Annotated in this window: 108 protein-coding genes, 4 tRNA genes and 1 other RNA gene (1 of these 113 cut by a window edge); 59 read left to right on the top strand and 54 right to left on the bottom strand. The window is 65.2% G+C overall.

Annotated features, from left to right (window positions below; genetic code table 11):
• Together gap and tkt are read right to left on the bottom strand one after the other, a co-directional pair.
• Positions 1-648, bottom strand: the 5' portion of a protein-coding gene (gene gap, locus D5S08_RS13080) for a type I glyceraldehyde-3-phosphate dehydrogenase (RefSeq protein ID WP_121119258.1). The gene continues 360 nt to the left of window position 1, outside the view; 648 of the gene's 1,008 nt are visible here — the first part of the coding sequence; the start codon lies at positions 646-648; its stop codon lies beyond the left edge, outside the window.
• Positions 649-666: 18 nt separating this feature from the next.
• Positions 667-2,613: a transketolase gene (tkt, locus tag D5S08_RS13075; protein ID WP_121119256.1), complete on the bottom strand. Its 1,947-nt coding sequence runs from the start codon at positions 2,611-2,613 to the stop codon at positions 667-669.
• Positions 2,614-2,820: 207 nt separating this feature from the next.
• Here tkt and D5S08_RS13070 point away from each other — a divergent pair, with 207 nt between their 5' ends.
• The 5 genes from D5S08_RS13070 to D5S08_RS13050 all read left to right on the top strand — a co-directional run bounded on the left by D5S08_RS13070 (position 2,821) and on the right by D5S08_RS13050 (position 4,425).
• On the top strand, positions 2,821-3,003 hold the full coding sequence (locus D5S08_RS13070) for a hypothetical protein (RefSeq protein ID WP_121119253.1): 183 nt from the start codon (positions 2,821-2,823) through the stop codon (positions 3,001-3,003).
• 16 nt (positions 3,004-3,019) lie between these two features.
• Complete coding sequence (locus tag D5S08_RS13065; RefSeq protein ID WP_121119251.1) at positions 3,020-3,343, top strand: cell division protein ZapA; 324 nt, start codon at positions 3,020-3,022, stop codon at positions 3,341-3,343.
• A gap of 61 nt (positions 3,344-3,404) precedes the next feature.
• A non-coding RNA gene (ssrS, locus tag D5S08_RS13060) (6S RNA) lies at positions 3,405-3,573 on the top strand.
• Positions 3,560-4,213 carry a 5-formyltetrahydrofolate cyclo-ligase gene (locus D5S08_RS13055; protein WP_121119249.1) on the top strand — a complete coding sequence of 218 codons (654 nt, stop codon included), beginning with the start codon at positions 3,560-3,562 and terminating at the stop codon, positions 4,211-4,213. The genes ssrS and D5S08_RS13055 overlap by 14 nt, the downstream gene beginning before the upstream one ends.
• Positions 4,213-4,425 carry a DUF2842 domain-containing protein gene (locus D5S08_RS13050; protein WP_121119247.1) on the top strand — a complete coding sequence of 71 codons (213 nt, stop codon included), beginning with the start codon at positions 4,213-4,215 and terminating at the stop codon, positions 4,423-4,425. The genes D5S08_RS13055 and D5S08_RS13050 overlap by 1 nt, the downstream gene beginning before the upstream one ends.
• Positions 4,426-4,453: 28 nt before the next feature.
• On the opposite strand, the gene D5S08_RS13045 is transcribed toward D5S08_RS13050, so the two are convergent.
• The 6 genes from D5S08_RS13045 to thyA form a co-directional block, all read right to left on the bottom strand.
• Positions 4,454-4,530 (bottom strand) — tRNA-Asp (locus D5S08_RS13045).
• 76 nt (positions 4,531-4,606) lie between these two features.
• Positions 4,607-4,683 (bottom strand) — tRNA-Asp (locus tag D5S08_RS13040).
• Positions 4,684-4,783: 100 nt separating this feature from the next.
• Complete coding sequence (locus tag D5S08_RS13035) at positions 4,784-6,049, bottom strand: dihydrolipoamide acetyltransferase family protein (protein WP_121119246.1); 1,266 nt, start codon at positions 6,047-6,049, stop codon at positions 4,784-4,786.
• 13 nt (positions 6,050-6,062) lie between these two features.
• Positions 6,063-7,070, bottom strand: coding sequence for an alpha-ketoacid dehydrogenase subunit beta (locus tag D5S08_RS13030; protein ID WP_121119244.1), 1,008 nt, complete (start codon positions 7,068-7,070; stop codon positions 6,063-6,065).
• Positions 7,071-7,096: 26 nt separating this feature from the next.
• The gene (locus D5S08_RS13025) at positions 7,097-8,392 is read right to left on the bottom strand and encodes a 3-methyl-2-oxobutanoate dehydrogenase (2-methylpropanoyl-transferring) subunit alpha (protein WP_121119242.1); all 1,296 of its coding nucleotides are present in this window, start codon (positions 8,390-8,392) and stop codon (positions 7,097-7,099) included.
• A 55-nt stretch (positions 8,393-8,447) separates the two neighbouring features.
• Complete coding sequence (thyA, locus tag D5S08_RS13020) at positions 8,448-9,404, bottom strand: thymidylate synthase (RefSeq protein WP_121119240.1); 957 nt, start codon at positions 9,402-9,404, stop codon at positions 8,448-8,450.
• A gap of 112 nt (positions 9,405-9,516) precedes the next feature.
• Between thyA and D5S08_RS13015 the strand changes: the two genes are divergently transcribed.
• Positions 9,517-9,593, top strand: a tRNA-Pro gene (locus D5S08_RS13015).
• Between the two features lie 387 nt (positions 9,594-9,980).
• Here the strand turns inward: D5S08_RS13015 and D5S08_RS13010 are convergent.
• The 4 genes from D5S08_RS13010 to rfaE2 form a co-directional block, all read right to left on the bottom strand.
• Entirely contained in the window at positions 9,981-12,404 is a 2,424-nt protein-coding gene (locus D5S08_RS13010) for a TonB-dependent receptor plug domain-containing protein (RefSeq protein ID WP_241557399.1), read from the bottom strand.
• A gap of 173 nt (positions 12,405-12,577) precedes the next feature.
• The gene (locus tag D5S08_RS13005) at positions 12,578-14,068 is read right to left on the bottom strand and encodes a PAS domain S-box protein (RefSeq protein WP_206610344.1); all 1,491 of its coding nucleotides are present in this window, start codon (positions 14,066-14,068) and stop codon (positions 12,578-12,580) included.
• Between the two features lie 158 nt (positions 14,069-14,226).
• A complete protein-coding gene (locus D5S08_RS13000) occupies positions 14,227-14,736 on the bottom strand; it encodes a D-glycero-alpha-D-manno-heptose-1,7-bisphosphate 7-phosphatase (RefSeq protein WP_121119236.1) in 510 nt (169 codons plus the stop codon).
• Positions 14,733-15,221: a D-glycero-beta-D-manno-heptose 1-phosphate adenylyltransferase gene (gene rfaE2, locus D5S08_RS12995; protein WP_121119234.1), complete on the bottom strand. Its 489-nt coding sequence runs from the start codon at positions 15,219-15,221 to the stop codon at positions 14,733-14,735. The genes D5S08_RS13000 and rfaE2 overlap by 4 nt, the downstream gene beginning before the upstream one ends.
• On the opposite strand from rfaE2, the gene D5S08_RS12990 reads away from it, so the two are divergent.
• Positions 15,220-15,789, top strand: a complete 570-nt coding sequence (locus D5S08_RS12990; protein ID WP_121119233.1) for a D-sedoheptulose-7-phosphate isomerase — start codon at positions 15,220-15,222, stop codon at positions 15,787-15,789. The two genes, rfaE2 and D5S08_RS12990, sit on opposite strands and share 2 nt — an antisense overlap.
• Positions 15,790-15,799: 10 nt before the next feature.
• Here the strand turns inward: D5S08_RS12990 and D5S08_RS12985 are convergent, their stop codons facing one another.
• From D5S08_RS12985 to D5S08_RS12955, 7 genes are all read right to left on the bottom strand, one after another.
• Positions 15,800-16,273, bottom strand: a complete 474-nt coding sequence (locus D5S08_RS12985) for an SH3 domain-containing protein (RefSeq protein WP_241557397.1) — start codon at positions 16,271-16,273, stop codon at positions 15,800-15,802.
• A gap of 66 nt (positions 16,274-16,339) precedes the next feature.
• Positions 16,340-17,119: a Crp/Fnr family transcriptional regulator gene (locus D5S08_RS12980; RefSeq protein WP_121119231.1), complete on the bottom strand. Its 780-nt coding sequence runs from the start codon at positions 17,117-17,119 to the stop codon at positions 16,340-16,342.
• Between the two features lie 140 nt (positions 17,120-17,259).
• Complete coding sequence (locus D5S08_RS12975; RefSeq protein WP_121119229.1) at positions 17,260-18,666, bottom strand: NAD(P)H-dependent flavin oxidoreductase; 1,407 nt, start codon at positions 18,664-18,666, stop codon at positions 17,260-17,262.
• 19 nt (positions 18,667-18,685) lie between these two features.
• Complete coding sequence (locus D5S08_RS12970; protein ID WP_241557396.1) at positions 18,686-19,462, bottom strand: class I SAM-dependent methyltransferase; 777 nt, start codon at positions 19,460-19,462, stop codon at positions 18,686-18,688.
• Positions 19,463-19,527: 65 nt separating this feature from the next.
• The gene (prfB, locus tag D5S08_RS12965) at positions 19,528-20,655 is read right to left on the bottom strand and encodes a peptide chain release factor 2 (protein ID WP_121119227.1); all 1,128 of its coding nucleotides are present in this window, start codon (positions 20,653-20,655) and stop codon (positions 19,528-19,530) included.
• A gap of 81 nt (positions 20,656-20,736) precedes the next feature.
• Complete coding sequence (locus D5S08_RS12960) at positions 20,737-21,285, bottom strand: peroxiredoxin (RefSeq protein ID WP_121119225.1); 549 nt, start codon at positions 21,283-21,285, stop codon at positions 20,737-20,739.
• Positions 21,286-21,327: 42 nt separating this feature from the next.
• Positions 21,328-23,841, bottom strand: coding sequence for a penicillin-binding protein 1A (locus D5S08_RS12955; protein WP_121119223.1), 2,514 nt, complete (start codon positions 23,839-23,841; stop codon positions 21,328-21,330).
• 472 nt (positions 23,842-24,313) lie between these two features.
• Here D5S08_RS12955 and D5S08_RS12950 point away from each other — a divergent pair, with 472 nt between their 5' ends.
• From D5S08_RS12950 to D5S08_RS12935, 4 genes are all read left to right on the top strand, one after another.
• The gene (locus tag D5S08_RS12950; RefSeq protein ID WP_121119221.1) at positions 24,314-27,046 is read left to right on the top strand and encodes an Rne/Rng family ribonuclease; all 2,733 of its coding nucleotides are present in this window, start codon (positions 24,314-24,316) and stop codon (positions 27,044-27,046) included.
• 126 nt (positions 27,047-27,172) lie between these two features.
• Positions 27,173-28,348, top strand: coding sequence for a PepSY-associated TM helix domain-containing protein (locus D5S08_RS12945; protein WP_241557394.1), 1,176 nt, complete (start codon positions 27,173-27,175; stop codon positions 28,346-28,348).
• Positions 28,345-28,524 carry a hypothetical protein gene (locus D5S08_RS12940; RefSeq protein WP_121119217.1) on the top strand — a complete coding sequence of 60 codons (180 nt, stop codon included), beginning with the start codon at positions 28,345-28,347 and terminating at the stop codon, positions 28,522-28,524. The genes D5S08_RS12945 and D5S08_RS12940 overlap by 4 nt, the downstream gene beginning before the upstream one ends.
• A 4-nt stretch (positions 28,525-28,528) precedes the next feature.
• Positions 28,529-29,485: a M48 family metallopeptidase gene (locus D5S08_RS12935; protein WP_126665564.1), complete on the top strand. Its 957-nt coding sequence runs from the start codon at positions 28,529-28,531 to the stop codon at positions 29,483-29,485.
• Here the strand turns inward: D5S08_RS12935 and D5S08_RS12930 are convergent.
• Entirely contained in the window at positions 29,482-29,997 is a 516-nt protein-coding gene (locus D5S08_RS12930) for a flavin reductase family protein (protein ID WP_121119213.1), read from the bottom strand. The two genes, D5S08_RS12935 and D5S08_RS12930, sit on opposite strands and share 4 nt — an antisense overlap.
• Positions 29,998-30,102: 105 nt before the next feature.
• On the opposite strand from D5S08_RS12930, the gene ribB reads away from it, so the two are divergent.
• Genes ribB through D5S08_RS12910 form a run of 4 tightly spaced genes read left to right on the top strand, consistent with a single transcriptional unit; the run spans position 30,103 to position 33,123 of the window.
• Positions 30,103-31,410 carry a 3,4-dihydroxy-2-butanone-4-phosphate synthase gene (ribB, locus tag D5S08_RS12925; protein WP_121119211.1) on the top strand — a complete coding sequence of 436 codons (1,308 nt, stop codon included), beginning with the start codon at positions 30,103-30,105 and terminating at the stop codon, positions 31,408-31,410.
• Positions 31,410-31,829, top strand: coding sequence for a 6,7-dimethyl-8-ribityllumazine synthase (gene ribH, locus D5S08_RS12920; RefSeq protein ID WP_121119209.1), 420 nt, complete (start codon positions 31,410-31,412; stop codon positions 31,827-31,829). Before ribB ends, ribH begins: the two co-directional genes overlap by 1 nt.
• 42 nt (positions 31,830-31,871) lie before the next feature.
• Positions 31,872-32,798, top strand: a complete 927-nt coding sequence (locus D5S08_RS12915) for an aldo/keto reductase (RefSeq protein WP_121119207.1) — start codon at positions 31,872-31,874, stop codon at positions 32,796-32,798.
• 16 nt (positions 32,799-32,814) lie between these two features.
• On the top strand, positions 32,815-33,123 hold the full coding sequence (locus D5S08_RS12910) for a hypothetical protein (protein WP_121119205.1): 309 nt from the start codon (positions 32,815-32,817) through the stop codon (positions 33,121-33,123).
• Between the two features lie 45 nt (positions 33,124-33,168).
• Here the strand turns inward: D5S08_RS12910 and eno are convergent, their stop codons facing one another.
• Entirely contained in the window at positions 33,169-34,455 is a 1,287-nt protein-coding gene (gene eno / locus D5S08_RS12905; RefSeq protein WP_121119202.1) for a phosphopyruvate hydratase, read from the bottom strand.
• A 181-nt stretch (positions 34,456-34,636) separates the two neighbouring features.
• Between eno and D5S08_RS12900 the strand changes: the two genes are divergently transcribed.
• The 5 genes from D5S08_RS12900 (at position 34,637) to D5S08_RS12880 (ending at position 36,838) form a co-directional block, all read left to right on the top strand.
• On the top strand, positions 34,637-35,197 hold the full coding sequence (locus D5S08_RS12900; RefSeq protein ID WP_241557393.1) for a hypothetical protein: 561 nt from the start codon (positions 34,637-34,639) through the stop codon (positions 35,195-35,197).
• Between the two features lie 7 nt (positions 35,198-35,204).
• The gene (locus D5S08_RS12895) at positions 35,205-35,651 is read left to right on the top strand and encodes a hypothetical protein (protein WP_241557392.1); all 447 of its coding nucleotides are present in this window, start codon (positions 35,205-35,207) and stop codon (positions 35,649-35,651) included.
• The gene (locus D5S08_RS12890) at positions 35,648-35,950 is read left to right on the top strand and encodes a hypothetical protein (RefSeq protein WP_121119200.1); all 303 of its coding nucleotides are present in this window, start codon (positions 35,648-35,650) and stop codon (positions 35,948-35,950) included. The genes D5S08_RS12895 and D5S08_RS12890 overlap by 4 nt, the downstream gene beginning before the upstream one ends.
• A gap of 59 nt (positions 35,951-36,009) precedes the next feature.
• Complete coding sequence (locus D5S08_RS12885) at positions 36,010-36,513, top strand: hypothetical protein (RefSeq protein ID WP_121119198.1); 504 nt, start codon at positions 36,010-36,012, stop codon at positions 36,511-36,513.
• Between the two features lie 97 nt (positions 36,514-36,610).
• Positions 36,611-36,838, top strand: coding sequence for a DUF4170 domain-containing protein (locus D5S08_RS12880; RefSeq protein ID WP_121119196.1), 228 nt, complete (start codon positions 36,611-36,613; stop codon positions 36,836-36,838).
• Positions 36,839-37,230: 392 nt separating this feature from the next.
• Here the strand turns inward: D5S08_RS12880 and greA are convergent, their stop codons facing one another.
• From greA to carA, 3 genes are all read right to left on the bottom strand, one after another.
• On the bottom strand, positions 37,231-37,698 hold the full coding sequence (gene greA, locus D5S08_RS12875) for a transcription elongation factor GreA (RefSeq protein WP_121119194.1): 468 nt from the start codon (positions 37,696-37,698) through the stop codon (positions 37,231-37,233).
• 105 nt (positions 37,699-37,803) lie between these two features.
• On the bottom strand, positions 37,804-41,154 hold the full coding sequence (carB, locus tag D5S08_RS12870; RefSeq protein ID WP_121119192.1) for a carbamoyl-phosphate synthase large subunit: 3,351 nt from the start codon (positions 41,152-41,154) through the stop codon (positions 37,804-37,806).
• A gap of 72 nt (positions 41,155-41,226) precedes the next feature.
• Positions 41,227-42,387, bottom strand: a complete 1,161-nt coding sequence (carA, locus tag D5S08_RS12865) for a glutamine-hydrolyzing carbamoyl-phosphate synthase small subunit (RefSeq protein WP_121119190.1) — start codon at positions 42,385-42,387, stop codon at positions 41,227-41,229.
• Between the two features lie 159 nt (positions 42,388-42,546).
• Between carA and D5S08_RS12860 the strand changes: the two genes are divergently transcribed.
• The 11 genes from D5S08_RS12860 to D5S08_RS16720 all read left to right on the top strand — a co-directional run bounded on the left by D5S08_RS12860 (position 42,547) and on the right by D5S08_RS16720 (position 52,593).
• Complete coding sequence (locus D5S08_RS12860) at positions 42,547-43,002, top strand: GatB/YqeY domain-containing protein (RefSeq protein WP_121119188.1); 456 nt, start codon at positions 42,547-42,549, stop codon at positions 43,000-43,002.
• 29 nt (positions 43,003-43,031) lie between these two features.
• On the top strand, positions 43,032-44,975 hold the full coding sequence (gene dnaG, locus D5S08_RS12855) for a DNA primase (RefSeq protein WP_121119186.1): 1,944 nt from the start codon (positions 43,032-43,034) through the stop codon (positions 44,973-44,975).
• An 8-nt stretch (positions 44,976-44,983) separates the two neighbouring features.
• Positions 44,984-47,023 (top strand): RNA polymerase sigma factor RpoD, encoded by a 2,040-nt coding sequence (gene rpoD, locus D5S08_RS12850; protein WP_121119184.1) that lies wholly within the window; start codon positions 44,984-44,986, stop codon positions 47,021-47,023.
• A gap of 48 nt (positions 47,024-47,071) precedes the next feature.
• Positions 47,072-48,541 (top strand): sensor histidine kinase, encoded by a 1,470-nt coding sequence (locus D5S08_RS12845; RefSeq protein ID WP_121119448.1) that lies wholly within the window; start codon positions 47,072-47,074, stop codon positions 48,539-48,541.
• Entirely contained in the window at positions 48,538-48,879 is a 342-nt protein-coding gene (locus tag D5S08_RS12840) for a response regulator (RefSeq protein WP_121119182.1), read from the top strand. Before D5S08_RS12845 ends, D5S08_RS12840 begins: the two co-directional genes overlap by 4 nt.
• Positions 48,880-49,019: 140 nt before the next feature.
• The gene (rpiB, locus tag D5S08_RS12835) at positions 49,020-49,472 is read left to right on the top strand and encodes a ribose 5-phosphate isomerase B (protein WP_121119180.1); all 453 of its coding nucleotides are present in this window, start codon (positions 49,020-49,022) and stop codon (positions 49,470-49,472) included.
• Positions 49,469-50,800, top strand: a complete 1,332-nt coding sequence (glyA, locus tag D5S08_RS12830; protein ID WP_121119178.1) for a serine hydroxymethyltransferase — start codon at positions 49,469-49,471, stop codon at positions 50,798-50,800. The genes rpiB and glyA overlap by 4 nt, the downstream gene beginning before the upstream one ends.
• 1 nt (position 50,801) lies before the next feature.
• Positions 50,802-51,029, top strand: a complete 228-nt coding sequence (locus D5S08_RS12825) for a hypothetical protein (protein ID WP_421757465.1) — start codon at positions 50,802-50,804, stop codon at positions 51,027-51,029.
• Between the two features lie 3 nt (positions 51,030-51,032).
• Positions 51,033-51,494: a transcriptional regulator NrdR gene (gene nrdR, locus D5S08_RS12820; protein ID WP_121119176.1), complete on the top strand. Its 462-nt coding sequence runs from the start codon at positions 51,033-51,035 to the stop codon at positions 51,492-51,494.
• 4 nt (positions 51,495-51,498) lie between these two features.
• A complete protein-coding gene (locus D5S08_RS12815) occupies positions 51,499-52,224 on the top strand; it encodes an RNA methyltransferase (protein WP_121119444.1) in 726 nt (241 codons plus the stop codon).
• Positions 52,225-52,428: 204 nt separating this feature from the next.
• Positions 52,429-52,593 (top strand): hypothetical protein, encoded by a 165-nt coding sequence (locus D5S08_RS16720; protein WP_155522975.1) that lies wholly within the window; start codon positions 52,429-52,431, stop codon positions 52,591-52,593.
• Positions 52,594-52,599: 6 nt separating this feature from the next.
• Here the strand turns inward: D5S08_RS16720 and D5S08_RS12810 are convergent, their stop codons facing one another.
• The 3 genes from D5S08_RS12810 to D5S08_RS12800 are packed head-to-tail and all read right to left on the bottom strand — an operon-like array spanning position 52,600 to position 55,585.
• Positions 52,600-53,838, bottom strand: coding sequence for a M24 family metallopeptidase (locus D5S08_RS12810; protein WP_121119174.1), 1,239 nt, complete (start codon positions 53,836-53,838; stop codon positions 52,600-52,602).
• Positions 53,838-55,046, bottom strand: a complete 1,209-nt coding sequence (locus D5S08_RS12805; protein ID WP_121119172.1) for an exo-beta-N-acetylmuramidase NamZ family protein — start codon at positions 55,044-55,046, stop codon at positions 53,838-53,840. Before D5S08_RS12805 ends, D5S08_RS12810 begins: the two co-directional genes overlap by 1 nt.
• A complete protein-coding gene (locus D5S08_RS12800) occupies positions 55,043-55,585 on the bottom strand; it encodes a DOMON-like domain-containing protein (protein ID WP_121119170.1) in 543 nt (180 codons plus the stop codon). Before D5S08_RS12800 ends, D5S08_RS12805 begins: the two co-directional genes overlap by 4 nt.
• A gap of 31 nt (positions 55,586-55,616) precedes the next feature.
• Here D5S08_RS12800 and tyrS point away from each other — a divergent pair, with 31 nt between their 5' ends.
• The 4 genes from tyrS to cysK all read left to right on the top strand — a co-directional run bounded on the left by tyrS (position 55,617) and on the right by cysK (position 59,591).
• Positions 55,617-56,849, top strand: a complete 1,233-nt coding sequence (gene tyrS / locus D5S08_RS12795; protein WP_121119168.1) for a tyrosine--tRNA ligase — start codon at positions 55,617-55,619, stop codon at positions 56,847-56,849.
• Between the two features lie 94 nt (positions 56,850-56,943).
• A complete protein-coding gene (locus D5S08_RS12790) occupies positions 56,944-57,279 on the top strand; it encodes a PilZ domain-containing protein (protein WP_121119166.1) in 336 nt (111 codons plus the stop codon).
• 75 nt (positions 57,280-57,354) lie between these two features.
• Entirely contained in the window at positions 57,355-58,674 is a 1,320-nt protein-coding gene (locus D5S08_RS12785; RefSeq protein WP_121119164.1) for an MFS transporter, read from the top strand.
• Entirely contained in the window at positions 58,671-59,591 is a 921-nt protein-coding gene (gene cysK, locus D5S08_RS12780; RefSeq protein ID WP_121119162.1) for a cysteine synthase A, read from the top strand. The genes D5S08_RS12785 and cysK overlap by 4 nt, the downstream gene beginning before the upstream one ends.
• 9 nt (positions 59,592-59,600) lie before the next feature.
• Here the strand turns inward: cysK and hisI are convergent, their stop codons facing one another.
• Complete coding sequence (hisI, locus tag D5S08_RS12775) at positions 59,601-59,996, bottom strand: phosphoribosyl-AMP cyclohydrolase (protein ID WP_421757467.1); 396 nt, start codon at positions 59,994-59,996, stop codon at positions 59,601-59,603.
• Positions 59,997-60,328: 332 nt separating this feature from the next.
• Positions 60,329-60,988 (bottom strand): ComF family protein, encoded by a 660-nt coding sequence (locus D5S08_RS12770; RefSeq protein WP_121119158.1) that lies wholly within the window; start codon positions 60,986-60,988, stop codon positions 60,329-60,331.
• A 39-nt stretch (positions 60,989-61,027) separates the two neighbouring features.
• Here D5S08_RS12770 and D5S08_RS12765 point away from each other — a divergent pair, with 39 nt between their 5' ends.
• A complete protein-coding gene (locus D5S08_RS12765; protein ID WP_241557391.1) occupies positions 61,028-61,813 on the top strand; it encodes a methyltransferase domain-containing protein in 786 nt (261 codons plus the stop codon).
• Between the two features lie 3 nt (positions 61,814-61,816).
• Here the strand turns inward: D5S08_RS12765 and ppdK are convergent, their stop codons facing one another.
• From ppdK to D5S08_RS12750, 3 genes are read right to left on the bottom strand one after another with little or no spacing between them, the layout of a single operon-like run.
• Complete coding sequence (gene ppdK / locus D5S08_RS12760) at positions 61,817-64,510, bottom strand: pyruvate, phosphate dikinase (RefSeq protein ID WP_121119156.1); 2,694 nt, start codon at positions 64,508-64,510, stop codon at positions 61,817-61,819.
• Between the two features lie 11 nt (positions 64,511-64,521).
• On the bottom strand, positions 64,522-66,615 hold the full coding sequence (gene glyS, locus D5S08_RS12755; protein ID WP_121119440.1) for a glycine--tRNA ligase subunit beta: 2,094 nt from the start codon (positions 66,613-66,615) through the stop codon (positions 64,522-64,524).
• Positions 66,612-67,511, bottom strand: a complete 900-nt coding sequence (locus D5S08_RS12750) for a glycine--tRNA ligase subunit alpha (RefSeq protein WP_121119154.1) — start codon at positions 67,509-67,511, stop codon at positions 66,612-66,614. Before D5S08_RS12750 ends, glyS begins: the two co-directional genes overlap by 4 nt.
• Positions 67,512-67,660: 149 nt before the next feature.
• On the opposite strand from D5S08_RS12750, the gene D5S08_RS12745 reads away from it, so the two are divergent.
• From D5S08_RS12745 to ychF, 5 genes are all read left to right on the top strand, one after another.
• Positions 67,661-68,590 (top strand): TraB/GumN family protein, encoded by a 930-nt coding sequence (locus D5S08_RS12745; protein WP_121119152.1) that lies wholly within the window; start codon positions 67,661-67,663, stop codon positions 68,588-68,590.
• The gene (locus D5S08_RS12740) at positions 68,587-69,435 is read left to right on the top strand and encodes a TraB/GumN family protein (RefSeq protein WP_121119150.1); all 849 of its coding nucleotides are present in this window, start codon (positions 68,587-68,589) and stop codon (positions 69,433-69,435) included. The genes D5S08_RS12745 and D5S08_RS12740 overlap by 4 nt, the downstream gene beginning before the upstream one ends.
• 104 nt (positions 69,436-69,539) lie before the next feature.
• Entirely contained in the window at positions 69,540-70,157 is a 618-nt protein-coding gene (locus D5S08_RS12735; protein WP_121119148.1) for a 50S ribosomal protein L25/general stress protein Ctc, read from the top strand.
• A gap of 90 nt (positions 70,158-70,247) precedes the next feature.
• Positions 70,248-70,817 (top strand): aminoacyl-tRNA hydrolase, encoded by a 570-nt coding sequence (pth, locus tag D5S08_RS12730; protein WP_121119146.1) that lies wholly within the window; start codon positions 70,248-70,250, stop codon positions 70,815-70,817.
• A gap of 67 nt (positions 70,818-70,884) precedes the next feature.
• Positions 70,885-71,985 carry a redox-regulated ATPase YchF gene (ychF, locus tag D5S08_RS12725; protein WP_121119144.1) on the top strand — a complete coding sequence of 367 codons (1,101 nt, stop codon included), beginning with the start codon at positions 70,885-70,887 and terminating at the stop codon, positions 71,983-71,985.
• Positions 71,986-72,066: 81 nt separating this feature from the next.
• On the opposite strand, the gene D5S08_RS12720 is transcribed toward ychF, so the two are convergent.
• A complete protein-coding gene (locus D5S08_RS12720; RefSeq protein WP_126665563.1) occupies positions 72,067-73,326 on the bottom strand; it encodes a hypothetical protein in 1,260 nt (419 codons plus the stop codon).
• Positions 73,327-73,605: 279 nt separating this feature from the next.
• Between D5S08_RS12720 and gyrA the strand changes: the two genes are divergently transcribed.
• A complete protein-coding gene (gene gyrA / locus D5S08_RS12715; RefSeq protein WP_121119140.1) occupies positions 73,606-76,422 on the top strand; it encodes a DNA gyrase subunit A in 2,817 nt (938 codons plus the stop codon).
• 48 nt (positions 76,423-76,470) lie between these two features.
• Here gyrA and D5S08_RS12710 read toward each other — a convergent pair whose 3' ends face one another.
• Positions 76,471-77,148, bottom strand: a complete 678-nt coding sequence (locus D5S08_RS12710) for a lysoplasmalogenase (protein WP_241557390.1) — start codon at positions 77,146-77,148, stop codon at positions 76,471-76,473.
• Positions 77,149-77,198: 50 nt separating this feature from the next.
• Here D5S08_RS12710 and trmFO point away from each other — a divergent pair, with 50 nt between their 5' ends.
• Positions 77,199-78,548 (top strand): methylenetetrahydrofolate--tRNA-(uracil(54)-C(5))-methyltransferase (FADH(2)-oxidizing) TrmFO, encoded by a 1,350-nt coding sequence (trmFO, locus tag D5S08_RS12705; protein ID WP_121119136.1) that lies wholly within the window; start codon positions 77,199-77,201, stop codon positions 78,546-78,548.
• Positions 78,549-78,551: 3 nt separating this feature from the next.
• On the opposite strand, the gene D5S08_RS12700 is transcribed toward trmFO, so the two are convergent.
• The 7 genes from D5S08_RS12700 to D5S08_RS12670 all read right to left on the bottom strand — a co-directional run bounded on the left by D5S08_RS12700 (position 78,552) and on the right by D5S08_RS12670 (position 85,819).
• Positions 78,552-79,004: an EF-hand domain-containing protein gene (locus D5S08_RS12700; RefSeq protein ID WP_121119134.1), complete on the bottom strand. Its 453-nt coding sequence runs from the start codon at positions 79,002-79,004 to the stop codon at positions 78,552-78,554.
• Positions 79,001-79,657: a hypothetical protein gene (locus tag D5S08_RS12695; RefSeq protein ID WP_121119132.1), complete on the bottom strand. Its 657-nt coding sequence runs from the start codon at positions 79,655-79,657 to the stop codon at positions 79,001-79,003. Before D5S08_RS12695 ends, D5S08_RS12700 begins: the two co-directional genes overlap by 4 nt.
• A gap of 16 nt (positions 79,658-79,673) precedes the next feature.
• Positions 79,674-81,083: a pyruvate dehydrogenase complex E1 component subunit beta gene (locus D5S08_RS12690; protein ID WP_121119130.1), complete on the bottom strand. Its 1,410-nt coding sequence runs from the start codon at positions 81,081-81,083 to the stop codon at positions 79,674-79,676.
• Positions 81,083-82,156: a pyruvate dehydrogenase (acetyl-transferring) E1 component subunit alpha gene (gene pdhA / locus D5S08_RS12685; protein ID WP_121119438.1), complete on the bottom strand. Its 1,074-nt coding sequence runs from the start codon at positions 82,154-82,156 to the stop codon at positions 81,083-81,085. Before pdhA ends, D5S08_RS12690 begins: the two co-directional genes overlap by 1 nt.
• Positions 82,157-82,305: 149 nt before the next feature.
• A complete protein-coding gene (locus tag D5S08_RS12680) occupies positions 82,306-82,632 on the bottom strand; it encodes an FtsB family cell division protein (protein WP_121119128.1) in 327 nt (108 codons plus the stop codon).
• 80 nt (positions 82,633-82,712) lie between these two features.
• Complete coding sequence (locus tag D5S08_RS12675) at positions 82,713-83,294, bottom strand: biliverdin-producing heme oxygenase (protein ID WP_121119126.1); 582 nt, start codon at positions 83,292-83,294, stop codon at positions 82,713-82,715.
• Positions 83,294-85,819, bottom strand: coding sequence for a DUF2339 domain-containing protein (locus D5S08_RS12670; RefSeq protein ID WP_126665562.1), 2,526 nt, complete (start codon positions 85,817-85,819; stop codon positions 83,294-83,296). The genes D5S08_RS12675 and D5S08_RS12670 overlap by 1 nt, the downstream gene beginning before the upstream one ends.
• Before the next feature lie 100 nt (positions 85,820-85,919).
• Here D5S08_RS12670 and D5S08_RS12665 point away from each other — a divergent pair, with 100 nt between their 5' ends.
• Both D5S08_RS12665 and D5S08_RS12660 read left to right on the top strand, forming a co-directional pair.
• Positions 85,920-86,522 (top strand): TetR/AcrR family transcriptional regulator, encoded by a 603-nt coding sequence (locus D5S08_RS12665; protein WP_121119122.1) that lies wholly within the window; start codon positions 85,920-85,922, stop codon positions 86,520-86,522.
• Positions 86,523-86,575: 53 nt separating this feature from the next.
• Positions 86,576-86,652 (top strand) — tRNA-Arg (locus tag D5S08_RS12660).
• 67 nt (positions 86,653-86,719) lie between these two features.
• Here D5S08_RS12660 and D5S08_RS12655 read toward each other — a convergent pair.
• Positions 86,720-87,502, bottom strand: a complete 783-nt coding sequence (locus tag D5S08_RS12655; protein ID WP_121119120.1) for a tyrosine-type recombinase/integrase — start codon at positions 87,500-87,502, stop codon at positions 86,720-86,722.
• A gap of 158 nt (positions 87,503-87,660) precedes the next feature.
• Between D5S08_RS12655 and D5S08_RS17360 the strand changes: the two genes are divergently transcribed.
• Positions 87,661-87,792 (top strand): hypothetical protein, encoded by a 132-nt coding sequence (locus D5S08_RS17360; RefSeq protein ID WP_277750417.1) that lies wholly within the window; start codon positions 87,661-87,663, stop codon positions 87,790-87,792.
• 586 nt (positions 87,793-88,378) lie between these two features.
• The gene (locus tag D5S08_RS12640) at positions 88,379-90,016 is read left to right on the top strand and encodes an SGNH/GDSL hydrolase family protein (RefSeq protein ID WP_121119116.1); all 1,638 of its coding nucleotides are present in this window, start codon (positions 88,379-88,381) and stop codon (positions 90,014-90,016) included.
• Between the two features lie 244 nt (positions 90,017-90,260).
• Here D5S08_RS12640 and D5S08_RS12635 read toward each other — a convergent pair whose 3' ends face one another.
• The 3 genes from D5S08_RS12635 to D5S08_RS12625 all read right to left on the bottom strand — a co-directional run bounded on the left by D5S08_RS12635 (position 90,261) and on the right by D5S08_RS12625 (position 92,877).
• Positions 90,261-91,412, bottom strand: a complete 1,152-nt coding sequence (locus tag D5S08_RS12635; RefSeq protein ID WP_121119114.1) for an acyltransferase family protein — start codon at positions 91,410-91,412, stop codon at positions 90,261-90,263.
• A gap of 112 nt (positions 91,413-91,524) precedes the next feature.
• Entirely contained in the window at positions 91,525-92,157 is a 633-nt protein-coding gene (locus D5S08_RS12630) for a hypothetical protein (RefSeq protein WP_126665561.1), read from the bottom strand.
• Between the two features lie 441 nt (positions 92,158-92,598).
• Positions 92,599-92,877, bottom strand: coding sequence for a DUF6894 family protein (locus D5S08_RS12625; protein ID WP_126665560.1), 279 nt, complete (start codon positions 92,875-92,877; stop codon positions 92,599-92,601).
• 195 nt (positions 92,878-93,072) lie between these two features.
• Here D5S08_RS12625 and D5S08_RS12620 point away from each other — a divergent pair, with 195 nt between their 5' ends.
• The 7 genes from D5S08_RS12620 (at position 93,073) to D5S08_RS12595 (ending at position 97,236) form a co-directional block, all read left to right on the top strand.
• Positions 93,073-93,414: a hypothetical protein gene (locus D5S08_RS12620; RefSeq protein WP_121119108.1), complete on the top strand. Its 342-nt coding sequence runs from the start codon at positions 93,073-93,075 to the stop codon at positions 93,412-93,414.
• Positions 93,415-93,495: 81 nt separating this feature from the next.
• The gene (locus D5S08_RS12615) at positions 93,496-94,344 is read left to right on the top strand and encodes a hypothetical protein (protein WP_206610341.1); all 849 of its coding nucleotides are present in this window, start codon (positions 93,496-93,498) and stop codon (positions 94,342-94,344) included.
• Between the two features lie 74 nt (positions 94,345-94,418).
• Positions 94,419-94,733: a hypothetical protein gene (locus D5S08_RS16475; protein WP_126665559.1), complete on the top strand. Its 315-nt coding sequence runs from the start codon at positions 94,419-94,421 to the stop codon at positions 94,731-94,733.
• Positions 94,733-94,957: a hypothetical protein gene (locus D5S08_RS12610; protein WP_126665558.1), complete on the top strand. Its 225-nt coding sequence runs from the start codon at positions 94,733-94,735 to the stop codon at positions 94,955-94,957. Before D5S08_RS16475 ends, D5S08_RS12610 begins: the two co-directional genes overlap by 1 nt.
• A 45-nt stretch (positions 94,958-95,002) precedes the next feature.
• Positions 95,003-96,136 carry a DUF2213 domain-containing protein gene (locus D5S08_RS12605; protein WP_241557388.1) on the top strand — a complete coding sequence of 378 codons (1,134 nt, stop codon included), beginning with the start codon at positions 95,003-95,005 and terminating at the stop codon, positions 96,134-96,136.
• A 12-nt stretch (positions 96,137-96,148) separates the two neighbouring features.
• A complete protein-coding gene (locus D5S08_RS12600) occupies positions 96,149-96,661 on the top strand; it encodes a structural cement protein Gp24 (protein ID WP_126665557.1) in 513 nt (170 codons plus the stop codon).
• Complete coding sequence (locus D5S08_RS12595) at positions 96,661-97,236, top strand: GTA-gp10 family protein (RefSeq protein ID WP_121119102.1); 576 nt, start codon at positions 96,661-96,663, stop codon at positions 97,234-97,236. Before D5S08_RS12600 ends, D5S08_RS12595 begins: the two co-directional genes overlap by 1 nt.
• 339 nt (positions 97,237-97,575) lie before the next feature.
• Here D5S08_RS12595 and D5S08_RS12585 read toward each other — a convergent pair whose 3' ends face one another.
• A complete protein-coding gene (locus D5S08_RS12585) occupies positions 97,576-97,821 on the bottom strand; it encodes a hypothetical protein (RefSeq protein WP_241557387.1) in 246 nt (81 codons plus the stop codon).
• Positions 97,822-97,871: 50 nt separating this feature from the next.
• Here D5S08_RS12585 and D5S08_RS12580 point away from each other — a divergent pair, with 50 nt between their 5' ends.
• Both D5S08_RS12580 and D5S08_RS12575 read left to right on the top strand, forming a co-directional pair.
• On the top strand, positions 97,872-98,171 hold the full coding sequence (locus D5S08_RS12580; RefSeq protein ID WP_126665556.1) for a hypothetical protein: 300 nt from the start codon (positions 97,872-97,874) through the stop codon (positions 98,169-98,171).
• The gene (locus D5S08_RS12575; RefSeq protein WP_121119096.1) at positions 98,168-98,374 is read left to right on the top strand and encodes a hypothetical protein; all 207 of its coding nucleotides are present in this window, start codon (positions 98,168-98,170) and stop codon (positions 98,372-98,374) included. Before D5S08_RS12580 ends, D5S08_RS12575 begins: the two co-directional genes overlap by 4 nt.
• A gap of 387 nt (positions 98,375-98,761) precedes the next feature.
• On the opposite strand, the gene D5S08_RS12570 is transcribed toward D5S08_RS12575, so the two are convergent.
• The 3 genes from D5S08_RS12570 to D5S08_RS12565 form a co-directional block, all read right to left on the bottom strand.
• A complete protein-coding gene (locus tag D5S08_RS12570; protein WP_121119094.1) occupies positions 98,762-100,333 on the bottom strand; it encodes a recombinase family protein in 1,572 nt (523 codons plus the stop codon).
• A complete protein-coding gene (locus tag D5S08_RS16470; protein WP_126665555.1) occupies positions 100,330-100,647 on the bottom strand; it encodes a hypothetical protein in 318 nt (105 codons plus the stop codon). Before D5S08_RS16470 ends, D5S08_RS12570 begins: the two co-directional genes overlap by 4 nt.
• 196 nt (positions 100,648-100,843) lie before the next feature.
• Positions 100,844-101,209: a hypothetical protein gene (locus tag D5S08_RS12565; RefSeq protein ID WP_121119092.1), complete on the bottom strand. Its 366-nt coding sequence runs from the start codon at positions 101,207-101,209 to the stop codon at positions 100,844-100,846.
• Positions 101,210-101,430: 221 nt separating this feature from the next.
• On the opposite strand from D5S08_RS12565, the gene D5S08_RS12560 reads away from it, so the two are divergent.
• On the top strand, positions 101,431-102,903 hold the full coding sequence (locus tag D5S08_RS12560; protein WP_121119090.1) for a hypothetical protein: 1,473 nt from the start codon (positions 101,431-101,433) through the stop codon (positions 102,901-102,903).
• Positions 102,904-102,944: 41 nt separating this feature from the next.
• On the opposite strand, the gene D5S08_RS12555 is transcribed toward D5S08_RS12560, so the two are convergent.
• Positions 102,945-103,715, bottom strand: a complete 771-nt coding sequence (locus D5S08_RS12555; protein WP_121119088.1) for a DUF2243 domain-containing protein — start codon at positions 103,713-103,715, stop codon at positions 102,945-102,947.
• A 296-nt stretch (positions 103,716-104,011) separates the two neighbouring features.
• Here D5S08_RS12555 and D5S08_RS12550 point away from each other — a divergent pair, with 296 nt between their 5' ends.
• Positions 104,012-104,662 carry a DUF6683 family protein gene (locus tag D5S08_RS12550; RefSeq protein WP_338322985.1) on the top strand — a complete coding sequence of 217 codons (651 nt, stop codon included), beginning with the start codon at positions 104,012-104,014 and terminating at the stop codon, positions 104,660-104,662.
• Positions 104,663-104,706: 44 nt separating this feature from the next.
• Here the strand turns inward: D5S08_RS12550 and D5S08_RS12545 are convergent, their stop codons facing one another.
• From D5S08_RS12545 to D5S08_RS12535, 3 genes are all read right to left on the bottom strand, one after another.
• Positions 104,707-105,000 carry a hypothetical protein gene (locus tag D5S08_RS12545; RefSeq protein ID WP_121119084.1) on the bottom strand — a complete coding sequence of 98 codons (294 nt, stop codon included), beginning with the start codon at positions 104,998-105,000 and terminating at the stop codon, positions 104,707-104,709.
• Complete coding sequence (locus D5S08_RS12540; protein WP_121119082.1) at positions 104,997-106,745, bottom strand: type IV secretory system conjugative DNA transfer family protein; 1,749 nt, start codon at positions 106,743-106,745, stop codon at positions 104,997-104,999. Before D5S08_RS12540 ends, D5S08_RS12545 begins: the two co-directional genes overlap by 4 nt.
• 89 nt (positions 106,746-106,834) lie before the next feature.
• A complete protein-coding gene (locus tag D5S08_RS12535; RefSeq protein ID WP_126665553.1) occupies positions 106,835-107,650 on the bottom strand; it encodes a hypothetical protein in 816 nt (271 codons plus the stop codon).
• A gap of 156 nt (positions 107,651-107,806) precedes the next feature.
• Between D5S08_RS12535 and D5S08_RS12530 the strand changes: the two genes are divergently transcribed.
• Positions 107,807-108,229 carry a VOC family protein gene (locus tag D5S08_RS12530; protein WP_121119078.1) on the top strand — a complete coding sequence of 141 codons (423 nt, stop codon included), beginning with the start codon at positions 107,807-107,809 and terminating at the stop codon, positions 108,227-108,229.
• Between the two features lie 502 nt (positions 108,230-108,731).
• Here D5S08_RS12530 and D5S08_RS12525 read toward each other — a convergent pair.
• Positions 108,732-111,686 (bottom strand): TrlF family AAA-like ATPase, encoded by a 2,955-nt coding sequence (locus D5S08_RS12525; protein ID WP_206610339.1) that lies wholly within the window; start codon positions 111,684-111,686, stop codon positions 108,732-108,734.
• Positions 111,687-111,904: the final 218 nt, after the last annotated feature.

Genomic DNA, 111,904 nt, shown 5'->3' with positions numbered 1-111,904 from the left:
GGCCCGCGCAGCGCCGGTGGTGGTCGGGATCATGTTGATCGCACCGGCGCGGGCGCGACGCAGATCCTTGTGGATCTGGTCCAGCATGCGCTGGTCATTGGTGTAGGAGTGGATCGTGGTCATGAAGCCACGCTCGATCCCGAAGCTATCGTTCAGCACCTTGGCCAGCGGCGCCAGGCAGTTGGTGGTGCAGCTGGCGTTGGACACGATGATGTCGTCCGCCGTCAGCACGTCATGGTTCACACCATAGACGATGGTGGCCGACACGCCGGTGGCCGGGGCGGAGATCAGCACGCGCTTGGCGCCGGCATCCAGATGTGGCTTGGCGGCATCATGTGACTGGAAGAAGCCGGTGCATTCCAGCACGATGTCCACGCCCATCTCGCGATGGGGCAGCTTGGCGGGATCGCGCTCCTTGGTGACGGCGATGTCCTTGCCGTTGATCTGGATGCTGTCGCCATCGCTGGTGACCGTACCCGGGAAGCGGCCATGCGTGCTGTCATGGGCGAACAGCAGGGCATTGTCCTTGGGTTCGGCCAGATCGTTGATCGCCACCAGCTCCAGGCCGTGGTCGTCACGCTCCATGATGGCACGGGCAACCAGGCGCCCGATCCGCCCGAAACCGTTGATCGAAACCTTGGTCGCCATCCATCTATCTCCTGTAGTTCAGCCGAGTTTGGCCATGATCTGCGGAACGATCGCGTCGGCGGTAAGTCCGAAGCGCGCGAACAGCTCCTCCGCCGGGGCGGAGGCGCCGAACTGGTCGATGCCGATATTCAGCCCATCCAGTCCGGTAAAGCGTTCCCAACCGAAAGTGGTGCCCGCCTCGATCGAGACGCGCAGCACACCCTCGCCGCCGAGCAGGCCGGCACGGTACTCGGCGGGCTGCTCCATGAACAGTTCGGCGCAGGGCATCGAAACCACGTCGGCCCCGATCCCGGCAGCCTCCAGGGCAACCTGCACCTCGATCGCGAGCGACACTTCCGACCCGGTGGCGATCAGCAGCACGCGCCGATCCGCCGTGGCGCCCTTCAGCAGATAGGCACCCTTGGCGCACAGGTTCTCCGCCGCGTCGAAGCGCACGGCCGGCAGGTTCTGCCGCGTCAGTGCCAGCAGCGAAGGCCGATCAGCCTGCTGCAGCGCCAGTTCCCAGCACTCGGCGGTTTCCAGCGTGTCGGCCGGGCGCATCACCAGCAGGTCGGGGATCACGCGCAAGGACGCCAGATGCTCCACCGGCTGGTGCGTGGGTCCGTCTTCTCCCAGGCCGATGCTGTCATGCGTCATCACATGGACGGTACGCGCCTGCTGCAGCGCGCCCAGGCGAATCGCCGGGCGGGAATAGTCCGAGAACACCAGGAAGGTGCCGCCATAGGGGATCACGCCCCCGTGCAGCGCCATGCCGTTCATCGCGGCGGCCATGCCGAACTCGCGAATGCCGTAATTGAGGTACCGGCCGGCATAATCGTCGGCGGTCAGCGGCGTCGTGGACGGCGTCTTGGTGTTGTTCGAACCGGTCAGGTCGGCAGACCCGCCGATCAGCGCCGGCACCGTCTGCGTCAGTACGGACAGGGCCGCCTCGCTCGCCTTGCGGGTGGCCATCTTCGGCCGTTCCGCCGCGACCTGCGCCTTGTACTCGGCCCAGTCGGCCAGTTGCGGCAACTCACCGTGCATCCGCGCGGTGAACTCCGCGGCCCGCTCGCTTGCCTCCAGCCGCTGCCGCCAAGCGGCGTGAACGTCTTTGCTGCGCTCACCCGTGGCGCGCCAGTCGGCGGCGATTTCTTCGGGAACCTCGAATGCCGGCGCCGTCCAGCCCAGCGTCTCGCGCACCAGCGCGATCTCGGTGGCGCCCAGCGGGCTGCCATGGGTCTTGGACGTGCCCTGAAGATTGGGCGCACCCTTGCCGATCACCGTGCGGCAGGCGATCAGGCTGGGCCGCTCGTCCGCCACGGCTTCGTCGATTGCAGAGCGGATCGCGGCAACGTCATGCCCGTTGCAGGCGGCCACATGCCAGCCGGCGGCGGCGTAGCGGGCCGCCACATCCTCGCTGGTGGACAGGTCCGTGCTGCCATCGATGGTGATGCGGTTGTCATCCCACAGCACGATCATGCGGCCCAGCTTCAGATGCCCGGCCAGGCCGATCGCCTCGTGATTGATGCCTTCCATCAGGCAACCGTCACCCGCGATCACCCAAGTGCGGTGATCGACAAGATCGTCGCCGTAATGCGCATTGAGATGCCGTTCGGCCACCGCCATGCCCACCGCCATGGCGAGCCCCTGCCCCAGAGGACCAGTAGTCGCTTCCACCGCCGGCAAAAGGAAGTTTTCCGGATGGCCGGCACATACACTGTTCAGCTGGCGGAAGTTGCGGATGTCATCCATCGTCGGCTGGTCGTAGCCGGACAAGTGCAGCAGCGCGTAGATCAGCATGGAGCCGTGGCCTGCCGACAGCACGAAGCGGTCGCGATCCGCCCAGTCTGGCTGCGCGGGATCAAACTTCAGGTAATCGGACCACAGCACCGTCGCCACGTCGGCCATGCCCATCGGCATGCCGGGATGGCCTGAATTCGCGGCCTGCACCGCATCCATGGACAGCGCCCGAACGGCATTGGCCATTGCGGCGAGGCGGACAGGATCCTGCGTCAAACGATTGCTCCGGAAAAACATGGTCGCGTCAAGATCGGGTGCGCGATTCGGTCGCGGCCTCCCTTGCGAACGGGACTGGCGCCGTCAAGCATGGTGCCCGGTTTGGGCCGAGAGCCTGTTGCAGCAGTGCCGCACAACACTTTGCCATTATGCGCTTTGTTGAATAAGGCGCGCGATATGGACCGCCAGCGGATCAGCCACGCCTTGCAGCGCATCGCCCGCGCAACCGACCGTATCGAAACGGCAGCAGCGCGTGCACCGGCGGACACTGGGCTGGAGCAGCGCCATGCCGCCCTGCGCGCCGAGGCCACGGCCGCGCTTGCGGAACTGGACCGGCTGATCGGCCGGCTGGACGGCTGAGGATGCAGCACCGGTCATGAGCAATGTGAACGTGACGATCGGCGGGCGAGCCTACACCGTCGCCTGCGCGCCGGGCGAGGAGGCGCATCTGCGCGCGCTCGGCGATCTGGTGGAGAACCGCCTGCGGGCGGTGCCTGGTCTCGCCAGCCAGTCGGAGGTCCGCCGCCTGCTTTACGCCACGCTGGTGCTGGCGGACGAACTGCACGAGGCGCGCGAACAGCTCGACCGGCAGGCTGCCGATCCTGTCTCTGACGGCGACGATCCCGCCATCATGCTGGAGCAGCTTGCCAGCCGCCTGGAAGGCGTGGCCGACCGGCTGGATAAGACAAGCCCGGACTGATTTGCTCCGCCACGCCGCGTACCCCTTGAGTGCAACGTCACCTGCTCCTAGATTGGCGCTGGCGGGACTGCCCGGCACGAGCTGCATGAAAATCCCTGAGGCTATAACCAAATCCTTGGGAGCTGTCCCTGCCCGGCTTGCGGGTTCGTCCCGAAGGCCGGTGCACATGGCGCCCACCTGACGTGACGCGTCAGAGGATTTCCCGGCAAACGACCCATGGTGGTTCCGCCACACCATCACCGCCCGGCGCCCGGCGCCCGGCGCCCGGGCAGCGCAGCGGAGGACGGCTTGGCCGACATTTTCGAGCAGAAGAAGCGCTTGCGCGCCACCTTGCGCCAGGCCCGCCTCGATCATGCCGCCGCCCTGCCCCGTGAAGTCAGCGCCCTGGTGTTCAATCGCCCGCCCCGCCCTGTGCTGGACCTGGTGCCGGAAGGCGCCACGATCGGCCTGTACCGCGCCGCCGAGGGCGAAGCGCGCACGGCCGGCTACATCCGTCATTTCTTCGAGGCGGGGCACCCGATCGCCTTGCCGCATGTGACGGTCGGCGGGGAGTTGACCTTTCATCGCCACACCGATCCGTACGATGAAAGCGATCTGTCACCTGGTCCCATGGGCCTGCTGCAGCCCGATCGGCAGACACCGATCGTGGACCCGGACGTGCTGTTCGTCCCGCTGGTGGGGTTCACTGCCACCGGCGAGCGCTTGGGTCAGGGTGGCGGCTTCTATGATCGGTACCTGCTCGCACATCCGGACGTGATCGCCATCGGCATGGCGTGGGATGTGCAGGAGGTGCTCGAATTGCCCATCGCGCCGCATGACATGCCGCTGAACGCGATCGTCACGCCCACGCGGGTGCTGGGGCCGTTCTGATGCGGGAGAAGCCCACCCTGCGCATCCCGGCGGGCGTGCTGCTGCTGCTGGTCGGACTGGCGCTCTATGCCGGCCTGATCCTGCAGCTGTCGCCGTGGATCGGGCGGCAGCCGGTGTGGCTGCAGACCGTGATCTACCTGGTGCTGGGCGTCGCCTGGCTGCTGCCGCTCAGGCGCTTCCTGATCTGGATGGAAACCGGCCGCTGGAGCTGAAGTGCCGCGGGGTTCAAAGGCCACGAAGTGGCGCGAGTGACGGGACTTGAACCCGCGACCTCCGGCGTGACAGGCCGGCGCTCTAACCAACTGAGCTACACCCGCGTACAGGCCGAAGCCGACGTGGAAAACCTGCCCTAAGGGCTGAACCGCCACCTGAGAGTCTGGAAAACCCCCCAAGTGGCGCGAGTGACGGGACTTGAACCCGCGACCTCCGGCGTGACAGGCCGGCGCTCTAACCAACTGAGCTACACCCGCTTACAGGCCGGAGCCCGCTTGGGAGACGCGCCTCTACGGGCGGTCGCCTGCCCTGTCAACAGGTCGAAATCGCCTGTGGAAAAAGCTTTGTCTCTCCCCTTCAACCAGCCAGCAGTCGCGCCGGCATTTCCAGCAGTCCGCGCATGGTCTGCATGAACAGCGCCGCATCCTGCCCGTCGACCACGCGGTGATCGCAGGACAGCGAAAGGTTCATCAGCTTGCGCTTGGCGATACGCTCCCCACCCATGCCGTCCGGCACGAAAGCGGGGCGCTCCACGATCCTGCCTGGCGCCAGGATGGCGACCTCCGGACGGTTGATCACCGGGGTCGCCGCCACGCCGCCCAGCGGCCCGAGGGAGCTGATGGTGAAGGTGGAGCCGGACAGTTCCTGCCGCGCCGCGCTGCCGTCACGCGCAGCGGTGGCGAGCCGGGTGATCTCGTCCGCCAGCTGCCACAGATTCCTGCCCTGTGCATCGCGGATCACCGGCACGATCAGGCCGTTCGCTGTGGCCGTCGCCATGCCCATATGCACAGCGCCGTGACGGGTGACCGCGCCGGCTTCCTCGTCATAGCGGGCGTTCAGCATCCGGTGTTCGGCCAAGGCGCGGCAGGTTGCAGCGATCAGCAGCGGCAGCAGGGTCAGGCGCGGCCGGTCATCGCCTGCGCCATTCAGCTGCATCCGCGCTTCCTCCAGCGCGGTCACGTCGCATTCCTCCACCAGCGTGAAGTGCGGGATTTGCCGCTTGGAGGCACTCATGGCCTCCGCGATCCGGCGGCGCAGGCCGATGACGGGCACCACCTCGTCCGCCTGCGCCCCAATTTTGGCAGCATAGCCCGGCGTGTAGCTGAGGAAGGCGTCCAGATCGGCATGCCGGATGCGGTTGTCTGCGGCGGGCCTGATCTGGCTCAGGTCGATCCCCATGGAGCGGGCGCGCTCGCGCACCGCCGGGCTGGCTTGGATCCTGCCCGAGGTCTGAGCGTACGAGACTGCCTCGACCGGTGGGACGGGGGCGGGACTCGCAGGCTCGGCCGGTGCAGCCGGCTCATCTTCATGGGCAGGACCCGCCTCCGCTCGCGCCGCGTCGGCGGCGGGGCGCTCACCCTGGCCGGTCGATCCCGCCTCTGCGTCGGTCTCGAGGATGACCAGCGCTGATCCGATGGCGATCACATCGCCTTCCTTTCCGGCGACCTCGAGCACACGGCCGGCGACGGGAGTCTCCATCTCCACCGTGGCCTTGTCCGTCATCAGGTCGGCGATCGGCATGTCCTCTGCCACCCAGTCGCCGACGGCGACGTGCCAGCGCACGATCTCCGCCTCGGCGATGCCTTCGCCGATATCGGGCAGGTTGAAGCTGTAGCGGGCCATGTGCCCCTCCTTGTCAGTCGGCGGCCAACAGCCGCTCGATCGCCTCGCCGACCCGGACAGGTCCGGGGAAATAGGCCCATTCCAGGCTGTGCGGATACGGAGTGTCGAACCCCGTGACCCGCTCCACCGGAGCCTCCAAATGGTAGAAACAGCGCTCCGTCACCAACGCCGACAGCTCTGCGCCGAAGCCGCTGGTGCGGGTCGCCTCATGCACGATCAGGCAGCGCCCGGTCTTGCGGACGGATTGCTCGATCGCCTCGATATCGAGCGGCACCAGCGTGCGCAGGTCGATGATTTCGGCATCGACGCCCAGCGACTCGACCACGCCGGAGGCGACATGGACCATCGTGCCGTAGGCCAGGATGGTCAGCGCCTCCCCTTCCCGCACCGTCCGCGCCTTGCCCAGCGGGATGGTGTAGTGCCCGTCGGGCACCACGGCATCGGCGTGGCCCTTCCAGACCTTGGCCGGGCGGTCGTAATAGCCGTCGAACGGACCGTTATAGAGGCGCTTGGGCTCGAAGAAGAGCACCGGGTCATTGTCCTCGATCGCGGCGATCAGCAGCCCCTTGGCATCGTGCGGAGTGCTCGGCACCACGGTCTTGAGGCCCGCCACATGCGTGAACAGCGCTTCCGGGCTCTGGCTGTGCGTCTGCCCGCCGAAGATGCCGCCGCCAAACGGCGTGCGCACGGTCATGGGCGCGATGAACTCCGCGGCAGAGCGATATCGCAGCCGCGCCGCTTCGCTGATCAGCTGGTCCAGCCCGGGATAGATGTAATCGGCGAACTGGATCTCCGGCACCGGACGCAGGCCGTAGGCGCCCATGCCCACCGCCACGCCGATGATGCCGCATTCGCTGATCGGCGTGTCGAACACGCGGGTCTTGCCATGCTTCGCCTGCAGGCCCGCAGTAGCGCGGAACACACCGCCGAAAAAGCCGATATCCTCGCCCAGCACCACCACATCGGGATCGCGGGCGAGCATGATGTCGAGCGCGTCGTTGATCGCCTCGATCATGGTCATCGGGCGCCCTGCCCCTTCGTCGGTGCTCATGGCTGCACCTCCGGCGGATACTTGACCGCCCGCTCGTGCAGGGCCTGCGCCATCTGCTCGCGCAGGTGCCACGGCATGGTCTCGTACACATCCTCGAACATGGTGGTGTCAGGCTGGTGCAGGCCGTGGCCCAGGATGCCGTTCGCCTCGGCCGCGCGGATCGCGGTGCGCACTTCGCCATCCAGCTCTGTCAGCATGGCTGCGTGCGCCTCTGCCGACCATTCGCCAATTGCAATCAGATGGGCAGACAGGCGGGCGATCGGGTCGCCCAGCGGCCAGCCGGTGCCTTCATCCGCGGCGCGGTAGACGCTCGGGTCGTCGGAGGTGGAGTGCCCCTCCACGCGGTAGGTGAAATACTCGATCAGCGTCGGGCCGTGGTTCAGCCGCGCACGATCGGCGGCCCAGGCATGCGCCGCATAGACCGCCAGCGCATCGTTGCCGTCGACCTTCAGCCCCGCGATGCCATAACCGATGGCACGGGCGGCAAAGCTCGTCCGCTCCGCGCCTGCGAAGCCGGAGAAGCTGGAGATCGCCCACTGGTTGTTCACCACGGCGAACACCACTGGCGCATTGTAGACCGCGGCGAAGGTCAGCGCATTGTGGAAGTCTCCTTCCGCCGTGGACCCTTCCCCGACCCAGGCGCTGGCGATGCGGCTGTCGCCCTTGATGGCGCTGGCCATGGCGAAGCCGGTCGCCTGCGGCAGCTGCGTCGCCAGATTGCCGCTGATGGTGAAGAAGTTCACCTCCCGCGCGGAATAGAGGATCGGCAGCTGCCGCCCCTTCAGCTTGTCTGCCCGGTTGCTGAAGATCTGGTTCACCATCTCCAGCAGCGGGTAGTCGCGCGCGATAAGGCAGCCCTGCTGGCGGTAGGACGGGAAGATCATGTCGCCGGCATCCAGCGCCATCGTCGCCGCCACGCTGGTCGCCTCCTCCCCGGTGCATTTCAGGTAGAAGCTGGTCTTGCCCTGCCGCTGCAGCCGGTACATCCGTCCGTCGAAGACGCGCACCATCGCCATCAGGCGCAGCATGGTGCGCATCCCGTCTGCGGACAGGCGCGGATCCCACGGTCCATGGGCCTGATCGTCGTCGCCCAGCACGCGGACCAGATCGGTGCAAAGCGGGAATGTCTCGGCCGGTGCGCAGGTTTCGTCCGGGCGCGGCTGGGCGCCGGCCGGCGGTATCGTCAGGAAGCCGAAATCGACCGGGTCGCCGGGGCGGAACCGCGGCTCCGGCACGTGCAGCGCCAATACTGGACGGTTCGCGCCCGCCGGGGGCACTGCCTCCATCGTCATGCTCTCTCTCCAGACCGGGCCCGGTTCATGCCGGAGCCCTTGTCATCAACGCCGCTTACACGGCGACGGGTGCGCGGATGGCGCCCTGCGGATGGTAATCCGGCACCTCGAAATCTTCAAACAGATAATCGAAAATTGTTTCCGGGCGGCGCAACAATCGTAGGCGCGGCTCACCGGATGGTGCCCGGCCGAGTTGCTCCTCCACCAGATGCGCATGGTTGAGGTAGAGGTGCGTGTCCCCTCCGGTCCAGATCAGCTCGCCCGGCTGCAGATCCGCCTGCGCCGCCACCATGCGCGTCAACAGCGCGGCTCCGAACAGGTTGAACGGCAGGCCCAACGCAACGTCGCAGCTGCGCTGGTACAGCTGGCAGGACAGGCGTCCGCCGCTGACATGAAACTGGTAGGTCTTGTGACATGGCGGCAGCGCCATTTGGTGCAGTTCCGCCACGTTCCATCCCTCGATGATGTGTCGCCGACCGGCAGGATCGCGCCGCAAGCCATCGATCAGCAGTTCCAGCTGGTTGATGCCGGGCCCCTGCCGAAACAATCCGTTGCCCTCGGGCGCGTAAGTCGGCCAGTCGACCCATTGCTTGCCATAGACCGGGCCAAGATCACCCCATCGCGTGGCGAAAGCCGCGTCCTCGACGATTCGCCTCTCGAATGCCTCCTGAGTGATCTCCTCGCCAGTGGAGCGCCGGTACAACGCGAGCGGCCAGTCGCTCCAGATGGTGACGCCTTGCTGCAGCAACGGACGGATGTTGGTATCGCCCGACAGGAACCACAACATCTCACGCGCCGCTGCCTTCCAGTATACGCGCTTGGTGGTCAGCAAGGGGACGCGATCGTCCGACAGGTCGATCCGCAGCTGCGGGCCGAAGATGCTGCGGGTGCCCACCCCGGTGCGGTCTGCGCGTTCGTCGCCCTCTTCCCAGATGCGACGCATCAGATCGAGATACTGCCATTCCCAATGGTCGGCATGCGGGCTCGGGGTCGAAGGAAGGAGGCTGTGCATGGCTGTTTCGCTACCACCCCAAATGGCCGCTTGCCAGCCCGGCGGACCCTGCCTATAGGGCCGCCTCTGCCTTGCCTCGCAGCCGGTTCTTCCGGGTGTGTTAAGGTCCGGTCGGGGAGTAGCTCAGCCTGGTAGAGCACTGTCTTCGGGAGGCAGGGGCCGGAGGTTCGAATCCTCTCTCCCCGACCAATTATCGCGTCTGATCCGCGATGGACTGCACAGTCTCGCCCTTCCCCTGCATCTGGGGATAGTCGCGATCTGTCGGCTGGCGGTTGTCACACAAGCCAGCGTGCTCATGACGCTAACCGCTCCTGACATCCTCGTCAGCCGAAGGGTCGGTTTCGCAGACGTCATCCCTCCGCCGTACAACTTTGCGCGGATCGTTCTCGCGACCCTGCTCGACCACTTTTGTATCAAGACGCCAGGGGAGCAGTCCTCGGGACGGCACAACGAGCTGTCCCGCCGCCAGCCTTCTCGAAGATCCCCTGTGACGATCGAGCTTACGGGCAACGATTCGTACGTTGAGCGTGCGGCGGCCGGCACGTTCTTTACCGGCTCGCCTGGGCGCTCCCCGCTTCACCAATCGAGATTGATCCGTGCATAAAGGAACCGGCCATTGAAGCCGAACGGCGAGTAATAGGGGAACGCCGTGCCGCCATTGTTGTAGTTGACCGCGTTGGTCTCCGGGACGAAATCCGGATAGACGTCGAACAGGTTGTTCGCACCAACAGCCAGCGTCGCCTGTTCGAACAGCGGAGCGCGGGCCTCGAGATCGACGATCACGTGCTTGCCGGTCTCGGCATAGTTTGCCGGTGTCGACGCCGGCTGCGTGACGCTGCCGTAATAGGTCGCGCGCAGCAGCGCCCCGAACCCATCCAGTTCCCAGTTCGTCTGACCGGTGACCTTGACCCGCGGCGTGCCGCGCTCCAGCCCGACGATGCGCTGCTGGCCGAACAGGGCCGGCACCGTGATCGTGCCGGTGCCGGTCGGCACTTCCGTCAGGTCGACTTCGTTGACATTGCCGGCCAATGTGAGGTCGAACCGGCCGGCGGTGTCGGTCGGTAAGCGGTAATTGGCGACAACGTCGATGCCCCGGGTGGTCGAGCGGATGCCGTTGACGAAGAAGCGCGCGGCCGACACGCTGAACGGCGCCAGCAGAGCGGTGATCTCCGGCGTGGCGTTCACTCCGGTGCCGAGATTGTCGGACAGCGCCAGCTGGTCGCGTACCTTGATCTGGTAGGCGTCCACGCTGAGGTTGAACCCGCCCGACCGGTAAACCGCACCCGCCGACAGGTTGAACGACTTCTCCGGGTCCAGGGGCTGGCCGCCCAACGCGACGGCGACGGGGCTGGTGGCGGGGAAGGTTCCGGTGTCCACGATGGTCACCCCGCCCCCCGGCGCGGCCGCCACCTGCGGCTGCGTCAGCGTGTAAAAGGATTGCTGCAGCGATGGCGCGCGGAAGCCGGTGGAGATGGTGCCGCGCAGTGCAAAGCTGTCCGCCAGGTCATATCGGGCAGACAGCTTGCCCGTCGCCGTCTCGCCGAAATCGGAATAGCTTTCCCCCCGCGCCGCGACGCCGATCAGCAACCGGCCGAGCTGCGCCTCCAGATCCACATAGGCGCTGACATTGTCGCGCGAGACATCAACGGCGTTGGCGGGCGAGAATCCCTGAAAACCTTGTGCACCGCTGCCCAGCGCGGTGTTGCCGCCCAGCGGTCCACGGGCATAGGACTCCACCTGTCCCTGGCTGATCGCAAAGGTCTCGCGCCGGTATTCGACACCGGCGGCGACGTTCAATGTGTCGCTGCCGCCCAGATCATACTGGCGGCTTGCATCCGCGCCGGCGACCAGCTGATCGTAAGCCAGCTTGCCGTCGTTGAAGTCCGTCGGCGAAGCCGCGCCATAGGTGGAGTTCAGCGAATCCAGCGTACGGAACCGCAGCTGGTTGCGACCCCAGGAGACGCTGAGGTCCACGTCCCACTCGCCGACGGGTCCGCGCAGCCCCAGTGCAGAATTGATGTCGTCCGAACGGACGTTGATCATCGGCCGGAATCCGTCCGGATAGATCGAGGCGACATTGTTGGCATTGTTGGCCAGACGCGGGAAAGCGGCGCCCGTGCTGTCGCGATATTGGTAGCCGGCAAAGCCATACACGTCCCAGTCGCCCGCGAACGGCGCGCCGAAATTGCCGAACAGGCTGTACTGCTCGACCTCGGGGTCGCCAAAACGGGAGGTGATGCGCGCCGGGTCCACACGCCGGTCCAGGTCGCCACGACTGGTGAAACCGCGATCCAGGTAATCGGCCGACAATGTCAGGAAGCCATCACTGGCCAGCCGCATGCCCTGCCAGACAGACACGTTCACGGTCTTGCCGTCATACCGATTGTACTCGCTGCGTGCCGGCTCCACGCTGGTGGCATATTGGCCGTAACTGATGGTGCCACCGCCGCCCTCGCTCGCCTCGCGCAGGCGCAGGTTGATCACGCCGGCGATCGCGTCTGAGCCATATTGGGCCGAAGCCCCGTCACGCAGCACTTCCACCCGGTCCAGCGCGACCGTCGGGATGGTGTTGAGGTCAAAGGCGGCCGATCCCCGCCCGACGGAGCCGTTGGTGTTCAGCAGCGCAGAGCTGTGCCCGCGGATACCATTGACCAGCACCAGGGTCTGATCCGGCGAGAGGCCGCGTAAGGTAGCGGGGCGCACGGTATCCGTGCCATCCACCGCGGCGGAGCGCGGGAAGACGATGGACGGCGCCACGTTCGCCAGTGCCTGCCCCAGCTCGCTTGTCCCCTGCGCCCGCAATGCCTCGTTGGACAGTACATCGACCGGGGAGGCCGTCTCCAGCCGAGAGCGGCCGGGCGTGCGCGTGCCCGTCACCACGATCTCATCCGCCATCTCGATCGAGGACGACGAGTCCGCCTCGATTGCCTGGGCGAAGGCGCCCGTCGAAAGACTGGCCGTCAGCAATGACGAGGTGAGCAGCAGGTGGAAAGAGCGCACGGCGGAGCAACCTCTTGATAATACAATTCTTGGAACGCCGCCGATCTAGAACAAGCCAGCCCGCTTGCCGCGAGGGATGATCTTCAAGCCCGTGAAGCTTTTGTTGCAGAAGCCTGTCTTGTATCAGTACCGACTGCTCGTGAACCGCCGCTCCGGCCTGCGGCGCCGGCGAGTCAGCCGGCCTCGGCCGGTTCGGGCAGTAAAGCGGCGGCGGTAAAGACCACGCCGGTCGGCCGGTAGTCCAGCTCCACCGTTCCGTCGATCTCGCTCGCCAACACCCGCTCGATCAGCTTGGAACCGAAGCCCAGGCGGGTCGGCGCGGTCACGGGCGGGCCGCCGATCTCCTCCCAGCGGAAGTGAAGCCGATCCGGCTTGTGTCCGTCGGCGATCCGCCAGCTGATCTCGACATGCCCGTCGGACGTCGACAATGAACCGTATTTGGCGGCGTTGGTCGCGAGTTCGTGCAACGCCAGCGCCAGCCCGACGGCGAGCCGCGGCGGCACCCGGACATCCGGACCATCGAACCTGATGCGTTCTTCGTCCTTCGACCGGAACGGGGCAAGCGCGCGTCCGATCAGATCCCGGAGGGCAGCGCTTTCCCATCGTTCGTTGACCAGCAGGTCATTCGCGGCGTCCATCGACTGGATCCGGGCCGCCAGCGTCGTGTTCGCTTCATCAAGCGTGCCGGCATTGCGCAAGGTCTGGCTGACGATCGCCTGCAGCGTTGCCAGCATGTTCTTGACGCGGTGGCTCAGCTCGTTCGCCAGAAGCGCGCGATGCTCCTCCGCCCGCTTGCGATCCGTAATGTCCTGCGACACGCCCACCAGTTCGAGCGGAGTGCCGTCCGCGCGGCGGAAGACTTGGCCCCTGACAGCCAACCAGCGCTCGTCGCCTACAGGGGTGTGAATCCGGTACTCGACCCGATAATCGTCCGTTTCCTCCAACGCCGCTCGCAACGCCTCGTCGCGGCGTGCCCGGTCGTCGGGGTGAACGGCCGCCTTGATGTCGGCATAGGTAAGCGGCTCGGACACCGACCGGCCAAAATTGATCTTGCAACCGTCCGTCACGGTCATCCGCTCCGTCGCGAGGTCGAGACTCCAGGAGCCGAGATGCGCCGCCTCGAGTGCGAATTGCAAACGGTGCTCCGCCTGCGCCAGGTCAGACATGCGCTGCCCGACCTCTGCCTGCAGATCGGCACGATCGCGTTCCAAGCGGGCCAGCCGCTCGCGTTCGACCGTCACGTCGAACTGGGAAGCGAAGAAGTAGGTGACCTGCCCCTCCTCGTCGAACACCGGAGAAACGAGCAGCCGGTTCCAGAACGTGCTGCCATCCTTGCGATAGTTCAGCAGATCCAGCTCGATCGACTCGCGGGCAGCAATCGCACCCCGCAGTTGCGCCACGCTGTCCTGATCGGTGTCGGGACCCTGAAGGAAGCGGCAGTTGCGTCCCAGTATCTCCTCATGGCCGAAGCCGGTCAGCTTGCTGAACGCCGCATTGGCGAACACGATCGGATTGTCGGGCTGGTTCGGGTCGGTGATCAGCATGGGCATGCGGGTCGCGCGGACCGCTGCCGAGAATGGATCGGTGCCCTTGTCCCGGCGCGCGATCTCGTGCTCGATCCGGGATTGTTCCTGTTCGTTCCTCAAGCGTAGACTCCACAACACGCTTCACTGCATCGCCCGGAACTCCAGTGGCCGCCGGGACGCTCTGCGACACCATCTAGCAGGACATGGTCTGGAGGCCACCAGCCACTGACAGCTATCCGGATACAAGCTTGAACAGCGCGCCGCATCGTGCCTCGCCTGTCGGACAAGCTATGGGCTCAGCTCCCGGACACACGCATCAGCGCCAATTGCTTCGCGACACAGCTGAGCAGGTCCGGCAGCCCGGGCGAACCGATCAGATAGGTCCTGCCCAGGCCCGCCGCCTGGCCCGCGGCAACGTCACTGGGCTTGTCCCCCACCATGAACGACCGCTCCCGGTTGACCGGAAAGCGACTCGCCGCCTCATCCAGCAGGCCGGGCAGCGGCTTGCGGCAGGCACACCCGGCTGCCGGCGCATGTGGACAATGGTAGATCGCATCGAGCAGCACATCTTCGGCCGCCAGCAGAACGGTGAGCCGCCGATGCACGTCCTGCAACGCTTGCTCGTCAAACAGGCCGCGGCCGATCCCCGACTGGTTTGTCACCACGATCAGCAGATAGCCGGCGCGCACCAGCTGGCGCAGTGCCGCGCCCGTGCCAGGCAGCAGGCAGACATCCTGCGCCCGGGCGACATAGCCGCGATCCTCCATCAGGACGCCGTCGCGGTCCAGAAAGGCTGCGGCCCTCATTCCATTCCCAACCGGCGCAGGATGGCGCTGGTGGACTGTCCGGGCACGAAGGGCAACGCCATCGCCGTGCCACCCCAGCTGCGCACCAGCGCGGTTTCCGCCAGCGTTTCGATGGCGTAGTCACCACCCTTCACATAGATGTCGGGCCGCAGCGCGGCGATCAGCGCCAGCGGAGTATCCTCCTCGAACAGCGTGACGGCGGTAGTGGAGGTCAGCGCTGCCAGCACCAGCAGGCGATCCTCCTGCACATTGACCGGGCGCCCTGCCCCTTTCCCCAGCCGGCGCACCGAGGCGTCGGTGTTCACCCCCACCATCAGCGCAGCGCCCAGATGCCGCGCGGCAGCGAGGTAGCTGACGTGACCCCGATGCAGGATGTCGAACACGCCATTCGTGAACACCAGCGGTCGCGGCAGCTGCACGCCCGCCACCGCGTCCGCTGGTATGATCTTGTCAAACAAGGTTTGCTCACTATCGACGGCTGTCATGTCGCCCTTCCTTGCCAACTTGGCCGAGCATCGCACAGTGTTTGCCACGCTGGAGCGGCTCGACGGCGCGATCACCAGCGCCGGGGCGGCCATGGCGCTCAGCCTGCGGACGGGTGCGAAGGTGATGTTCTGCGGCAATGGTGGCTCCGCGGCGGACAGCCAGCATCTCGCGGCCGAACTGACCGGCCGCTTCGTGGCGGACCGGGCACCGCTGGCCGGCCTGGCGCTGACCACCGACAGTTCCGCGCTCAGCTGCATCGGGAATGATTACGGGTTCGAACGGATCTTCGCACGGCAGGTCGAGGCACTCGGCCGGGCCGGCGATTGCCTGCTGGGCATCTCCACCTCCGGCAACTCGGCCAATGTGATCGCTGCCTTTGCGGCGGCGCGCAGCCGGGGCATCGTCACGATTGGCCTGCTTGGCCGCGATGGTGGGGCCATGCTTCCGCTGAGCGACATCGCCATCATTGTCGAAAGCAGCGTCACCGCACGCGTGCAGGAAGCGCACATCCTGATCGGGCACAGCCTGATCGGCATGGTAGAGCAGGCACTGGGCTGCGACGGCTGAGCCCGTCATCTCACGGCGGCCCTGCGCCCCACAGGCGATCCCGCGCCACCCAGCCGCTCCGCCGGCCGACGACGAACCGGCACCACCCGCCATCGCACTGGCCCAATCGGCCGACCACGCCGGCCTGCACCCGCCAGCGCAGTGCCGCGGCCGTATCGGGTTCTGCGCGCATTGCGGTCTCGCCCTCCCCCGTCACCATCGCGGTGCGGTCGGGATCCAGCAATCGTGCAGCGATCCACCCGCGGGCGCCGTCGGGATCCTCAACCAGGCGCCAGCCTTCGTTCAGCCGCACCACCTTCAGCGGCAGACCTGCCCGGCGATAGATCCACTCGATCGGGAAATCGACGCTGGGGCCGACGCGCATATAGACCTCGTCCTCCCGCAGACTGGCCCAGTAGGGCACGGCCCGCTCCTGCGCGGCGGCGGGAACGGGAGTTGCGCAGATTATCAGCCACAGGCCGGCAAGAAGAAAAGAGGTTCGCACGCTGCCCGCGATAGAGGCAGTGCCACTGACAAAGCAACACAGCACGCGTTCCAGACAGTCGGGCGTCTAGTAAACGCCCGACCCGTGAGTCTTGCCGAACTCGCCAAGCAGCTCACGGTAAGTAGCCTCCGGCTTGCCATAGGTGCAGCCGGACAGCGTCTCCAGACCGGCACGGTCGCGGATGGTGATCCGGCCGCGATTGGCGCGGATCAGGCCTTCGCCTTCCAGCAGGTGCAATGTCACGGTGACACCACTGCGCTGCGCGGAGATCATGGTGGCCAGGAACTCGTGCGTGACCGGGATCTCGTCGCCCGGCATCCGGTCATGACACATCAGCAGCCAGCGGGCGAGGCGCGCCTCCATCATCTGGTTGGACCGCGACACGATAGAAAAGGAGAGCTGCAGCATGGCATACAGGAGGTAATGCGAGAGGAGCTGACGCAGCTCCGGCGATTCCGCGACCCGATCGATCAGCACATCCGCAGGGATGGCGATAACGGCCGCACCATCCACCTGCACGAACGTCTCGAACATTTCCGCCGAGCCGCCCAGGATGGTGCCGATCCCGACCATTCCCTCACGGCCGATCAGCCCGACTTCGGTGCGCATCCCGTCGGTCGACATCGTGGCCAGTATGCCACCTTCCGGAAACAGGAACATGGGCAACGGCTCGCCCGGTCCGGCAAGCCGCTGGTTCCGCAGCAGGTCGAAACGGATGCAATGTGGCTCCAATACGGCCCTGTCGGCTGCGCTCAGACGCCTGAGCAACAGGTTCGACATGAACGGGTTTCTCAACAGTTCCTCGCGTGCGGTACGCGGCATGGAAAATGGCGCGGAATAGTTCATGACATCCTTCCTGGACCTTTCTCCACTGGCTTCCTCGAACCTACATACGTACCAAAAAGCTCTGCGGATGCACTGTCCGCTGCCAGACGCTCTACTTACGCACTTTCACAAAAATCAATAGCGATCTATTTTGTTTCCAGTCAATCGCCCGTCAGAATGCGATCAACGAGCTGCTTCACTGTGGGTGTGAAGTTGTTGGAATAGAACGGATCCTGTTTGAACCGGTAGGCCGCATGGCCGGCGAACATCAGGTTATCGTCCGTCGGCGCCCCATGGGCGATGTCCTGTAAGGTCTTCTGGATGCAGAAGCTGCGCGGATCGGCCAGACGCCCGGTGGTGTAATCGTCGTGGTCCTTCCACGAAGAAAAACCGCAATGCGACAGACAGCCCATGCAATCCGCCTGGTCCTTGCGGATCATCGCGCGCTCCGCCGCATCGACGAAGATCAGCGTGTCGTCCGGCGTCTTCAGCCCTTCGGTGTAACCCGCCGCCACCCATTGCCGTGCCCGCTCCCGATCCCCGGGGGTGACCCAGAAATTCTTGCCCTTGACGCCCACATCCAGTTGCACCGTGTGATCACCTGCTGCCACGCGCGACCAGGGGATCTGCCGCTCCGACCGGGCCACCAGGCTCTTCAGGAACGGATTGACCACGGCCGAGCTGTAGAAGCCCGTCGGGCTGAAACGGTGCAGCAGCACGTCGCCGGGCTCCAGATCGCGCAAGGCGTCCTTCCAGCCCTGCGGGATCGGGCTCTCATGCGTGAGCAGTGGGCGAGTGCCGTACTGGAAAGCGATGGAGCCGAGTTCCGGATTGTCGATCCAGTGATCCCATTCGCGCAGGAACCACACGCCGCCGGCCATGATGATCGGCACGTCGTCCGAGATGCCTTCAGCCCGCATGGTGTCGCGCACGGCCTTGACCCGGGGGTACGGATCTTCCGGCTTCAGCGGATCTTCCGCGTTCGACAGGCCGTTATGCCCGCCGGCGAGCCACGGATCCTCGTACACCACGGCGCCCAGCAGCGCGCCATATTTGTGGTAGGCCCGCTTCCACAAGGCGCGGAACGCCCGGGCGGAGCTGATGATGGGCAGGTAGTTGACGTTGTAGCGGGCGGCGATCTCCGACAATCGGTACGGCATGCCCGCCCCACAGGTGACGCCGGCCACCAGGCCACGAGTGCGTTCCAGCACGCCTTCGAGGATGGGCTGCGCGCCGCCCATTTCCCACAACACGTTGATGTTGATCGCGCCCTGCCCACCGGCAATCTCGTGGGCGCGCTGCACCTGCTCCACCGCGCCATCGATGGCGTACTGGATCAGCTGCTCGTGTCGTTCCAGGCGCGTCTTCTGCCAATAGACCTGCGGCACGATCTTGCCTTCCGGATCATAGCTGTCGGCATTCACCGCGCTGACCGTGCCGATCCCGCCAGCAGCCGCCCATGCGCCGGAGCTGGTGTGATTGCTGGCCGACACGCCCTTGCCGCCTTCGATCAACGGCCAGACCTCACGACCACCGTAAGAAATGGGCTTCAGCCCTTTGAAACTCATCGTAAATCCTTGTCGCGTGTCATTGCGGTGCCGGCGCCCTTCCGCCCGCTCCGTCCGATGGTCCCGATCGGTTGCTGGCCATGGCGCAGGGCCTGATATCTTCCGGCTCCGGTCGCTCGGCCATGGCCTCGAACTGGGCATAATAGCCGGCCAACGCCGGGTGGCGAATGAATTCCACCAGCCGATAGCCGACCTGACCCAATTCGCAGAACAGCAATTGCGGTGGGATGCCGTGGCGGTCCGGGCTGCGGTCCACATCCACCACCACCAGCTGTCCGCCCGGCCGTAATGCCGGGTGCAGGTTCCACAGGAAGGCGTAGGGGTCGCCGACCTCGTGATACATGTGGATCAGGAAGATGCGGTCGAAACTGCCGGCAGGCAGATGCGGGTCGTCAGGCGATCCGCCGGTGATGGAAACATTGTCCAACCGCTCCGTCTCGACCCGGTCACCCAGCCGCAGCAGCGCGCCGCGATCGATGTCCTGCGCCAGCACGCGGCCTTGCGCGCCCACGGCTTCGGCCAGACGAACCGTGTAATAGCCTTCACCAGCGCCGATATCGGCAACGCTCATCCCCGCGCGCACGCCCGCAAGCTGCATCACGGTGGCGGCTTCCTGCCGGCTGTCGCGCAGATCCTCGTCCGCAAACGCCGTTGCGCCGAGGGCAGAAACCGGGCGATCGGCCGCGGGAAAGACAGGCGCGTTTCCTGTCCCGCCTTCTGAATCGGCGGGCGAGCACGCGGCAAGCGCTAGCGGCAGGCAAAAGGCATAATGACGCAGCATCTTGCTCGCGGCCATAGCGGGTTGTGCCGCGCGTGGCAAAACCGGGCGTATCATGCTCCCCAGTCCCGCGCGGCAGCCGCTCAGTCCACGTCATCCACTTGCACTTGCTCGCCCGTCACCTTCTGCGCCAGCGCGGCGGCGATGAACGGGTCCAGCGCACCGTCCAGCACATCGCCCGGCGCGGTCGAGGTGGTGCCGGTGCGCAGGTCCTTCACCAGCTGGTATGGCTGCAGCACGTAGGAACGGATCTGGTGCCCCCACCCGATCTCGCTCTTTTCCTGATATTCACCGCTGGCAGCAGCCTCCCGCTCCGCCATTTCGCGCTCGAACAGACGAGCCTTCAGCATGCCCATGGCCGTGGCGCGGTTCTTGTGCTGACTGCGATCGTTCTGGCTGGCGACCACGATACCGGTCGGCACATGCGTGATACGCACCGCCGAATCGGTCGTGTTGACGTGCTGACCGCCCGCACCGCTGGCGCGGTAGGTGTCGATCTTCAGGTCGCTGTCGTTGATCTCGATCTCGATGTTGTCGTCGATGACAGGATAGACCCAGACCGAACTGAACGAGGTGTGCCGCCGCGCGGAGCTGTCATAAGGGCTGATCCGCACCAGCCGGTGCACGCCGGATTCGGTCTTGGCGTAGCCATAGGCGTTCTCGCCCTTCAGCAGCAGCGTGGCGGACTTGATCCCCGCCTGCTCGCCCGCCTGGTACTCGACCGTCTCCACCTTGTAGCCCTTGCGCTCGGCCCAGCGGGCATACATGCGGAACAGCATTTCCGCCCAGTCCTGGCTCTCCGTCCCGCCGGCACCGGCATGAATTTCCAGGAAGGTGTCGTTGCCGTCGGCCTCGCCCTTGAGCAGCGCCTGCACCTTGTCGGCGTCGGCTCGGTCGGCCAGGCGGGCCAGGGTGGACAGGCCTTCGGCGACCGTATCGTCATCGCCCTCGGCTTCGCCCAGCTCGACGAACTCGATGGCGTCGGCCATCTCCGCGGTGATCTCCTTCACCGTGCCGATCGCGGCATCCAGCTGGCGCCGCTCCCGCATCACGGCTTCTGCCTGCTTGGGATCGTTCCACAGGTCGGGATCTTCGACCCGGGCGTTCAGCTCGTCCAGGCGGCGCAGCGCGCGCTCCCAGTCCAGCGAGCGGCGGACCAGTGCCAGCGCCCCCTGGATGCGATCGATATGGGCCTGCCCTTCGGCACGCATGTCGTGATAACTCCGTCAGATGTCAGAAACGGCGCCTAGCGGAGGACGCCGGAAAGGGAAAGGTCGCTGCCGGCCGGCCGGTCAGCGATCCAGCGCCTGCACCGCCGCCAGGGTCCGGCGAACATGTTCGCGCCAGTCCAGGTCGGAATGGACCATCACGACACGCCCGTCCTGACCGATGACATAGGATGTGCGATCGGACACGCCGGTCGCCTGCCCTTCGCGCTGCAGCGCCACGTCGAACGCCCGGACCGCGGCCGGGCTGGCGACCGCCACCGGGAAGGCATCGCGGCATTCCTCGGTGGAGAACCGCCGCAGCGTCGACAGATTGTCCGCCGACAGGCCGACAACCTGCGCCCCGGCGGCACGAAAATCGGGCATTGCCTCGGCAAAGGCGTGCGCTTCCAGCGTGCAGCCCTGCGTGAATGCCTTCGGAAAAAAGTACAGCACGACCGGGCCGCGGCGCAGCGCCTGCTGCAGGTCGAAGGTGAACGTGCGCCCCGCGAGCGCACCCTGCGTGCGCAGCGCCGGAGCCTGTGCCCCGGAGCGCAGCGCTGCCGAGGCAGGCGCACCGAAGGCCGGAACCAGCAGCAAGGCGGCAGCAGCGGCAAGAAGAGTGGCGCGGATCATGGCGTATCTATGCGCCCCACCCTCGAACCTGTCCACTGCCGATCAGTACAGTCCGCCCTGCTGCTCCACGAAGCTGTCTTCGCGCTCTGCCGCCGCAGCCGCAGCCGCCCTGGTGGACGCGCGTTCGGTGCGCCGCAGCTGCGCCATGATCAGTTCGCGCAGGGAATCGACCCGATCACCACGGCGTTCGCGTGCAGGCTCGCTGTCCGGCTTGAACGCCTCCCAGATCACCCCGGCGCGCGGATCGGAATCGCTCGGCCAGCTGCCGAACACCCGCTTGCCGCTCCGGCGGTCCACCCGCACCAGCCGCACGCCGGCAGGCGCCAGGAACGGCCGCCCGCTCCACTTGCCGGGCGTCTCTGTCACGAACTGCTTGAAGATCGGCGCGGCCAGACGCCCGCCCTGCGCCCAGCCGCCCATGCTGCGCGGCTGATCGTAACCCATGTATACGCCGGCGACGATGTCCGGCGACCCGCCGACGAACCACACATCGGTGGGCCCCGTGGTGGTGCCGGTCTTGCCGAACAGCGGAATGTCCAGGTCGCGCAAGTTGGTGGCCGTGCCGCGCTGCACCACGCCTTCCAGCATGTGCACCGTCTGGAACGCGGTACGTGCATCCATCACCTGCCGCCCACGATCGCCGAGCCGCGGCATCGGGCGCCCGTCCCATTGCGGCATGTTGCAGCCGGTGCAATCGCGGGTGTCGGCGCGCCAGATCACCTTGCCCCGGCGATCCTGCACATAATCCATCACGCTGGCATCATGCTGCAGGCCGTGATTCTCCAGTGCGGAATAGGCATTGACCATCCGCAGCACCGTGGTGCTGCCGGCACCCAGCGCATAGGACAAGTAAGGCTGGTCGTAAGTGCCGATCCCGGTGCGGCTGAATGTCTTGAGGACGTTGGGCATCCCCGCATCGGCGGCGATATGCACTGTCATCAGGTTGCGCGACTGCTCCAGGCCCCAGCGCATCGTGTGCGAGCCGCCACCGCCGCCGCTGAAATTGCGGAAGCACTTCTCGCCAAGGCCAGCGCCCTGATACACGCAATAGGACGTGTCCGGCACCATCGTGGCCGGCGTCATTCCCTGGTCCAGGCCGGTGGCATAGACGAAGGGCTTGATGGTGGAGCCGGGCTGCCGCTCCGCCTGCGTGGCGCGGTTGAAGCTGCTCAGCCGGAAGTCGAAGCCGCCCTGCATCGCCAGCACACGGCCGGTGGCGGGATCCTGCGCCACGAAGGCGCCGGAGATCTCGGGCACGGTCCGCACGCGGAACCTGCCGCCGCCCACCGGAGAAACCGCCGTCACATCGCCCACCTTCAGCGCATCGGGGAGGCCGCCCAGCGGCGCCTCATCGCCATTGGCGAAGCCGATCGTGGCGGATTGCCCGCTGCGATCCGTGACCACGCCGATCCGCCAGTTCTCGTAAGCGATGCCGATATTGGCGGAGGCGAGCTGCTGCGTCATGCTGCCATTGTCCGGGTCGATCGTGGCCACCGGACCATGCCAGCCCCGCCCGCCGCCGAAGCGCAGCAGCCCTGCCCGCAGCGCGTCGCGCGCGGCATCCTGCAGCTGCGTGTCCAGCGATGTGCGCACCCACAGGCCGCCGCCATAGACGGAATTCGGCCCGTCCTCTGCCTGCTCGCCATAACGGTCGATCAGCTGCCGGCGTACCTCTTCCAGGAAGTAGCCCGCATCGGCGGAGCGCTCCTCGCTGCGCTGCTGCACCAGGCCGAGCGGCTGCGCCTTGGCCGCACTGGCCTCCGCGACGGAGATGTGCCCGTTCTCCTCCATCGCATCCAGCGCCCAGTTGCGCCGCTCGATCGCGCTGGCCTCGTTGCGGGCGCGGCCATACACCTCCGGTGCCTTGGGCAGGATCGCGAGGAACGCCATCTGGTGCAGCTCCAGATCCTCGACATCGCGGTCGAAATAAGCGCGCGCCGCCGCCTGTACGCCGAAGGATCGGCGGCCGAGCGGGATCTCGTTCAGGTACAGCTCCATGATCTGCTGCTTCGTCAGCACGCTTTCGATCCGGGCCGCCAGCACCATTTCGCGCAGCTTGCGGCTGATCGAGTATTCGTTTCCGACCAGGATGTTCTTGGCAACCTGCTGCGTGATGGTGGAACCGCCGCGCGCCCGCTGCCCGCTGCCGATCTTGCTGGCATAATCCACGACGGCGCCGGCCACGCCTGGCACGTCGACACCGGCATGGGTCCAGAACGTCTTGTCCTCTGCCGATGTGTAGGCATTGACCAGCTGGATCGGGAAATCCTTGAACTGCAGCTGCACGCGTCGTTCGCGGGCAAAGGAATGGACGATCTCGCCATCCATGCCGCGCACCACGCTCGGCAGCGGCGGCTCGTAGGTCAGCAGGCGATCGGCATCGGGCAGATTGCGCAGCAGCAGCAGCCAGCCGATGACCAGCAGCAGCAGCAGGACGCCGAGGGCATAGATCGCACGCCGCAGTCGCGGGCGAGTGCGCCAGCCATCCGCCAGCGCGGCGAAAACGCCTTGTGCACGGCGGAGACGGTAGCGGGACGGTGTATCAGCTTCGGCCATGATTGCCCGGGCCCTAGCATGGCTGCGCGCCCTCGCGCCACTGTTCACAGGCCTGGCGGGTTCGGGCGCGCTGGAGGTGCGACACTTGGGTCCGCCGTGCAACATGGTTGCCCAGGGGCGCTGCGGCTGCTAGCGATGGCGCCGGCCCGTGCCTGACCGGCACAGGCGCCTCCTCCGGCCGAACGCGATCGACTGATCGATCACTCACCGCCGGATCAATACCGACAGGTTGATGCCGCAATGACAAGAACAGGACCGTCCGACACGCTGCAGCCAAATCGCTGCATCGTGGCCGTGACGCCTGCGCGGACGCAAGCCCCGCGCCTTGTCCTGCCGGCAATGACATCCGCCGCCGCAACCCTTCGCCCTGCGAAGGGAGTGGGCGGCATCCCCACAGATTGGCGCGCGCCCGCCCGCCTGCGTCCGGCCCCGATGGTCCGGCAGGCAACCGCGCGCGCACGGAGAATACATAATGGCAACACGCATGCTGATCGATGCGCGCCACCCGGAAGAAACCCGGGTGGCGGTGCTGCAAGGCAACCGCATTGAAGAATTCGATTTTGAATCTGCCGAACACAAGCAGATCAAGGGCAATATCTACCTCGCCAAGGTAACCCGCGTCGAACCGTCGCTGCAGGCGGCGTTCGTGGATTTCGGCGGCAACCGCCACGGCTTCCTCGCCTTCAGCGAGATCCATCCCGACTACTACCAGATTCCGGCGCAGGACCGCGAGGCCCTGATCGCGGCGGAGCAGGAGCAGGCCGACGAAGAGGCCGCGCTGCGCGCCGAGGATGAGGATGACGAGGACGGCGAAGAGGGCGAGGACGATTACCTCTCCGGCGAAGACGGCGTCGAGGAAATCGACACGGACGAGAAGGATGACGTCGCCACCATCGAGGATGGCCACGTCGAAGGCACCAGCGACAGCGCCGAGGACGAGAGCGACGACAGCGACAGCCGCCGTCCGCGCCGCCAGGGCCGCCGCAACGGCGCCCGCGCCAAGGAACTGGACGACCTGAAGGCGAAGCGCATGGCGCTGCGTCGTCGTTACAAGATCCAGGACGTGATCCAGCGTCGGCAGGTGCTGCTGGTGCAGGTCGTGAAGGAAGAGCGCGGCAACAAGGGCGCGGCGCTCACCACCTATCTGTCGCTGGCTGGCCGTTATTGCGTGCTGATGCCCAATTCCAGCCATGGCGGCGGCATCAGCCGCAAGATCAGCTCCGGCGCCGATCGCAAGCGGCTGAAGCAGATCGTCTCCGAACTGAGCCTGCCCCGCTCCATGGGCCTGATCGTCCGCACCGCCGGCCTGCAGCGCACCAAGACGGAGATCAAGCGCGACTTCGACTATCTCGCCCGCCTGTGGGACGAGATTCGCGAGAACACGATGTCCAGCAGCGCGCCCGCGCTGATCCATTCGGACAGCGACCTGATCAAGCGGGCAATCCGCGACATCTACAATCGCGAGATCGAGGAAATCGTGGTCGAGGGTGAGGAAGGCTTCCGTTCGGCCCGCACCTTCATGAAGCTGCTGATGCCCAGCCACGTCAAGCGGGTGAAGGCCTATTCCGATCCGGTGCCCCTGTTCCAGCGCCACGGCGCGGAAGACCAGCTGTCCGCCATGTATGATCCGGTGGTGCAGCTGAAGAGCGGCGGCTACCTCGTCATCAACCCGACGGAAGCGCTGGTCTCCATCGACATCAACTCCGGCCGCTCCACCAAGGAGCACGGGATCGAGCAGACGGCCGTCGCCACCAATCTGGAGGCCGCGCGTGAGATCGCCCGCCAGCTGCGCCTGCGCGACATGGCCGGGCTGGTCGTGATCGACTTCATCGACATGGAGTACTCCAGCAACACCCGGAAGGTCGAAAAGGCCATGAAGGATGCGCTGAAGGACGATCGTGCGCGCATCCAGATCGGCCGCATCTCCGGTTTCGGCCTGATGGAGATGAGCCGCCAGCGCCTGCGCACGGGTGTGCTGGAGGCGACCACGCGCTCCTGCCCGCATTGCGACGGTACCGGGCTGGTGCGCACCGCATCCTCCGCCGGCCTGTCGGCCCTGCGCATGATCGAGGACGAAGCCGCCAAGGGGCGCGGCACGATCATCTCGCTGTTCGCCTCCACCGAGGCGACGATCTACCTGCTGAACGCCAAGCGCGGCGACCTGGCGGAGATCGAGAGCCGTTATGGCGTGCGGGTTGAGGTGATGCCGGAGGGCGAGGATGAAGGCGCGAAGATGCGCGTCATCAGCAGTGGCCCCCGCCCGGCCGCCCCGCCCCGCTTCGAACCGATCGCGGACGAGATCGAGCTCGATGACGAGATCGACGAGATCGAGGACGAGGAAGAAGAGGACGCCGAAGCGGAGGAAGAGCAGGAGGCGACAGCCTCCCCCCGCGAGCGGTCGGATGACGACAGCGAAGGCGGCAAGAAGCGCCGCCGCCGCCGCCGTGGCGGCCGCAACCGCAATCGCCGGACCGACGAGGATGGCGAAGGCGAGAGCGAGCACGCCGCCAGTGACGAGGCTGGCGCCGAGGACGTCGCGGAAGAGGTCGACGCCGACCAGAGCGACGAGCGTCCGGCCGACACGCATGACACGGACGAGGACGCGCCGCGCAAGCGCCGCCGGCGTGGTGGTCGACGTCGTCGTCGTCAGGACGGTGACGAGGGTGATGCGGGGCAGTCGGTTGATGCCGATGCCGGGCAACCCGATGCGGCGGATGCTCCGGCGCAGGAGCTGACCGAGCAGCTGCAGGAAGCCGAACTGGCCCCTAATGTCGAGCCTGCCGAAGTCGAGCCGGCCGTCGAAGAGGTCGCGGAGCCTGCCCCTGCCAAGCCGCGTCGCAGCCGTCGCAAGAAGGTGGAGGAAGACTCCCCCGCGGTGGAAGAGGCCGTGGCCGAAGCTGCAGCCGGCGTCATCGCCAAGCCGAAGCGCACCCGCCGCAAGAAGGCCGACGAGGCCGTCGCGGCAGAGCCCGAGGCACCCGCCGCCCCGGAGCCGGCAGCGGAAGCACCGGTGAAGCCCAAGCGCACCCGCCGCAAGAAGGCCGACGTCGAGACCGAGGTTCCGGCCGAAGCCGCAGCGCCCGCCGCTGAGCCCGCCAGCACCGAAGAGGTCACCGAGCCGGCACCCGTTCCGGAGCCCGGTGACGAGACGGCCAATGCCGGCGGACCCCGCCGCGGCTGGTGGCAGCGCACCTTCGGCGCCTGATCTCCAGGTACTGCCACAAGAACGGCGTGATAGGGGCCGGTCCGCACAGCGCGGGCCGGCCCTTTGCCTGTCCGGACCACTGCGGCGGGCACGCTTGCCGACAAGGCCTCGTGCAGCTAGGCCGGCATGCTGTTGCAATTCGATCGCAGGGTAATGACGGGGCGCACGATCCGGATCTGGAGCTGGCTGCACAAATGGACCAGCCTGCTTTGCACGCTGTTCCTGCTGATGCTGTGCCTCACCGGCCTGCCGCTGATCTTCCATGACGAGATAGACAGATTGACGGAGGCTCCCCCGGCCTATGGCGCGCCGGGCGTCGCCTCCTCCGGCACAGCGCCGGTGCTGCTGCCGCTCGACATCATGGCCCGGCAAGCCCTGGATCGCGCACCGGGCGAAGTGCTGGTGTTCATGGCCTTTGACAACGAACAGCCCGCCATGACCATCACGACGGCACCGCGGCCGGACTCGCCAGCCGCCGAGATGACGCTCCATTCCTTCGATCGATCGACCGGAGACCTGCTGTGGTCGGAAGCGGAGGCGGCGGGCGGCGTCATGCACTTCCTGCTGCAGCTGCATACGGACATGTTCCTGGGCCTGCCCGGCATGCTGTTCCTGGGGCTGATGGGCGTGCTGTTCGCGATCGCGCTGGTCAGCGGCGTGGTGCTGTACCTGCCCTTCACCCGCAAGCTGCCCTTTGGCAGCCTGCGCATCACGCGGCGACCCCGGGTCAAATGGCTCGATTACCACAACCTGCTGGGCATCGCCGCGCTCGCCTGGATGATGGTGGTGGGGCTGACCGGCATCATCAACGCCCTGTCCACGCCGATCTATCAGCTGTGGCAGGCAGGTGAGCTGGCGGACATGACGGACGCCTATGCCAGGCAACCGTCGGTTAAGCCGAACGATTATGGCAGCCTCGACCTTGCGATGGCGCAGGCCCGACGCGCTCTGCCGGGCTTCGTGCCGCAGTTCATCGCCTTCCCCGGTGGCGCGTTCAGCTCAGGCCACCATTATGCCGTGTTCTTCCAGGGCAGCACGCCACTGACGCAGCGCCTGCTGACGCCCGCACTGATCGACGCGCGCAGCGGAGCCTTCACCGATGCGCGCGCCATGCCGTGGTACGTCTCCGCGCTGGCCCTGTCCCAGCCGTTGCATTTCGGCGATTATGGCGGCTTGCCGCTGAAGATGCTGTGGGCGGCGCTGACGCTGTTCACGATCATCGTGCTGGTGACGGGCCTGTACCTCTGGCTCGCCAAACGTGCCGCGAACAGCCGGCGTGCGGCAGAAGAGCGGTTCGCGTGAAGCGCAAGGGCGACCTGTTGCAAGTCTTCGGCATTCCGCTGCTGCTGGCGATATGCAGCTTGGTCGGCCTGGTCAGCGCGCTGACCGGCGATGGATGGCGCGATATTGTCGCTTGGATCGCGCTCGCCGTGCCAGTGCTGGCGGTCGGCCGGGCGATACAGCGCCGTCATGCATAAGGGCTTGCCGCTCTGGTCCGCGCTGCTGCTGATGATGCTGACGGGGCGCGCGGCGGCTGCGGATGCGCTGGAGGCGCTGTTCGCGCAGGATCGCCGTCTGGCCAGCGTCGCGGGGCAGTTGCTGGAGGCCAACGCCCCCATATGTCCCGCCCAGATGCCGCTCACCGGCATGATCTTGCACAGCCGCGATCAGTATGCGGGTGATTGGGCCGATCCGCTTTTCACGCAGGGCGCGGTCGCCATTGCGCAGATTCTCCCCGGGTCGGCGGCAGCGATGGCTGGCCTGCAACCCAGGGATGGCCTGGTCGCAGTCGCCGGACAGACGCCCGTCGCGACCGGTGCGACCTTGCGGGAGGCAGCGCTTGCCCTGCTGACCAGCCAGTGGCGACCCGGCGACGACCTGCATCTGCAGATCCGGCGCGAGGACACGCTCCGCGAGGTCGTGCTACATCCTGCCCGCGGGTGCCGTGCGGTGGTGGAGATTGGCACGGGCAACGGCCTGTCGGCGCGTACGGACGGACAGGTGATCCAGATTCCACAGGAACTGTCGACAGCCGCCAGCGATGCGGACCTTGCAGCCATCGTGGCGCACGAGCTGGGTCATGTAATCCTGCAGCATCGCCTGCGGCTGGAAGCGGCAGGGGTCGACAAGGGGCTGCTGGGCGAGTTCGGCCGCAACCGACGGCTGCTCCGTCAAGCAGAAGAAGAGGCAGACCGGTTGTCAGTCCACCTGCTGGCCAATGCCGGCTATGATCCGGCGTCAGCCCCGGCCTTCTGGCGCAGCGCGCTGGGGCGCCGCGTCGGCGGCGGCCTGCTGCGCAACCGGGCCTACCCCTCGCCGGAACGGCGCGCGGAACTGCTCGACGACGAGATCGCCGGCCATCTCGAAATCGGCGCCGCTTTCCATGGCGCGGAGCATCTGGTGCCGTTGCGCGATCAGCCGATTACCGGTGACGATTAGATCGTGCTGATTGGCGCGCCCGAAATGTCGATATAGTTGCGGTCGTAATAGGTCAGGGGGGCACCGTCCTGCCGGTGTCGCGCCGCGACCAGTTCCCCCACGACGATCGTGTGCGTGCCGAAGCGATGACAATCGATCCGCCGGCAGACCATCGCGGACTGTCCACCCAGCAGCACCGGTGCCCCATGCTCATCCGCCCAGTCACCGACCGTAAACCGCTCCGCGCCGCGCGCCTGAGCAAACTGCTCGGCGATGTCCCGGTTCTCCAGTCCCAGGACATTGACCGCGAACAGCTCCGCCTGGGTCAGCGGATGGTGCAGCGACGCAGCCTGGTTGATGCACACCAGCAAGGATGGAGGATCGAAGCTGAGCGAGCTTACCGCAGTTGCCAGGATGCCGTGGCGTTCCCCGGCATGCATGGTCGTTACCGCATGCACGGTGGACGCCACATGCCGCATTGCCGCACGGAACGAGTCGCGGATGGCAGACTGATTCGCTTCACTGTCGATCACGCAGCAGGAGATGGCCTTCCTGCGTCGCGCTGGCAAGGTCCGTTGATGTGATGTGGGTGTGACGTGTTTGTTGACCCTCACATTGTGATGTGACAATGCCGCAGTATGTCAAACTCAACAATCGCCCGCGTCCGTCAGATGATCGCAAGCGGAAACATGACCCGCGCCGGGTTGGCTCGTGCGGCTGGCCTGCACCCCAACACATTGCGCGACTGCACCGAAGAAAGCTGGAACCCCACTGCGGAAACGCTCCGCAAGCTGGAGCAGTTCATCGATGCGAATGCCACCGGTGCGCCTGTGCTGGTCGGGATCGAGGAGATCATCGACGAAGCACGCAACGGTCGCATGTTCATCCTGGTGGATGATGAGGACCGGGAGAACGAGGGCGACATCATCGTGCCCGCGCAGATGGCCACGCCCGATGCCATCAACTTCATGGTAACACATGGCCGCGGTCTGGTTTGCCTGGCATTGCAGCCCGAGCGAGTGGACCAACTGCAGCTGGAACCCATGAGCCGCAAGAACCGCAGCCGCATGGAAACCGCCTTCACCACCAGTATCGAGGCGCGCGAGGGCATCACCACCGGCATCAGCGCGGCCGACCGGGCGCGCACCGTGGCGGTCGCAATCGACTCCACCAAGGGCGCGGACGACGTGGTCAGCCCTGGCCACATCTTCCCGCTCAGCGCTCGCGAGGGTGGCGTGCTGGTCCGTGCCGGACATACGGAAGCATCGGTCGACATCTCCCGGCTGGCAGGACTGAATCCCAGCGCGGTGATCTGCGAAGTCCTGAACGATGACGGGACCATGGCCCGGCTGGAGGATTTGATCGCCTTCGGTCGCAAACACGGCCTGAAGATCGGCACCATTCGCGACCTGATCGCCTACCGTCGCAAGCATGACCACTTGGTCGAACGCCGGAACGAGGCAAGCTTCACCAGCCGTTGGGGCGGCGAGTGGCGGGCGGTCAGTTTCTGGAACAAGGCGACGCGTGGCGAGACACTGGCTTTGGTAAAGGGCCGGATCGATCCGGATCGGCCGACGCTGGTGCGCATGCATTCCTTGTCCGTATTCGACGATGTGTTCGCGCAGGATTGCCAACGCACCGGCCTTTTGGAAGGTGCAATGCGCACCATTGCCGAGGCCGGCAGCGGCGTCGTCGTGCTGATCAGCCGCCCGCAGGAAGATTACGCCAGCCGCTCGATCCGTCATCTGAGCCGCAGCACGGAAGACCCCGCCGCCGCCGCGGTGGAGCAGCGCGATTATGGCGTAGGCGCGCAGATCCTGACGGAGCTCGGCGTCAGTGACATGATCCTGTTGACCAACAGCCGTCACTCGCTCGTCGGGCTGGAAGGTTATGGTCTGTCCATCGTTGGCGAACAGCCGATTACCCCCATGGAGGAGAACGCCTGATGGCCCGGTTCCTGATCGTCGAAGCCCGCTTCTACGCGCATCTGAACGACATGCTGATCGCCGGCGCACGCGGCGCCCTGGAAGAAGCCGGCCATGAGGTCGAGGTGCTGACCGTCCCCGGCGCGCTGGAAGTTCCCGGCGCCATCGCTGCTGCAGCGGAGAGCGGGCGGTATGAAGGGTTCGTGGCACTGGGCGTCGTGATCCGCGGGGAAACCTACCACTTCGAGATCGTCGCCGGTGAGAGCGCGCGGGCGGTCATGGCGCTTACCATGGACGGTATCCCCATCGGGAATGGCATCCTGACGACGGAGAACGAGGCGCAGGCGATCGTTCGTGCCGACCCGGCGCAAGGCAACAAGGGTGCCGGCGCTGCGGTGGCAGCAATGACGCTGCTCGACATCCAGCAGCGTTTTGCCTGAACCTGATCGGGCACCGTTGTCCGCTTCTGCCGTTATGCGGCCATGAATGATCATCCCTGCCTTGCCGGTCCACCCCTGGTGCTGGGCGGCAACGTGTTCGGCTGGACCGCCGACGAGACAACCAGCTTTGCCGTGCTTGACCGGTTCTACGAACTGGGCGGCCGCATGATCGACACCGCGCAGGGCTATTCCGACTGGGTGCCCGGCCACGAAGGCGGCGAGAGCGAAGCGGTGATCGGTCGCTGGCTCGCCGCCAGCGGCGTTCGCGCGGAAATGCGCATCGGCACCAAGACCGGAATGCATGGCGAAACCGGCGACTTGCGGCCGGAACGTGTTGCCGCGGAACTGCAGCAGTCGCTGGAGCGGCTGCAGACCGACTACATCGACCTTTACTACGCTCATCGTGACGAAACCGACACGCCCCAGGAAGATGTTGCCGCCGGCTTCGATGCTCTGGTGGAGGCAGGAACGGTGCGGGAGTTGGGCGCCTCCAACTTCACCTTGGCCCGGCTGTCAGCCCTGAACAATGTGGCGCGCGAGGCGGGAAGCACCCCGTTCACCGTTCTGCAGAACGAATACAATCTGGTCAGCCGTGACGATTATGGCGCCGATTTGCAGGCCTACTGCGTGACGCACGGCATCATCATGCTGCCATTCTACGGCCTCGCGTCCGGGTTCCTGACGGGCAAGTATCGCCGGCGTCAAGATCTCTCCGGACAGGCACGTGGTGGGGGTGTGGGTCCTTACCTGGAGCGCGGCCGACCCATGCTGGAGGCGATGGATGCTGTCTCGGCGGAGACCGGCGCCAGCCTTGGCGCGATTGCCCTGGCATGGCTGATGGCACAGCCCGGTATTGCCGCGCCGCTTGCCAGCGCGCGTACGCCGGAACAGCTGGATGTGCAGTTCGAGGCGGCCGCGCTGACGCTGTCGCCGGAGCAGCTGGCGCGCCTGACCGACGCCGGCCTCTGAGCGCGGAACTGACGAGATGAACGGGACACTGGAATGGATCGCGGCCGGCGGCACGATGCTGGCAGCCGGGCTGATCGCGGCGGATCTGGGTCGTCGCGCAACCGGCTGGGGCTTTGTGTTGTTCTGCGCGGTGGCGATCTGCTGGATCATCTCCGGCCTGACAAGCGACGCCCTGCCGATCGCCGCGATGAACGGCGTGCTGCTGGTCATCAACGCCTGGGGGGTGTGGCAGTACCTGCTGAACCCGAAGAACCGGCGGAAGCTGGAAAAGCTGGAGGAACTGCAGGAGCGCGCAGAGCTCGAGGTGGCCCGGGAGCTCGACTGACCGGGTTGGCGCCGCCGGTCGAATGGCCAGCGACGCCGTACCAGTTCAGGCGCTGATGCGACCAAAGCAGCCCTTCCCGGCATAGACCGCCGTATGGCCCAGCTGTTCCTCGATGCGGATGAGCTGATTGTACTTCGCAAGCCGGTCGGACCGGGCAAGCGAGCCCGTCTTGATCTGCCCGCAATTGGTCGCGACAGCCAGATCGGCGATGGTGGCATCCTCCGTCTCGCCCGAGCGATGACTCATCACAGCGGTGTAGCCTGCGCGCTGCGCGATGCTGACCGCCTCCAGCGTCTCCGTCAGCGTGCCGATCTGGTTGACCTTCACCAGCAGCGAATTGGCTAGGCCCTGCCCGATGCCCATTCGCAGCCGTTCCGGGTTGGTCACGAACAGGTCGTCGCCCACCAGTTGCACGCTGGCACCCACGCGATCGGTCAGCGCCTTCCAGCCGGCGAAATCATCCTCCGCCATCCCGTCCTCGATCGAGCGGATCGGATAATTCGCGCACAGATCAGCCAAATATCCGGCCATCTCCTCGCCGGACAGGGACAGGTTCTCGCCAGAAATCTCGTAGCGGCCGTCGCGGAAGAACTCGGTGGCGGCGCAGTCAAGCGCCAGCACGATGTCCTCGCCCGGCGTGAAACCAGCCGCGGTGACCGATTCCATGATGAAATCCAGTGCGGCGCGCGTGCTGGCGAGATTGGGTGCGAAACCGCCCTCGTCACCCACGGAGGTGGCCAGGCCCTTCTGGTGCAGGCCTTTCTTCAGCGTGTGGAAGATCTCCGCCCCCCAGCGCGCCGCTTCCGCCAGGCTCGGCGCGCCGACCGGCATCACCATGAACTCCTGGAAGTCGATGGGATTGTCGGCATGCTCGCCACCATTGATGATATTCATCATCGGCACGGGCAGCACATGGGCGGAGACACCGCCAATATAAGAATAGAGCGGCAGGCCGCGGGCATCGGCCGCTGCCTTGGCTACGGCCAGGCTGGTGCCCAGGATGGCATTGGCGCCGATCCGCCCCTTGTTGGCGGTGCCGTCCAGTTCCAGCATCGCCATGTCGACCTCGCGCTGGTCTTCGGCGTCCAAGCCGACGACCTGCTCCGCAATCTCGCCGTTCACCGCCTGCACAGCCTTGGTCACGCCCTTGCCAAGATAGCGGCCGGCATCCCCATCGCGCAGTTCCACCGCCTCATGTGCGCCGGTGCTGGCGCCGGAGGGTACCGCGGCCCGCCCGAAGCTCCCATCGTCCAGCAGAACATCGACCTCCACGGTCGGGTTGCCACGACTGTCGAGGATCTCGCGGGCGTGAATGTCGATGATCGCGGTCATGCAGGGTCGGCTCCGATGCTGGCGATGAAATGCCCGGCGCGGCAGCGCCTGGTCAAAGCGCCTCCTATGCGGCGGAACAAAGCCGTGCAAGTCGCGTTCGATTTTGGAACCATGACTGCTGCTTCACGCACGGTCGCAGGAGGACGCCTGTCGCGTCCGCAAGTCAAGAAGGGGATCATGCATGGCCGATACTTTTGGGAATACGACCACGCCGGGTACGCAGCCGATCACGGACGTCACCCCGATCACGCCCGCTGCCACCACCATTCCGCAGACACCGGAACTGGGCGCCAGCCACACCGCCGAAGCCAAAAGCCGCTTCACCGCCGCTCTGGACGAAGCCAAGGCCGGCGCTGCCGCGCTGGGCGCGGAAGCCAAGGAGCGGGCGTCCGCTTACAAGAGCGAGGCGAGCACGCGCGGCGAGAGCTACAAGAATGACGCAACCGTGAAGGCGACCGACCTCGCCTATGACGGCAAGGCCAAGGCCAGCGAAGCTCTCACCAGCCTGAGCCGCCTGATCAGCGACAATGCCGGCACCGTGGACGAGAAACTGGGCGTCAAGTACGGCGATTACGTCCGCAGCGCGTCGCGCGGGATCGAAAGCACCGCGGACCGGCTGAACGAGAAGTCGCTGGAAGAGCTGGGCGAGGATGCCAAGGCGTTCGTGCGCAGCAGCCCTGCCACCGCCCTCAGCCTGGCGGCCGCGGCTGGCTACATGTTCGCCCGCATCCTGCGCAAGTAAGCGCACCATGGCCCATCAGCCTGACACCGTCGTCCCGCCAATGCGGGACGACGGCCTGCCACTCGCCACCAGCGACAGTGCGGCTGCGGCCAATGCTGCCGACTCGGATAACATGCCGGACCGGTCTCTGCTGAGCGATATCGAAGCGGCCTGGCAGGACGGAAAGACTTACGCGTCGGCGGAGCTTGCCTTCCAGAAAACCCGCGCGCGCTTCACCACGGCCAAGCTGAAATCGGTGGCGATTTACGGCATCGCGGCGGCATTCGTGGCGGTGCTGGCGCTGATCGGCCTGACGGTCGGCGCGATCATGAGCCTCGCCACTCTTGTTGGCCCGCTTGCGGCAACTCTGATCGTCGTTGCCATCCTGCTGCTGGTCGCATTCATCCTGGCCAAGCGTGCAGGCCAGAACTGGACCGCGCTGAGCGGCGCCTTTTCATCGGGGGAGCAGCCGTGACCGCCATTGACGTGCAACTCACCGAAGACCGTGCGCTGCGTGATGCGGCGAAGCGGCTGTTCGACGCTGACGTGGCTCTGATCCGGGAAGATCTGGCGCAGCGCGGCGCAGGTGGTCGCATCGCCGACCGCGCGGCTGATGCCGCACTGGATACCGCCGACGATGCACTGAACGCCGCCCGTGAACACAAGACGATGCTCTTCGTCGTCAGCGCCGGTGTGGTCGCATGGTTTGCGCGCGGGCCGATCTGTGAGGCACTGGGCTCCTTGCGGGACAAGGTGGAAGATACGTTCCGGTAGGAACAGCCATTCGCACCCGATTGTTAGATCAGCATCGCCGCATTGCAGAGGATAAGTAGATGAACGTCGTCAAGCACAACGAGATCAAGGACCAGATTGCGGCCGGCGAAGCCCGCATGCGGGCGCGGGAAGAATCCACGCTGCTGGATCGTGCCGGAGAACGCGCGATCGAAGCCAAGGACGGCTTCACCCGCTTTGCCAAGGACCACCCTGTTGCGGTGATCGCCGGCGGCCTGGCTCTGGGCGTTCTGGTGAGCGGTCTGTTCCGCAATTCGCCCACCCGGAAAGCCGGGCGCGTGGCGGCGGAGAAGACCGGGACTGCCGCGACCATCGGATCCCAATTGGCCGCAAGCTGGTTCGCACAAGCCATGGCCGCTGCCGGCGAAGCACGCCGGGCTGGCGCGGATCACGCGGCCGACGTGGCGGATGGCATAAGTGTGGTCAGCCGAAAGGCTCGACGCGAGGCTGGCCATCTGACGCACGAGGCTGGTGCCAGTGCGCGTGAGTTCAAGCGGGATGCGTTGCGCCTGATCGACCGTGCGATGAGCAACCGCAAGCACTGACACATCGCGGCAGGTCTGCCGCATCTGTTGCACTTTGCGCCCTGCCCCGTAAGGAGCGGGGCGCATTTACTTGGCATAACAAGGAAGGGTCTGACGCATGAGCAAGCAATTGCTGCACCTGGTAATGGGCGGACGGGTGACGGATCCGTCCGGCCTGGAGTTCGTCGATCCTCACTCGGTGCACGTCGTGGGTATCTTCCCCAGCTATGACGAGGCGGTGGAAGCATGGCGCAGCAACGCCCAGCGGACCGTAGATGATGCCGAGATGAAGTATGTCATCGTACATCTGCATCGTCTGCTCGAACCGGACCTGCCCGGCGCCTGATCAGGTCGGGCGGCGCGCATGCCGCCGCCCCTCCCCCTGCCGCAGCGGCCGGCGTTTGTCGCCAGTGATACGTGGATTAACACCAGGACGATGAAAGTGGCGCAGACGCTGTAGGTGCTGCGCGGAGGCGACACCCGCTACGCAGGTACTGCGATTATGCTCGCAGCAGAGTCACGGCGGGAAACCCGCCCACGCGCGATCCGGGACGCCTGCGGCCGCCAGAACCATCCAGCTCTTCGCATCGCGAGTGCTCGCACCGCGAGTTGCCGCCCTTGCATGACAACCGGAGCCATGCCGGTCAGTCGGATCGTCCGGGCCGCGTCATCAAGTGGCAGCCAAGTTCAGCGAGCCGGACAGGAGCCGGCTCGCCTTTCGATGATGCTGAGCGAAGGTCAGATGAACTCGATCTTCTGAACCAGATAGAAGCGGTCTCCACTCGGAACCGTCACCTCGACCTCTTCGCCGACCTGCTTGCCGATCAGCGCGCGACCCAGCGGGGATTCATAGGAGATGCGGCCCTGCTTGGCATCCGCTTCGGTCTGACCGACGATCTGGTAGCGCTGCGGCTTCTCGTTTTCGTCCAGCACGGTCACGGTCGCGCCGAAGATGATCCGGTTGCCGGACAGGGTAGCGGGATCAATGATCTGAGCACGGCTGACCCGGTCCTCCAGGTCGGAAATCTGCGCCTCGACCTGGCCCTGCCGTTCCTTTGCGGCATGATACTCCGCATTTTCGGACAGATCGCCGTGCGCGCGTGCCTCCTCGATTGCATCGACGATGCGGGGGCGTTCCTGCCGGAAGGCCTTGAGGTCGGCGGTGAGCTTTTCATAGCCCTCTGCCAGCATCGGCACTCTTTCCATAGACGGTCCCTGTCTTTCTGTCTCTTGGCTGCCCGAAGGGTCAGCGAGCCGCCCCCGCCCGATTGGGCGAACTGACGGCGTTATGTTTTCTGGAAAACGCGCGGTTCAGCCATAATAGTCCTGCAGGGAGCGCACTTCAAGCGCACTGGCCGGCGAGCCGATGCCGCCGCCGCTTGCCCGGACAGACGCAATCGCCTGCACCACGGCCGCACTGGCCGCCGCAGTGGTGTAGTACGGCACCCGCCGGTCGATGGCGCTGGCGCGGATGGACTGGCTGTCCTTGTGGCTCTGCCAGCCTTCTGTGGTGTTGAAGATCAGGTCGATCTCGCCATCCACGATCCGGTCCACGATGTGCCGGCGTCCTTCGGCCACCTTGTTCACCCGCTCCACCGTCACGCCATTTTCCGCAAGGAAGGTCTGCGTGCCGCCGGTTGCCACGATCTCGAAGCCCAGGTCGGCCAACGTCCGGACAGGCTCCAGCATCAGTGCCTTGTCGCTGTCCTTCACGGAAACGAACACCCGCCCTGCCATCGGCAGGGGGCTGCCCGCGCCCAGCTGGCTTTTCAGGAAGGCGGTGGGGAAGTCGCGATCGATACCCATCACCTCGCCCGTGCTCTTCATCTCGGGCGAGAGCACCGGATCGGAACCGGGGAAGCGGCTGAAGGGGAACACCGCCTCCTTCACCGCCATGTAGGGCAGGTCGCGCTTGATCGGCGGGAAGTCGGCCAGCTTCTCGCCCGCCATGATCCGCGCGGCGATCTTCGCCACCGGCTGGCCGATCGCCTTGGCAACGAAGGGCACGGTACGGCTGGCGCGCGGATTGACCTCGATAAGATAGACGAGGCCGTCCTTCACCGCGAACTGCACGTTCATCAGCCCGCGCACGCCCAGCGCCAGCGCCAGTTCGCGCGCCTGGCGCTCCAGCTCCGCGACGATCTCCGCCGACAGGCTGTAGGGCGGCAGGGTGCAGGCGCTGTCGCCCGAATGGACGCCGGCCTCCTCGATATGCTGCATCACGCCGGCGATCACGACATCCTCGCCATCGCACAGCACGTCGACGTCGCATTCGATGGCGTCGCGCAGATACTGGTCCACCAGCACCGGGCTGTCGCCGGACACGTTCACCGCAGTGGCGATATAGTCATCCAGCTGCGCCTCCGAATCGACGATCTCCATCGCCCGGCCGCCCAGCACGTATGACGGGCGCAGCAGCACCGGATAGCCGATGCGCGACGCCGCAGCGACTGCCTCGTCCCGGCTCCGCGCGAGGCCATTTGCAGGCTGCAGCAGGTTCAGCTTGTTCACCAGCAGCGCAAACCGCTCCCGGTCCTCCGCCAGGTCGATCGAGTCAGGGCTGGTGCCCAGGATCGGAATACCAGCAGCCTGCAGCGCGGCGGCCAGCTTCAGCGGGGTCTGTCCGCCGAACTGCACGATCACGCCCACCAGCTCGCCCGCGGTCAGCTCCACGCGCAGGATCTCCAGCACGTCCTCGGCCGTCAGAGGCTCGAAATACAGCCGGTCGGAAGTGTCGTAGTCAGTGCTGACGGTTTCCGGATTGCAGTTGACCATGATCGTCTCATAGCCGGCTTCCGACAGCGCGAAGCAGGCGTGGACGCAGCAATAGTCAAACTCGATCCCCTGCCCGATGCGGTTCGGACCGCCGCCCAGGATCACGATCTTGCGCCGATTGCTGGGCGCGGCCTCGTTCTCCGGTTCGCCAAAAGTCGGCGCCTCGTAGGTCGAGTACATGTAGGGAGTCACCGCCTCGAACTCGGCGGCGCAGCTATCGATGCGCTTGAACACGGGCAGCACGCCCAGCTTCTGGCGCAGCGCACGCACCTCGTCCTCGCTAGTCGCGCCCGCCATGGCGCGCAGCGTGTCGTGTAGCAGGCCGGAGCGCTTCGCCTGCGTCTCGGCCATGCCGCCCGCCACGCCGACCGAGCGCACCGCCAGGGTAGCTAGGCGCTTGTCGGAGAAGCCCATCGCCTTCAGCCGGCGCAGCCCCTCGGCATCGTTCGGCAGGCCTTCCTGCCCGATCATCTGTTCCTCGTAGATGATCTCCTCGATCTGGCGCAGGAACCACTTGTCGTAATGGGTGATGGCGTGGATCTCCTCCACGCTGAACCCTTCGCGGAACGCCTGGCCGACCTGCAACAGCCGGTCGGGCGTCGCCCGGCTGAGCGCAGCGGTGATCTCGTCACGCGCGGCGCCTTCCAGCTCCAGCACGCGGCTGAAGCCGTCGAGGCCTGTCTCCAGCCCACGCAGCGCCTTCTGCATGCTTTCCTTGAAGTTGCGACCGATCGCCATGACCTCGCCGACCGACTTCATGGCCGTGGACAGGCCATTGCTCGCGCCCTTGAACTTCTCGAAGGCAAAACGCGGGATCTTGGTGACGACATAGTCGATCGTCGGCTCGAACGCGGCCGGCGTGGCGCCGGTGATCTCGTTGGTGAGCTCGTCCAGCGTATAGCCGACCGCCAGCTTGGCCGCGACGCGCGCGATGGGAAAGCCGGTGGCCTTGGATGCGAGTGCCGAGGATCGCGACACGCGCGGGTTCATCTCGATCACGATCAGGCGGCCATCCTTGGGATTGACCGCGAACTGCACGTTGCTGCCGCCCGTCTCCACGCCGATCTCGCGCAGCACCGCGATGCTGGCGCTGCGCATGATCTGGTATTCCTTGTCGGTCAGCGTCAATGCCGGCGCGACGGTGATGGAATCGCCGGTATGCACGCCCATTGGATCGACATTCTCGATGGAGCAGATGATGATGGCATTGTCGGCGCGATCGCGCACGACCTCCATCTCGTACTCCTTCCAGCCGAGCAGCGATTCCTCGATCAGCACCTCGGTAGTGGGGCTGGCATCCAGGCCGCTGCGCACGATCGCCTCGAACTCCGCCTTGTTGTAGGCGATGCCGCCGCCGGTGCCGCCCAGCGTGAAGCTGGGGCGGATGATGGAGGGCAGTCCGGTGCGTTCCAGCACGGCGAACGCCTCGTCCAGCGTGTGCGCGGTGCCGCTGCGCGCGCTTCCCAGGCCGATCCGGTCCATCGCCTCGCGGAAGCGCTGGCGGTTCTCCGCCTTGTCGATCGCGTCGGCATCGGCGCCAATCATCTGCACGCCGTACTTCTCCAGCGTGCCGTCCTCGAACAGCGCCAGCGCGCAGTTCAGCGCCGTCTGCCCGCCCATCGTGGGCAGCACCGCATCGGGCCGCTCCTTCTCGATGATCTTGGCGACCATCGCGGGGGTGATCGGTTCGACATAGGTGGCATCGGCCATATCCGGATCGGTCATGATCGTCGCCGGATTGCTGTTCACCAGGACGACGCGATAGCCCTCCTCGCGCAGCGCCTTGATCGCCTGCGTGCCTGAATAGTCGAATTCGCATGCCTGGCCGATGATGATCGGACCAGCGCCAATGACGAGGATGGAGGAGATGTCAGTGCGTTTGGGCATCTTACGCCTTCTGGATCGCTGTAATCAGAAATAACGGCACTTGGCCGAGACAGAACTCGAAGCGGACCGTCGTCACCCCAACATTCCCACGAACCGCTCGAACAGGTAGAAACTATCCTGCGGCCCCGGGCTCGCCTCCGGGTGATACTGCACCCCGAACGCCTTCTTCCCCCGAATGCTGATCCCGCAATTCGATCCGTCGAACAGGGAGACATGCGTCTCCTCCACGCCATCCGGCAGGGTGGCGCTGTCCACTGCGAAGCCGTGGTTCATGCTGGTGATCTCCACCACGCCATCCTCCAGCCGCTTGACCGGGTGGTTGGCGCCGCGGTGGCCCTGGTGCATCTTCACCGTCTGCGCGCCTGCCGCCAGACCCAGCAGCTGGTGCCCCAGGCAGATGCCGAAGATCGGCATGTCCAGCGCCAGCAATTCGCGGATCACCGGCACGGCATAGCCGCCGGTCGCCGCGGGGTCGCCCGGGCCGTTGCTCAGGAACACGCCGTCGGGGCGCATCGCCATGATTTCGCGCACCGGCGTTTCCGCCGGCACCACCGTCACCCGCGCGCCGGCGCGGGCCAGGTTGCGGAAGATGTTATCCTTGCTGCCATAATCGATTGCCACGACATGCGGACCGTCCTTGGGCGAGGTGCCGAAGCCCTTGCCCAGCTCCCACGGGCCGCCTTCCCAGCCATGGTGCTTCTCGCGCGAGACGCGCTTCGCCAGGTCCATGCCCTCCAGCCCGGGCCATTCCTGTGCCAGCTGCAGCAGTGCGGGGATGTCGAACTCGCCATGCGGCGAATGGGCCATCACCGCGTTGGGCGCGCCGGCCGTGCGGATGCGGCGGGTCAGCGCGCGGGTGTCGATGCCCGACAGGCCGATCTTCAGGTGCCCGGCCATCCATTCGTCGAATTCGCGGGTGGAGCGGAAGCTGGACTGGCGCGTCACCTCCTCGCGCACGATGCAGCCGACGGCGCTCTCGACCTCGGACTCGAAGTCCTCCTCGTTGGTGCCGACATTGCCGATATGCGGGAAGGTGAAGGTGACGATCTGCGCGGCATAGGAGGGATCGGTCATCACCTCCTGGTACCCGGTCATCGCCGTGTTGAAGCACACCTCGCCAACGGCATGGCCCACATGGCCGAACCCCTTGCCCCAGACCACCGTGCCGTCTGCCAGCACCAATGCCCCCGTTGCGCCTTTTGGCGGCACAGTCGAGGATGCGGAAAAAGCCATTCGGGGGCTCCCGTTTCGTTAAGATTGCCAGCGATGTTGCTAAGGGGCGGCGGCTAGACCTGCCCTCCCCATCCGTCAAGGGTGACCCCATTTGACGGATGGCCTGCGATCGCGGATGGGACGCGACAACAGGCCACCAACATCGAAGAAGAGATTGTTATGCTGAGGGACCAGATCAAGCAGGAAACCATCGCGGCGATGAAGGCGGGCGACAAGCCGCGAACGGCCGCCCTGCGCCTGATCGGCGCCAAGCTGAAGGACCGCGACATCGAACTGCGCACCGCCACGCAGCCGACCGCGGATGACGACGCGCTGGTGATCGACGTGCTGCAGAAGATGGCCAAGCAGCGCCGCGAATCGATCACCATGTTCCAGCAGGGCGGCCGCGACGAGCTGGCCGCGCAGGAACAGGGCGAGCTGGTGGTGATCGAGGAGTTCCTGCCCCGCCAGCTGGACGAGGCCGAGACCCGCGCAGCGATCGAGGGCATCAAGACGGAGCTGGGCGCCACCGGCATGAAGGACATGGGCCGCGTTATGGCGGAGCTGAAGGCGCGGCACGGCACGGTGCTCGATCTGGGCCGCACCAGCGGCTGGGTTAAGGACTCGCTCGCCTGATCGGGCGCTTCGGGGCATAGACTGCATCCATGGCCCTGACCCCGCAATGGCTGGACGAGTTGCGCGCCCGCATCACCCTGTCGACGGTGATCGGGCGCACGACCAAGCTCACCCGTGCAGGGCGTGAATGGAAGGCGTGCTGCCCGTTCCACAACGAAAAGAGCCCCTCCTTCACCGTCAGTGACGAGAAGGGGTTCTACCATTGCTTCGGCTGCGGCGCGCATGGCGATGCGATCCGCTGGATGACCGACCAGCGCGGCCTGTCCTTCATGGATGCCGTGCAGGAACTGGCAGCCGAGGCCAGTCTGGAAGTACCCCGCCCCGATCCGCGTGCGGCGCAAGCTGCGGAACAGCGCAGCGGACTGCATGAGGTGATGCAGGCGGCGCAGGACTGGTTCGTCGCCAACCTGCAAGGGCCCGGCGGCGCGCGAGCGCGCGAGTATCTGAAGGGCCGCGGCATCGACGGGCACACGATCGAGCGCTTCGGCTTCGGCTATGCCCCGCCTGATCGTAACGCCATGAAGGCCGCGCTTGGCCAGTTCGATGAGGCGATGCTGGTGGAAGCCGGCCTGCGGATCGAGGCGGAGCAGCGCGAGAATTACGACCGTTTCCGCGACCGGCTGATGCTGCCGATCCAGGATGCGCGCGGGCGCGTCATTGCGTTCGGCGGGCGTATTCTGGACGCGGAGAAGAAGGACGCGCCGAAGTACCTGAACTCGCCGGACACGCCATTGTTCGACAAGGGTCGCAATCTCTACAACCTGCACCGCGCCAGCGCCGCCTCCCGCCAGACCGGCTCCGTTCACGTATGCGAAGGCTACATGGATGTGATTGCGCTGGCGGCGGCAGGTATCGAGGATGCCGTGGCGCCGATGGGCACCGCCGTGACCGAGCAGCAGATCGAGCTGCTGTGGCGACTGGCGGACAAGCCGGTGCTGTGTTTCGATGGCGATGCCGCCGGGCAGCGCGCCGCGATCCGCGCCGCCACCCGCGCCCTGCCCCTGCTGCGCCCTGGCCATTCGCTGCAGTTCGCCACCCTGCCCGCCGGCCTCGACCCTGACGATCTGCTCCGCCGCGAAGGGCGCGCCGGGCTGGACCGGGTACTGGCGGCGGCCACCAGCCTGCTGGAGGTGGTGTGGCATCACGAACAGGCCGCGCTGCCGCTGACCGGGCCGGAGGACAAGGCAGGCCTGAAGGCGCGGCTGCTCGCGCATGTGGAGACGATCGCCCAGCCGGACATCGCTGCACTGTATCGCCGCGAATGGCTGGATCGGTTCTCCGCCCTTGCCTTTCCCAAACGGGAAAAGAGCGACTGGCAACCTCGCCAGCAGCAGCCTCGCGGTGGCGGCATTCGCTTTCAATTCGGCAAGCCTGCCTTGCAACCCCTGCTGCCGGGCACTGCAGAACGCCTGCGTCACGAGGTCGATGCACGGCAGGATCCGCTGACCAGCGCGGTGGTCGCCGGGCTGGCGCGTCATCCCGACCAGATCGGGCGCCACATGGAGGCGCTGCTGCGCGTGGCGGCCGCCCAGCCAGTGCTGAAGCCACTGGTCGATGCCCTGCTACACCTCGGCGAGATGTCGGGCGGGGGCGCGGAGGCGCCTGTCCTGCTTGACGCAGGCGGCGCAGGCCCCATATCCGGCGCTGGCACGATCCTGCCGCCGCCCGGCAACGCTCCGTTTTCCTTCCTTCAGGAAGGTACCGATCCGGTCAGCGCGCGTGAGGATCTGGCCGAGGCGGTGGCGCTGCTGGCTGAAAGGCCGGCGCTCGAAGCCGCAATCGCCGCGGTCACGGCCCGCTTCGACATCGACCCGGAAGGCGCGTTTGCCGAGCAGCAGAGGCTGCGCAAACGAAAGCTGGCATTCGATGTGCGACTCGGGCAGATGGCCAGGAAACGTGCCGTTGAAGCGGCCGACGAACAGGTGGACACCGGGCCCGGCGAACGGTCGCCCGGCGCACAGGAAACAGGTTAGAAGAGCAGATGGCGTCGGAAGACACGACCACCGCCCCGGCGGAAGATGCACCGCTGATCGACCTCAACGAGGCGTCGATCAAGAAGCTGATCGCGAAGGCCAAGCGCCGCGGCTACATCACTGTGGACGAGCTGAACGAGGCCCTGCCCGAAGACCAGATGTCCACCGACCAGATCGAGGACGTGATGTCCGCGATCAGCGAGATGGGCGTCAACATCGTCGAGAATGACGAAGACGCCGCCGAGGAAGACGAGGAAGGCGACCGCCGGTCCGAAGATGCCGCCGCGTCCGATGACGAGGAGGACGGCACGGAGCCCGACGAGGCTGCAAGCGCCAACGTCCCCGAGAAGAAGCGCAAGGAAACCACCGAACGCACCGATGATCCGGTGCGCATGTATCTGCGCGAGATGGGCGCGGTGGAGCTGCTCAGCCGCGAGGGCGAGATCGCCATCGCCAAGCGGATCGAAGCCGGTCGCGACATGATGATCATGGGCCTGTGCGAAAGCCCGATCACCTTCCACGCCATCATCCAGTGGTCCGAAGCGCTGAACAATGGCGAGATGCAGCTGCGCGAGATCCTGGATCTCGATGCCATGCTGTCCAAGGAACCGCCGGTCGAGCGCATGGAAGCCGAGGAAGACGGCGACGGCGAGATCAGCGAGGAAACTGCCGGCCCCTCTTTCAAGGAAGAGGAAGAGCCGGAAGAAGAGGCCAGCGCTGACGAGGACGAGGATGGTGAAGGCACCGGTCGCCGTCGTGAGGAAGAGGAAGAGGAGGACAACACCCTTTCCCTTGCCCAGATGGAAGCCGCGCTGAAGCCTGACGCGCTGGAACGCTTCGCCCGCATCACCGACCTGTTCAACGCGTTCGAGAAGCTGCAGGCCGAGCGTGTGGACGTGCTGGGTGCCGGCAACGATTACCCCGCCGCCAAGGAACGCCGCTACGAAGAACTGCGCGAGCAGCTGACCGCCGAAGTGGAATCGGTCCAGTTTCACGCGACCAAGATCGAATACCTGGTCGACAACCTGTATGCCTTCAACCGCCGGCTGACCACGCTGGGCGGGCAGATGCTGCGCTTGGCCGAACGGCACAAGGTAAAGCGTCTCGACTTCCTGAACGCCTATCTCGGCAACGAGCTGGACGATGTCTGGCTCGCCACCATGGTGAAGAAGGACAAGAAGTGGGCGGCCTTCGCCACGATCGAGGCAGATCCGGTCGAGCGCATCCGCGCCGAGATCGCCGACATCGCCGCGCAGACGGGCATGAGCCTGAACGAGTTCCGCCGCATCGTGAACATGGTGCAGAAGGGCGAGCGTGAGGCGCGCATCGCCAAGAAGGAGATGGTCGAGGCGAATCTGCGCCTCGTAATTTCCATCGCCAAGAAGTACACCAATCGCGGCCTGCAATTCCTGGATCTCATCCAGGAGGGCAACATCGGCCTGATGAAGGCGGTCGACAAGTTCGAGTATCGCCGCGGCTACAAGTTCAGCACCTACGCCACCTGGTGGATCCGGCAGGCGATCACCCGCTCCATCGCGGATCAGGCGCGGACCATCCGCATCCCGGTCCACATGATCGAGACGATCAACAAGCTGGTCCGCACCAGCCGCCAGTTCCTGCACGAGCAGGGCCGCGAACCGACCCCGGAAGAGATGGCCGAGCGCCTCTCCATGCCGCTGGAGAAGGTGCGCAAGGTGATGAAGATCGCCAAGGAGCCGATCTCCCTCGAAACGCCGATCGGTGACGAGGAGGACAGCCACCTGGGCGATTTCATCGAGGACAAGAACGCGATCATCCCGGTGGATGCCGCGATCCAGGCCAACCTGAAGGAAACGGTTACCCGCGTCCTCGCCAGCCTGACCCCGCGTGAGGAGCGCGTGCTGCGCATGCGTTTCGGCATCGGCATGAACACCGATCACACGCTGGAGGAGGTCGGACAGCAGTTCTCGGTCACCCGCGAACGTATTCGTCAGATCGAGGCCAAGGCGCTGAGGAAGCTCAAGCACCCGAGCCGCAGCCGCAAGATGCGCTCCTTCCTGGACCAGTAAACCGGCTATGCCCGGCTGTTGGCGAGCGATCGGATTGTCTGACCTGTGGTGACGCTCGATTTCCAGGCGCTGTTTTCTCGTTCGCCCAACCCCTATGTGGTGCTCGATCTCGATCTGACGATCGTGTGGGCGAACGACGCCTATCTGCGGGTGACTGCGCGCAGCCGGGACGAGATCCTGGGTTGCAAAATGTTCGAGGCGTTCCCCGCCGACCCCGCGTCCGAGGGTTTCCGCCTGCTCGAACGTTCGCTGCAGCGGGTGCTGGCGACTGGCGAGGCGGACGAGATCGCCATCATTCGCTACGACATCCGCCGTCCCGACCGCACAATGGAGACGCGGTACTGGAGCGCGACGCACACGCCCCTGCCCGATCAGGCTGGGGTTCTGCGGTACATCCTGCAGCATACGGTCGACGTGACCGAGCTGCACAATCTGCGCCGCGGCCGTGACGAGGCAGGGCTCATGCGCCGGGCCAATGCCGTGCAGGATCGCAACCGCGATCTGGCGGCCGAGAGCCGGCGGTTGCTGGACTTCTTCGCGCATGCTCCGGGCTTCGTCGCCTTACTGGATGGACCGGAGCATCGGTTCACCATGGCCAACAACGCCTACCGCGAACTGGTGGGTCGTAGTGACCTGATCGGGAAGCCGGTCAGCGAAGCCTTGCCCGAGGTCATGGACCAGGGCTTTGGGGACGTGCTCGATCAGGTGCGGCGGTCGGGCAAGCCGTTCTTCGGCCGGCGGATGCGTGTGCTTCTGCAGCGCAGCCCAGGCAAGTCTGCCGCCGCGCTATTCCTGAATTTCATCTTCCAGCCAGTACGCGACACGAACGAGCGCATCAGCGGCATCATAATCCAAGGCTACGATGTCACGGAAGAAGTCGAGTATGAGGAGCGGCAGGCGCTGCTGATCGGCGAACTCAACCACCGGGTGAAGAACACGCTGGCAGTCGTGCAGGGGCTGGCGGGTCAGTCGTTCCGCGCGGTGCCTGGCGCTGCTTCGGCACAGGCGATCTTCGAGGCGCGGCTGAAGGCGTTGGCAGCGGCCCATTCGCTGCTGACCGATGCCCATTGGGGCAGCACACTGGTTGCGGAGACGATCCGCCGATCGGCGGAGGCAACCGCAGGCGAGGCCATCACCCGCTTCACGCTGAATGGGCCGGACGTTGCCCTTGCTCCGCAGATGGCGGTTTCGCTCGCCATGATCGTGCACGAATTGTGCACCAATGCGCTGAAATATGGTGCCCTATCCAATGATGAAGGGCGGGTCGCCATCACCTGGTCCATCAGCGACGACGCAGACCGCGAGTTCAGCCTCACCTGGCAGGAACGCGAGGGGCCGTCCGTCACTCCGGCAATGGCGAACGGCTTCGGAACGCGGCTGATCCGCCGCGGGCTGTCGGCCGATGGCAGCGGCGAGGTGCAGATGGACTTCGCGCCGGCGGGACTCACTTGCATGATCGCGGCCAGGCTGGGCCATCCGGATGCCCCCGCGTTTGCAAACACCAGCCTGCACCCATGAAGCTCGCCGGCAACAAGGTGCTGCTGGTGGAGGACGAGCCGATTATCGGCTTTGCCCTGGAAGACATGATGATCGACGAAGGTGCCGATGCCGTGCTGGCCTGTTCGCTGGCCGAAGGGCTGCGGCTTGCCCGCCAGCATATCTTCGATGCGGCGATCCTCGATGTGAACCTGCATGGGCAGGAAAGCTATCCGCTGGCGCGCGAACTGCTGCGGGCAAGTGTCGCGGTGATCTTCGCCACCGGGTATGGCATGCAGGCGCGCCCTGACGATCTGGCCGACGTGCCGACGGTGACCAAGCCTTACAACATCAACGCGATCCTCGCAGCCTTTCCCTGACGGGCAACCCGACGCGCGACGCACCACCAGCCGCTGAGCCACCAGCACGCCGGCAGCCGCCCTCGCGAGAACAACGCCGGCTGCCGCTTTTTTGCGCCGGCTGCTGGCAAGCGGCCATGCGTTCCGCTAAGGGCGCCGGCATGAAGATCGCGCTCGCTTCCGACCATGCCGCTGTCGATCTGAAGGCCGACCTTGTGAGATGGCTGCGCGAACAGGGGCACGACGTGACGGATCTCGGCCCGCAAGGCGCCGGATCGGTCGATTATCCGGATTACGGATACCGTCTCGCGGCTGCCCTGGCGGATGGTTCGGCGGAATATGGCGTGGCGCTGTGCGGATCGGGCATCGGCATCGCCATCGCCATGAACCGCCACCCTGCCGTGCGCTGCGCCCAGGTAAGCGAGCCGCTGTCGGCCAGCTTCGCACGTTCGCACAATGATGCGAACGCAATCGCGCTGGGTGCGCGGCTGATCGGGCCCGAAATGGCCAAGGCCTGCGTCGCTGCCTTTCTCGGCACACAGTTCGAAGCCGGTCGCCACCAGCGCCGCGTAGACATGCTTTCCCATCCCTCGATCAGCCAGGAGCAGGCATGACCGCCACCACCCCTACCCTCGCCATGGATCGCCCGGCTGCCGGCGACGCGTTGCAGACCTTCTGGCACGACACGCTGGAAGATGCCGATCCCGCCGTTGCTGCGATCATCGGGCGCGAACTGGAGCGTCAGCGTGACCGGATCGAACTGATCGCCAGCGAGAACATCGCCAGCCCCGCAGTGCTGGAGGCGACCGGTTCGGTCTTCACCAACAAATATGCCGAAGGCTATCCCGGCAAGCGCTATTATGGCGGTTGCGAGCATGCCGACGAGGTGGAGCGGCTGGCGATCGAGCGGGTCACGCGGCTGTTCGGGTGCCGCTTCGCCAATGTGCAGCCCAATTCGGGCAGCCAGATGAACCAGGCCGTGTTCCTGGCGCTGCTCAATCCCGGCGACACCTTCATGGGCCTGGACCTCGCCAGTGGCGGGCACCTGACGCATGGCAGCCCCGTGAACATGAGCGGCAAGTGGTTCAACGCCGTGCCTTATGGCGTGCGGCGCGAGGATTGCCTGCTGGACATGGACCAGGTCCGCAGCCTGGCGCGCGAGCACAAGCCCAAGCTGATCATCGCGGGCGGCACCGCCTATCCCCGTCATTGGGATTTCGCCGAGTTCCGTGCGATTGCGGACGAGATCGGCGCCTGGCTGCTGGTGGACATGTCGCATTTCTCCGGCCTGGTGGCTGGCGGGGTGCACCCCTCGCCCTTCCCGCATGCCCATGTCGTCACCACCACCACGCACAAGTCGCTGCGTGGCCCGCGTTCCGGCGTCATCCTCACCGATGACGAGGACCTGCTGAAGAAGTTCAACATGGCGGTGTTCCCCGGCATGCAGGGCGGGCCGCTGATGCATGTCATCGCCGGCAAGGCGGTCGCCTTCGGCGAGGCGCTGCGCCCCGAGTTCCGCACCTATGCCGCCAATGTTGTCGCCAATGCCCGCGCGCTTGCCGCTTCGTTGCAGGAACATGGCCTGCCCTGCGTGTCCGGCGGCACGGACAACCATCTGGTGCTGGTCGACCTGACGCAGGCCGATGTCACCGGCAAGGCGGCGGAGCGTGCGCTGGATCGCGCCTTCCTGACGTGCAACAAGAATGCGGTGCCGTTCGACGCGCGCTCGCCCTTCGTCACCTCCGGCATCCGCCTGGGCACGCCGGCGGCCACGACTCGCGGCTTCGGCACGGAACAGTTCGCGCAGGTCGGCCGTATGATCGCCGACGTGGTCGCCGGCCTCTCGCGCAATGGCGAAGAAGGCGATGCGCAGGTGGAGGAAGCCGTGCGGCGGCAGGCCACCGAATTGTGCCAGGCGTTCCCTGTCTATCCCGGGAGATAAGATGATGCAGTACGACAATGATCCGAAGCCGTCCGGCAGCCTGATCGATGAGGCCACGGTCGAGATCAAGGGCATGGCGAAGGGCGGCATGAAGCACCCGTCCACCAAGCCGGTGCTGACCGGTGCGGCCGTCGGTGCCGTTGCCGGTGCCGTGCTGCCGATCGTGACGCTGCCCGTCGGCCTGCTCGCCGGTGCCGGCTACATGCTCTACAAGCGGCTTCGCCCCTGATCGATGCGGTGCCCGTTCTGTGCGCATGACAACAGCCAGGTAAAGGATTCGCGCCCCTCCGAAGACAACACAGCCATTCGCCGCCGGCGGCAGTGCGAAGGGTGTGGGGCGCGTTTCACCACCTTTGAACGGGTGCAGTTGCGCGAGGTGATGGTGGTCAAGGCCAGCGGTCGGCGTGAGCCGTTCGATCGTGCCAAGATCGAGCAATCCGTCGCCCTCGCCTGCCGCAAGCGGTCCGTCCCGCAGGAGCGGATCGAGCAGTTCGTGTCCGGCATCCAACGGCAGCTGGAGATCTCGGGCGAGGCCGAGGTTCCGTCCGCCCGGATTGGCGAGCTGGTGATGGAGAATCTGCGCGAACTTGATGCGGTCGCCTGCATCCGCTTCGCTTCCGTGTATCGCGACTTCAACGAGGCACGGGATTTCGAGGATTTCGCCGGCACCGTGCGCGACGTGGGTGCGCGCTGAAGCGATGAGAACCGTCGGCACCCCGCCCGTCATCGTGCTGGTGCGCCCGCAACTGGGCGAGAATATCGGCAAGGCTGCCCGCGCCATGCTCAATTTCGGCCTCGCTGAAATGCGGCTGGTGGAGCCGCGTGACGGCTGGCCCAACCCCGCTGCCGGCCCCGCCGCCGCCGGGGCGGACCGAGTGCTGCAAGGCGCGCAGGTCTATGCCAGCACGGCCGAGGCCGTGGCCGACTGCGCGCATGTCTATGCCACCACCGTGCGCAAGCGCGAGGTGACCAAGCCGGTGGTTACGCCGGAGGAAGCGGGCCTGGCAATTGCCCAGGCGAATGGTCGCAGCGCGATCCTGTTCGGCCCGGAACGTTCGGGGCTGGAGACGGATGATGTCGCGCTCGCCCGCGCCATCCTGACCGTGCCGATCAATCCCGAGTTCGCTTCGCTCAACCTGGCACAGGCGGTGATCCTGGTGGCGTACGAATGGTCACGCACGCAAAGGCTGGCCGTGCCCACCGCAGAGGAACTGCTGCCCCCCGCTCCGCAGGAGGAACTGGAGGGCATGCTGGCGCAACTGGAGGCCATGCTGGAGACGCGCGGCTATTACCAGCCGGACAGCCGCAACGTGGCCACGCATCGGACGCTGCGCAGCATCCTGACCAAGCCGGGCTGGAACCATCTGGAGGTTCGCACCCTGCGTGGTGTCCTCTCAACCTTGCGGCGGCAACCACGCGACTAGGCGCCCCGGCGTTCCCGTCATGCTCCGGGCGGCGGGCAGCGTAGTCTGCGGGCCGAAGGAGTGGTGCCATGCGTTCCTTGCCGATCATCGCTCTGGCCCTGACCTCTGCCGGTCCCGCCCTCGCAACCGAAAGCCCCCTCGACCCTGATCCACGGCGTTGCGCGCGGGTCCTGCCGATGCTGACGGCTGACGGCTGACGATGGGGTGGCTGAACAGCCAGATGTCGGCAGTCCGGACGAGCCGCTGCTCTACAAGGCAGTGGAGCACCGCATTGCCGGCTGTCCGGTGCTGGTCATGCACTGGACCGGCGAACTCAGGAGAGTGCCGGAGGTCAATCAGCGCCGCAACCTGTTCGTACCGGCGCGCTGATCGGGCTCAACCGAACGGATCGTCGATGGATGGGGCTGGAGTGCTGAACCAGCGTGGCCCGGATTCCTCCATCCAAAAACAGTCTTCCAGCCGGATACCGAACTGCTCGGGGATGTAGATTCCCGGTTCGTTGGAAAAGCACATGCCTGGTGCCAGCCGGGTCTGTTCGCCGCGGACAAGGTGAACGGGTTCGTGCCCGTCCAGGCCGATGCCGTGCCCGGTGCGATGCGAGGTGCCCGGCAGGCGGTAGCCCGGGCCGTAGCCCAGGCCTTCGTAGAAGGTACGAACAGCCTCGTCCACGCTGCCGGCGGTTGCGCCCGGCTGGGCTGCGGCAAAGGCCACATCCTGTCCTTGCCGCATCTGCTGCCATACCTGGCGCTGCCGCGCGTCAGCCTCGCCAAAGACAAAGGAGCGCGATATATCTGACTGATATCCCTCCACATTGCATCCGCAATCCAGCAGGATGACCTCGCCGTCGCGCACCTCCTGCCGCTTGCCCGATCCGTGTGGATAGGCGCTCGCTTCACCTAGCAGCACCAGCGCGAATTCGGGTGCGCCGCCCATCGCCTTGGTCGCCCCGTTGATAAGCGCCCCGATGTCCGAAGGCGCCATGCCGCGTTCGATGCGCGGTGCGGCATGGCGGTAGGCGGCCATGGTTATGTCGGTCGCGCGCTGCATCAGCGCCAGTTCGGCATCGCTCTTGATCATGCGGCAACTACGCACGACCGGATTGCCGCTGACCAGTGTGGCCGCAGGCAGGGCGGCGGCCAGCCCGTCCACCGCGAAATGGCGGACGGTCTCCTCGATGCCGATCCGGCCCTGCCCCAGGCCACGTGCAGAGAGCCACTTGCCGAGCTTCGCGGTCGGATCCTCGTCCTCGTCCCAGGTCAGCAGTTCAGCTGGCAGCGCTAGTGTCTCGCGCACGCTGGGTTCTTCGAAAAACGGCGTGATGATGGCAAGCTCACCGTCCCGCGTCAGCACCGCGGCGGTCAGCCGTTCGCTGCGCCACCATTGCACGCCGGTGAAGTAGCGCAGGCTGGTGCCCGCCTCCACCAGCACCGCCGCCATGTCATGCTGGCGCATCAGTTCGCCGGCCCGCGCCACCCGCGCCTGCCGCTCCGCCACGGTGATCGGCACAGCGCCGGCTGCAAGGTCAGGCAGGACATCCTGCGCCAGTGCCAAGGCCGGCACAAAGGACGCAGCGATACCGGCAGCACTACCGGCCAGGAAATTGCGCCGGCGCATCAGGCTGCCCCATACAACAGCAGAGGTCGGCATTCTTCACGCCACGCAGCCTCGTCCGCGCCCGCCAGTGCCTCAAGATCGCCGGCCTCTGCCGCCGGATCATCGACCCAGTCACGCAAAGCCGGTCCGCCATTGATCACGTCGATGGCGAGGCGGTCGAATTCATATTCATAAGGGAAGTCGCGCCACAATTCGTAGTCAGGATGGAGTGAGCGGATTGCCTTGAACGCCAGTGCCTGCAGGCGCCAGGGACGGAAGGGCTGATGATCGTAGAACATGCCTTCTGCGTGAATAAACAGACCGTTGCACAACAGACCTGCATGCTTGTGGAAGGTCGGAGTGAACCAGCACTCGCGCAGGGCACAGCCCCGCAACCAGTCCGGTGCGAGCCGCTGCATCTCCGTCAGCACCGCCCTGGCATCCACATCGGGAGCGCCGAACAACACCTCCAGCGCGCGGGTGGTGCCGCGGCCTTCGCTCAGGGTGGCGCCTTCCAGCATGACCGTGCCGGCATAGGCGCGGGCCATGTTCAGCGTGGCGGCATTGGGGCTCGGATTGATCCACACCCGATCCTCCGGCCAGCCGAAGCCGGGAGCATCGCCAGGGCGCCAGCCCTCCATTTCAACCACTTGGTAGTCCACGCTCAGATCGTATCGAGCAACGAACCAGCGGCCCATCTCGCCCATGGTCAGCCCGTGGCGCATCGGCATCGGGCCTGCCCCCACGAAGCTCTCATGGCCCGGCACCAGCAGCGTGCCTTCGACCGGGCGCCCCGCGGGATTGGGTCGATCCAGCACCCACACGCTTTTCCCCGCCTCTGCCGCCGCTTCGAGCAGATAAAGCAGCGTGGTGCAGAAGGTGTAGATGCGGCAGCCCAGATCCTGCAGGTCGAACAGGAACACATCCGCCGTGTCCATCATCGCCGGCGTGGGGCGACGCACCTCGCCATACAGGCTGAACAGCGGGATGCCGTAGGTCGCATCGACCTCGTCCGCAGTCTCCACCATGTTGTCCTGCTTGTCGCCCTTGATCCCGTGTTGCGGACCAAAGGCGGCAGTGATGTTGACCCCCGCCGCGATCAGCGCGTCCAGCGAGTGGGTCAGGTCCGCCGTCACGGAGGCCGGATGCGCCACCAGCGCGACGCGCCGGCCGCTCAGCTGCCGGAGCAGCGCGGGGTCCGCCAGCAGGCGGTCTATGCCGAAATTCATGGCGCAGTGGGTGCCGCAAGCGATGCGGTGAAGCAAGCCGGGTCGTGGAAGTCGGGCGCCGTGCCGCCATGCGCGAGCGCCCACCAGGATTTGACGCCGCCCGTCTCCTCGATCACCGCCGTCAGCCCGGCGGCACATTCACCCGCCGGCAGTGCCGCCATAGGCAGCGCCACGTCGAAGATCGCGCGATCACCACCGCGCCGCAGGGTGCAAACCGGAGCACGGTGTAACACCCGCTCCGCCAATCCTTCCCGCCGGGCGGTAAAATCGTAGGCAGCCCATCGGTCGGACGGGCTGAAGTTGAACTCCGTGTACGCCTCGCCCCCGACCGGCTGCACGAACAGCTCAAAACAGGTGGTGCGCCACAGGCCGTCCGCCCGCCCGTTGCCAGCAAAGGGCGGCACGAGCAGGCCGTTCGCGCCCTCCACCCTCCAGCGCAGGCGCAGCCAACCATCGACGGGCGCCAGCACGCTGGCCGATACTCCGCGCACCGTGGATGGCGGCGCTGCCGGGTGTGGCTGGAGTTCCCAACTTTGCATGATTCTCCTCGCGTGCTACCGGCGCCGCACCATGAGCCAGTACCAGTCCGACCTCCTCCGCCTGCTCGACCAGCGCGGCTACATCCACCAGCTGACCGATGCGGCCGGCCTCGACGCGCTTGCTGCCCGAGAGATTGTGCCCGGCTATATCGGCTTCGATCCCACTGCACCATCGCTGCATGTGGGCGGGCTGGTGCAGATCATGCTGCTCCGCCGGCTGCAGCAAGCCGGGCACAAGCCGCTGGTGCTGATGGGTGGCGGCACGGGCAAAATCGGCGATCCCAGCTTCAAGGACGACGCGCGCAAGCTGCTGACGGCCGAGACGATCAGCGCCAATGTCGCCTCCATCAAGCGGGTGTTCGAACGCTTCCTGACCTTCGGTGACGGGCCGAGCGATGCGGTGATGCTGGACAATGCCGAATGGCTGGACCGGCTGGAATACATCCCCTTCCTGCGGGAGGTGGGGCAGCATTTCTCCGTCAATCGCATGCTCAGCTTCGATTCCGTGAAGCAGCGGCTGGACCGCGAACAGTCGCTGTCCTTTCTCGAATTCAACTACATGATCCTGCAGGCCTACGACTTCCGCGAGCTGGCGCAGCGCCATGGCTGTCGGCTGCAGATGGGCGGCAGCGACCAGTGGGGCAACATCGTCAACGGGATCGAGCTGAGCCGGCGCATGGGTGGCGTGGAGGTGTTCGGCGCGACCACCCCGCTGCTGACCACCGCTGATGGCAGCAAGATGGGCAAGACCGTCGCCGGCGCCGTGTGGCTGAACGAGGACATGCTGCCGGCTTACGATTTCTGGCAGTATTGGCGGAACACGGACGACCGCGATGTCGGCCGCTTTATGCGCCTGTTCACCGACCTGCCGCTGGACGAGATCGCCCGGCTGGAGGCGCTGCAGGGCGCGGAGATCAACGAGGCGAAGATCGTGCTCGCCAACGAGGTGACGGCGCTGGTCCGCGGACCGGAGGCTGCGACGGCCGCGGCGCAGACGGCGGCGCAGACCTTTGCCGGCGGAGCGCTGGGCGGCGACCTGCCGGTGTTGGCTGTACCGGCCGAGGGCATCCGCCTCGCTGCGGCCTGCGCCGCCATCGGCTTCGCGGCCAGTGGCGGAGAGGCCAAGCGCAAGATCGCGGAAGGCGCGGTGCGGCTGGACGATGTCACCATGACCGATGCGGCGGAGCTGATCGTGCTCGCCCCCGGCCAAGACCGCAAGCTGAGCATGGGACGCAAGCGGCACGGCATCCTGCGCGCATCGTAGGTTGCGCATCGTTAGTCACCCGGAGGCGCCACTTAACGCTTTCCACAAGGATTGCGGGGCATGGCAGGGGTCCAACGTTCGGGACACCTGATCCATGCCTGGGGGCAGCGCACAATTGTCGGTGACCGAACAGCGCATGGCCATGCGCCACCGGGTGGATTGCGCGGTACGGGCCGAACATCTCAATCGTGGCCGCGAGATCGAACTGCGGCTGCGCAATTTCTCGGCCAACGGCGTGCTGATCGATCCCGCGCCTGATCTGCAGCGGGGCGACCGGGTGATCCTGCGCCTGCCTGCGCTAGGCCGGATCGAGGCCTACTGCATCTGGACCTTCGAGACACGCGCAGGCTGCCAGTTCGAACGGGTGCTGCGTCCGGTTGAGTTCGACGGGGTCCTGGCCGCCATCAAGCCGGCCACCATCCCGCACTGACCAGCAAATCGGGCTTTCATCGGCCCAAGCGGACCCCTTCTTGGCAGCGCATTGCGTGCCTGCCATGGCGCAGGTGTGAACAAGCCCCCCGCCAGCCCGGCCCCGCCCTCTGCGGTCGCGCCACGATCACCGCTGGCGATCCCCGATTACCGGCGGTTCTGGCTCGCCCGCTTCCTGGCGGTGTTCGCCACCCTGTCGACCGTGGTGCTGATCGGGTACCAGACCTATGACGTGGCGCGGGCCGATTACGGCATGAACCCGGCCGACGCCGCGTTCATGCTGGGCCTGCTGGGGTTGGCGCAGTTCGTGCCCATCGCGCTGCTGACGCCGGTGGCCGGCCTCGCCGCAGACCGGTTCGACCGGCGCCGTGTGGTGCTGTTCGCCAACGGCATCGACAGTGTGATCGCGCTGGTGCTGGCGATATGTACCTTGAACAACGCCCTGAGCCTGCCGCTGCTGTTCACCCTGGCGGCGGCGCATGGGGCGGCGCGGGTCTTCAACGGCCCGGCACTGGCGGCGATCGCGCCCAATCTCGTGCCCCCGGCATTGCTGCCCCGCGCCATCGCGCTGTCCTCCATCGCCTGGCAGACCGGCACCGTCATCGGACCCGCCCTCGGCGGCCTCCTGTTCGGCTGGAACCCGGCAGCGCCCTATTTCCTTTCCGCCGTGCTGGTGCTGAGTTCCGGCCTGCTGATTTCCACCGTCCGGCCCGTGCGGGCGATTCAGTCCGGCCCGCCGGTGCATCCGTTGCGCAGGATCGTCGAGGGTTTCACCTTCCTGAAGAACGACCGCTTCCTGCTTGGCTGCGTCACGCTGGACCTGTTCGCCGTGCTGCTGGGCGGTGCCACCGCGATGTTGCCGGTTTTCGCGCGGGACATCCTGGCCGTGGGTCCGGAAGGGCTGGGCCTGATGCGCGGCGCGCCGGCCGCGGGTGCCGCCGCGGTCGCGGCCTTGTTCTCGTTCCGCCCGCTGGAACGCAATGTCGGCGTCAAGATGCTGTGGGCGGTGGTCGGCTTCGGCGTGGCGACGATCGCCTTTGCCCTGTCGCGCGACTTCCTGCTGTCGCTCGCCTGCCTGGCGGCACTGGGGGCAGCGGACATGATCTCCGTATTCATCCGCAGCTCCCTGGTGCAGCTGAACACGCCCGACACGATGCGTGGTAGGGTGTCCGCCATCAGCTGCCTGGCCGTCTCCGCCTCCAACGAGCTGGGGGAGCTGCAATCGGGCATGGTCGCAGCATTGCTGGGCGCGGTCGGCGCGGTTGTGCTGGGCGGTGTGGGTGCCATATTGGTCACCGGCCTGTGGGCCTGGCGGTTTCCCGAAATTCGCCGCGCCCGTACCTTCAGCGCCAGATATCTCGACCCGGAAACAACTAACAAGGAACCCGCATCATGAAGGCCGACAGCGTCCTTGCCACCATCGGCAACACCCCGCACATCCGCCTGGCAAGGCTGTTCCCGGATCACGAGGTCTGGATCAAGAGCGAACGCGCCAACCCCGCCGGTTCCATCAAGGACCGTATCGCGCTGGCCATGGTGGAGGATGCCGAAGCCAGCGGCGCGCTGCAGCCGGGCGGTACGATCGTGGAACCGACCAGCGGCAATACCGGCATCGGCCTGGCCATGGTGGCTGCGGTCAAGGGCTATCGCCTGGTGCTGGTCATGCCCGAATCGATGTCGCTGGAGCGCCGCCGGCTGATGCTGGCCTATGGCGCCACCTTCGACCTGACGCCGAAGGAACGCGGCATGAAGGGCGCGGTGGAACGGGCGCAGCAGATCGTCGACAGCACGCCGGGCGCATGGATGCCGCAGCAATTCGAGAACCCGGCCAACATCGCCGTCCATGCACGCACCACCGTGCGGGAGATCCTGGCTGACTTCGCCGATGCGCCCCCGGTGCTGCTGATCACCGGCGTGGGCACGGGCGGCCACCTGACCGCCTGCGCCGAGGAGCTGAAGCGTGAGTGGCCGCAATTGAAGGCGTTCGGCGTGGAGCCGGCACTATCGCCGGTGATCTCCGGCGGCCAGGCCGGGCCGCACCCGATCCAGGGCATCGGCGCGGGCTTCATCCCCGGCAACCTGCATGTGGCCGCGCTGGATGGCGCCATCCAGGTGGAGGCGGAGGATGCCAAGGAGATGGCCCGCCGCTCCGCCAGCGAGGAAGGCCTGCTGGTCGGCATCTCCAGCGGCGCCACCCTCGCCGCCATCCGGCAGAAGCTGGCCGACTACCCCGCCGGCACCCGTGTGCTCGGCTTCAACTACGATACGGGCGAGCGGTACCTGTCTGTCCCCGACTTCCTGCCGGCGGAGTAGGCCACATCGTCAGGCGACTGGCGCGGGTTCGACACGCGCCAGTTCCTCGCCCTCCAGCCGGCGGTAGAAGCAGGTCGGTGCACCGGTATGGCAGGCCGGGCCTGCCGGCGTGACCTGCAGCACGAGGGCATCCTGGTCACAATCCACCAGGATGTCCTGCACCCGCAGGACATGGCCGGACGTCTCCCCCTTCATCCACAATCGGCCGCGGCTGCGGGAGTGGAAATGGGCAAGGCCCGTCCGGCGCGTGGCGGCCAGCGCCTCCGCATCCATGAACGCCACCATCAGCACCGCGCCGGTGGCAGCATCCTGCGCTACGGCGGTTATAAGACCGGCGCTGTCGAAACGGGGCATGAAGGCGTTGCCCTGTTCCCGCAGTGCAACATCTCCTGATTGGGCCGAAATAGTCGTTCTCCTTGCAATTGCTGCACCGCAGCGGTTTTCAGCAATGTTTTGTTGCAAGATAACCACAGCGCCTTGCCAAAATCTACCACCTGCAGCAAAGCCGCTTTCCAAGATAAGTGTTTCGGGGGAATGAACGGACAGCGGCCTTGGGGGGTCGCAAACCGACCGGCAGCGCCGATCAGCGCCAAGGAAGGGGGGAACCTGATCAGCCCACAGGGCGATCAGGATCATGAGGGTTTGGGTTCCGGCGCAGTAGTCGGGGGGTTACGCCCGGGACCCAGCAGTTTTCGTCACGCGAGCGCCCGGAGCGAAAGCTCCGGGCGTTTTGCTTTTCAGCTGCTGCCCCGTTCATCAACCTGGGCGAAAGTGGCGACGATCACCTGCCGCACGCCCGCGGCGCGCAAGGCCGCCGCGCAGGCCTGCGTGGTGGCGCCACTGGTCAGCACGTCATCTACCAGCACCACGCATCGGCCGGCCAGCGCCGTCCTGTGGCGCGGATGGGACACGATTGCGCCTGCCAGCACCTCTGCACGCCGCTGTCGGCCCAGGCCGCCCAGGCTGGGGGTGGCGCGACGGCGGTGCAGCGCATCCACCAGCAACCGATGGCCAGTTGCCTGCGCCAGCTCGCGCGCCAGCAGGGCCGACTGATTGTAGCCGCGCCGCCACAACCGCCCGCGATGCAGCGGAACCGGCACGACCAGCCAGTCACCCGCCAGGGCGGGCAGCCGCGCCACCATCATGCGCGCCAGCATCGGCGCCAGTGCAATCCGGCCGCCATGCTTGAAGGCCAGCACCAGCTTGCGGGAGATCGGGCCATACAGCGTGGCGGCCACCACGCTGCCCGACCCGGTACCCTCAGGTCGCTCCAACTGGTCCCAGCAGGTGACGCACAGACCGTCCTGCGCAGCCAGCGCGAGCCCGCAGCCGGGGCAGCGCGGCGGGAAGACCAGATCGACCAGCGGCGCCAGACTGTTCGCGAGTTGCGCCCTCACCCTTGCACCACGGCGCCGCAGGCGTCAGGACCAGACCATATGAGCAGCGCCCCGCCGACCATCTTCGCCCCGAACCGCCGCCGCGCCGCCCGTGCCCGCATGGCCGCGCTGCAGAACCGGCCCGATGCGGCCCGCTTCATGCTGGATGACATGATCGAGGATGTCCAGGAACGGCTGGCCTTCCTGCGGCACCCGGTGCGTCGTGCGCTGTTGATCGGGGATCGGCACGGCACGCTGGCGACGGCACTCGCGGCTGCCGCAATCGACGTCACCCGCGCCGATACGGCTCCGACAGCAGGCGAGGTGCCCCTGGACGAGGAGGCGCCCTTCCCTGCCCCTCTGACCGCGCAAGGCTTCGACCTGATCGCCAGCCTGTCCACGCTGGATACCGTGAACGATCTGCCGGGCGCGCTGATCCACATTCGCCGCGCGCTGGTACCGGGCGGTCTGGCCATTATCAGCTTTGCCGGCGCGGGCAGCCTGCCGAACTTGCGCGCCGCAATGCTGACGGCGGATGCGGATCGCCCTGCGGCGCGGGTACACCCGGCCGTGGATGTGCGCAGCGGTGCGCAATTGCTGCAGCGCGCAGGCTTTGCCGATCCGGTCGCCGACAGCCGCAGCATCGACGTGGCCTATCGCTCGCTCGACCGACTGGTCGGCGATCTGCGCGAACAGGCCCTAGGCAATGTGCTGGCGACGCCGGGCGCGCCGCTCGGGAAGTCAGCACTGGCCCGCGCCCGCGCCGCCTTCCTGAAACAGGGGGCGGGCGGACGGGTGGTCGAACGGTTCGAGATCGTCACGCTCAGCGGTCGCCGCAGCGCCTGACAGTCAGACGCGCAGCGAAGCCTGTGCCGCCGCCAGCCGGGCGATCGGCACGCGGAACGGCGATGCGCTGACATAATCGAGCCCGGTCGCCTCGCAGAAGGCGATGCTGGACGGATCACCGCCATGTTCGCCGCAGATACCCAGCTTGATCTCGGGCCGGATCGCACGCCCGCGCTCCGCCGCCAGCGTGACCAGCTGGCCTACGCCCTCCACATCCAGGCTGACGAAGGGGTCGCGCGGATAGATGCCCTTCTCGACATAGACCGACAGGAAGCGGGCCGCATCGTCGCGGCTGACGCCCAGAGTCGTCTGGGTCAGGTCGTTGGTGCCGAAGGAGAAGAACCTCGCTTCCTCCGCAATCTCGCCCGCCATCAGCGCAGCACGCGGCAATTCGATCATGGTGCCGACCAGATAATCCAGTGTGCGACCGCTTTCGGCGAACACCTGCTGCGCGATGCCGTCGACCAGCTTCTTCAGGATCGACAGTTCCTTGGCGGTGCCGACCAGCGGGATCATCACCTCGGGCACGACCGCTTCGCCGCTGGTCTTGGCCACTTCGCAGGCCGCCTCGAAGATGGCGCGGGCCTGCATTTCGTAGATTTCGGGGAAGGTGATGCCCAGGCGACATCCGCGATGACCCAGCATCGGGTTGAATTCGTGTAGCTCGCTTGCGCGGCGCTTCAGGTGTTCCACGCTGTGGCCGGTGATGCCGGCGAGGTCGGCAAACTCCGCATCACCATGCGGCAGGAACTCGTGCAGCGGCGGATCCAGCAGGCGGATCGTGCAGGGCAGACCCGCCATGGTGGTGAAGATGCCCACGAAGTCGGCGCGCTGTTCCGGCAGCAACTTGGCCAGCGCCGTGCGGCGGCCAGCCTCGTCATCCGCCAGGATCATCTCGCGCACGGCGCTGATCCGGCTGGCCTCGAAGAACATGTGCTCCGTGCGGCACAAGCCGATGCCCTCCGCCCCGAACTGGCGCGCCATGCGGCAATCCTGCGGGGTCTCGGCATTGGTGCGCACCTTCATGCGCCGGTGGCGGTCGGCCCACTCCATCAGCACGCCGAAATCGCCCACCAGTTCGGGCTCGATGGTCGGCACTTCGCCGGCCATCACCTCGCCGGTGGTGCCGTCCAGCGTGATCGTGTCGCCTTCCGTCAGCTCGCGATTGCCGATGCGCAGCTTGCGCTCCTTCAGCACGATCGAGACTGCGCTGGCGCCGGAAACGCAGGGGCGGCCCATGCCGCGCGCCACGACGGCCGCATGGCTGGTCATGCCGCCGCGTGCGGTCAGCACCCCTTGCGCGGCGTGCATGCCGTGGATGTCTTCCGGACTGGTCTCAACGCGGACGAGGATGACCTTCTCTCCGCGGCCGGCCCAGACCTCTGCCGTGTCGGCATCAAGGACGATCCTGCCGCTGGCAGCACCCGGGCTGGCCGGCAGGCCGCGCGTCAGCACGTCGCGCGGGGCCTTGGGGTCGAGCCTGGGGTGCAGCAGCTGGTCCAGCGCCATCGGATCGATGCGCAGCACCGCCTCGCGCTCGTCGATCAGGCCTTCGCCGACCATGTCCACCGCCATCTTCAGCGCGGCCTTGGCGGTGCGCTTGCCCGAACGGGTCTGCAGCATCCACAGCTTGCCCTGCTGCACGGTGAACTCGATATCCTGCATGTCGCGGTAGTGCTGCTCCAGCAGCTCGAACACGGCGGCCAGCTCGGCGTAGGCGGCGGGCAGCGCCTCCTCCATGCTCGGCGCATCCGAACCCGCAGCCTCGCGCGCGGCGCGGGTCAGATATTGCGGCGTGCGGATGCCGGCGACGACATCTTCACCCTGCGCATTCACCAGATATTCGCCGTAATAGGCCTTCTCGCCCGTGGCGGGATCGCGGGTGAAGGCGACTCCGGTGGCGCTGGTCTCGCCCATATTGCCGAACACCATGGCCTGCACATTGACCGCGGTGCCCCAGTCGGCCGGGATGTCGTTCAGCCGGCGATAGACCTTGGCGCGGTCGGAATCCCAGCTGTCGAACACGGCCTGGATCGCGCCCCACAATTGCGCGTGCACATCCTGCGGGAACGGATGGCCCAGTTCGCTGGCCACGATCTGCTTGTACTCGGCGACCAGCGCCTGCCAGTCGGCGGCGACCATCTCGGTGTCCGCGAAATAGCCGGCCTGCTCCTTGGCAATCTCCAGCGCTTCCTCGAAGAGGCCGTGATCCAGGCCGAGCACCACGTCCGAATACATCTGGATAAAGCGGCGATAGGAATCCCAAGCAAAGCGCGGGTCGCCGGAGGTGGCGGAAAGGCCCTGCACCGTCTCGTCGTTCAGGCCCAGGTTCAGCACCGTGTCCATCATGCCGGGCATGGAGACGCGCGCGCCCGAGCGGACGGAGACGAGCAGCGGATCCGCCGCATCGCCGAACCCCTTGCCCACGCTGCGTTCGATATGCGCCAGTGCGGTGGCGACATCCGCCCGCAGGCGATCGCCGAACTCGGCACCGCCGCGCAGATAGCTGACGCATTCCTCGGTGGTGATGGTGAAGCCCGGCGGCACGGGCAGGCCGATGCCGGCCATTTCCGCCAGATTGGCGCCCTTGCCGCCGGTGACTGTCTTGTCACGGGCGCGGGCATCGGCCCGAGGAGCCTCGCCGCCAAAGGTATAGACTGTCTGCAACCGCTCCGCAGGTTCCGCCACCGTCGCCATACCCTTGTTCCCTAGCCTTCGATCCTGCCGAAATCGGCCACGTTGTGCACCGCAGCACGGAACCGTGCAAGCAGTTCAAGCCGCGCGGAGCGCTTGTTCCGATCCGGGTCATTTACGGTGACTTCGTCGAAGAACCGGTCGATCGGCGCGCGCAGCGTCGCGAGCGCAGCCATGGCGGCGGCGAAGTCCTCCGCCGCCACGGCCTGCTCGGCCTCCGGCTCGGCCGCATCGAGCGCCTCCGCCAGTGCCGCCTCGGCAGGCTCGCGATCCACCGCAGTGGTGCGGCGTTCCGCCATGCGGGCATCCACCACCGCCTTCAGGTCGGGATCGTCCACCATCGCGAGCGGATCCTCCTCACCGGTCTGGGCGATCTCGGCATCGACGCCCTGCCAGTCTTCCTTCTTGAGGATGTTGGCCGCCCGCTTGTAGCCGGCCAGCAGGTTGGCGCCGTCTTCGGTGCCGATGAAGGATTGCAGCGCTTCCACTCGGTTCAACAATCGCACGATGTCGTCCTCCCCGCCCAGAGCAAACACTGCATCGATGAGATCGTGCCTGACGCCGGCTTCCCGCTGCTGGACCTTGAGGCGGTCGGCGAAGAAGGCGAGGAGGTCGCCCTCCCCGATGCTCAAGCGCAAGGCATTTGCCTGCACGATGCGGATTGCTCCCAGCGCCGCACGACGAAGCGCAAACGGGTCCTTGGAGCCGGTTGGCTTCTCGTCAATGGCGAAGAAGCTGCGCAGGGTGTCGAGCTTGTCCGCCAGCGCGACAGCAATCGTGAGCGGCGCAGCCGGCACTTCGTCCGCCTGTCCAACAGGCTTGTAGTGGTCGCGGATCGCGTCAGCCACCGCATCGGGCAGGCCTTCGGCGCGGGCATAGTAGCCGCCCATCAAGCCCTGCAATTCAGGAAACTCGCCGACCATCTCGGTGACGAGGTCTGCCTTGGCGAGACGCGCGGCCTGCTCGGCCAGCGAGGGGTCGGCGCCAGGCACAATGCCCTCCTCGGCCAACCACCGCGCCAGCTTCGCCACCCGCTCCACCTTGTCCGCCACGGTGCCCAGCTTCTCGTGGAAGGTGATACGGCCCAGCTTATCGGCCTGTTGCGCCAGCGGCACCTTGCGGTCCTGGTCCCAGAAGAAGCGCGCGTCGGACAGGCGGGCGGCCAGCACCTTGCGGTTGCCGTCCACGATCGCCGCGCCGCCATCGCTCGCCTCGATGTTGGCGGTGCACACGAAGGCGTCGGCCAGCTTGCCGGCGGCATCCTGGCAGACAAAATACTTCTGGTTCACGCGGGCGGTCAGCTGGATCACCTCCGGCGGGACCTGCAGGAAGGCCGAGTCGAACCGGCCCAGCAGCGGCACCGGCCATTCGGTCAGGCCGGCATTCTCCACCACCAGCCCTTCATCCGCCACCAGCACGAGCCCGGCCTCCGCCGCGACCCGCGCGGCGCCGTCGCGGATCAGCGCCTCGCGCTCCGCGTGGTCGACCAGCACGTGGCAGGCGCGCAGCTTGGCGGTGTAGTCATGCGCGCCACCGATGGTGATGGCGCCGGGATGGTGGAAGCGATGGCCCACCGTGGCATAGCCGCTCGGCACGCCGGCGACCTCGCACTCCACCAGCTCCTCGCCCAAAATGGCGACGATGCCGGACAGCGGGCGCACCCAGCGAGGGGACTCTGTAGACTGAGAGGCCGCGCCCCAGCGCATCGACTTTGGCCAGCTGAACGCACGGATGATCGCGGGCACCGCTTCGGCCAGCACGGCCTTCACCGCGCGGCCGGGCTTCTCGATCACGGCGAACAGCACGCCGTCGCGGTCCTCCAGCTGCTCGCGCGTCAGGCCGGTCTTGCGCAGGAAGCCTTCCAGCGCCTGCGGAGGGGCGGAGGCGCGCGGGCCCTTGGTTTCCTCGCGCACGGCCTCGGTCGCGTCCGGCAGGTCGCAGGCGATCAGCGCAAGGCGGCGCGGCGTGGACCAGACGGTGATTGCGCCCGGGGTGACACCGGCCGCCTGCATCTGCTGGCGGAACAGCTTCTCCAGCTCGGCGCGGGCGCCGGCCTGCATGCGTGCGGGAATCTCCTCGCTGCGCAGTTCCAGCAGGAAGTCGCTCACGCCGTCCACCCTTCATACTCGGCTGCCCAGCGGGGCGCCTCACGTTCCATGTGCTTCTCGCACGAGCCGCGCGCCAGATCGCGTACCCGGGCCATGTAGCTGGCGCGTTCCTGCACGCTGATCACGCCGCGCGCCTGCAGCAGGTTGAAGATGTGGCTCGCCTCCACCGCCTGTTCGTAGGCGGCGATGGGCACGCCCGCGTCCAGCGCATTGCGGCACTCCGCCTCCGCCTTACCGAACAGGTCGAACAGCGCGTCGGTGTTGGCGACCTCGAAGTTCCACTTCGACATCTGGCGCTCGTTCTCCAGGAACACGTCGCCATAGCTGACGCCGCGATCGTTGAAGTTCAGGTCGTAGACGTTGTCCACGCCCTGGATGTACATCGCCAATCGCTCCAGCCCGTAAGTCAGCTCGCCCGCCACCGGCTTGCAGTCGAAGCCGCCCATCTGCTGGAAATAGGTGAACTGCGTCACCTCCATCCCATCGCACCAGACTTCCCAGCCCAGGCCCCAGGCGCCCAGCGTGGGGCTTTCCCAGTCATCCTCCACGAAGCGGATGTCGTGCTTCAGCGGGTCGATCCCGATCACCTCCAGGCTGCGCAGATACAGCTCCTGCAAGTCCGGTGGGGATGGCTTCATGATCACCTGGTACTGGTAATAATGCTGCAGCCGGTTGGGGTTCTCGCCATAACGGCCATCGGTCGGCCGGCGGCTGGGCTGCACGAAGGCGGCGTTCCACGGTTCCGGCCCCAGCGCGCGCAGCGTGGTGGCGGGGTGGAACGTGCCGGCGCCCATGCGCATGTCATAAGGCTGCAGAATGACGCATCCCTGCGCCGCCCAGTAATCGTGCAGCGCCAGGATCATGTCCTGGAAGCTTGCTTGCGGGTTCCTGTTCATGGCCGGGCAATGGCGCATGGGTTCGGCAGCGTCAATCACGCCACATTGCCGCCGGGCCACATGCTTTCTATTGCAGCAACCATGTTGGTGCATCCGGCATTAAGCTGGAGACGCGCTACGCGTCGCGAGACATATCGAGGACACAGGCAATGGCGGCAGGGATCAGGCACTGGCAAAAGGTGCGGCACAGCATCGCCGGCGGCATGGCCGCGCTGTCGCTGCTGCTGTCCGGATGTGCCGCAGGGCCGTCTGCTTTGGCAGAGCGGCCCCCGGCCGGGGCGGTTCCCGGACCGGCGCTGTGGCGGCTCTCGGATGCGGACACGACCATCTACCTGTTCGGCACCGTGCATGCCTTGCCGCAGGGCACGCAATGGCTGGACGCGCGGGTCCAGCGTGCCTTCGATGCTTCGGAAGAGCTGGTGACCGAAGTCGATCTCGCCACAATGCGCGCATCAGGACAGTCGCTGGCCGGCGCCGGCATGTTGCCGGAGGGGCAATCCCTGCGCGACCTGATGCAGCCGGACAATCGCGAGGAGTTTGAGGCCGCGCTGGTCACGCTCGGCCTGCCGGTCGAGGCGTTCGACCGGATGGAGCCGTGGCTCGCCGCCATGTCGCTCAGCCTGCTTCCGGTGGTGCGCGCGGGGTACCAGGCCGATGCCGGTGTGGAGAGCGCGCTGGCCAGCAAGGCGGAAGGCAAGACCCGCTCCGGGCTGGAGCGGATCGAGGACCAGATCGCCCTGTTTGACACGCTGCCGATGGCGGCGCAGCTCGCCTATCTGGATCAGGCGGTGCATCAGATGCCCAGCGCGTCTTCTTCGCTGGACGCAATGGTGGCCGAATGGCTGGCTGGTGATGCGGAGGATCTGGCCGCGCTGATCAATGCAGAAGTGACCGACAGCGACCTGCACGCCCGCCTGCTGACCCGCCGCAATGCCAATTGGGCCGGATGGATCGCCGATCGCCTGAACCGCCCCGGCACCGTGTTCGTGGCAGTGGGCGCCGGCCACCTGGCGGGTGACGGCAGCGTGCAGGACCAGTTGCGCGATCGCGGCCTGCAGGTCACGCGCGTCTGGCAATGAGGCGCCTGGTCGCGGCCCTGCTGCTGTCGCTGCTGGCGGCATGCGGCCGGAGTGACTGGCCGAAACCGGCACCGGCGCTGTGGCAGGTGACTGGCCAGGCGGGGCAGGAGGGCTGGCTGTTCGGCACAATCCATGCCCTGCCCGATGGGGCCGATTGGCGCACGCCCGTGCTGGACGATGCGTTGGAACAGGCAGGGCGGCTGGTGGTGGAGGTGGACAACCTCGCCGATACGAGAGCAATGCAGGCGGCGTTCGCCCGCCGCGCCTATACGCCCGGCCTGCCCCCTCTGCCGGCGCGGGTGCCACCCGCGGACCGCCCTGCCCTCCTCGCCGCGCTGGACGATGCCGGGCTGGATGGCGGCGAACTGACACCGCTGGAAGACTGGGCCGCCGCGCTGACGCTGGCCAATGCCCTGCGGCGGGGTGACGTCACCTACGGGGTCGACCGCGCGCTGATCGCGGGTTCGCACCGGGTGATCGGGCTGGAAAGCGTGGACGAACAGCTCGCTTTGTTCGACACCCTGCCCGCCGCCGCTCAGGCGGCGTTGCTGCGAGATGCCGTTCGGGAGGCGGGCACGCCAGACGATGGCGCCCGCATCCGGGCCTGGCTGACGGGTGACACCGCCGCGCTGGAACAGGACGCGGCGACGGGCCTGCTGGCCGATCCGGTGCTGCGCCAGCGCTTGCAGACCAGCCGCAACCATGCTTGGCTGCCCGCCATTACCGGCCTGCTGGATGACGGCACCCGCCCTTTCGTCGCCGTTGGCGCGGCGCATATGCTGGGGCCGGACGGGCTGCCGGCCCTGCTTCGCGCCCGCGGATACACCGTCACCCGCATCCAGTAGCTTGCTTCTGCGCCCGTTTCTGTTAACGCGCGGCGCTTCCCGTCATGGTCATCCCTGGAGGCGTGGCGGAGAAGCACCAAACGTATCATCGAAAGGCATGTACCATGAGCGACGCTCTGAACCTGCCGGCCGAGCTGCGCGAACGGGCTGGCAAGGGAGCCTCCCGTGAACTGCGCCGCAATGGCCGGGTCCCCGCCGTAATCTACGGCGGCAATGAAGAACCCACCACGATCCACGTGGAAGAGAAGCTGCTGTACCGGCAGCTGATGACGGGTCACTTCATGAACTCGATCATCATGGTCGAGGTTGACGGCAAGTTGCTGCGCACCCTGCCCAAGGACGTTGCGCTGCACCCCGTCAACGGGCGTCCGCTGCATGTCGACTTCCTGCGCCTGTCCCGTGACGCGACCATCGCGGTCTCCGTCCCGGTGGTGTTCGCCAACGAAGAGGAAAGCCCCGGCCTGAAGCGTGGCGGCGTCCTCAACGTCGTGCGTCACGAGCTGGAGCTGGTCTGCGACGCGGACAAGATCCCCAGCGAGATCGTGATCGACGTGACCGGCGTGGAAGTGGGCGATTCGATCCACATCAGCGCCGTGACCCTGCCGGAAGGTTCGGTCAGCGCCATCACCGATCGCGACTTCACCATCGCCACCGTCGTTGCCCCGTCCGCGCTGAAGCGGTCGGACGCCGAGGCGGCCGAGGAGGAAGCGACCGAGGCCTGATCGCCTGCTGGTCGACTGATCTGAAGGGGCCGGTACTGCTTGGCAGTGCCGGCCCTTTTGCTTGGGGGCGCACCTGTCTAAAGGCAGGCTATGCTACTCTGGACAGGTCTCGGAAATCCCGGCCCGCAATATGCGCTGCACCGGCACAATGTCGGCTTCATGGCGCTGGATGTCATCGCCGACATGCACGGCTTCGCCCCCGTGCAGAAGAAGTTTCAGGGCTGGCTGCAGGAAGGTCGCATCGGCAACGAACGGGTGCTGCTGCTGAAGCCGGCCACCTTCATGAACGAAAGCGGCCGATCGGTGGCGGAGGCGATGCGCTTCTACAAGCTGGAGCCGACCGCGCTCACCGTGTTCCATGACGAGCTCGACCTGGCGCCCATGAAGGTCAAGGTGAAGCAGGGCGGCGGAACCGCGGGGCACAACGGCCTGCGCTCCATCGACCGCCATCTCGGGCCGGATTTCCGCCGCGTCCGGCTGGGCATCGGCCATCCGGGGCACAAGGACCGGGTGACGGGCCATGTGCTGGGCAATTATGCCAAGGCGGAGATGGACGGGCTGACCGACATGCTCGCCGCCATATCGGCGGAGGCCGCTTGGCTGGCCAGCGGCGATGACGTCAGGTTCATGAACGACGTGGCCCTGCGGATGCAGGACTAACCCGGCTGGCCTTTGCCCGTCGCACCCTCTAGAGGGCGGCCCCTGCACGCATACAGAAGGTATCAAGATGGGATTTCGCTGTGGGATCGTCGGCCTGCCCAATGTCGGCAAGTCCACCCTGTTCAACGCGCTGACGGAAACGCAGGCGGCGCAGGCGGCCAATTATCCGTTCTGCACGATCGAGCCCAATGTGGGCCAGGTCGCGGTGCCCGACGCCCGGCTGGACCAGATCGCCGCCATCGCCAAGAGCGTCAAGATCATCCCGACGCAGCTGGCCTTCGTGGACATCGCCGGGCTGGTGAAAGGCGCCAGCAAGGGCGAAGGTCTGGGCAACCAGTTCCTGGGCAACATCCGCGAAGTGGACGCGATCGTCCATGTGCTGCGCTGTTTCGAGGATGACGACATCCAGCATGTCGCCAACAAGGTCGATCCGATCGCCGATGCGGAGGTGGTGGAGACCGAGCTGATGCTGTCCGACCTGGACAGCCTGGAAAAGCGCGTGCCCGCCGCTGCCAAGCGCGGCCTGGCAGGCGACAAGGAAGCCAAGGCGACCGCATCCGTGTTGGGCCAGGCGCTGGAGCTGCTGCGCGAAGGCAAGCCCGCCCGCCTGACCGAGCCGAAGGATGAGGAGGAAGATCGCCTGTTCGCGCAGGCCCAGCTCCTGACCGCCAAGCCGGTGCTGTATGTCTGCAACGTGGCCGAGGGCGAGGCCGCCACCGGCAATGCGCTGTCCGAAGCAGTATTCGCCAAGGCCGCTGCCGAGGGTGCCAAGGCGGTGGTCGTTTCCGCCGCGATCGAATCCGAACTGGTGGGCATGGACCCGGCGGACCGGACCGAGTTCCTGGCCGAGCTGGGACTGGAAGAAACCGGCCTCGCCCGCGTGATCCGCGCCGGATACGAGCTGCTGGGCCTCCGCACCTTCTTCACCGCAGGGCCCAAGGAATCCCGCGCCTGGACCTTCCCGGCGGGCGCCAAGGCACCGCAGGCCGCCGGCGAGATCCACTCCGATTTCGAGAAGGGCTTCATCCGGGCCGAGACGATCGCCTTCGACGACTACGTCGCCCTCAATGGCGAGGCCGGTGCCCGTGATGCGGGCAAGCTGCGGCAGGAAGGCAAGGAATATGTCGTGCAGGATGGTGACGTCCTGCTGTTCAAGTTCAACGTCTAGCAACCGCACACGCCATCGGGCGCAAACAAAACGGCGCGGGGATCGCTCCCCGCGCCGTTCCTGTATCAGAGGCTGATGCGATCAGGCCTTGGTATCGGCGTAAGCCATCCACATCCGGGCGACCGGAGCGCGGGCGCCGGAAACCTGCTCCAGCGTAGCCTTGGCGTCCGCCGCCTTGCCCTGCATCGCCTGCGCGATGCCCATACGGGTCAGGGCGCGATCACGATCGGCAACACCCTTCTCCACAGCCAGCTTGTACATTTCTTCGGCCAGCGCGTAATCGGCCAGCGACAGCTGCACATCGCCGGCGCTCTGCGCGGCATTGCCCTGTCCAGAGCCGCGGGCCTCTGTCACCAGCGCGGGTGCCTCGCGCTGGTCGATCGGCGCGCGCTGATCGGCCAGGCGCTTGACCTCACTGTAGTAATCGTCACTCGCGGAGAAGATGCCCTGCTGCAGGCCCTTGGCCAGCACGCGCTGCACCTCGTTCGACATCACGCGGACGTCGGCCGCTTCGATGTAGGTCACGAACTCGCGACGATCGGACAGGGTGTCGGTCGCCAGCATCAGCCGCAGCAGGTCCAGCTGCGCCTGCGGCTCCAGGTCGACCATGGCGTTCACGACCTGCAGACCCTGCTTCCAGCTTTCCGTGGTCGGGTTGTTCGTAATTAGCAGGGCCGAAAGCTCGGTCGCCTTCGCCGCGTCATTGCCTTCATAGGCGAAACGCAGCGCGCGGCGGATCAGGTTCTCGTTGACGGGCTCGCCCGCCGCCCGCTGCTCGGCCACCAGCTGCTCGATATAGGCAATGCCCTGCTGGTTCTGGCCTTCGCCGAAATAGCTTTCCGCGATGATCGGGCGGACGTCCTGCTCACGATAGCCGGCGTCGTAAGCCGCCTGCAGTGCAGTACGGGCCGCGGCATAGTCATTGGCGTCATAGGCCAGATTGCCGACAAAGAACTGGAACTGGGCCTGCTGCTCGGGCGCGACCTTGCCGCTCTGCAGCATCATCTCCAGGCCACGGCGCTGCAGCGCCTTGTCCGACAGCTTGGTACCGATGTTCAGCGTCAGGCTGCCGGCGGCATTGCGATCGTCCTCGCTGCCGATGGCGGCTTGAACCGCATCCAGCTGCGCACGCGCCGCGTTGAGGTCGCCGCCCTCGGCATTCACGATCTCGGCGACCGGCTGGTACACCGCGATGAAATTCTTCGTATATTCCTGCGCTGCGGCAGGAGTCGCGATCAGTGCCGCGCCGCCCAGCGCGCCGCCTGCCAGCGTCAGCGCCATGGCAAATGCCGAAGCAGCCCCGCGCAACGTCCGCGATCCGGTGAAGCCCATGCGAACCATTCTGTGTGTCTCCTAAAGCGATGCGCAAATTTGGTGTGACGAGGTGTATTTGTCCGTCACCTTGCAACAAGGCAATGCCCATCCAGCCGTTCCGGTCCTGCCAGACCCGGTGTGAACGGTCTTTGAACTGCCTGCCAGAGCCTTCGGGCACGATGCGAATGTGGAAAAAGGCCGTTCACACCCGCTGACGGGCCAGTGCTGCTGGCCTTGCCGGTTCCTTTCCCCTAGGCGGAAGGTTCGACCAACAACCGTAAAAAACAGCAAGGCAGGCCGAAACTCTTGGCTGACACCACCGATATCATCGATCCGCCCCCGCCCGCGCAGCCGCCGGTGGAATGGGAACGCATCGACATCGTCGACGAAATGAAGACCAGCTACCTCGATTACGCGATGAGCGTGATCGTGTCGCGCGCGCTGCCCGACGTGCGCGATGGTCTGAAGCCGGTGCACCGGCGCATCCTTTATGCTGCGCAGGTCGGTGGCTACACCTCTGCCAAGCCCTATCGCAAATCGGCCAAGATCGTCGGTGAGGTGATGGGCTCGTACCACCCGCATGGCGACAGCGCGATCTACGACGCGCTCGCGCGGATGACGCAGTCCTGGTCCATGCGCCTGCCGCTGATCGACGGTCAGGGCAATTTCGGCAGCATGGATCCCGATCCGCCGGCCGCGATGCGGTACACCGAAAGCCGCCTGGCCAAGGCATCGGAAGCGTTGCTGACCGATCTGGACAAGGACACGGTCGATTTCGTCCCGAACTATGACGGGTCCGAACGCGAGCCCGCCGTCCTGCCCGCGCGGTTCCCCAACCTGCTGGTCAACGGCGCCGGCGGCATCGCGGTCGGCATGGCCACCAACATCCCGCCGCACAATCTGGGCGAAGTGATCGACGGCTGCCTGGCCTTCCTGGACGATCCCGGCATGACGTCGGAGGATCTGATCCGCTACATTCCCGGGCCGGACTTCCCGACCGCCCCGCTGATCCTGGGCAGCGCGGGCGCCCGTGCCGCCTACACGACGGGGCGCGGCTCCATCCTGCAGCGTTGCCGCCATGTGATCGAGCATGGTGCGCGGGACCGGCGTTCGATCGTGCTGACCTCCATCCCGTACCAGGTGGGCAAGAACAACCTGGTGGAGAAGATCGCGGAAGCCGCGAAGGAGCGTCGGATCGAGGGTGTCAGCGACATCCGCGACGAAAGCAACCGCGAAGGCGTGCGCATGGTCATCGACCTGAAGCGCGACGCCACGCCCGAAGTGGTGCTGAACCAGTTGTGGCGGCACACGCCGGCGCAGTCCAGCTTCCCCGCCAACATGCTGGCGATCCGCGGCGGGCGGCCGGAAACCCTGAGCCTGCGCGACATCATCCAGACCTTTATCGCGTTCCGCGAAGAGGTGATCACGCGGCGCACCAAGTTCGAGCTGAACAAGGCGCGTGACCGGGCCCATATCCTGCTGGGCCTGGTGGTCGCCGTGTCCAACATGGACGAGGTCGTGGTGATGATCCGCGGCTCCTCCAACCCGGCGGTGGCGCGTGCCAAGCTGCTGGCCAAGGCATGGCCGATCGGCGACATCGGCCCTTACCTGCGCATCGTGGAAGCGATCGAGGAAGGCGAAAGCGGCGAAGATGGCGGTTCCTATCGCCTGAGCGAAGCGCAGGTGAAAGCCATCCTGGACCTGCGCCTGCATCGCCTAACGGCACTTGGCCGCGACGAGATCGGGGTGGAGCTGGAGGAGCTGGCCACGCGGATCCGGGAATATCTCGCCATCCTGGCCGACCGTGTGCGCCTGTACCAGGTCATGCGCGAGGAGCTGGTGCAGGTCCGCGCCGATTTCGCCACCCCGCGCATCAGCGAGATCGCGCCGGCATGGGACGGGATCGAGGACGAGGATCTGATCGAGCGCGACGAGATGGTCGTGACGGTCACGCTGGATGGCTACATCAAGCGCACGCCCCTCTCCACCTTCCGGGCGCAGGCGCGCGGCGGCAAGGGCCGCGCCGGCATGGCCACCAAGGCAGAGGATGCGGTGATGGCGATGTTCGTCACCTCCACCCACAATCCGGTGCTGTTCTTCTCCACCGCCGGCAAGGTGTACCGCCTGAAGGTGTGGCGCCTGCCCGAAGGTGGGCCGACGACTCGCGGCCGGCCGATCGTGAACCTGCTGCCGGCGCTGGACCAGGGCGAGACGATCGCCGCCGTGCTGCCGCTGCCGGAGGACGAGGATAGCTGGGGCGCGCTGCATATGATGTTCGCCACCGCGCGCGGCAATGTGCGGCGCAACGCCATGGATGCCTTCACCAACATCCCCTCCAACGGCAAGCTGGCCATGCGGTTCGAGGATGGCAGCGACGACACGCTGATCGGCGTGGGTCTGGTGGAAGCGGGCGACGACGTGCTGCTGGCCACGCGCGACGGCAAGGCGATCCGCTTCGCGGCGGACGAGGTGCGCGAATTCCAGTCCCGCACCAGCACGGGCGTGCGCGGCATGACCCTCCGCGGCGGGGATCAGGTCGTGTCGCTCTCCATCCTGCATGGGGCGGAAGGCGATGCGGAGCAGCGCGAAGGCTATCTGCGCGTGGCCCCGTGGAAGGCGGACGAAGACGCCGCGCCCCTGTCGGCTGCGCATGTCGAGATGGCGGCGAACGAGCAGTTCATCCTGACCGTATGCGCGAACGGCTATGGCAAGCTCAGCTCCGCCTACGAATATCGCCGCACCGGCCGAGGTGGCCAAGGCATCGTCAACATCGACAATATCCGCCGTAACGGCCCAGTCGTGGCCAGCTTCGCCGCCACCAAGGAGGCGCAGCTGATGCTGGTGACCGATCAGGCCAAGCTGATCCGCATCGGCCTCGACAGCCTGCGCGTGATCGGCCGCAACAGCGCCGGCGTGCGCCTGTTCGACGTGGCGAAGAACGAGCATGTCGTCAGCGCCGTGCGGATCGACGAGCAGGAAGGGCCCGAGAACGAGGCGGAAGAGGCGATCGTCGAGGAGATGCTCGCCCGCTCCACCGGGGAGACCACGCCCGAACCGACCGTCGATCGTGACGATCCGGTGGAGGACGAGGACACCGACGCCGGCAGTCCGGACGAGGAGTGAGGATCAGGCGAGACGGCCGTTCATCGAAGCGGCCGTCTCGTCCTCTGCTCAGCGGCTGCTCACCAGCCGCAGTTCCGGGTCGCGCTTGCGCACGCTGCCGACCACGCCCAACGCGATCAACAGATTACCTAGATAGGTCAGCGGCCAGGTGAAGATCTGCGGCACCGGGCTGCCCAGCAGCGGGCCGTTGCCGGCGAACCACAGCAGGTCTCCCGCGAGGATCAGCATCGCACCAGCCGCCACCCGTGCCCGTGGAAAGCTGCTGGACCAGGCACCTGCCGCCATGCCGCCCAACGTCAGGCCGTAGGCGGCGCTGGTGATGCCGCCCCATTCCTCGCCAACCAGCCAGGCCAGCACGGCGGACGGCACAAGCAACAGCGCGACCGCGATGGTCTTGTCCGTCCCGTTGGGCAGCAGCCGGCGATGCCGCAGATACAGCATCAGCGCCACGGCGTGATACGCGAACCACAGCACATGCGCGGCCAGCCCGTCGACTTCCATCGCCATTTCGGCCCCCGCACCGATCAGCAGCAGCACGGACAGCAGCCGCGCATCCGGCCCGCCGTGCCGCACCCGGGCGTAGACCGACAGCAATGCGACCGCCGCACCCTTCAGCGGGATGAACCACGCCTCCGGCCAGGGGCCCGACCGCAGGTAGTAGAACGCCAGCGCCGCCACGATGCTGGCGAGCAGGAAGGGACGCTTTTCGGCCAAGGCCTTGGTCATGGGCATGCCGCTCCTTGACGCGGCCAGGCGGGCGGAGCAAGCCCCGGCGCATGACCCATGATGTGCAGATTATCGGCGGCGGCCTCGCCGGCAGCGAAGCGGCGTGGCAGCTGGCCCAGGCCGGATGCCGGGTGCGCCTGTCGGAAATGCGGGGGGGCGGCGACATGACGCCCGCGCACCAGACGGATGGCCTGGCGGAGATGGTCTGTTCCAACTCCTTCCGCTCAGATGATGACGAGCGCAATGCCGTGGGCCTGCTCCACCACGAGATGCGGCAAATGGATTCGCTGGTGATGCGCGCGGCGCAGGTCGCCCGCGTTCCTGCCGGCAGCGCGCTGGCGGTGGACCGCGACGTCTTCAGTGCCGAGGTCAGCCAGGCGCTGGAGCAGCATCCCAACGTGACGGTGGTGCGCGAGCGGGTCGACACCCTGCCCGCCGCCGGGCTGACGATCGTCGCCACCGGCCCGCTGACCGCCGCCGCGCTGGCGGACAGCATCGGCGCGACCACGGGCGCGGGCGCCCTCGCCTTCTTCGACGCCATTGCCCCGATCGTGCACCGCGACAGCATCGACATGGACGTCGCGTGGTTCCAGTCCCGCTGGAACAAGGGCGATGGCAAGGACTACATCAACTGCGCCATGGACAAGGAGCAGTACCTGGCGTTCCACGCCGGGCTGATGGCCGGCGAGAAGACCGTGTTCAAGGAATGGGAGGCCGACACCCCTTATTTCGACGGCTGCATGCCGATCGAGGTAATGGCCGAACGTGGTGTGGATACGCTTCGTTATGGGCCGATGAAGCCGGTCGGCCTGGACGATCCGCGTCTGGCCACGCCTGAATTCCCGCAAGGGCGCTGGCCCTATGCCGTGGTGCAGCTGCGGCAGGACAACAAGCTGGGCACGCTGTGGAACATGGTGGGGTTCCAGACCAAGCTGCGCCATGCCGAGCAGGTCCGCCTGTTCCGCACCATTCCCGGGCTGGAGAATGCGGAGTTCGCGCGGCTGGGCGGGCTGCACCGCAACACCTTCCTGAACGCCCCCACCCTGCTGGACCGGCAACTGCGGCTGAAGGCGGCGCCGCATATCCGCTTTGCCGGGCAGATCACCGGGTGCGAAGGCTATGTCGAGAGCGCCGCGATCGGGCTGCTCGCCGGCCGGATGGTCGCGGCGGAACGCGCGGGTGGCGCGTGGCACTCACCGCCACGCACCACCGCAATGGGCGCCCTGCTGGCGCACATCACCGGCGATGCCGAAGCGGACGACTACCAGCCGATGAACGTCAATTTCGGCCTGTTCCCGCCGATGCATGATGTGAAGAAGAAGCAGCGCAAGGAAGCCTACACCGATCGTGCCAAGGCCGATCTGGCGGAGTGGCTGACAGGAGAGACCGTCCCCGCCTGACCTTCAGCAGCGGCAGCGTGGGCCGGGGCGCTGCTTGGGAGCCGTGCTGCGGAACTCGGCCGGGGTCAGTTCGCCGTTGCCATCCGCATCGGCGCCTTCGAACTTGCGGCTGGTGGCGATCGCCCATTCTTCGAAGGTCAGCAAATTGTTGCCGTCGACATCCAGCGCGCGGAACGCAGCCGTGCGGGTGGAAAGCATCTCGTTGCGGGTGATCTTCTGATCGCGATCCCGATCGTAGCGGAAGAAGCGGCGCTGCTCGTCGCTCAGCTCCGTGGCCTCCGGCGGCGCCGGTCCGGTAAGCCCTCTCACATCGGCGGTGGGTAGTGTGTCCGGCCTCGTGACGGACGGTTCCGGCGGCGGTGCACCAGCTTCCACGCTGGCGGGCCCGTTGAGCCAGAACAAGCCCAATGCAGCGATTGCCAGCGCGCCAAGCGCGGCCAGAATCAGTCGGCTCATCGGCCAAGCAGACCCAGGCGGAACGCTGCCAGCGCCCCGCCGCGACCGATCATCAGCGGGCCGCCGCCCGCCTGGACGGCGCGCCAGCCGAGCCCGGCCAGCACGGCCAGCGGGCGCATGCTGCGCGGCAGTACCGGTGGTCGGCCGTTTTCCTGGGCCAGGCTCAGCGCCATTGCACGTTCCTGCGGATCGGAGATGTTGGCGGCGAGATCAGCCAGCGCCCAGACCCGACCGGCGTGGCGCGCAGGCTCGCTTGGGTCGCCGAGCTCATCCGCCAGCGCCGCGAAGCCAGCGCCGCGACCGGCCGCGAACCCGTCCAGCGCCGCCCCGTCCACCTGATCGGCCACCAGCGTCTCCCAACCATCCACCAATGCCGCCAAGGCGGCAGGCGCATGCCACTCTCGCAGGCTGTCGAGCACGGCATCACCGGCCGGCCATAGCGCCGGCGACTCGTTCAACCGGTCGCGCCACCAGGCCAGGCGCAATTGCGCCAGCATGGGTTCGCGCTTCTTCCGGAGAATCGTGGCGAGCCGCTCGTCCAGCGCCAGCAAGGCGGCCCATTGCTGCTTCGCAGCCGGCGGGGCGTAGGCCACCGCCAGCTGCGAAAGTTCGGGCAAGTCGGCCCAGAGTGCTTCGGACCGGTCGCCCGCCATCGGACGAAGCTCCGCCTCAGCCCTTGTAGCAGACCTTCTTCACCGCGCTCACGATCCGCGGCGTGTCGATCAGCGCAAGCTTCTCGAGATTGGCGGCGTAAGGCAGCGGCACATCCTCGTTGCACACACGCATGACGGGGGCATCCAGGTGATCGAAGCCCTGCTCCATGCACACGGCAATGATTTCCGAGGCGATCGAGCAGGTCGGCCAGCCTTCTTCGGCCACGACAAGGCGATTGGTCTTCTTCAGGCTTTCCAGGACGGTCTCGGTGTCCAGCGGACGCAGGGTGCGCAGGTCGACGACTTCAGCATCGATGCCTTCGCCCGCCAGCTGCTCCGCCGCTTCCAGTGCCAGGCCGACGGCGATCGAGTAGGCCACGATGGTGACGTCCTTGCCCTCGCGCACGATCCGCGCCTTGCCGATCGGCAGCACATGATCGTCCAGCTGCGCCAGCTCGTAGGTGCGGCCGTACAGCAGCTCGTTCTCCAGGAAGACCACTGGATCCTCGCAGCGGATCGCGGCCTTCAGCAGGCCCTTCGCATCGTGTGCGTCATACGGCGCGATCACGATCAGGCCGGGGACGCTGGCGTACCACGGGCCATAGTTCTGGCTGTGCTGCGCGCCGACGCGGCTGGCGGCGCCGTTAGGACCACGGAACACGACCGGGCAGCGCATCTGGCCGCCGGACATGTAGTTGGTCTTGGCCGCGGAGTTCACGATGTGATCGATCGCCTGCATGGCGAAGTTGAAGGTCATGAACTCGATAACGGGGCGCAGGCCACCCATCGCCGCGCCGGTGCCGATGCCGGCAAAACCGTATTCGGTGATCGGCGTGTCGATCACGCGCTTGGGTCCGAACTCTTCCAGCAGTCCCTGGGTCACCTTGTAGGCGCCCTGGTACTCGGCGACTTCCTCGCCCATGACGAAGACGCGCTCGTCGCGGCGCATCTCTTCGGCCATGCCGTCACGCAAGGCTTCGCGCAGGGTCACCTTGACCATGTTCGTGCCGGCGGGGATCTCGGGATCGGCCTTCCGCGGGGTCGGCTTGGCCTCCATCAGCTCGGCGGTGCTGGCGCTGGCGCTGGCCTTTTCGCCCTTCTCCGTCACGGAACCGCCCTTCTCCGGGGACTGTTCCTCGGAGCTCGTATCTGCTTCGGGCACCTGCACGGCGGAGGCATCCTCGCCCTCGCCCGCCAGCACGGCGATGACCGTGCCGACCTTCACGCCTTCGGAGCCTTCGGGCACCAGGATCTTGCCCACGGTGCCTTCATCGATGGACTCGAATTCCATCGTCGCCTTGTCGGTCTCGATCTCGGCCAGCACATCGCCGGCGGAAACGGTGTCGCCTTCCTTGACCAGCCAGCGGGCCAGGGTGCCTTCCTCCATGGTCGGGGAAAGCGCGGGCATCTTCAGTTCGATCGCCATCAGTAGGATTCCACCAGCACGTCGGTGTAAAGTTCGGTCGGCTCGGGCTCGGGGCTCTTCTCGGCGAAGTCGGCCGCTTCGGACACGGTGGCGCGGATGCGCTTGTCGATGTCCTTCAGCTGCTCCTCGGTAACGCCCAGCTTGAGCAGGTCAGCCTTGGCGCCCTCGATCGGGTCGCTCTTCTCGCGCACACCCTGCACTTCCTCGCGCGTGCGGTACTTGGCCGGGTCGGACATGGAGTGACCGCGATAGCGGTAAGTTTCCAGTTCCATCAGCACCGGCCCGCCGCCGCCGCGCACATGCGCGATGGCAACCTTGGCTGCCTGCCGCACTTCCAGCAGGTCCATGCCGTTGACCTTCATGCCGGGGATCCGGAACGCGGTGCCGCGGCGGTAGAACTCGGTCTCGGCGCTGGAGCGCTTGACGCTGGTGCCCATGGCGTACTGGTTGTTCTCGACCACGAAGATGATCGGCAGCTGCCACAAGGACGCCATGTTGAACGTCTCGTACACCTGGCCCTGGTTCGATGCGCCATCACCGAAATAGGCGAGGCACAGTCCGCCGTCTTCGCGGTACTTGTGGGCGAAGGCGAGGCCACCACCCAGCGAGACCTGCGCGCCGACGATGCCGTGGCCGCCATAGAACGCATGTTCGGTGCTGAACATGTGCATGGAGCCGCCCTTGCCCTTGGAGATGCCGGCCTGGCGCCCGGTCAGCTCCGCCATGATCACCTTGGGATCGATGCCGTAGGCGAGCATGTGGCCATGATCGCGATAGCCGGTGATGACGGAGTCCTTGCCTTCCTCCAGCGCGGATTGCAGGCCAACGGCGACCGCTTCCTGCCCGATATAGAGGTGGCAGAAACCGCCGATCAGGCCGAGGCCGTACAGCTGGCCCGCGCGCTCCTCAAAGCGACGGATGAGCAGCATCTGCTCGTACAGGTGCAGCAGCTCTTCCTGGGTCGCCTGGTAGCGGCGATCACTCTCGAGCGTGTCCTGCAGCGAGCGCAGGGAAAAGTTGTCGCTGCCGGAACCTTGCGGCTCCGCAAAGGCTGCAGCGCTCTTCTTGCTGATTCCGGGATTGCTGGCTCTGGCCAAGGCGCGTTCCTCTTGATCATCGTGGCCCTTGCCGGACCGCTTCGTGTGCAGCGCCTATAATCAGAGGATTGCCGCGCTGGCAACGCCCGCCTCGCGCATGTTGGGCGGGTCTCCTCCCGGCCGGCCTATGGCGCGGCGGGCTCTACCTCCATCACATACTCGTCAGGATGGGCGACATTCAGGTCGCGCCGGATCAGTTCGGTTACCAGATCGGGATCCGCCGCTTCCGGGTCCAGGCGCTCGACCAGGTTGGCGAGTTCGGTCCGCTCCTGTTCCAGCCGGGTGATCCGTTCCTGCCGCTGCTTCAGGATCGCCTGGCTCTCGCCCCAGGCGAGCACGCCGTAGGGGCCGGCCAGCGCCAGCGCGGCCAGCACGATCAATGCCATGACTATCAGTGCCTGACCCTTGCGGCCATTGGTGAGCGACGTGCGAGGCAGCGGGCCGGTTCTCATGAATGTCTGGTTTCCAAATCGGACAATATCCGCTTCAAGCAGATTTGCCCGGATTTGCAAGATAGCCGCGGCGGTTCGCCTCAGGCGATATGTAGTTCGGCCAACCGCTCCACACGGGAGAATGCCGCCCGGGCACCCTGCACTGCCCGCTCCTCTCCCGCGCTGTCCAGTTCGGCCGCGTCCAGCGCTGCGGTGAAGATCCGCCATTGCGCTGCCGGCCCTTCCGCCGCCGGAGCTAGGTGGCGCCCGCCATGTCCGTCCGACAGGCCGAGCCGCGCCGCCGCCTTGCGCAGCAGCGCCGCGCCCATGTTCGATCCCTCGGCAACATACAGCCAGCCGAGCGCCGCGGCGATGTCGATGCGGCCGGCGGTGAAGCGCGCTGCCGGCTCCACGGCCGGGGCCAAGTCCAGATCCGCCAGATCCTCCGCCACCAGAGCGAGCCGCTGCCGCGCCGCCAGACCCGGAAGAACCCGCTGCAGATCGGCGTCCCGGTAAAGTGGAGCGATCTCCGCATGGAAGACCCACTGCATCTGCACGAACCGGCCATAGGCTGCGACACTGTCGAACGCCGCGGCGGCATTGATGCGCCGGTCGAGCCGCTCGTGCATGTCCCCGGTTCCTGCACGCAGGCGGCGGGCTCGGCTCGTATCCACAACGTCCATCAGTCTTCCTTTCGCGTCCCCTTAGCGCGAGGCGTCGCGGGAGCAATATCGGGCTGCGTTGCCGCCTGCGATCCGCGCAGCTGGCGGGAGTAGAACCAGCCGATACCAATCAGGCAGATGCCGAGCGCGAAGAAGGAGCCGATCCTCGCGAGCCCATCGAGCGCCGCCGCATCCAGGATGAACACCTTGAGCACCGCCCCCAGCATCAGCACCAGCGATCCCACGCGCCAGCTGCGCTGGCCGGTGCGCGCCCCCCAGCCCAGGAATGCCAGTGCCAGGGCAATCGCCAGCAGGGAGCGCAGCAGGTCCTCCCCCGCGCCCAGCGGCTGCAGCAGGATCGTGCCGCTGAACGACTGCCGCAGCAGCGACAGCGCGCCCACAGCCACCAACAGCATGGCCGCCGCGTCGGACACCCGCCGCGCCCTCCCAACCGATCGCAGCCAAAGCACCAGAACGGTTGCCAGTGCATAAGCGGGCAGAAGCAGGTTCAGCACCGGTATCGCGCCTACCGCCTGCTCACTCCACAACGGATTGTGCAGCAGCAGCGTGAATAGAGAGAAATGCGCCAGCGCCAGCCAGCCCAGCACGCGACCGGCAGTAACCAGCCGGGTCCGCAGGACCAGCGCAACGCCGGCCCCGGCCAGCACAACCTGCCACAAGGTGCGTTCCGCCATGCCCAGCGCAGCGAAGCGCAGGGGATCGTTCAGCGCGAACAGCTGCTTGAAGGTGAGGTGCGCCACCGCCAGCAGCAATGTCGCTGCAATCACCCACGCCCCGCGCCGCAACCGGCCGAACAGGCTTGGTTGCAGCATCAGTGCAGCGGCCCAGGCCACCGCCAGCGGGGCAAGCTGCTGCCAGGTCAGGCGCATGTCCGGCAGGTCGCTCAGCAGCACGGGTTCCGCATGCAACGCGGCCAGCCCGGCACCCGCCAGATACACCAGCGGTTGCGCCGCCCACACTGCCGCCAGCAGCAGCAGGGTGATGGCGATCGGCTCTGCCCGGCTTATGCGCCATGCCAGCGGAACGGCCGCAGCAGCCAGGATCAGCGGGAGCCACGTATCCGGCAGCAGCAAAGCGAGTGCGGCCTGCACCAACAAAGCCGCCGCCACACCGCCTGCCGTGTCGCGATCACGCCACCAGCCCGCAAGTGGCAGCAGCGCCAGCAGGATGGCTGCCAGCGCCACGCCTGCAGACCGGGCCTCCAGCATAGCGACGTCGAACTGCACCAGGGTCGCCGCGCCAACTGCCAGCGGGTACAATGCCAGCTGCCACCGATCCACGGCGGCAGCCGTCCCGCGCCATACCTGCGCCAGCGGAGGCCCGCCGAAGATCAGCGCAGCTGCGGCCGCGATGCCGACAAATGTCCAGCCTTCCGGTTGCGACCAGGCCGCCAGCAGGCAGGCGCTGACACCCGCCGCCATCGCACCCGCCTCTCTCAGGCGCTGATGGCGCCAACCCAGCACCGCCAGCGCGGCCCCCAGCAGCAAATAGCAGCCCCAAGCCAGGAGGCCGTAGTTGCTGCGGTCAACCAACAGGGCGATCTGCACCGTCGCCAGTGCGCCGGCGGCAATGCGCGCGACCTGGCCCAGCCGCCCTTCACCTGCAAAATGCGGCAGCACGGCACCCAGCAAGACAAGGTAAAGACCGATCGAGAGCACCGCCTCGTTCCGGGCAAGTGCGCCGCCATCGACCAGCAAGGCCGCACCCCATAACAGGCCGCCCGCCAGTGCAGCCAACCCGAGACCCTGACGGCCTTGCCGGTCGCCGGTCACCACCAGGCCGCCTGTCACCAGCGCCAGATAACTCGCCAGCAAAGGCAGGTTCGGCTCTGTTGCCCCCGCCAGGGCCGGAGCGGCGAACCCGCCTACCAGGCCCAGCACCGCGGTGGGCAGGCCGAAGCGCCACGACAGGCCAATCGCCAGCGCGGTGACACCGGCCAGCCCGGCAAAGGCCAATGCCGGTGCAAACAGCTGGTACAACGTGCCGCCCAGGTAGAATCCGGCATACAGGGTAGCGAGCCCGGCACCGGCAAGGGCCTGCCGGACACGGTCGTCATCCAGCCGCGCCGAGAGGCGATGGGCCAGCTCCGCAGCCGCCAGCAACGCCGCACCGGCGCCGAAGCTGAGCGCGACCCGCGACCAGGGCCCCAGCATGCCGCTCTCGATCGAGTAGCGCACCAGGAAGAAACCGGCGACTGCCAGCGCAATGCCGCCTCCCCAGATGGGCAGCTGACGGCCGAACAGTTCCTCGAAATCGAAGATCGGGCGCCAGCGGGTAGCAGGCCTGGCAGTGGTTGCTGCCGCTATAGCCACCGCCGTTTCCTGCGGAGGCGGAAGTGGCTCGCGGACGGAGGCAGGAGGCAGCTCCTGCGCGAATGCCGGCGCTTCATGCGCGAGATGCCGCGGGTGAGTCGCAGGCGGCGCAACGCCTGCCTCCAGATCGCGCATCCGCCGCTCCAGCGCGCTCACGCGCCGCCATTGCCACGCCAGGGCGATCAGCAGCAGGATCAGCAGGATTTCCGACATGGCATTGCTCCAGCAGGTATCCACAACGGCCTACCCGACAAATAATCAGTGTTCAATTGCTAAATTGGACATTGTTCAGTTACTCGGTTAAGGCATTCGCATGGGTCGACGCTCAGATCATACGCGGGACGAATTGCGCAGGCTGATCATTGCCGAAGGACACCGGCTGCTGGCGGAAACGGGCCTGGCGCGCTTTTCCGGGCGAGAGGTGGCCAAGCGCGCCGGTTACACGGTCGGCACGATCTACAATGTATTCGGCTCGCTTGACCGACTGCTGGTCACCCTCAATTCGCACACCTTTCGGCTTTGGGCAGAGTTCCTGGAGCGCCGGCTTGCCGTTAGCCCGCCTGACCGGATTCGCACCCTGGTGGAAGCCTACTTCGCCTTCGCCCGGGACCATACGCATGCCTGGTCAGCGATCTACGAACATCGCGTGTCTGCCGAGTTGTTCGATGCCGTCGATCACGACAGCCGCACCGCCCTGACGGCGATCGTCGACCGGGAGGTCCGCTCCGCGATCCCGAGCGGGGGTGATCTGGACATGCCGCGCTTCGTGCGGTCCCTGATCGCGACGGTTCATGGTCATTGCAGCTATGCGCTGGGCGGCACCTTCACCTTGCTGGAGGAGATTGACCCTGCGGCCAGCGCCCTTGCCCGAGTCCGTGAATGCCTGGCGGCACACGGATATCGTCCGCCCGACTGACCGCGACTGACACATTGCCACAGCGGTAGGTCTGTCCTAGACGCGCTCCCGGCGCGCCCATAGCTCAGCAGGATAGAGCGTCAGATTCCTAATCTGAAGGCCACAGGTTCGAATCCTGTTGGGCGCACCACTTTTCAGGCACTTATCGGCGATGCCTCGGGTCTATCCCGGGCGGTTTACATCGATCCGGTAAACCATCACGCACTCAGCCGCTCGGCCAGGTGGATCACCACCCGCTCCTGGTTGACGTAGCGGGCCCGGATCGCGGCGATCCGCTTCGTCTCCCAGCCCATCACCATCGCCGTTTCATCATCGGTCAGGCCGGCCAGGATCAGGCGAGTCGCGAAGGTGCCGCGCAGGTCGTGGATGGTGCGGTCGAACCAGTCGGGCTGCAGTTTGCGAACCGACCCTCCGAGCCCGCTGGTGGTCCATGCATCGCCCCGGCTGTTGGTCAGCACCGGGCCCGTCTTGGGCAGCTCCTTGCCGCCGATCTTGTGCAGCAGCCGGCGCGTCTCGGGCAGGATGGGAATCACGGCCCTGCCCTTGCGCTTCTGCGTCGTGACGATGATCGCCGACCGGCCGACCTGTGACCATTCGAGCGCCACCAGATCGGACAGGCGCAGACCCGTCAGACCCGCCATCATCAGCGCGCGGCGCACGTGCTGCGGTAGCTTCGTCATCGCCCGCATGTGCTGGCGCTCCCAAATCTTCTCCGACTTGTTGACCCGGTGCAGCGTCTCGATGCCGGCGGCCGGGTTGAACGGCAGGCGCCCGCGGTTCACGATCCAGCCTAGCAAGGTCGCCATCATGCCGGCGGCGGTGTCTGCGGTTCGGGGCTGATTCGCCCACTCGTCCCGCCATGCCAGAATATCGCCGCGCATCTGCTTATCGGTGAACGCCTCAAGCGGTGCCGTGCCGATCTCAGACAGCGCCTGGTCAAGGCCGGGGATATACTCCCGCTCAGCCATCAGGTTCTGCACGCCCTTGGCGAAAGCCTCGTCCGGGATCGTGCCGGTAGACCGACGGCGAACTGGCGCTGTTCCAGTCCTACACCCCGCTGGCCGTTGTCACGGACAAGAAGGTCTACAGCGAGTTCTATCAGAAGCTGCGTGACCTGATCGACGCGCAGCAGCCTGACGTGACGACCGCGAAGGGACGCAAGGCAATCGCCTCGCTCGCCGCCAAGGTAGCGCGGACCAAGACCGCCATCGATGATGCTGGCAAGAAGCTCAACGAGGAAGCCCGCGCCAAGATCAATGCCGTGTCGTAGTCGGCATGTTCCGCGATGAACTGCGTGTCGGAGGTGAGCGCGGTGGCGTCGTATAGGATCCCCGAAGCCGAACGTTATGGCCTCAACCCTTCTGACGACGGCACCGACCCATCAGCGCTCACCCAGACCACGGAAGGAGGTGATCCAGCATCTGCCGGTGCCGGGACGAACGTGCCCGCCCGCCGTGCCGCGAATGACAAGGTGACCGAGCAATGACGCCCCAGCAGGAATTTTTGGAGATATCCGCCGGGCCCGACCGCGCGCTCGCTGCGCAGCTTGCATGCGGCTGTCCACACAATGCCACTGACGCCGGCGAAGTAAATGACCGGCAGGATACAGAGACGGCCCGGCGCAAGATGGGGCTCACGCCAGGCCTCACCATGCGAGCTGCTGCACAAACCAGCACGGCTGCCCGCGAACATGCCACCACCACCCATGAAGTAAAGGGCGCGCGAGTGCCAGAGGCGGCCCGGCGAGGATCAAATTGGGGTCGCTCAACGCCGGGCCTGACCACGCCGCCTTCTGACGGGACCGACGCGGTTGCCAGCGCCATTGCCATAAACCATTGGAATGTAAAGGGCGCGCGATGATCGGGCTTGGGTTGTCGCTGGGCAATGTGGCGGTGCTGCGGAGGGGGGTGGAGGCAGAGCCTTACACCGTCATGCTGCTCGGCTCTTCCACGCCAGAGCGGTACTTCACGGAATATACCGGCCCGGCGAATGCCAATGTGCAGCGCTCCACAAACGGCTCGAGCTTCACGGCGATGGGCACCATGGGCGCAGGTGCGGCAACGCTTGGCGATGTAATTCAGAAGGGGCGGGGTGGCACGGTCCGTTTGATCGGCCGCGGGGTTGGCGGCTCCACTCTCGCTGATTGGGAGGCGAGCGGAAGCACACAGCGGTCTGGAGCAGTAGCTGCGGCCATCGCAGGCAACGTCGATGCCCTGCTTGTGATCGTCGGCTACAACGACGCAACGAACAGCCTGATCGCCAGCAAGGATGCGCACAAGGCGAAGCTTCGGTCGCTAATCTCGAAGCTGCGGGCTGAGATTGGCAAGTCCGACCTGCCCATTTTCCTTGGCATGTCGCAATTCCGCTATGCTTCCGGCTACCAAGCGGTGGATCAGCAGCATGATTGGCTGCATGAGGCCGAGTACGAAGTGGCGACGACAGACGCCAACGTGTACTTTGCCGCTCACGCCTATGATCTCGCCCAAGTCTCGGACGGCGTGCACCAAGCAGAGGCCAGCTATCCGATTCATGCCACCCGCATCGGACGGAACATTCTTCGCCAGCTGGACGGACAGCAGCCCGAGAAGGGGCCGCGCGCCACCGCCGCGACCGCGCTCACCAGCACAACTACCGAAATAACCATCGCCCACGACAGCGGCTCTGATTTCACGCCCACGAGCGGCATCACTGGCTTCAAGGTGCGCGCTGGAACGTCGCTGCTGGCCATCGCTTCTGCTCAACGAACATCGGCCACAAAGGTGCTGCTCACGCACGCATCGAACGGGGGAACGGCTCCGACTGTGACGCTGCTGGAGGGAGCGGGGCCGGACAAGGGCGCCGTCATTCACGACAACAGCCCGGCGGCGTTGCCAATCAACATCCAAGCGACAGCGCTTGCCTCCCCAACCGCTGGGACAGGGACGCCCACTCCAGCGCCTACGCCGACCCCGACTGGCAAGAGCGCGCAGGTCAATTTCAGCAGCACTGGTTCCTCCGCTAACCCCACAGGTTGGAACACCTGGGGCGCCGCCGCGGCTTCTTCCCTGCCGGCGAATGGCGAAACCAAAGCGCTCAATCAGCCGGGCGGCACTGCAAGTGGCTGGACGATGGTGGTGGTTAGCCGGCCATATGGCGGCGCGGAATCTGGCACATTGTCCATGTCCGGCTACCCAAATTCGGTGCTTGGCAATTTCTGGTACACCGACAGCACGATCACCAGTTCCACGCTCCGCCTAACCGGGCTGGACAGTACCAAGACCTACACGCTCGAAATGGTGCCCTCGCGGTCGGGGGCAGCACCGCCAAGGCCGACGATCTACACCGTAAATGATCGCCCTGCCCAAAGCATCGAGGCGGCCAGCAACACCACATCGAAGGCGCTGTTCGAGAATGTGGCCCCGGTAAATGGTGCGATCACGATCACGTTCGGCAACGGCGCGGGCTCCACGTTCGGTTACCTGAACGGGATGATCATCGTCGAAATGACTGCTTGAACCAATGGGCGGCTACATCGGCTCGCACGGCAGACATAAACCATATCCATTGAAGTAGTCGGTGCCGCCGCACTCTGGGCAGCGGTCCCGCTTAGGACCTCGGTCAATCTCAATCATCGCTTTGAACGCCGCGACGACTTTGGTCCAAGTGGTTAGGTAGAATAGCAACATGGCGCGGTGGCCTCTCGAACAGATGCCCTTCGCTTATAGCAGGCAATTCCGCCAAAGTAACGAGCCGCATCAATCATGGCGCAGCGATCTGCTCCGCGCTTGTAACTTGGGCAGCGCGATTGCTGCCGAAGAGGCGCTTGATGCAAACTTTGCCGAGCCGCTGACCTGGCAACTCCACGCCCCAATAACCCAGCAGCGCTAGGATATATGTGGAAGGCAGCACGATGGCTGAGACGAGGATGAAGCGGGTCGGTGCGCTGGAGTCCGGTCCTAGATAGCCGATCGCCCATGTAGCTGCGGGTTGCATCAACAGCAGGTGGATGAGGTAAGCGCCGAAAGATAGTTCGCCCAGCCAATGAAAAAACGGCTTCCCGAGAAGCGCAGAGGTATGATCAACCAACTTGCTTTGCCGCAGATACAGGAGGCTGAAGAACGCCACGACCATGCTTCCTCTTATGCCAATGTGCAGCAGGTCCTTGTGGGGCCCGATTGGCAGCGCAACGAATGCCCCGGCGATAACAAGGTAGAGCAGACTTGCACGACCCGGTCTCAGCCCGGCAGCAGCCAAAAGCATTCCCGCGATGAACACATGGAGCTTGAGCGGCAGGAATGAGGGCATTGGGTAATGCAGGCCCACGCGAGAGCTCGCAATGGCCAGTACCACGCCAGCAATTCCCGCGAGCAGCGCGGCCCCGATCCAACCTGCCTTGCGCGCCAAGAGGATGAACATCGGGAACACGGCGTAGAATTGCATTTCCAACCCCAAGCTCCAGTCTGGCAGTGGTGTTCGGAACGCATGACTGGGCAGCAGGCCGAACAGAAAGGATGCGTGGAGCGCGATGTTCGTCAGGCTACTATCGAGGTAACGCTCAGGGGCCTGGGGAACTTTTCCCAAGAAAGTGTCGATCGCGACCCGATCGGCGTAAATTTCAGGCCCATACGCAAGGGCGAAGAACAACGTTACATAGAACAACGGCGCAATTCGGAAGAAGCGCCGCATCCAAAAGCTGGCCCACGTCCGCAGCTTGCTCCAATCCTCAAAACCGGAGCGAACGTTGTACTGATAGACCATCAGGAAGCCCGACAGCAGAATGAAGAGGTCGACGCCTAAGTCCGGTCGGCTAACCAGAGGTAGGCGAAAACCGGTCAGCAGCAACGCATGACCCACAAGCACCCACAGCGCAGCCAGGCCCCGAAGCCCGTCTAAACACTCGACCCGACTCATTTAAGCTCCCGCCCAAAGACCTGCGAGCGTTACGCGGTTTGGCCGGACCGCACAACGCGCCCTAATTGGCGGCACTCACATGGCCGCTGCGCATTCGCGGCAACAGTCCTGCTTATGGATGCCCTCGCGATCCGCGCGATCGCTGCCTAGGCGCATCATGACGAGTAGAGGCCAGCGTCGACGCAACGAGCAAGCCAGCTGCGAGCAACTCGCTTAATTCTTCAAATGGTTCGGTCCACGACTGCTCAAAAGTGTCGAAGCCTACGGCGATGACCAACAGGAAAACCGCCGCGAGGACGAGCTGCCGTTGGCGGTTTCCGTGCTGCCACGCCACGGCGATTCTGATCAGCTGAAAGCGTCGGATTACAAATGCAGCTACCGCCGCAAGGAGACTGACTAAGAGCATTTTCAATAGCCACTGGTCAGGAGTGAGCCACTCGAAACACCGCTTTGCCAGCATCACAAAGTCTTGCCCGCCATCCAACTGCCCACCACCCGGCATCGCCGGCATCGAGAAACCTAGCTGGCGAGCGCCGAAGCTGATCTCGGAAAGGAAGCAGGCAACCCCGAGTATTCCGACAAACAGCATCAGCGCGCGGTCAGTGCGCCGCGGCGGCCGCATGAATAGCATCAACGTGGCCAACGCGGCCGCCATCCCGTCCATGGTCGCCGACGCCCACTCGATAACCCCGTCTTCGCCGAGAAACCAGTGATTGTCCGGTTTGCTGATAAGAAAACAGGCCAAGCCGCAGAGGCACCCGAAAATGATCACGGCCGCGATCGCTAACCTCTCAGAGATAGCTGCGGGTGCGTACCCGCCTCTCACGTTTGAGGCCATGTTCGCGTCTCCGTAACAAGTCATTAAAGAGACGATTAGACGCGAATTGTCTCGCAACTGCAACATAACAAGTTCCGCAGTCGCGAGCTTGTCACCCCCACAACCCGCAAGCCCACCCCCGGCGTCACCTAGACTGCCTGCGCGATGGCCCACGCCCACCAGACACCCGGCTCGATCCCTGATCGCCGGCCCACCGAACAGCCCGGGGAGAAAGCGGGCCGGGACAGATTGCGACCCGACCGGCCCGCCACACGGCTTGGAACGTTGCCCGGCCGTGGAATTTGTCTGAGTAGCCGTGGATTTCGTGTCGTCAAGCTGCGCGGACCTAAAGCTGAAGACGGTCTCAGATCAGGACGGAGTGGCAGTCAGCCCCAGACTAGCAGCGCTGCCCAAGGTGGCCGGGCTCCCGATCGCGCTGACGTTGATGACGTAGAGGATCAGCCCGGAGTCGTCTGTCACATCGACCTGCCAGTCTTGGTCTGCCCAGATCTGCTCGGCATGATCCTTCAATAGCTCCCCGACGGATTTTGCCATCTCAACGCGCAGGCCTTCGAGATCATCGCTCTCAACTTTGTGAACGTCGGCGATGTGTGACGGTGTTCTCACGTTGATGCTGTAGGCTGGCACCGGCCCCTCCGTTGCGGTCTCATGATATGCAGCGATCGAAAGCCTCGCCGCGTTCCGCGCGCGGTAAAATTCACACCTTCCCCGCCCTACAATCGCTCCGCCATGGACCATCGGCATCCAATCAGCCTCTCCCTCACGGCCCGGCATGGTCCATGTTCTTCCGACCGTGAACACCAACCAAGAAGGAATGCTGAGATGAAGATTCTCGCACTGATCGCGGCCCTGTTCGCCGCCATGATGGCCACCGTTTCCGCTCCCGCCCTCGCCATGAACCAGACCCAGACCGTGCCGGAGAGCAACCAGCCCGTGCCGGCTGCCGATGCCGCACGCGCCGCGACCTTCAACGCCTGCGTCAGCCGCCAGTACTCGGCCAAGCGCAACCGCAGCGCCGCCGTGAACAACGCCATGGGCAAGTACCGCGACACCTACACGCTGGTGGACCGTGCCGTGCCCGCCAAGAACCTGCCCGAGTTCCAGCGCCACCTGCGTGACGCGCAGATCCAGGCGGCCGACGTGGGCACGACCTGCACGCTGTAACCTAGCGCAACGATGACAGAACGGGCGCGCTGGGGGTGATCCTCTGGCGCGCCTTTTTGCTTATTACGGGGTGGCACGCGGGTGAAATACAAGCTGGCTGAAATGGTGAAGCGCGCCAAACCCGGCATGCGTCGGCGGGCGATCGTGTTGCGTGAGATCGTCCCGCCGGCCACCCTCGCCACGGACCTGTACCGATCGACCTACGCCCGCGTCGTACAGGCATGGATTGGCGCCCTGCCCCGCATCGAGGCTGAATACGAGCGCACCCTCGCCGCCCTGACCACCGACAGCCCCGCTGATGTGCAGGCCGAGATCGACGGAGCCGCGGAACAGGTGAACCGGTTGCTGCTGTTGCTGACGCCTGACCTGCAAACATGGGCGCTGCGTGTTGAGCGCTTCACCCGCGAGCGCTGGCGTGGGGCCGTGCTGTCCGCCACCGGTGTGGATCTGGGCACCTTGGTTGGCGTGGATGACGTGCGCGCCACGCTGGAGACGCATATAGGCTGGAACACTGCCCTTGTCCGCGACGTGTCAGACCAGGCCCGCCAGCGCATCGGCAATGCTGTGTTCGATGGACTGCGCAACCGGACGCCTGCGCGCGAAGTGGCCAAGACGATCCGCGAAGCTGTGGCGATGAGCCGGCGGCGATCGACTGGCATCGCAGCGGATCAGCTCAGCAAGCTTTCCTCCGCGCTGGCTGATGAGCGGCGCAGGGAGGCGGGGATCACGGCTTTCGAATTGATCCATTCAAAAAAGGCGCATCCGCGCGCCGGCCACGTCGAGCGCAACGGCAACTACTATTCGGACGTGCCCGGCGATGTTGGTCGGGAGATCAACGGCAAGACGCTGTTGGCGCCGCCTGAGGATCGGCCGGGCCAGCTGCCTTGGTGTGGATGTCGTTCCCGGTCGGTGATCGACCTAAGCGACTAGCTCCTTCTGAGCCTAAGGGCTATGTTCGCCGGCAGCCGGTGGGATTGTGCAATCGAGGTGAAGTGTCGACGCCCATGTATGACTTTCTGCGCAAAAGGCATTGCGTCCGAGGGCATGAGTACACCCCGGCGAACACCTACGTGATGAAAAGCGGCCATCGCCAGTGCAAGACGTGCAAGCGAGCCCTCAATCGAAGAGACCGCGATTTAAGCGTCAATCCGCCTCTTCGCCGCAAAGTGCAGTTCAATGGGCGAACACAGACGATCACGGAGTGGGCGAGAGAACTCGGCATCAATCGCACGACCTTGTTCTTCCGGTTCAACAATGGCTGGTCAATCGAGCGGGCCTTGACCACTCCCCCGCCCGACGCCGGGCAGGAAGAAGGGTGATGAGACCGACCGAGAAAAGCCGCATCCGCACGGTCAACCAGCACGGCAAGCATCGCGTTGTCGTGGAGATGCAGCATTGGAACGAGTTCAAGCCAATGCGCGGCTCAGTACAGCGGCATCCCGGCGGAACTGAACTGTTCACCGACGACGGCTACGATGTGAACCTCAATCGCGACGGCACCTACACGGTCCTGCAGACCGATGAAGTGCTGACGAAGGTCTAACCGCAAGCGGTAAACCTACTTTGAAGCCCGCCATATCGTGCGCGGGTGCAGTTCCATGATGCCCTGACGCTCGACGCCTCCAGCACCGCCCGCATCTGCGCGGACGGATCGCTGGTGGCCGAAGTGCTGGCAGCGCGGACCGGCCTGCAAGCCTATCTCGGCAGCGAAGTAGACCCGAGCAACGCGCATGGCCTGCGGGACCGCGCCACGGTGCAGGTCTATCGCCCCGCCAGCGAGGTGTTCAATCGCGACAGCCTCGCCAGCTTCTCCGCCGCTCCCGTCACCGTCGATCACCCGACCGTAGCGGTTGATGCCGCGAACTGGCGCGAGCTGGGCGTTGGCGAGATCCACGGCGATGTTGTGCGCGATGGCGAGCGGGTCCGCGTGCCGATCATCGTGCGTGATGCCAGTGCCGTGAAGGCGGCCACCACCACGCATAAGCAGCTCAGCATGGGCTATGCCACGGAACTGGTGTTCCCGACCGACGGCAAGCACCCCGACGGTACGGCATGCGATGCCTACCAGACCAATCTCAGGATCAACCACATTGCGCTTGTCCGCGCCGCTCGGGGCGGGCCGGAATTGCGCGTGGTCGATGAACGCCCCGGCCACACCCTCCCCAACGGAGACTTACCGATGAAGACCCTGACGATCGACGGGCTGCGCGTCCCGAACGTCTCCGATGAAGCGGAGGCGGCCATCAACAAGCTGCAGGCGGACAATGCCAAGATCGCGACCGATCTGACGGCGGCACTGGATGCCAGCACGACTGCGGCGACCACCATCCAGACCAAGGATGCGGAGATCGCCACGCTGAAGCAGCAGCTGGCCGATGCCGTGATCACCCCGGCCATGCTGCGCGATGCCGCGAAGGCCTATGCCGTCGTGTGCGACAAGGCCAAGGCCATGGGCGTGCAGTTCGCCGAGGATGCGGACGCCGACACGATCAAGGCCGCTGTGGTCACCGCCAAGCTCGGCGACCTCGCCAAGGGCTGGACCGCGGATCAGATCGCCATCTCGTTCGACACGCTGAGCGCGAATGTGAAGCCGGCGGCTCCCACCGTGCAGCCGATCGGTGCACCCAAGGTGATGGGCGACAGCGCCACCGCCGTCCAGAGCGCCCGCGCTCAGTGGCTCGCCGACAAGCAGAACGCCCACCGCAACAGCGCTGCGGCATAAGGAGACACGACCATGGCAGTGCTTCAGAGCAGCTTCGGCGAAGACCTCCAGGTCGGTTATCCCGGCATGGAAGCGGACGGCGAGCTTTCCAACATCATCACCCGCACGCTGGAAACCGGCACCGTTGGCTTCGGCAAGGCGGTCTACCAGGGCACCAACGATCGCGGTGCGGTCACCACCCCCAGCGCCAACCTGCTGGGCTTCACGATCGCCAAGCCGAACCGGCCAGGCAATCGCAAGATCCGCAACAACGGCCAATCCTGGAACATCAGCGGTTCGGGCGAAGACAACGTCGATATCGAGGCAACCTATTCGACCGCATTCGGCATCAAGAAGCAGTACGATGTCGAGCTGTACAAGGACGACGACACCGACGGCGGCGAACTGCTGGGCACATATTCAGGCACGGCGATGATGACCACTCGCAACCAGTCCTTTGCGACCGGTGGCGACACGGGCGGCGGCGCGGAGATCACCCTCGAAGGCGAGGGCGAACTGGTCTGGGCTGCGGCGGGCGCAGCCTGATGCCTGACACCGCCGTCGAGCTTTCGTTCGCGGACGGTCGCTACACGTTCTGGCTCGCCCTCCCCCAGGTGATCGAGTTGGAGCGCAAAGGCGGCGGCAAGTCGATCTTCACGATGTACGACCAGATCGGCGCTGGGCTCGGCATCGTTGGCGAGCAACCGGTCTATGCAGGCGGTGGGTCCGCCATGCTGACCGACATTCGAGAGACGATCCGCCTTGGCCTGATCGGCGGAAACTCCGGCATGGTGAGCGGCGCTCAGATCGAAGTCGGCCCCAACCTCGCGCGCGACCTGGTGGACACCTACAATGCCGATGCCCGCACCGAGGAAGCCCAGCGCCGCCTGGCCCTGTCCGAAGCGCAGCACGCCGTCACCCGGCAGTCGCTGGCTACGCTCGAGCAGCAAGCCGCTGAATGGGTGCACGATGGCGAGTTGCGATCCGAGCGCCTGTCCGACGCGATGGCGCAGGCCAAGGATGACGCGGCGGAACTACGGCGGGAAGCCGATGTGATCCGGCGCGCTGGGGTGCGGACGGATTGTGTGACGCCTCGCGAGATCAGGGAGAGCGGGCTATGAGGCTGCTAATCGCAATATCCGCAATGGCGCTGGCAGGGTGTCAGACGACGCAGCCGGCAGTTGAAATCCGCACGGTGAAGGTGCCAACGCCGGTCCCCTGCCTAGCCGCTGACGAGATCCCCGCCGAGCCCTCCACCGTGGCCGATCAGCTTACGGGCAATGCTGCGGCGGATCTGCCTATCGTGGCGGCTTCCGCGTTGATGCTCCGGGCTTGGGGCCGTGAGATGTTCGCCGCGCTGGATGCTTGTGCGGGCGCGCCTTGAGGCATAGACGAAGGCTGCTGCGGCGGGGTTCTTTAGCCATCCCCGGATTCGGAACGCCGTCGCAGCACCTTTCCGATCAACAGCTCAGCCAGTCCAACTCGGCATCATCCAGCGCCTCGAACGCGTCCGGATCGGCGCCCAGCTCCTGCATCCGCTTGCGCACCTGGTCCACGTCGCCGCGCCGCGGAAAGCCACGATCCGCGCGGGCCGCTGCCGCCAGTCCATCGATCCAATCGCCACGATCCACCTGCGAAAGCAGCCAAGTGCCGAACGGCTCTCGCAGCTGCAACTCCTGCTCCTGCTCCACTCGTCCCATCAACATGTTCGGTTTCCTCTTGCCGACTCACCGTCGTAGCGATCATACGATGTTCCATGTTTGTTCTGCAAGGAAGTCGCATGCCAACCGGGAAGCCACCAGAAGCTGCCGACCCGTTTCCGGAAGTGCTGACGCCGGCGCAGGTGCGCTTCGAGCTCAGCTTCGCTCTGCACGAGGTGGCAAAGGCACCCGTGTGGGAATGGGCGCGCACCGACCGCTTGAAAAAGGAAGCTGCCCGGGAGCGGATCACGGACAAGCTGTTCGCGCGGTTCGATCGCCTGCAGGTGCGGGGGCCCGCTTCTTCAGTCAGCCTCTTTGCGGACCGCGTCACAGGTCGAGAGGACAGCGACACATGAGCTTGTGCAGGATCTGCAGCGCCAACGATGAGGAAGCGCTCGTTGAAGATGTCGCCCGGTCTATGTGGGACACGCAGCGGTCGAGTGATCCGGATGACGCATGGCGGCCGTGGGACCAGGCGGGTCCGTACTGGCAGCGCGTCATGCTGCAGTTCGCGAAGGCGACCGTCAAGATGTTGCGAACTGAGCATTACGTGCAGTGAGGTTGGTCAGCAGTCAAGGAAAGAGCCGCACCGATCCAGACGGTGCGGCTCTACCGGTCATCACTACCCGTCGACGAAGCCGGCCCACTCAGGTCTACCGGTCGCTGCTTGTCGGATCGTACGGCGGCGGTTGCGTGATAACCACTAGGCGCGCCATCACCGCGGTGAGCGGGAGAGAGGGCCGCGCCCAGGAGATGGCACGCGGCCCTCACCGGATCGGCGTGTGGCGACGATCGCTGGCGCTTGAATGATCGACGACGTGGGTTAACAACTCATCAACGCGGTGCAGATTAAGCCGGGGGTGCGGTGAGTGGTTTACACCGCATCGGCGCGCATCCGTAAATGCCGGCTCGCCTCGCCGGGTGTTTGCAGGAAAGCCCTGCAATTTCAACGACGCCTTTTGATTCCTAATCTGAAGGCCACAGGTTCGAATCCTGTTGGGCGCACCATACCTTCCTCATCCCCCTTCAGACTCAAAAAAAAGCTGAAGGGAGAAGAGGTTACGGCGGTTCTAAACCCTTCACCACGGGTGTAGGCCAGCCGCTCCGCAAAAGTGAGTTTGAGCACCGCCCGCTTGTCCTCGATGCGATCACTTTCCCAAAGATAACAAGGGTTTGCGAGGAACTGCATCGCGGTTCTAAAAGTCTCGTCGAAGCTTTTCAGCGGACGGCCGCAAGAGGCCACTTTCTCAGTCAGTTCGGCCTTCTCAGCCTCCATCTTCTGGATGCGAGACTCGTAGGTTTTGATGAGAGCGGGGCTGTCCGTCTCGACGACGCGATCAACGAGCTGTTCGATCGATGTATCGAGCTTCCGTAGCTGAGACTCCAGGCTCTTCGCCTGCTGTCCGGCTTGCGCCAGCCTGCCGTCCCAAAGATCGCGGAACATGGCAGCGGCAAGGTCCATCAGCTCGACGGAAGGCTTCAGCTCTTTCAGCAGTGCCGCAAAGTCGCCTTCCAGCTGCTCCCGCTTGATCGACTTCCCGTAGGCATCGCAGCCTTTCTGCATGCAGAGGTAATAAGGATACTTGGCAGAACGGCCTGTGGACCAGCAGGACATAAGCTGGTGGCCACAGCAGCCGCAGGTGATGAACCCGCGTAGCGGGAAGTCCTCTCCCAGGTTAGCTTTCGCGGGTACATTGGCGACCGCCTTCATGCGCCGCTCGATAGCCCGGAAGGTCTCGAAGCTGATGAGAGGCTCGTGGCGAGCAGGAACGAGGTTGAGGCCCCATTCTGGAATGCTGATGTAACCGGCATAGGTCGGTCGGGTCAGCATCTCCCGTATGCGTTCTGTCGTGAGCGTGCTCCGGCGTTTGCTCGGCCATTCCGGGCGGCTCTGGAAAAAGCGCATCACTTCGGGCTGGGTCTGGAAACGGCCCGAGGCATAGCCTTCGAGCCCTTCCTGGACGATACCAGCCAAAGGCTCATCCCTGACCAGCATCTTGCCGTGGCCCGAGACGCGCTCGAAACGGTAGCCGATGGGCGCAGGAAAGCACCAGTAGCCGCCCTGAACACGAGCGCGCATGCGGTTCTTGGTCTGGTCGGCATTCTTCTGCCGCTGATGCTGAGAGACGGAGGCCAGCAGGTTCTCGACCAATTGGCTATCCGAGTCCTCGCCGAACTCGATAGAGGGCGATTGCAGGATGCCGTTTGCGCTACTGATGGCGGTCCGCAGCTGAAGGTGCGCCTCTAAGGACCGAGCGAGGCGGCTTATGTCGTCGATGATGACGACATGCGGGCTCTTCTGCTTCTTGAGGAAGGCCAGCATGGCGATCATGCCGGGGCGGCCGACGATTGAACCCGAGGCGTCATCCCGGAAGGTCTCGACGACCCGATAGCCCTTGTAGCTCGCAAATTCGCGGCAGCGGGTTTCCTGGCTCTCCAGCCCGTGGCCTTGCGTCTTCTGCTGCACGGATGAGACGCGCGCATAAATGACCGCTGGTTGTAGGTTTTCGCCCTTCATCGGCGTCTCTTTCTCGCGGGAGGTTTCGGCCCTGCCGCGTCGTTGAATGTCGGGGTTAAAGGTTCTTCGCAGTCTAGCGCGGTTGTGGACTCGGATGCCAAGGATTCGAGTTGCTTTGCGGCGGATGTCCCCGAGCTTTTGCGCTGGTTGCCCGTCAGGCCGAGCCGTAGTTGCTGCTCCGGCGCATCTCCAAACGCCCGATCCACGAAGCTACCCATCATGCCCCAGACCTGCGTGAGGACTGCCACCTTAGCCTCTTCGGGCATGTCGAAGCGATCGACGAAATGGCGATAGCGATTGATGTCGAGCTGCATGGCGCACGGCTTTCCCGGCCGCGCAGCGCGTGCTCGCAGACCGTGTTCGGTGTTGTTCTGATTACGGAATGCCTGCTGCGGACCTGCCCTTCGGGGGCTTACGGCACAAAAAAAGCCCCGCCGAAACTCGGCAGGGCACGGACGCAGTTATAGGTATTCGTTCCTATTATGTTCTATTCTGGTTCAGATGTCCAGCTTATTCGCTGATCGGTTTTCCGATGATCTTGAAGGCCGCATCGTAAAGCTGAAGACGCAGCAGCATCGACATCTTCGGCTTTCTCACTGGCCGTTCTTTCGCTTTGCGCTTCAGATCGTCGATGCAGCGAAGGCTGGGGTCCGATCCATGCGCGTCATCGATAATCTCGTCATGGATGTCGATCTCGTTGCCTTCGGAATCGAGGATGACGCCTCCATGTTCGATCCAACCGAAGATCACGTCCGCCAGCCAGTCGGGCGTCCGTCGCCGAGACAGGTTAAGCGCGACTACCGCGTGTGCGAGCTTTTCGATGAAATCAATGCTGAGTAGATCGCGCGCTGGCGCGACCTGGATTTCCTTTGCCATTTTGGCCTCCGGGATTGGAGGCAGGCCTGCCGGGTAAAGCGCTCTGGTGGTGCACAACTACTCTATGCCCCCGCTGCGCGACCAGGCGCGGGCAGCTATTCCGGCAATAGGCGGCAGCAAATCAGGCAATGTCGACGGGCGTTACTTGTTCTTCCGTGAGCAGTGGCGGACCCAGCGAGTTTGTCCTACCCATCTGAAAAGCGGGCAGATGAGGTAGCCTGATGAGACTGAGGGAGGCTAATTCCGGGTACGGCCACGACGCCAGTTATCTGCGCGCGCATAGTAAGGCCCATCTCCTCATCGCTCCACTGGACAGCGTAAGCGGTGGCGGCACGAACGGCAGACGCAGGCTCTACGAGGCAACGACGCGGTTTCGCGAAATCTTCAATGTTGGCTTCGCTGAGCAATACCTGACGCCTGCTTTGCGGATCGGCTATCACTTCAAGGAGATCAGGGCCGGTCGGTCGCAGGCGGCTATTGCGATGTATCTTGCATGGCTATGCCATAAGCATCCGTCGCAAGCGGCAGAGCTTTACGTTCAAGCCGGGCTTTCCTCTCTGATCGAAGCGCCGTTCCGCAGGTTCATCGGTGATCCAGACCAAGCGGCTGCTGTAATCACGGACAGGACGCCCTCGAGTATCGCAGGGCCCGGCATCAGGGATGAGGCGGAGGCGCGGCTGACGGCGCATCAGCTCGTCGAGATCGAGCGCAAGCTCAACAGGCTTCGTTATGGCGACGGGGCAGACTGGACGCAGCTCCTGCATCTCAGAGCCGGAAAGAGCCAGCTGATCGGCAAGCTGCACTTCTATGTGTGTGAGCACGACGCGAGCGCCATATTGCAACAGCTTGGATCGCTTTACACTGTCGGCCACTGGTCCGACCGAGCCGCTCACGAAAGCGTCGCCGAATATAGCGACTTGGTTGCAACCGGGATCGAGAAAGCCGCCGACAGGACCGATCCGGACATCCTGCGCCTGATCCTCGATTATGCCCAGAACCACAGGGTACGGAACGACCCGCGCGGGATAGCTGAGGCACTGTCCTGGCTGCCCTCATTTCGCAGCCTTGGCCGCGATCAACGCACGGCCATGATCCTCCGCGATAGGGCGGATTACGTGCTGGAGCACAGTGACCTGTCAGCCGAGGAAACCTGCGACAGCTTCCTTAAGAAGCTGCGCGGCACGGAAGGGAAGGAAAGCGCGTCGATATGGCGGTGCGAGGCTTGCCTGGCGGTTGCTAGCGGCAGGTTCGAGGTCGCTACAAATGCGGTTAAACGCGCGCGGGCACTTCTGAAAGCGGAGAGCCTGAGCACCCGCGAAGACAGGATGATTCCGCAATACCTCGACGCGATCGAGCTGATTATCGCCCTTCGCACCGGGTCCAGGCCGTCGCAGGAAATCGCGAATGCACTGGATGCCGTCATCAGGAAGGTACGGGAAATCGATCCTCTGGCGTCCGCCTTCATCGCTGGGCTCTACCACACGCTTGCCGACATCCTGTTCGACCTGGCCAAACGAGGAAGCGATCGATCGGGAGAGCAGACGGCCGAGGCTTTGTCTGTGCAATCCAGAGCATTTGGGCTTCTTCAAAGGTCGGTGAAGCTGTTCTGCATCTTTGATATGCCGGAGCTGCAAAAGGCAGGCCGGGATCGGCTTGAGCGCTACGGCTATCTTGACCCTGATCCCTTTGGCTGATCGGGTAAGATGCCCAAGACAATGCGGAATGCGCCCAACACTCAAATCTTCGCCCAGGCGAGACAACCCGCGCCTAGAAAGGAGTTGCTGACCAGCATAGCGCCGTCGCGATAAAGGCTGTTAGCCCGACCGCTCTCATTCCAGGCAACCGCATAAACACCGCGAGATTGCCACATCACAACTCCACCAGACCTTATTACGGCGTTCCAAATTTGTCCGTCGCTCATCCCCGGGCGGAAGACGGCGATTGCTGTCTTGTTGTCCACAGGAGAACGCGCAGCCCAAGGGCCTGAGACCAGGACTGCCGCTGCGATTACGGCTGCGACGATGCCGCCATGCCTGAATACGTTTCCCGGATCGGAACGGCCTCGGAGGATGATGCCGATGATGAGAGGAACGAGTCCCAAAACGAAGAACCAGATCAGATCCCACAGGAGAGGGTTCGGGCTATCCAGTTTGATCCGGTGAATGCCCAACACCCAATGCGAGAGGATGCTGTCGGTAATATGCCAGGCTCCAAATCCGATCAGGACGTTCGCGAAAAGAAACAGTCCCGCCTTCGGCCCTGCGAACTCCTTGCGGCTCTGCCAAAGCAGGAAAAGGCCTATCGCAGCGATGAGATACATAAGAGCATGAAACAGGCCGTCGAAAACGACCTGATTGCGTATGTCTCCTACCCCTTCAACAAGGCTCAGGAGATGGTGCCACTGCAATATCTGATGCAGGAGAATGCCATCAAAGAAACCTCCCAGCCCGAAGCCCAGGAAATATCCTGCCCAATCAAGCTTCTTTGAGACTGGTGCGCTTTTCATTCCGCCCTCCCATGAAGCTCCGCTAACTGGACCGCGATGTCTTCCGTTCCATTCTTAATCTAGATAGCCGGGCGTTTCAGGAGCAGGAGAAAGCTAGCGCCGGTAACGCCAGGGGATGTGCCTACTTCCATTGCCAGGTGAGACACTTAAGGTTTAATGTTGGCATACTTCACAACCCCGTTGGATGGCAGCAGACCATCTTGAGGACCATTCCAATGCGTCGCTTTGATCTAATGGCTTTAAGCTGCCTGCTACTCGCAACGACAAGCCCGGTTAGCGCGCAGGAGCTGCCGTTGATGTTCCCGAACATAGCGCCAGATTTTGCGATGGCTAACCTGCACGCCGAAATCCTCAATCGAAAGCTGGAGGAAGAGGGACGCGACACATCTCCCGACAGTTCAGCTCCGGCTGCCCGCAGCGATCAGGCGGCTCTTATATATTCGCCTTCGCCTGAACGCCGTCGGGCCAATTTGGCGCAGTTTGCCGCCAGAACCCACGCCGACAATCCGGAGAGCGCCGCGCAAATGGAGCACCTATTCGCCAGCACGGACGTGATCGAACAGTTCGGTGCCGCATTGGCACCCTACGGGTACTCGACCGATAACGTGGCCGATGCTTACGCCTTCTGGTGGATGACCGCATGGGAAGGCGCGCAAGGCTCAAACCGTAGCTTCGGCCGCTCCGAGATGCAGGCAGTGCAGGCGCAGTCGCGAGACGCGCTTCTCTCTGCGCCGGAGTTCGCCCGGATGGGAGACGCGGAAAAGCAGCAAATGGCCGAAGCCATGCTGATTCAGGCGGCGATGATCGATGGAATGGTCGACATGGCGAAGCAGCAACCGGACCTGATGCCGCAGCTCAGGGCCGCTATCCTGCAAGGAGCGAGAGCTTCGGGCCTTGATCTCAGCCAGATGGCGCTGACAAACGAGGGCTTCAAACCAACAAACTAGATAGACGCCGACCGCAGGATTCACACAGCGACACCAACTACTGGCTAGAACGGCAGCAAGTCATCCAGATCATCCGAGCCGTTGCCTGGATAGACAGGAGGCTCGGTGACCGAATCCTCCCAGCTCATCGTGGCGAGATCGAGGAACTGCCAGATACGAACATGAAGCGGCACGTCCGGCAGCTCAGGACGCCCGAGGGACATGCGATCGTCATCCCGCAAATCAGCTGTGAGGCGCTCCCAAACAGCGGCCGGGAGGCTGATTTGCGCGGTGATGGCGGTCGGATCGATGCTTCCCACCCGGATCGGCAGCAAGTCATCGGTTTCTTTCTCGCTCATGCTTTCTCCCCTTTAGGCCTGAAGGCGGCGAAGGCCTCGTCCGTGTCGTAATTGGTGCGAGCAAGCGCCACCGGCAGACCGTCGATGAGTGCCACCTGCATGCCCGTCCGCCGATCGAAGAAGCGGGCTATTTCGTCGGGCGTCATGAGCGCAGCCTGGTGGATGCCCTCGGAGGTGGAAGCGGTCGAAGACGTGCCCGAAGACGAACTATCCCCGCGCTGCTGACTGGTGCCGCCCGATACGCCTTCACTGTCCGACCAGCCTTCCGAGGTCCCACGTCCGCTTGCTCCGGCACGGGCGAGGAAGGGAACGAGGCCGGAGCCACCGTCACGCGTGGCAAGGGATTGCAGCTCCGCCATATCGGAATTGCCGCGTGTGTTGCCGGAAGACCTCGACCACCCGCCGCTTTGCGTCTCGCTCTGACTTCGGGACAGGCCCGTCGTGGTGGCTTCGCTGCTCCCATTCGTTTCCCGGATCAGCTCGACCTGTCCCATTCGCTTCGAGAGCCATTCGAGCGTCGTGAGATCAGCATTGGCGAAGAACTGAAGCACGCCCGCATTGCCGAGGAAGGTTTCCCAGCTTTCGCGGTAATGACGCTTCAGCTGGCCGAGGTCCTGGAGGACAGGCATCAGTTTGACGCCATAACCCGCCATCAAGCCTGCCGCTTTCTCAATCGCTTCCATACGTCCGAGAGCCGCAAACTCATCCAGCACGAAGAGCACCGGATGACCGCAGGCGGGCTTGTCCAGACCGTGCGCTTCCATGCGATAGAGCACGAGATTGAGCACCAGCCGCAGAAAGCGGGCATGGGTCGGAATAAATCGCGCGGGCAGGCAGACATAGAGCGTGAGACCACCCGGCGCTGCCTTTAAGGCGTCGAGATCGAGGGAACCGGCAGCGCCGTCGCCCCCTTCAAGACAGCGCCGCATCCACGGACTATCGATGAACTTGGTATTGCGCCTGGCGGTGGAAAGGACGGAGCCCCGCTCGTTCTCTCCCATATCGGCGATGGTATGCGCGGCTCCCATGATGACATCGCGCACGGCCGGATTGCTGGCCTTGCTGTCACCCATCGCCGTCCACAGCGCATCGAAGGGTGAGACGGGATTTTCCTTCTCACCCAACCCCGAGTTGAGGTGGTCGGCATATTCAGGATCGCCGAGGGTGAGGAGCTGGCGGACTTTGACGAGGCTTCGCGAAGCGCCGTTCTGCGTGACAGCCACATGGAGGAGGATCGCTTCGAAGAGCCCCCGCGCGGACTCGTTCCAGTGGATGTCTTTGCCGTCTTCGGAGCCGAGCATCAGCGCGTCACCAACGGCGGCGGCCAGATCGATCGCGTCATCAGAAGCGGGTTCGATGAGATCGAGCGGGTTGAAGCGGACGCGGAAAGCCTCAGGAACGTCCGCTGCGCCACGAGGATCTAGCACGGCTACGCGATGGCCGGACCGGGCAGCACGAGCGGCGGCAGTGACGGTCGCGTTCTCGCCCTTGGGATCGATAACGAGGCAACTGCCCGGCCAGAGAAAGAGATTGGGGATGATCGCCGAGCGGCCTTTGCCTGAACGCGAACCGGCGATGATTACAGCATGGCGATCATCCCCATGACCGACAGCCTGATCCTGCACATCGCGCCCAAGCCAGAGATGACCAAGCTGCCAGGGTGAGGCGGAGAAGGACCAGCGCGCAGTAGCTAGCAGAGCAGACTTACCGTCGTTTCCGGTACCGCGCGGGAAGTGGAAGGACATGAAAGCTCCAGACAAGAAAAGGCCCGGCTCGCAGAATAAGCGGGCCGGGCCGGAGGCCGGGGGGATAGTGGCGGCCTGCTAGGTGCAGATCAGGGCTGCGTGGTGATCCCGAATGTGGGATCGCGCTGTTCTCCACGATCGAGTGCGGGGGTGCCGTTGGCTTGCTGATCGTTACGGGCAACCAGCGTCGCCGGATCATCGACCCCTGCCATCAGCTCCCGGACACGGTTGCCGACATCACCGCGCGAGAGTTCGTCCGCTTCGTCGATCATAAGTCGGCGGTCGGCACGTGCAGACTCGCAGGTTGCCGGATCGCCGGAGAAGCCGCAGAATAGGTCTTTCATCACGATGACCATGCTGCGCCCGCCATTCGACATCTGAAGAAGCTGCTGGCGGAACTGCTGGGCAAGAGTCTCCAGCTGGATCGCGGCCTGAGCAATGAGATTGGCCCGCTGGTAAAGCGTGGCATAGGCCTGTACCACACGCTCCTTGTCGGCCTGAACCACCGCCATCTGCTTTTGCAATTCCAGCTCGGCTGAAGTCTGACCATCACGCTCGGCCTTCGCCAGCTTCTCACGATATTCAGCCTCATTGATGATGATCTCGCCCGGTTCCGCACCCATCTTCTGGTTCATGATGGCGAGTTCGATCTGGGCTTCGATCATGGCCACGATGGTAGTCGGCTTCCATTGGGGCGGCATCGTCACCTGCAAAATCCCGGCACCGAGCATCAGGCCGAAACCCATCCCGGTGAAGGCAGTGAACAACTGACGCACTCGCCGACCGAACGGCGCGGCAGGTTGAGCAGCATACTGGCCACGAGGAGCAGGCCGTTCGAGCGGCTCGGCAGGAGCGGCGGACGGCATCGGTTTCATCTCAGGAAGCGGCGGAAGATCATTCTGCAAGGCACGTCTCCTCTGGCGTAATTGCCGTCGGACGGATGACTAGGGAGGTGAGGAAACGATTAGGGGGGATAGAACTCAGCGCTTTGCCCTGGAGGAAGGGCGCGTGTTACTTTCCCGCCTGAGCAACAAGGGACAGGGACAGGGCGGACAAGAACCATGCAACAACAGATATCGGTCATCACCCTCGGCATCGCCGATCTTACCCAGAGCCGACGCTTCTATGTGGAAGGCTTCGGCTGGAAACCTGTATTCGAGAATGAGCAGATCATCTTTTACCAGATGAATGGCTTCGTTCTGGGCACCTTCGAGAAGCAGGCTCTGGATGAAGACATGAACCGGACGAATGACACTCAACTGGGATCATACGCCCTGGCTCACAATGTCGAGAGTCGGGAAGCTGTAGAAAAGGTCATGGAGCAGCTGATCGCCGCTGGCGGTAACCTGCTGAGGAAGGCCGATGCACCGCTGCATGGTGGGTATCGCGGCTACATAGCAGACCCTGATGGACATGCATGGGAGGTCGCCTGGAACCCAGCCTGGCAGATCGACGAGAACGGACTGGTTACGTTCAGCCTTTGACCCACCGACGGAATCAGGCGGAGAACCAAGAAGAAAGGGGCGCAAGAGGAGCGGTTCTAGTTACTTCCGGCATCTGGAAGGGGCGGAGAGTTCAGAGATAACGCTGCGCGCAAGATGTGCGTGGTAGTACCACGCATCTTGGCAAGGGAGACGCTGCGCTCTCCCGTTGCATCCCTCTGGCCCTTGACCCTGAGACGGCACCAAGCCTCTCAGAGCCAAAAACGTCCGGCCGTTTGATCACCAGTCAGGGGCGCCCGGCCAAGGGAGCCTTCGGCGGTCCCCGGCACCCCATCGACGAGGGGAAACTTCCGATGCCCTTCGAACTCCATCGACCAACCCTGCGCGGATTGGAAGCCGCGAGGGAGCCTTCATGATCCCGCCGACCCCATGACCAGGCGCGTGCCTGCCCCTTGGAGCCCATCCGTAACTCGCTTCCGGACAAGGCGCTCCACACCGCTGCCGTCGTGACCAAATACGCAGGGCAGGTCTAATTAGACGATTTCTAGATTGACACTCGTAGTCGGCGAGCGCGGGCCTTGAAGGCATCTTCACCACCCTCCAGAATGGCGCAAACGCGCGCGCGGATGTGGGCCTCCTCAAGCCCGCCGGCGATGTAGCTGATCGCCGGCAGTTGACCGGGAACATGCGTGCCAGCCTCGGCGATGATGACCTGATCGGCATCGGTGTTAATGACGAGATTGGCGTTATGGGTGACCATAATGACCTGCCGGTGCAATTTTGCCTCGGCAAATAGCGGCACGAGTTCGTCAAAGATGGATTTCGGATCGAGATTTTCTTCAGGCTGATCGATGATGAGCGGTCGGTCGTCCGAACGATCTAGGGCCAAATAGAGCAGCAACAGAACGATGCCACGTGTGCCTGGCGAGAGATTGCGAATGTCTGTGCTGTCGTAGTCGACGGAGTAGCGCACAGAGATATGATCGGTGCTGTAAAGCCATCTGGCGAAGGCCTTGAGCCAGGCGCGGTGTGCGACTGGATCGGTTTCAGCGACGCGTGAGCTTGCGAGGAGAATCTTGTCATGCGTCGCACGGAACTGCTGCATCGCATCCGACACGTCTTGCGCGGACCCTTGCTCCCACGCTTCGCGCAGATGCTCCTGGGCAAGCTCGTAGAGTGTGCCCTTGCCTTTGAACGGTCCGCTTTTGCGAAGGTCAACAAACGCCTCGCCAGCTCGCGCCCATTGGTCGATGTCTGCCGTCCGCCGAACGGAAAAGGCGAGCTTGTTTAAGGTGCCCTGCGAGGCGCCGAGTCTTTTTTCAATAGGTGAATAGAGGTCGTTGAGGACCCTCTCTTCCGCAATAAGAGAGTCGAAGACGCTCTTATACGATTTAGTTCGTTCAGCAACTAGCATCTCGCGACGATCGGCGGCACCGTTCGCATCCTCAAGGCGCGTTTTCAAGTTCGAGAGTGTGTCGGTCTCCGTGTTGATCTTGGTTGTAAGCTGGGTGAACTTGTCCTGCGTTGCCTTGTCGATGTTAATGATGTGATTCAGACGGGTGATTTCCGCATCCAGCACCGCCAGTGTCTGCTGTTCGAGCTCTACGGCCTGGGCGAGCGGCACTGGCGCCACACCGGGCGCCAATGGAACGCCCTTCCAAGCGGCACCGCTGTCCCGAGCCTTCTTCAAGCGTCCGGCGAGCACGTCACCGACTGTCCCCACAAAATCTGTGCCGAAGGGGTCCCAATCAGACCCGGCGAGTCCGCTTGATCCGAACTTCGATTGCAGACGCCGAAGTGCTTCAGGAGACTGGTTGTTACGGAAGTCGGCAACCTCATCCTGCAAGGTGAGGAGCTGCTGTTCCTGAATGCTGAAATGGCGCACGTCACCGCGGACCTTCTCGGCGGCAGTTGACACCTCAGTGAGACGCGCCGCTGTCGTGGCGTCGCTCTTTTTCACCAAAAGGCCACGCTCGTTTGTAAGCCGAGCTAGATTTTGCTCCTTCTCGGTGATCTGCTTCTGCAAGCCACCGATGCTTTTCGTCTTCTCAATCTCCTCGCCAATCCGCTCTGAGAGGTTGACCAACGCCAGCTCATCGCGCGATCGGGCCTCGCGGTGTCGAGCGGCGCGAAGGTCTAGCAGCTCATGAAAATCGGTAGCACCATCACGCGCGGCTACCGAATGCGAGTCAAACACCACGCGTTCAACTTCTCGAAGAAGTTCGTCCGAAACGCCGTCCGACGAACATAACCGGTCAACAAACTGCTGAGATAGGTACTGCGCGCGCCTGATTTGGAAACTCTCGCTGGTCGCGTCGGCGAGCAATCGCTTGTCAAACTCGCCGGACGCCCAAACGGCCTTAACAACTACTCCGGTGAGAAGGTCGCGCGCCCGATAAAGGAACGACTGCTTATGTTCTTCAAGCGGTAGCGGAACCGCATCGCAGCCCGCAATAATCAATTCAGCGAGAGCTGTCTTTCCAGAACCCCTAGCGCCGATAATCGTAACAAGGCCGGGATTGAGTCGAAGCGATGGAGTCCTTGCCCATGTGGCGCCCTCGATCGAAAAGTGCGAGATGACTTGGGACTTCGACGCGCCGCTGGGCGGGATTTCACCGACGAACGCGCGTTCCGGCGATATGTACGCTTGTCGGAGCGAATCGAAGGACGGCGCGCCCTTAATCCAACTGAACCGTTTACCGTTTGGCTCGCCAACGCGATCCAGTGAATGGGCATCGCTCCCATGCAGGCAAGGCTTCCCGGAAGCGTACTTTCGCAGAAACTCTTCTCGCGGAAGCTTGCGCCCTAGCCAGAAATCTCTGTCCTTCGGATTTGCTGAGAATATTGCGCTGGCGAATTTCTCGACCTCGCGCCGCAGGGTAGCATCGGCGCCATCCTGCATGCCCGACGTGCCATCAGCCCCGGCGGCCACCGCGACCAAGATATTATCGCGAGCCCAACGAAAGTCGTTGAAAATGCTTTTGAGCTGGTCGAAGCTCACCTTGAATTGCGTCGACCCGTGGCGCCGAGCGGCTCCATCGTCCTTGATCGTCGGATCGGCTTTGAAACCAAGGCGGGCCAATTCCGTGGATGTACAACTGAACCGATCGTCCAGAGCGTTGAAGGTCAAGCTCGACAGGATGCGGTTGAGTTCGTCTAGGTGCTTGGGGTCTTCCGGTGATACAAGCAGATGAACGTTAACCCATGAGCCGGCGGCGGTCCCAAGGCCGAGGCGCATTTCAATGTTGGGGAACAGGGTGCTGCAATTTGGTAGACGGCCGTTCTTGTCTTTTTCCTGCCGCAGTCGCGCATAGGTTTCCGTGTTGTAGTAGTCAGTCACGCCGATGACTTCCAGGGCCGGCGTAACTTCTTCAAGCTTTCTGACATAATCCTCCCATGCATCGGCTCCGATAAAGAGGTCGTTGAGCTGGGTGCCGGGCGCGTGAACATGAGGATCCCAACGTCGCCAAATCGCGCCGATTTCTGTGTTGTCTATCAACGTTGCCCCCCCTTGGACTTCTACACTGCTTTTTGCTGATTATAGATAAAATGCTGGCAAAACCAACATGATCGCGATCAGATAACAGCGGAATCTACGCTCCGCTGATCGAACTTTAGCGGTAGTAACAAGTTTAGGCGACCCGACTTCACCGTCGGCTCTAGCCTCCCCTAGCGCCCCGCCCCGAGCTTCCAGGCTACGCGCGGCGATCTCGGCCC

This window comes from Croceibacterium ferulae (assembly GCF_003660445.1).
GTDB classification, from domain to species: Bacteria; Pseudomonadota; Alphaproteobacteria; order Sphingomonadales; family Sphingomonadaceae; genus Croceibacterium; species Croceibacterium ferulae.
The sequence above is the reverse complement of the archived record's forward strand: the minus strand, read 5'-3'. Positions and strand labels throughout refer to the sequence as shown.

What these genes read in the sequence shown, in the direction of transcription:
- cysK (WP_121119162.1), top strand. Translation starts at nt 58,671, where the DNA reads ATGAAGGCCGACAGCGTCCTTGCCACCATCGGCAACACCCCGCACATC.
- dnaG (WP_121119186.1), top strand. Translation starts at nt 43,032, where the DNA reads ATGGCCCTGACCCCGCAATGGCTGGACGAGTTGCGCGCCCGCATCACC.
- D5S08_RS12750 (WP_121119154.1), bottom strand. Translation starts at nt 67,511, where the DNA reads ATGAACAGGAACCCGCAAGCAAGCTTCCAGGACATGATCCTGGCGCTG.
- D5S08_RS12555 (WP_121119088.1), bottom strand. Translation starts at nt 103,715, where the DNA reads ATGAAAAGCGCACCAGTCTCAAAGAAGCTTGATTGGGCAGGATATTTC.
- D5S08_RS12580 (WP_126665556.1), top strand. Translation starts at nt 97,872, where the DNA reads ATGTTTGTTCTGCAAGGAAGTCGCATGCCAACCGGGAAGCCACCAGAA.
- D5S08_RS12960 (WP_121119225.1), bottom strand. Translation starts at nt 21,285, where the DNA reads ATGATCCGCGCCACTCTTCTTGCCGCTGCTGCCGCCTTGCTGCTGGTT.
- D5S08_RS12670 (WP_126665562.1), bottom strand. Translation starts at nt 85,819, where the DNA reads ATGTCGGAAATCCTGCTGATCCTGCTGCTGATCGCCCTGGCGTGGCAA.
- D5S08_RS12800 (WP_121119170.1), bottom strand. Translation starts at nt 55,585, where the DNA reads ATGCAAAGTTGGGAACTCCAGCCACACCCGGCAGCGCCGCCATCCACG.
- D5S08_RS13000 (WP_121119236.1), bottom strand. Translation starts at nt 14,736, where the DNA reads ATGAGGGCCGCAGCCTTTCTGGACCGCGACGGCGTCCTGATGGAGGAT.
- tyrS (WP_121119168.1), top strand. Translation starts at nt 55,617, where the DNA reads ATGAGCCAGTACCAGTCCGACCTCCTCCGCCTGCTCGACCAGCGCGGC.
- D5S08_RS12740 (WP_121119150.1), top strand. Translation starts at nt 68,587, where the DNA reads ATGAGGCGCCTGGTCGCGGCCCTGCTGCTGTCGCTGCTGGCGGCATGC.
- tkt (WP_121119256.1), bottom strand. Translation starts at nt 2,613, where the DNA reads ATGGCCAATGCCGTTCGGGCGCTGTCCATGGATGCGGTGCAGGCCGCG.
- D5S08_RS12680 (WP_121119128.1), bottom strand. Translation starts at nt 82,632, where the DNA reads ATGAGAACCGGCCCGCTGCCTCGCACGTCGCTCACCAATGGCCGCAAG.
- glyA (WP_121119178.1), top strand. Translation starts at nt 49,469, where the DNA reads ATGACCGCCACCACCCCTACCCTCGCCATGGATCGCCCGGCTGCCGGC.
- D5S08_RS12885 (WP_121119198.1), top strand. Translation starts at nt 36,010, where the DNA reads ATGAACGTCGTCAAGCACAACGAGATCAAGGACCAGATTGCGGCCGGC.
- D5S08_RS13065 (WP_121119251.1), top strand. Translation starts at nt 3,020, where the DNA reads ATGAGCAATGTGAACGTGACGATCGGCGGGCGAGCCTACACCGTCGCC.
- D5S08_RS12825 (WP_421757465.1), top strand. Translation starts at nt 50,802, where the DNA reads ATGATGCAGTACGACAATGATCCGAAGCCGTCCGGCAGCCTGATCGAT.
- D5S08_RS12550 (WP_338322985.1), top strand. Translation starts at nt 104,012, where the DNA reads ATGTTCCCGAACATAGCGCCAGATTTTGCGATGGCTAACCTGCACGCC.
- D5S08_RS12980 (WP_121119231.1), bottom strand. Translation starts at nt 17,119, where the DNA reads ATGAACTATTCCGCGCCATTTTCCATGCCGCGTACCGCACGCGAGGAA.
- rpoD (WP_121119184.1), top strand. Translation starts at nt 44,984, where the DNA reads ATGGCGTCGGAAGACACGACCACCGCCCCGGCGGAAGATGCACCGCTG.
- D5S08_RS13070 (WP_121119253.1), top strand. Translation starts at nt 2,821, where the DNA reads ATGGACCGCCAGCGGATCAGCCACGCCTTGCAGCGCATCGCCCGCGCA.
- D5S08_RS12735 (WP_121119148.1), top strand. Translation starts at nt 69,540, where the DNA reads ATGAGCGACGCTCTGAACCTGCCGGCCGAGCTGCGCGAACGGGCTGGC.
- D5S08_RS16475 (WP_126665559.1), top strand. Translation starts at nt 94,419, where the DNA reads ATGTATGACTTTCTGCGCAAAAGGCATTGCGTCCGAGGGCATGAGTAC.
- prfB (WP_121119227.1), bottom strand. Translation starts at nt 20,655, where the DNA reads ATGCGTGCCGAAGGGCAGGCCCATATCGATCGCATCCAGGGGGCGCTG.
- nrdR (WP_121119176.1), top strand. Translation starts at nt 51,033, where the DNA reads ATGCGGTGCCCGTTCTGTGCGCATGACAACAGCCAGGTAAAGGATTCG.
- D5S08_RS12970 (WP_241557396.1), bottom strand. Translation starts at nt 19,462, where the DNA reads ATGGCCGCGAGCAAGATGCTGCGTCATTATGCCTTTTGCCTGCCGCTA.
- D5S08_RS12745 (WP_121119152.1), top strand. Translation starts at nt 67,661, where the DNA reads ATGGCGGCAGGGATCAGGCACTGGCAAAAGGTGCGGCACAGCATCGCC.
- D5S08_RS12540 (WP_121119082.1), bottom strand. Translation starts at nt 106,745, where the DNA reads ATGTCCTTCCACTTCCCGCGCGGTACCGGAAACGACGGTAAGTCTGCT.
- ychF (WP_121119144.1), top strand. Translation starts at nt 70,885, where the DNA reads ATGGGATTTCGCTGTGGGATCGTCGGCCTGCCCAATGTCGGCAAGTCC.
- ppdK (WP_121119156.1), bottom strand. Translation starts at nt 64,510, where the DNA reads ATGGCGACGGTGGCGGAACCTGCGGAGCGGTTGCAGACAGTCTATACC.
- eno (WP_121119202.1), bottom strand. Translation starts at nt 34,455, where the DNA reads ATGACCGCGATCATCGACATTCACGCCCGCGAGATCCTCGACAGTCGT.
- D5S08_RS12900 (WP_241557393.1), top strand. Translation starts at nt 34,637, where the DNA reads ATGGCCGATACTTTTGGGAATACGACCACGCCGGGTACGCAGCCGATC.
- D5S08_RS16470 (WP_126665555.1), bottom strand. Translation starts at nt 100,647, where the DNA reads ATGCAGCTCGACATCAATCGCTATCGCCATTTCGTCGATCGCTTCGAC.
- D5S08_RS12910 (WP_121119205.1), top strand. Translation starts at nt 32,815, where the DNA reads ATGAACGGGACACTGGAATGGATCGCGGCCGGCGGCACGATGCTGGCA.
- D5S08_RS13055 (WP_121119249.1), top strand. Translation starts at nt 3,560, where the DNA reads ATGGTGGTTCCGCCACACCATCACCGCCCGGCGCCCGGCGCCCGGCGC.
- D5S08_RS12585 (WP_241557387.1), bottom strand. Translation starts at nt 97,821, where the DNA reads ATGTTGATGGGACGAGTGGAGCAGGAGCAGGAGTTGCAGCTGCGAGAG.
- D5S08_RS12545 (WP_121119084.1), bottom strand. Translation starts at nt 105,000, where the DNA reads ATGAGCGAGAAAGAAACCGATGACTTGCTGCCGATCCGGGTGGGAAGC.
- D5S08_RS12530 (WP_121119078.1), top strand. Translation starts at nt 107,807, where the DNA reads ATGCAACAACAGATATCGGTCATCACCCTCGGCATCGCCGATCTTACC.
- D5S08_RS13030 (WP_121119244.1), bottom strand. Translation starts at nt 7,070, where the DNA reads ATGACCATGATCGAGGCGATCAACGACGCGCTCGACATCATGCTCGCC.
- D5S08_RS12895 (WP_241557392.1), top strand. Translation starts at nt 35,205, where the DNA reads ATGGCCCATCAGCCTGACACCGTCGTCCCGCCAATGCGGGACGACGGC.
- rfaE2 (WP_121119234.1), bottom strand. Translation starts at nt 15,221, where the DNA reads ATGACAGCCGTCGATAGTGAGCAAACCTTGTTTGACAAGATCATACCA.
- pth (WP_121119146.1), top strand. Translation starts at nt 70,248, where the DNA reads ATGCTACTCTGGACAGGTCTCGGAAATCCCGGCCCGCAATATGCGCTG.
- D5S08_RS12635 (WP_121119114.1), bottom strand. Translation starts at nt 91,412, where the DNA reads ATGAGTCGGGTCGAGTGTTTAGACGGGCTTCGGGGCCTGGCTGCGCTG.
- D5S08_RS12810 (WP_121119174.1), bottom strand. Translation starts at nt 53,838, where the DNA reads ATGCGCCGGCGCAATTTCCTGGCCGGTAGTGCTGCCGGTATCGCTGCG.
- D5S08_RS12955 (WP_121119223.1), bottom strand. Translation starts at nt 23,841, where the DNA reads ATGGCCGAAGCTGATACACCGTCCCGCTACCGTCTCCGCCGTGCACAA.
- D5S08_RS13050 (WP_121119247.1), top strand. Translation starts at nt 4,213, where the DNA reads ATGCGGGAGAAGCCCACCCTGCGCATCCCGGCGGGCGTGCTGCTGCTG.
- D5S08_RS12695 (WP_121119132.1), bottom strand. Translation starts at nt 79,657, where the DNA reads ATGGCGGGCGACCGGTCCGAAGCACTCTGGGCCGACTTGCCCGAACTT.
- D5S08_RS12610 (WP_126665558.1), top strand. Translation starts at nt 94,733, where the DNA reads ATGAGACCGACCGAGAAAAGCCGCATCCGCACGGTCAACCAGCACGGC.
- D5S08_RS12880 (WP_121119196.1), top strand. Translation starts at nt 36,611, where the DNA reads ATGAGCAAGCAATTGCTGCACCTGGTAATGGGCGGACGGGTGACGGAT.
- thyA (WP_121119240.1), bottom strand. Translation starts at nt 9,404, where the DNA reads ATGCACAGCCTCCTTCCTTCGACCCCGAGCCCGCATGCCGACCATTGG.
- D5S08_RS12575 (WP_121119096.1), top strand. Translation starts at nt 98,168, where the DNA reads ATGAGCTTGTGCAGGATCTGCAGCGCCAACGATGAGGAAGCGCTCGTT.
- D5S08_RS12790 (WP_121119166.1), top strand. Translation starts at nt 56,944, where the DNA reads ATGCCTGGGGGCAGCGCACAATTGTCGGTGACCGAACAGCGCATGGCC.
- D5S08_RS12815 (WP_121119444.1), top strand. Translation starts at nt 51,499, where the DNA reads ATGAGAACCGTCGGCACCCCGCCCGTCATCGTGCTGGTGCGCCCGCAA.
- D5S08_RS12565 (WP_121119092.1), bottom strand. Translation starts at nt 101,209, where the DNA reads ATGGCAAAGGAAATCCAGGTCGCGCCAGCGCGCGATCTACTCAGCATT.
- carB (WP_121119192.1), bottom strand. Translation starts at nt 41,154, where the DNA reads ATGCCCAAACGCACTGACATCTCCTCCATCCTCGTCATTGGCGCTGGT.
- D5S08_RS12675 (WP_121119126.1), bottom strand. Translation starts at nt 83,294, where the DNA reads ATGGACGTTGTGGATACGAGCCGAGCCCGCCGCCTGCGTGCAGGAACC.
- D5S08_RS12915 (WP_121119207.1), top strand. Translation starts at nt 31,872, where the DNA reads ATGAATGATCATCCCTGCCTTGCCGGTCCACCCCTGGTGCTGGGCGGC.
- trmFO (WP_121119136.1), top strand. Translation starts at nt 77,199, where the DNA reads ATGACCCATGATGTGCAGATTATCGGCGGCGGCCTCGCCGGCAGCGAA.
- D5S08_RS12945 (WP_241557394.1), top strand. Translation starts at nt 27,173, where the DNA reads ATGCTGTTGCAATTCGATCGCAGGGTAATGACGGGGCGCACGATCCGG.
- D5S08_RS12570 (WP_121119094.1), bottom strand. Translation starts at nt 100,333, where the DNA reads ATGAAGGGCGAAAACCTACAACCAGCGGTCATTTATGCGCGCGTCTCA.
- D5S08_RS12560 (WP_121119090.1), top strand. Translation starts at nt 101,431, where the DNA reads ATGAGACTGAGGGAGGCTAATTCCGGGTACGGCCACGACGCCAGTTAT.
- D5S08_RS12595 (WP_121119102.1), top strand. Translation starts at nt 96,661, where the DNA reads ATGCCTGACACCGCCGTCGAGCTTTCGTTCGCGGACGGTCGCTACACG.
- D5S08_RS12710 (WP_241557390.1), bottom strand. Translation starts at nt 77,148, where the DNA reads ATGACCAAGGCCTTGGCCGAAAAGCGTCCCTTCCTGCTCGCCAGCATC.
- D5S08_RS12700 (WP_121119134.1), bottom strand. Translation starts at nt 79,004, where the DNA reads ATGAGCCGACTGATTCTGGCCGCGCTTGGCGCGCTGGCAATCGCTGCA.
- D5S08_RS12950 (WP_121119221.1), top strand. Translation starts at nt 24,314, where the DNA reads ATGGCAACACGCATGCTGATCGATGCGCGCCACCCGGAAGAAACCCGG.
- rpiB (WP_121119180.1), top strand. Translation starts at nt 49,020, where the DNA reads ATGAAGATCGCGCTCGCTTCCGACCATGCCGCTGTCGATCTGAAGGCC.
- carA (WP_121119190.1), bottom strand. Translation starts at nt 42,387, where the DNA reads ATGGCTTTTTCCGCATCCTCGACTGTGCCGCCAAAAGGCGCAACGGGG.
- D5S08_RS12765 (WP_241557391.1), top strand. Translation starts at nt 61,028, where the DNA reads ATGAGCAGCGCCCCGCCGACCATCTTCGCCCCGAACCGCCGCCGCGCC.
- D5S08_RS13035 (WP_121119246.1), bottom strand. Translation starts at nt 6,049, where the DNA reads ATGGCCCGCTACAGCTTCAACCTGCCCGATATCGGCGAAGGCATCGCC.
- D5S08_RS12840 (WP_121119182.1), top strand. Translation starts at nt 48,538, where the DNA reads ATGAAGCTCGCCGGCAACAAGGTGCTGCTGGTGGAGGACGAGCCGATT.
- D5S08_RS12640 (WP_121119116.1), top strand. Translation starts at nt 88,379, where the DNA reads ATGATCGGGCTTGGGTTGTCGCTGGGCAATGTGGCGGTGCTGCGGAGG.
- D5S08_RS12690 (WP_121119130.1), bottom strand. Translation starts at nt 81,083, where the DNA reads ATGGCGATCGAACTGAAGATGCCCGCGCTTTCCCCGACCATGGAGGAA.
- ribB (WP_121119211.1), top strand. Translation starts at nt 30,103, where the DNA reads ATGTCAAACTCAACAATCGCCCGCGTCCGTCAGATGATCGCAAGCGGA.
- D5S08_RS12860 (WP_121119188.1), top strand. Translation starts at nt 42,547, where the DNA reads ATGCTGAGGGACCAGATCAAGCAGGAAACCATCGCGGCGATGAAGGCG.
- D5S08_RS12990 (WP_121119233.1), top strand. Translation starts at nt 15,220, where the DNA reads ATGTCGCCCTTCCTTGCCAACTTGGCCGAGCATCGCACAGTGTTTGCC.
- greA (WP_121119194.1), bottom strand. Translation starts at nt 37,698, where the DNA reads ATGGAAAGAGTGCCGATGCTGGCAGAGGGCTATGAAAAGCTCACCGCC.
- D5S08_RS12600 (WP_126665557.1), top strand. Translation starts at nt 96,149, where the DNA reads ATGGCAGTGCTTCAGAGCAGCTTCGGCGAAGACCTCCAGGTCGGTTAT.
- ribH (WP_121119209.1), top strand. Translation starts at nt 31,410, where the DNA reads ATGGCCCGGTTCCTGATCGTCGAAGCCCGCTTCTACGCGCATCTGAAC.
- D5S08_RS12620 (WP_121119108.1), top strand. Translation starts at nt 93,073, where the DNA reads ATGAAGATTCTCGCACTGATCGCGGCCCTGTTCGCCGCCATGATGGCC.
- D5S08_RS12805 (WP_121119172.1), bottom strand. Translation starts at nt 55,046, where the DNA reads ATGAATTTCGGCATAGACCGCCTGCTGGCGGACCCCGCGCTGCTCCGG.
- D5S08_RS13025 (WP_121119242.1), bottom strand. Translation starts at nt 8,392, where the DNA reads ATGACGATGGAGGCAGTGCCCCCGGCGGGCGCGAACCGTCCAGTATTG.
- D5S08_RS12720 (WP_126665563.1), bottom strand. Translation starts at nt 73,326, where the DNA reads ATGGTTCGCATGGGCTTCACCGGATCGCGGACGTTGCGCGGGGCTGCT.
- D5S08_RS12975 (WP_121119229.1), bottom strand. Translation starts at nt 18,666, where the DNA reads ATGAGTTTCAAAGGGCTGAAGCCCATTTCTTACGGTGGTCGTGAGGTC.
- D5S08_RS12665 (WP_121119122.1), top strand. Translation starts at nt 85,920, where the DNA reads ATGGGTCGACGCTCAGATCATACGCGGGACGAATTGCGCAGGCTGATC.